This is a genomic window from Plantactinospora sp. CA-290183 (assembly GCF_050936375.1).
Classification (GTDB): domain Bacteria; phylum Actinomycetota; class Actinomycetes; order Mycobacteriales; family Micromonosporaceae; genus Plantactinospora.
Window position 1 is genome coordinate 1 of the sequence record NZ_JBNJMX010000011.1, and the last position, 105351, is coordinate 105351.

Sequence of the window (105351 nt, forward strand, 5' to 3'; positions counted from 1 at the left end):
CCGGCAAGATCCTGCTGCCGGTCGACGTGGTGGCGGCGACCGCGTTCAGCGCGGATGCCGAGCACGACGCGGTGCCGGTCGACCAGATCCCGGCCGACCGGCTCGGCCTGGACATCGGGCCGGGTACGGTCGCGGAGTTCGCCGACGCGGTCAGCACGGCCCGGACGGTCTTCTGGAACGGCCCGATGGGCGTGTTCGAGCTGGCGCCGTTCGCCGCCGGCACCCGGGGCGTGGCCGAGGCGATCACCTCGGTCAAGGGCTTCACCGTGGTCGGCGGGGGTGACTCCGCGGCGGCGGTACGGGCGCTCGGCCTGGACGAGTCGTCGTTCGGGCACATCTCCACCGGCGGGGGAGCCTCGCTGGAGTACCTGGAGGGCAAGGCCCTCCCCGGCATCGTCGCGTTGGAGAAGTAGACATCATGGCGGTTCCTGCCCGCCGGCCGCTGATGGCCGGCAACTGGAAAATGAACCTGAACCACCGGGAAGCGAACCTGCTCATCCAGAAGCTCGCGGCGAGCCTCACCGAGCAGCAGCTCACCGCCGTCGAGACGGTGGTGCTGCCGCCCTTCACCGACCTGCGCAGCGTGCAGTCGGTGGTCGACGGCGACAAGCTGCTGATCGGCTACGGGGCGCAGGACCTGTCGCCGCACAAGTCCGGGGCGTACACCGGGGACATCTCCGGGGCGATGCTGGCCGCGCTCGGCTGTCAGTACGTCGTGGTCGGGCACTCGGAGCGGCGGGCGTACCACCACGAGGACGACGGGGTGGTCAACGCCAAGGTCAAGGCGGCGCTGGCCAACGAGCTGATTCCGATCCTCTGCGTCGGCGAGGGGCTGGACATCCGTGAGCAGGAGGGCCAGGTGGCGTACGTGCGCGACCAGCTCGACGGCGCGCTGTCCGGGCTCACCGCGGAGCAGGTGCGGCGGGTGGTGATCGCCTACGAGCCCGTCTGGGCGATCGGCACGGGCAAGACCGCCACCCCGGAGAACGCCCAGGAGGTCTGCGGAGCGATCCGGACCCGCCTGGCCGAGCTGTACGACAAGGGCACCGCGGACCAGGTCCGGATCCTGTACGGCGGCTCGGTGAAGGCGGCGAACATCGCCGGCATCATGGCGCAGCCGGACGTCGACGGCGCACTGGTCGGCGGCGCGAGCCTGGACGCGGACGATTTCACGCAGATCTGCCGGTTCCCGGAACACATCGCCCGCTGACGGTCGCTATCCTTGACGGGCCCCGCGTAGCTGAGAGGACTGACCCCTACCATGCCGATCTGGTTCGCATACACGTTGATCGTGTTGCTGGTCATCACGAGCGTGCTGCTCACCATGCTGATCCTGCTGCACCGGGGCAAGGGCGGCGGGATGTCGAGCATGTTCGGCGGTGGCGTCAGCTCCAGCCTGGCCGGCTCCTCGGTTGCCGAGAAGAACCTGGACCGATACACCGTTCTGGTGGGTCTTGTCTGGTTCGCCTGCATCGTCGGGCTGGGTCTCTGGCTGCGCCTCGCCCAGACGACCTGACATCCGCCCGCTTACCGACCCCAACCAGGGCGTACAAACTGCGCGCGGTCCGCTACTGTGGGCCGCGCGCAGTCGTCTGCGCTGCACCGCCTCATCCCGCCGCCGCAGCGGCGGACCATCGTCGTCACCGCCGCTCCCCCCAGCGGCGGACCCCCCTCTGACGAACGGAGCGAGCAGCCGTGCCGAGTGGCAGCGCCATCCGTGGCACCCGAGTCGGCTCCGGCCCCATCCGGCCGAGCGAGCGTTGTGAACCCGCCCCCCGCCGTACGGTCGCCTACTGGTGCGCCAACGGGCACACGGTGGAGATCCTCTTCGCGGCCGAGGCGGAGGCCCCGGTCACCTGGGACTGCCCGCACTGCGGGCAGCCGGCCGGGCAGGACGCGCACAACCCGCCAGGACGGCAGCGGGCGGAGCCCTACAAATCGCACCTGGCGTACGTGAAGGAGCGGCGCTCCGCGGAGGACGCCGAGGCGATCCTCGCCGAGGCGCTGGCCGCGCTGCGCCAGCGTCGCGGCCGGAGCTGAGCGCGGGGTAGCGGCCCATATCCGGCCGGGTGACCGGCCGGATATGGTCGGTCCGCTCAGCGCAGGCCGCGGAAGGCCGGTCTGAGGTCGGCGGCCGCGGCCCGGTCCAGCAGCCAGCGGGTCCCGCCCACCCCGTGCACCCCGGCGGCCGGCAACCGCACCGGTCCCGCGCCGCCCAGCGCCATCCCCACCGCCGCGGCCTTGTCCGCCCCGGCGGCGATCAGCCAGACCTCGTCGGCGGTGTTGATCGCCGACGGGGTGAGCGTGGTCCGCACCGGCGGCGGCTTCGGGCTGTCCCGGACCGCCGAGACCGGGCGGGTCTCGTACGCGACGGGATGCTCCGGGAAGACCGAGGCGATGTGCCCGTCCTCCCCGACACCCAGCATCAGCACGTCGAAGTGCGGCAGGGTCGCCGGCCGGGCCGCCGAGGCCAGTTCCTGGGCGTACCGGGCGGCGGCGGCCTCCGGGTCGTCACCGTCCGGCCCGTCCGAGGGCGGCATCGGGTGCACCCGGGCCGGATCCAGCGGCAGCCCGTCGAGCAGGGCGGCCCGGGCCTGCGTCTCGTTGCGGTCCGGGTGCCCGGCCGGCAGGAAGCGCTCGTCGCCCCACCAGACGTCGACCCGGGACCAGTCGACGGCGTTCCGCGCCGGCAGGTTCCGTACCGCCCGGTAGACGGCGGCGGCGATCCGCCCGCCGGTCAGCACCACGCCGGCCTCGCCCCGTTCCGCCTGCGCGTCGATCATCCTGACGATCAGCCGGGCGGCGACCGCCTGGGCCAGCAGGTCGGGGTCGGCGTGCACGACCACGGTCGCGGTCACGCCGTACCGACCCCGGCGGCGGCCTGACGGGCGGTGGCCGGGTCCTTCCAGATGTGCACCCGCTGCGGTGAGCGGGCGTCCAGGCCGTCGATGCCCGACGCGGCACCCAGCGCCTCGGCGTAGATCTGGTCCGGGTCGAGCCGGCGCAGTTCCTCGGCCAGTTCGTCGCCGAGCGGCCGGCGGACCAGGGGCAGCTGCCGATCGGCCTGGCCGGTCCGCTGGAACCTCGCCACGCTGTCCTCGCGGGTCAGCACCAGCTCGTCGCCGTTGGCGCAGCTCAGCGCCACCGCCCGCATCCGCGGATGCGCGGTGGTCTCCTGCCACTGCGGGTCCAGGCCGAGCCGGGCCTTCAACCAGCCGATCATGAGGGCGGCGGTCGGATCGGTGCGCGGCGCCACCACGGTGGCCGAGGTGACCGTCGCGTCGGTGGTGTCGAACGCGCCGGCGACCAGGGTGCGCCACGGGGTGATCCGGGCCCAGGCGAGGTCGGTGTCGCCCGGCGCGTAGTCGCGGGCCCGCCGCCGCAGCGCCGCGACCGGATCGGCCGCCTGGGCGCAGTCGGTGATCCGCCGGTCGGCGACCACGCCGAGGAAGTCGTTGGCGATCTCCTCCGGCGGCTCGCCGTGCCACCACGTCACCACCGGCACGTCCGGCACGAGCAGCGGCATGACCACCGACTCGGCGTGCAGCGCGAGCCGGCCGTACATCCGGGTCACCACCGCCTCGCCCGGACCGAGCCGGCCGCCGACGACGATCTCCGCGTCGAGCCGGTTCCGGTCCCGTTCCACGTCCGAGCGGACCACCACCACCATCCGGCACGGGTGCGCCGCGGAGGCGATGGTGACCGCCGCCTCCGCCTCCCGTACCCGTGGTTCGTCGACGACGACGATCAGCGTCAGTGCCATGCCGCTGGCCACCCCGCCCGCGCTGCGCCGTTCGGCGGCGAGCGCCTTGACCACCTCGTTACCGGTGGTGTCCCACAAGCCGATCAACGATGCCTCCTGAATCGCCCTCGAACCGGGGTGCTCACGCCCGCCGCCACGACCGGCCCTCCCGGGCCAGCAGCTCGTCTGCCGACCGGGGACCCCATTCGCCGGCCCGGTACGGCTCCGGCTTGACGTTCTGCCAGGCGGCCTCCAGCGGGTCGACGACCTGCCAGCTCTGCTCGACCTCGGCGGCGTCGGGGAAGAGGGTGCGGTCGCCGATCAGCACATCCAGCACCAGCCGTTCGTACGCCTCGGGGCTGGACTCGGTGAACGCCTCGCCGTACTGGAAGTCCATCGCGATGTCCCGGACCTCCATGGTGGTGCCGGGCACCTTGGAGCCGAACTTCAGCACCACGCCCTCGTCCGGCTGGACCCGGATGACCAGCTGGTTGTTGCCGAGCATCTCCATGTCGGCCGCGTTGAACGGCAGGTGCGGCGCCCGCTTGAACATGATCGCGACCTCGGTCACCCGGCGCGGCAGCCGCTTGCCGGCCCGGATGTAGAACGGCACCTCGGCCCAGCGCCGGTTCTGGATGCCGAGCCGGACCGCGACGTAGGTCTCCGTGGTGGAGTCGGCCGGTACGCCGTCCTCGTCGAGGTAGCCGACCGCCCGCTTGCCGGCCACCCAGCCCGGCAGGTACTGCCCGCGGACCGTACCGGTGGAGACGTCCTTCGGCAGGGTGATCGCGCGCAGCACCTTGAGCTTCTCGGCCCGGATCTCGGCGGCGTCGAAGCTGGTCGGCTCCTCCATCGCGACCAGGGCGAGCAACTGGAGCAGGTGGTTCTGCAGCACGTCCCGGGCCGCGCCCGCGGCGTCGTAGAAGCCGGCCCGGGAGCCGATGCCGACGTCCTCGGCCATGGTGATCTGCACGGAGTCGACGTAGGTGGCGTTCCACAGCGGTTCGAAGAGGTTGTTGGCGAACCGCAGGGCGAGGATGTTCTGGACCGTCTCCTTGCCCAGATAGTGGTCGATCCGGAACACGTCGTCCCGGGTGAAGACGTCGTCGACCAGGTCGTTGAGCGCCTTCGCCGAGGGCAGGTCGTGCCCGAAGGGCTTCTCGACGACCACCCGCCGCCAGCCACCGGACTTCTCGTTGTCGGCCATCCCGGTCCGGGCGAGCTGCTTGAGCACGGTCGGAAACGCGGCCGGGGGGATCGAGAAGTAGAACGCGGCGTTGCCCGGGATGCCGTGCGTCTCCCGCAGCTCGTCCAGCGTCGCGGAGAGCTGGTCGAAGGCGTCGTCGTCCTCGAACGAGCCGCCGACGAACTTGATGTTGCCGGCCAGCCGCGCCCACACCTCGTCCCGCCACGGGGTCCGGGCGTGTGCCCGGGCCGCGTCGTGGGCCAGCGACTCGAAGTCACCGTCGCCCCAGTCCCGGCGGGCGAACCCGAGTACGACGAAGCCCGGCGGCAGCAGCCCCCGGTTGGCCAGGTCGTAGACGGCCGGCAGCAGCTTCTTGCGGGCCAGGTCGCCCGTCACACCGAAGATCACCAGAGCGCACGGCTCCGGGATGCGCGGCAGCCGCCGGTCCTGCGGGTCGCGCAGCGGGTTCACAGCGCCTCCTCGTTCACTCCGCCGGCGTCGGCAGCACCGCCGGCCTCAGCATGCCCGCTCATCCTCAGCTCCGCAGTCCGCGTACCGCGTCGAGCAGCTGGGGCACCCCGGCGGCCCGGTCGGTCAGGTGCAGCCGCAGCACCGGCCGGCCCCGCTCGGCCAGGGCCTGGCGGTCGCCCGCGGCCTGCGCCGCCTGAAGTTCCCCGAAGCTGTACGGCTTGCCGGGCACCGGCAGGTCGTCGGTGACCGCGCCGGTGATCTGCAGGAACGAACCGACCTGCGGGCCGCCCTTGTGGTACTGGCCGGTGGAGTGCAGGAAGCGCGGTCCCCAGCCGAAGGTGACCGGCCGGCCGGAGGCGGCGGCCAGCCCGGGGCGGACCTGCCCGGCCTTGGCGTCGGCGAACCGGTCCAGGTACGCCATCACGGCCAGGTAGCCGTCGTCGCCCAGGCCGGCGAGGAGCAGCCGCAGCGCGTCGGCCAGGTCGGCGGGGACCGGGGTGTCGGTCCGGCCCTCCCCGGCGGACCAGTAGCCCTCGATGCCGCCGTCGACGAAGGTCGGGCTCTCCGCCGGCAGGCCGCTGCCGAGCAGCCGGTTGGTGTTCTCCTTGGACTCGGTCACGTTGGGCTGGTTGAACGGGTCGATCCCGAGCACCACCCCGGCGACCGCCGTGGCGTACTCCCAGGTGAGGAACTGCCCGCCCAGCGGGCCGTTGACGGCCACCTGCGGGCGGACCCCGCCGCCGGGTACCGCGCCGGCCGGCAGGGCGCCGCCGTAGGTCAGGGTCAGGATGTCGGGGCCGGTCGCGCCGGGGCTGCCCGGATCCTCGATCACCACGGGCAGGATCCCGAGGGAGTTCTTGCCGGTGGACTCGGCGATCAACTGCTCGATCCAGTCGCCGAGGCCGTCGATGCCGGTGCCGTCCGGGATCAGCGCGAGCTTGTCCTGACCGTTGGTCGCGGCCGCGCCGAGGGCCGCGCCGAGGGCCAGCCCGGGGTTGTCCCGGTCGCCGGCCAGGGCGCCGAACAACTCCTCGGCCTGGTCGAGCAGTTCGGACACCTCGACGCCGGCCAGCGCCGAGGGGACCAGCCCGAACGCGGTGAGCGCGGAGTAGCGACCGCCGACGTCGGGGTCGGCGAGCAGCACGAAGGCGCCCATCTCGTCGGCGGTCGCGGCGAGCGGCGACCCCGGGTCGGTGACCACCACGAAGCGCCGCCCGGCCTCCGCCTCGGTCAGCCCGGCGTCGAGGAACGCCTGCCAGTAGGCCCGCCGGTGGCTGTCGGTCTCGACCGTCGAGCCGGACTTGCTGGCCACCACGACCACGGTGCGGTCCAGCCGGTCGCCCAGGGCCGCGCGGACCTGACCGGGATCGGTGGTGTCGAGCACGGTCAGCGGCCGGCCCAGCGTCCGGGTGATCACCTCGGGGGCCAGCGAGGAGCCGCCCATGCCGGCGAGCACCACGTGGTCGAGGTCGGCCAGCTCGGCCTTCAGCTCGGCGAGCTGGGGGAGCAGTTCGCGGCTGCGCCGGAAGGTGTCCATCCACCCGAGCCGGACCTCGGCCTCGGCCTGCGCCTCCGGACCCCACAGCGTCGGGTCCTTGCGGGTGAGCCGGGCCGGTACGTCGTCGGCGAGCAGCGCCGCGCGGGCCGACGCGGGCGCGGCGGCGTCGACCGCCTCGGCGCCGTAGACGGCGAGCCCGGCGGCGGCCTCGCAGCCGCCGTCGAGCAGGTCCCGGCCCGGGGACGGGTCCTGGCCCGGTCCGGAACCCTGGCCCGGTGCAGTCGGCTCGGTCACGCGTTTCCTCCCGCCTCCGCGGCCGCGGCCGCGTTGTCCTGGGCGGCCCGGTTGGGCTTCCCCGCCCCGTCGGCCGCCGCCTCCAGCGACTTGCGTACGCCGTCGAGCAGCTCCAGCCAGCTCGTCTCGAACTTCTCCACGCCCTCCCGCTCCAGGGTGGCGATCACGTCGTCGATGTCGACGCCGGCCGCGGCCAGCCCGGTGAAGACCTCCCGGGCCTGCTCGTAGGCGCCGGTGACGGTGTCCCCGGGCACCTCGCCGTGGTCGGCGAAGGCGTGGATCACCGGCTCGGGCATGGTGTTCACGGTGCCCGGCGCGATCAGTTCCTCGACGTACACCACGTCCCGGTAGTCCGGGTTCTTGGTGGAGGTGGAGGCCCAGAGCGGGCGCTGCGGGTGCGCGCCGGCGTCGGCCAGTGCCTGCCAGCGGTCCGAGGAGAAGACCTCCGAGTAGCGCTCGTAGGCGAGCCGGGCGTTGGCGATCGCCGCCTTGCCCTTCAGCGCGTCGACCTCCGGCCGGCCGGCGCCGCCGAGCTTGTCCAGCCGCTTGTCCACCTCGCTGTCGACCCGGGAGACGAAGAACGACGCCACCGAGCCGATCTTGGTCAGGTCGTGGCCGTTCGCCTTCGCCTGCTCCAGGCCGGCGAGGAACGCCTCCATCACCTGCGAGTAGCGCTCCAGCCCGAAGATCAGCGTCACGTTGACGCTGATCCCCTCGGCCAGGGCCGCGGTGATGGCCGGCAGGCCGGCCTCGGTCGCCGGGATCTTGATGTAGAGGTTGGGGCGGTCCACCAGCCACCAGAGGGCCTTCGCCTCGGCCACCGTCTGGTCGGTCTGGTACGCCAGCCGCGGGTCCACCTCGATGGAGACCCGGCCGTCCACCCCGCCGCTGCTGTCGTACGCCGGGCGCATCACGTCACAGGCCCACCGCACGTCGTACGTGGTGAGCGCCCGGACCGCCTCCTCGACGGCCACCTGGCGGATGGCGAGGTCGCGCAGCTGCCAGTTGTACTCCTCGGCGTCGCTCAGCGCCTTGGCGAAGATCGACGGGTTGGTGGTGACCCCGACCAGGTGCTTCTCCCGGCGGAGCTGGTCCAGCCCGCCGGAACTCAGCCGCCGCCGGGAAAGGTCGTCGAGCCAGACCGCCACACCGGCGGCGCTCAGTTCGCCCAATCGGTCCGTCATTGTCGCCCTCACTCCCTGAAGTTGCCCTCGTCCTGCGCTCACGTTGCCCTAGTTGCCGGTTGTTGAACCGGTGATGTACCCAATCCGGGCGAGTGAGGCGTGGGCGGCCGCCACCACCCGGTCGGGGGTGAAGCCGAACTGCTCGAAGAGCACGGTGTGCGGTGCGCTCGCGCCGTAGTGCTCCAGGCTGACGGCCTCGCCGGCGTCCCCGATCAGGTCCCGCCAGGACATCGCGATGCCGGCCTCGACGCTGACCCGGGCCCGGACGTCGCGGGGGATGACCGACTCCCGGTACGCCTCGTCCTGCTCCTGGAACCACTCCTGGCAGGGCATCGACACGACCCGGGTCGGGGTGCCCTCCGCCTCCAGCCGCTCCCGGGCCGTGAGGCAGAGCTGCACCTCGGAGCCGGTGCCGATCAGGATGACCTGCGGCTGCGCGTCGGACGCCTCGGCCAGGATGTAGCCGCCCTTGGCGACCTGGTCGGCGCCGGCCAGCTCGGTGCGGTCCACGATCGGCAGCGGTTGCCGGCTCAGCGCCAGCGCGGCCGGCCGGTCGGTGTGCTCCAGCGCCTGCCGCCAGGCCCAGGCGGTCTCGTTGGCGTCGGCCGGGCGGATCACGTCGAGGCCGGGGATGGCGCGCAGCGCGCTGAGCTGCTCGACCGGCTGGTGGGTGGGTCCGTCCTCGCCCAGCCCGATCGAGTCGTGCGTCCAGACGTAGATCACCGGCAGCTTCATCAGCGCGGCGAGCCGCACCGAGGGGCGCATGTAGTCGCTGAAGACCAGGAACGTGCCGCCGTACGGGCGGGTGCCGCCGTGCAGCGCGATGCCGTTGAGGATCGCCCCCATGGCGTGCTCGCGGATGCCGAAGTGCAGGGTGCGGCCGTACTCGTGCCCGGGGAACGCCTTGGTGGCGTACTCGCTGGGGATGAAGGACGGCTCGCCCTCCATGGTGGTGTTGTTGCTCTCGGCCAGGTCGGCGGAGCCGCCCCAGAGCTCGGGCAGCACCGGGGCGAGGGCCTGGAGCACCTTGCCGGACGCGGCCCGGGTGGCGATCCCCTTGGCGTCCGCCGGCCACTGCGGCAGCGCGTCGGCCCAGCCGGCCGGCAGCGTACGGCTGGCCAGCCGCTCGTGCAGCGCGGTGCGCTCCGGGTTCGTCTCGGCCCATGCCTGGTAGGCGGTGTCCCACTCGGCGTGCGCCGCGCGCCCCCGCTCCAGCACCTGGCGGGCGTGTGCGAGGACCTCGTCGTCGACGGCGAAGTGGTGGGACGGGTCGAAGCCGAGCAGCTTCTTGGTGGCGGCGACCTCGTCGGCGCCGAGCGCGGCACCGTGGATCTTGCCGGTGTTCTGCTTGGTCGGCGCGGGCCAGCCGATGATGGTGCGCAGCACGATGAACGAGGGCCGGCCGGTCTCCGCCTTGGCGGCCTGCAACGCGGTGAAGAGCGCCTCGACGTCCTCGTGGTAGTCGCCCTGGTCGGCGTCGCCGGTACGCCAGTCGACGGTCTGCACGTGCCAGCCGTACGCGGCGTAGCGCGCGGCCACGTCCTCGCTCTTGGCGATCCGGGTGTCGTCCTCGATGGAGATCTCGTTGTCGTCGTAGATCAGGACGAGGTTGCCGAGCTGCTGGTGTCCGGCGAGGGAGCTCGCCTCGTGGCTGATGCCCTCCTCGATGTCGCCGTCGGAGGCGATGCACCAGATGTGGTGGTCGAACGGCGAGGCGCCGGGGGCGGCCTCCGGGTCCAGCAGGCCGCGTTCGCGGCGGGCCGCCATGGCCATGCCGACGGCGTTGCCCAGGCCCTGGCCGAGCGGGCCGGTGGTGGTCTCGACGCCCCGGGTGTGGCCGTGCTCGGGGTGACCCGGCGTCAGCGAACCCCACTGGCGCAGCCCCTGCAGGTCGCTCAGGCCCAGCCCGTAGCCGCTGAGGTAGAGCTGGACGTAGAGGGTCAGGCTGGAGTGGCCGGCGGAGAGCACGAACCGGTCGCGACCGGTCCAGTCCGGGTCCGTCGGGTCGTGCCGCATGACGCGGTTGAAGAGCAGGTAGGCGGCGGGAGCGAGGCTCATCGCCGTACCGGGATGGCCGTTGCCGGATTTCTCGACGGCGTCCATGGCCAGCACGCGGACGGTGTCGACGGCACGCTGGTCAAGGTCGGACCAGTTCAGCGAGTCTTGCGCGGGTCGATTGTCAGCCACGATCGTCTTTGCTCCTCGGCAGATGGCGGAACCTCACTGATGACCCTAGCGACCGGTTCGGAACCCGCACGCCCGGATCACACCACGTGTCCGTAGCTTCGTCTCCGGATGTGACCGCCGGCACCGTTGCCGGGTCGCCCGGGCAGCGCGAGCGGCGCCGCGTAGGCTGTCGGTCGGCGTGCTGGCCTGGTTCTGGTCACCGCCGCGTCGAGGCGAGCGCCGCATCTCCCCTGTGCCGATGCCGGAAGGTGGCAATCCGTGAGCATGATCACCGAGCGCCCCGTGGCCGGCGGTGACGCCGGCTCGGCGGAGGCGACCGCGGAGGCCCAGGCGGGCGTCCGGCGCGAGGCCGGGGCCCGGATCCGGGCGTACGTCGCGCTGACCAAGCCGCGGATCGTCGAGCTGCTGCTGGTGACCACGGTGCCGACCATGATGGTCGCGGCGGGCGGCCTGCCGTCGCTCTGGCTGGTCGCGGTGGTGCTGGTCGGCGGTTCGCTGGCGGCGGGCGCGGCGAACGCGCTCAACTGCTACATCGACCGCGACATCGACCAGGTGATGCGGCGGACCAAGCGCCGGCCGCTGCCGGCGCACACCGTGGCCCCGCGCAGCGCGCTGATCTTCGGACTGGTCCTGGCCGTGGTCTCGGTGAGCCTGATGGCGGTCTTCACCAACTGGCTGGCGACCGGCCTGACGCTGGCCGCGATCGTCTACTACGACCTCGTCTACACGATGTGGCTCAAGCGCCGTACCTCGCAGAGCACGTTCTGGGGCGGGGCGTGCGGGTCCGCGCCGGTGCTGATCGGCTGGGCGGCGGTCGACGGCGCACTGGCCCCGGCCGCGTGGGCGCTCTTCGCGGTGGTCTTCTTCTGGCAGATGCCGCACTTCTACGCGCTGGCCATCAAGTTCAAGGACGACTATGCCCGGGTGGGCATTCCGATGCTGCCGGTGGTGGCGTCGGTCCGGCGGGTCAACCTGGAGATCGTGCTCTTCACCTGGCTGACGGTGGCCTCGTCGCTGCTGGTCTGGCCGCTGGGCATGGGGCCGCTGTACGGCGCCGCCGCGCTCGCCGCCGGCGGCGTGTTCGTGCTGGAGGCGCACCGGCTGGCCCGCCGCGCCCGCCGGGGCGAGCCGGTCCGGCCGATGCGGTTGTTCCACTGGTCGACCACCTACATCACCGTCGTCTTCGCTGCCCTGGCCGTCGACGCGCTGCTCTGACGGTCGCCCGATCCGCCCGGTTCATGCCGAGTTGCGCCGTGAGTCCAATTCTAATGTGAAGAGTGGCTTTAGATTGGCTGGCTATAGACCGAAAAATCGGTCGAACCCGCCCGGCTCGCGGTTTAAACGCACCGTAATTGCCATCACAAATTATCGGCGGCCCGCCCTCGGGCCCGCCCGAGTCTGCTTAGGCTTCGCAGCATGGCAGATGGTTCCGATACGACGCCGACGGCCGAACAGACCGTCGCGGGCCAGACTCCGAATGGTCTGGTCGCCGGCATCAAGGCGTTCGCCGCCGGGCACGGGGGTGCGAAGGCGGTCATCGAATACGTCGGCAAGCGGGGCGCACGGATAGTCCTGGTGGGGGAGGACGGCGTGTGGGCTGACCAGTTCGCGGACGGTACCGACGTCGCGCGACTGGCCTGCGCCAAGGCGGGGGTCGCCGTGGAGAACGAATGGGAGCGGGAACTGATGGACGAGATGCGTCCGAGTAACGATCTGTGGCGGTCGATGGCCCGACGCACGATGGCCCGTTGATACCTTTGTCCGACATCCAAGCGGCCCGGGGGCGACCCCGGGTCGCTCTCGTTACCTGTGCCGAGATTCCCGATCTGGAAGACGACGACCGGCTGCTGCTGGCGCCGCTGGCACAGCGGGGGGTCATCGCCGAGCCGGTGGTCTGGGACGCGCCCGACGTCGACTGGGCCGGTTATCCGCTCGCGGTGCTCCGTTCCCCCTGGGACTACCCCCGCCGGCGGGACGAGTTCGTCGCCTGGGCCGCGACGGTGCCCCGGCTGGCCAATCCGGCCGACCTGGTCCGCTGGAACACCGACAAGCGCTACCTGGGCGAGCTGTCGGCGGCCGGCGTACCGACCGTGCCGACCACCTGGCTCGACCCGGCCTCCGCCTGGCGCCCCCCGGATCGGGGCGAGTACGTGGTCAAGCCCGCCGTCGGCGCGGGGAGCCTGGACACCGGCCGGTACGACCTGGCGGACCCCGAGCAGCGGCGGCTCGCCTCGGCACACGTACGGCGGTTGCAGGCGGCCGGCCGGCACGCCATGGTGCAGCCGTACCTGACCGCCGTGGACACCGACGGCGAGACGGCACTGCTGTACGTCGGTGGACCCGACGGACCGGCGTTCAGCCACGCGATCCGCAAGGGCGCCATGCTGACCGGTCCGGACACCGGCGCCAGCGCCGAGGAACTGTTCCGGGCCGAGCGGATCGACCCGCGTACCCCGAGCCAGGCCGAGCTGGCGGTCGCCGAGCGGGTGCTGGCGGCGCTGCCCGGCGGCCCGGAGCGGGTGCTCTACGCGCGGGTGGACCTGATCCCCGGGTCGGACGGCGCGCCGGTCCTGGTCGAGGTGGAGCTGACCGAACCGTCGCTCTTCCTGGCCCATGCCGAGGGTGCGGCCGAGCGGTTCGCCGAGGCGATCGCCGGGCGGGTCAACTCCCCGGCGTCGTGCTGACCAACGGGCTGTCGGCGCTGGCCGGGGTGCGCTCCGGTCCCGGCGGCGCCGCGGCCGGCGGTCGGGGGGAGCCGGCGTCGACGGCGGGTCCGGCGGTGCGGGTGCGGGTCCCCCAGAGCACCGCCAGGGCGGCGAGCCAGACCAGGCAGGAGCCGAGCATGTGCGCGCCGACCAGGACCACGGGCAGCCCGGTGAAGTACTGGACGAAGCCGATCAGGCCCTGGCCGAGCTCGGCCAGCAGGAGCAGCCCGGCCGCCCGGCGGGCGGCGGCCGGCGCCGACACGGCCCGCAGCGCGAACCAGAGCGCGACGGAGAGGCCGAGCAGCAGGAACACCACGTCGGCGTGCACCTGGGAGACCGTTTCCGGGTCCAGGCCGTTGCGGGCCGCACCGGAGTCGCCGGAGTGGGGTCCGCTGCCGGTCACCCAGGTGCCGACCACCAGGACGAGCGCGGTCGCCCCGGCGGTGAGCCAGGCCAGGGTACGCAGCGGGCCGGGCACGGTCGGCCGGGCCGGTCCGTCGGGTTCGAGCGTCCGGCGCCAGAAGGCGTAGGCCGCGGCGATGACCGCCATGGAGGCCAGGAAGTGCAGCCCGACCACCCAGGGGTTGAGGTTGGTCAGCACGGTCAGGCCGCCGATCATCGCCTGCGCCGGGATGCCGAAGGCGGCGACGACGGAGAGCAGCCGCAGGGAGCGCCGGCGCGGCCGCTGCCGCCAGGCGGCGACCACCCCGGCGATCACGATCGCGGCGAGCGCGAAGGTGAGCAGCCGGTTGCCGAACTCGATCACACCGTGCAGCCCCATCTCGGGCGTCGTGGTGTACGACTCCTCGGTGCAGCGCGGCCAGGTGGGGCAGCCGAGGCCGGACTTGGTCAGCCGGACCGCGCCGCCGGTGCCGACGATGAGCACGTTGCCCACCACCGAGGCCAGCGCCAGGCGTGAGATGGTGGCTTTGCCAGAGAATTCGCCGAATCGGCTCACACCTCGACATGGTACGTGCAAATGTGATCATGGCGGACGGCGCGTCCGCCGCCCGGTGGCCCGGATCACCGGGAACGGGGTTTGCGGAGCAGAGACGAAATACGTAACGTTGGCGTAGTGAAAAACCTGGCGGCGTACTCCGAGCGGAAACGGGTGACCGAATCGGTCGCCGGTGCCGTCGTGGGCCCGTCCGTCGCCGGGCCGGAGGCGCGCCCCACCCGGGACCGGGTCACCCAGCTGCTGCTGGAGCACGGAGCGGCCACCGCCGCCGAGCTCGGCGCCGAGCTGGGGCTCAGCTCCGCCGCCATCCGCCGGCACCTCGACGCGATGCTCGTCGACGGCGACGTGGTGGCCCGTGAGCAGCCCGTGCGCGGCCAGCGGGGGCGGGGCCGGCCGGCCAAGGTCTTCCGGCTCACCGATTCCGGCCGGCTGCGCTGCGGCACCCACACCTACGACGGCGTGGCCACCGCCGCGCTGCGCTGGATCGCCCAGCACCACGGCGCCGACGCGGTCGGTGCCTTCGCCGCCGAGCAGGTCGCGGCGCTGGAGGCGCGCTGCCGGGCCGCCATGGAGGGCGCCGGCGACGACCCGATGGCCCGGGCGGAGGCACTTGCCGGGGCGCTCACCGCCGAGGGTTACGCTGCGAACGCGTCCACGATCGCCTCTGGCGGCCAGTTGTGCCAGCACCACTGCCCGGTGGCCCACGTGGCCGCGGAGTTTCCCCAGTTGTGCGAGGCCGAGACGGCGGTCATCTCCCGCCTGGTCGGCACCCACGTGCAGCGCCTGGCCACCATCGCCCACGGCGACGAGGTGTGCACGACACACATTCCGACCCAGCCGATCCCTTCCGCCAGCAGTGTGAGGACAGACAGATGACCGAGCAGATCGTCCAGCCCATGACGCAGGAGGAGCAGCTCGCCGCCCTGGGCCGTTACGAGTACGGCTGGGCCGACTCCGACACGGCCGGCGCGACGGCGCAGCGGGGCCTGTCCGAGGCGGTCGTGCGGGACATCTCCGCCAAGAAGAACGAGCCCGCCTGGATGCTCGACCTGCGCCTGAAGGGGCTGCGGCTCTTCGGGCGCAAGCCGAGCCGGCGTGGGGGGCCGACCTCAGCGGGATCGACTTCGACAACATCAAGTACTTCGTGCGGTCTACCGAGAAGCAGGCCGCCAACTGGGACGAACTGCCCGAGGAGATCAAGAACACCTACGACCGGCTGGGCATCCCGGAGGCCGAGAAGCAGCGGCTGATCGCCGGCGTGGCCGCCCAGTACGAGTCCGAGGTGGTCTACCACAAGATCCGTGAGGACCTGGAGGAGCAGGGTGTCCTCTTCCTGGACACCGACACCGCGCTCCGGGAGCACGAGGACGTCTTCAAGGAGTACTTCGGCACGGTGATCCCGGTCGGCGACAACAAGTTCGCCGCGCTGAACACCTCCGTGTGGTCCGGCGGCTCGTTCATCTACGTCCCCAAGGGCGTGAACGTCGAGATCCCGCTCCAGGCCTACTTCCGGATCAACACCGAGAACATGGGCCAGTTCGAGCGGACCCTGATCATCGTCGACGAGGGCGCGTACGTGCACTACGTCGAGGGCTGCACCGCGCCGATCTACTCCTCCGACTCGCTGCACAGCGCGGTCGTCGAGATCATCGTGAAGAAGAACGCGCGCTGCCGCTACACGACCATCCAGAACTGGTCGAACAACGTCTACAACCTGGTCACCAAGCGGGCGGTCTGCCACGAGGGCGCGACCATGGAGTGGATCGACGGCAACATCGGCTCCAAGGTGACGATGAAGTACCCGGCGGTCTACATGACCGGCGAGCACGCCAAGGGCGAGGTGCTGTCGGTGGCGATGGCCGGCGAGGGCCAGCACCAGGACGCCGGCGCCAAGATGGTGCACGCCGCGCCGCACACGTCGAGCACGATCGTCTCCAAGTCGATCGCCCGCGGCGGCGGCCGGACGTCCTACCGGGGCCTCGTGCAGGTGCTGGAGGGTTCGCACCACAGCCGGTCGACGGTCAAGTGCGACGCGCTGCTGGTCGACACCATCTCCCGGTCGGACACCTACCCGTACGTCGACATCCGCGAGGACGACGTCTCCATGGGGCACGAGGCGACCGTCTCCAAGGTCAGCGAGGACCAGCTCTTCTACCTGATGAGCCGGGGCATGACCGAGGACGAGGCGATGGCGATGATCGTGCGCGGCTTCATCGAGCCGATCGCCAAGGAGCTGCCGATGGAGTACGCCCTGGAGCTCAACCGACTGATCGAGCTGCAGATGGAGGGCGCGGTCGGCTGACGCCGGCCCCGCGCCCGCCACGGATCCGCCTCGGACCTCGCGAGACAAGACCAAGGAAGAGATGACTACCGAAGCATTCGCGCCCCCGGCACCGGGTGCGCCGCAGACGAAGGCGCAGACACTCCGCTCGTACGACGTCGCCGACTTCCCGACCCTGACGGGTCAGGAGGAGGAGTGGCGGTTCACCCCGCTGAAGCGGCTGCGCGGGCTGGCCGACGACGGGTTCACCGCCACCGACGGCCGGCTGCGCTACGAGGTCGACGCGCTGCCGGACGGGGTGACCTTCGGTGGCGTGCACGAGGGTGACGCCCGGATCGGCAGCGTGCTGACCCCGTTCGACCGGGTCAGCGCGCTGGCCTACGGCCGGGCCGGCGAGGCCGTGGTGGTCGAGGTCGCCCCGGAGACGCGGCCGGCCGAGCCGGTCTCGATCCGGCTGGTCGGGCTGGGCGCCGACGGTGCCTCGTTCGGGCACACCTTCGTCGAGGTGGGCCGGTTCGCCGAGGTGACGTTGGTACTGGAGCAGACCGGCTCGGTCACCCTGGCCGACAACGTCGAGGTGTCGGTCGCCGAGGGCGCGCGGCTGACCCTGGTCACGGTGGCGGACTGGGCGTCGGACGCCGTGCAGGCCCAGCACCTGCGGGTCCGGCTGGGCCGGGACGCCAGGATCACGCACGTGCAGGTCACCCTCGGCGGTGAGCTGGTCCGGCAGTACACCAGCGTCGACTACACCGGGCGGGGCGGCGAGGCCGAGCTGTACGGCCTCTACTTCGCCGATGCCGGACAGCACCTGGAGCACCGGCAGCTCGTCGACCACACCGAGCCGGACTGCCGCAGCTACGTCGGCTACCGGGGCGCGTTGCAGGGTGCGAGCGCGCACACCGTCTGGGTCGGCGACGTGCTGATCCGGGCCAGCGCCACCGGGACGGACACCTACGAGATCAACCGCAACCTGGTGCTGACCGACGGCGCGCGGGCGGACTCGGTGCCCAACCTGGAGATCGAGACCGGCGAGGTGGCCGGAGCCGGCCACGCCAGCACGACCGGGCGCTTCGACGACGAGCAGCTCTTCTACCTGATGGCCCGGGGCATCCCGGAGGACGAGGCGCGCAAGCTGGTGGTGCGCGGCTTCTTCGCCGAACTGCTCAACAAGATCCCCGCCGAGAAGCTGCGCGAGCGGCTGGGCGAGCAGATCGAGACGCGGCTGGCGAAGGGGCCAGCGGTCTGATGATCAGGATCTGTTCGACCGAGGACATCCCGAAGGGGACCGTGATCCAGGCGGAGGTCGACGGGACCGAGGTCGCCGTCGTGCACGCCGAGGACGGCACCTTCTACGCCGTACGGGACGAGTGCTCGCACGCCGCCGTGTCGCTCTCCGAGGGCGAGGTCGACGGCTGCACGCTGGAGTGCTGGCTGCACGGGTCGCGCTTCGACCTGCGTACCGGCCAGCCGACCGGGTTGCCCGCGACCGAGCCCGTACCCGTCTACCCCGTCGAGATCCGCGACGGTGACATCTACCTGAGCCTTATCCCGAGCAATGGAGTTACCGCACCATGAGCGTTCTGGAGATCCGTGACCTGCAGGTGTCGGTGCGGCTGCCCGAGGGCGAGCTGAAGCCGATCCTGGCCGGTGTCGACCTGACCGTGCGGGCGGGGGAGACCCACGCCATCATGGGCCCGAACGGGTCCGGCAAGTCGACCCTGGCCTACTCGGTCGCCGGCCACCCCAAGTACGAGATCACCAGCGGCTCCGTGCTGCTGGACGGCGTCGACGTGCTCTCGATGTCCGTCGACGAGCGGGCCCGCGCCGGTCTCTTCCTCGCCATGCAGTACCCGGTCGAGGTGCCCGGGGTGTCGGTGGCCAACTTCCTGCGTACCGCCAAGACCGCGATCGACGGCGAGGCGCCGAAGCTGCGCACCTGGGCCGGCGAGCTGCGCACCGCCATGGAGCGGTTGCAGATGGACCCGGCGTTCGCCCAGCGCAACGTCAACGAGGGCTTCTCCGGCGGTGAGAAGAAGCGGCACGAGATCATGCAGCTTGAGCTCCTCAGCCCGAAGATCGCGATCCTCGACGAGACCGACTCGGGGCTGGACATCGACGCCCTGCGGGTGGTCAGCGAGGGCGTCAACCGGGTCCGCGCGACCGGCGAGACCGGCCTGCTGCTGATCACCCACTACACCCGCATCCTGCGCTACATCAAGCCCGACCACGTGCACGTCTTCGTGGCGGGGCGGATCGTCGAGCAGGGCGGCCCGGAGCTGGCCGAGAAGCTGGAGGCCGAGGGCTACGAGCGGTACGTCGCCGGCGCCGGCTCCGCCCGGGTCTGAGCGAGAGCGGAGAGGGGTGCTGTCCAGATGACCACGATCGAGATCCCGCCGGGCATGCCGCAGTACGACGACGTGCCCCGGTTCGACGTGGCGGCGGTACGCGCCGACTTCCCGATCCTGGGCCGGGAGGTCAACGGGCACCCGCTGGTCTACCTGGACAGCGCCGCGACCTCGCAGAAGCCGCGCCAGGTGCTCGACGCGCTGCGCGGGCACTACGAGCGGCACAACGCGAACGTCTCCCGCTCGGTGCACACGTTGGGCACCGAGGCGACCGAGGCGTACGAGGGGGCCCGGGCGAAGGTCGCCGCGTTCATCAACGCGCCGAGCCCGGACGAGGTGGTCTTCACCAAGAACTCCACCGAGGCGATCAACCTGGTCGCGTACGCCTTCTCGAACGCCTCGCTCGGCGGCGCCGCCGCCGACCCGCGGTTCCGGCTCGGCCCCGGTGACGAGGTGGTGATCTCCGAGATGGAGCACCACTCCAACATCGTGCCGTGGCAGCTGCTCTGCGAGCGGACCGGTGCCACCCTGCGCTGGTTCGGCGTCACCGACGGCGGCCGGCTCGACGAGTCCCAGCTCGACGAGCTGGTCAACGAGCGGACCAGACTCGTGTCGATCGTGCACATGTCCAACATCCTGGGCACGGTCAACGCCACGGCGCGGATCACCGAGCGGGTCCGCCAGGTCGGCGCGCTGCTGCTGCTCGACTGCTCGCAGTCGGTGCCGCACCTGCCGGTCGACGTGGTGGACCTGGACGCCGACTTCATCGCCTTCACCGGGCACAAGATGTGCGGGCCGACCGGCATCGGGGTGCTCTGGGGCCGGGGCGAGCTGCTGGCGGCGATGCCACCGGTGCTCGGCGGCGGTTCGATGATCGAGACCGTGACGATGACGGGCTCCAGCTACGCTCCGCCGCCGGCCCGGTTCGAGGCGGGTACCCCGCCGATCGCCGAGGCGGTCGCGCTGGGCGCGGCGGTCGACTACCTCTCCGGGATCGGCATGCCGGCGATCCAGTGGCACGAGAAGGAGATCACCGCGTACGCGCTGGACGCCCTGGACACCGTGCCGGGCCTGCGCATCTTCGGCCCCCGGGTACCGGTGGGCCGGGGCGGGGCGATCTCGTTCGCGCTGGAGGGCATCCACCCGCACGACGTCGGCCAGGTGCTCGACGCCCAGGGCGTGCAGGTGCGGGTCGGCCATCACTGTGCGCGACCGGTCTGCGCCCGTTTCGGCGTACCGGCCACGACCCGCGCGTCGTTCTACCTGTACACCACGACCGCCGAGGTCGACGCCCTGGTACGGGGCCTGGAACAGGTACGGAAGGTGTTCGGGTGATGCAACTCGACCAGCTGTACCAGGAGATCATCCTGGACCACTACAAGCATCCGCACGGGCGCGGCCTGCGTGAGCCGTACGCGGCGGAGGCGCACCACGTCAACCCGACGTGCGGGGACGAGGTGACCGTGCGGGTCGCGCTCGACGACGACGTGCTGCGGGACATCTCGTACGACGGCATGGGCTGCTCGATCAGCCAGGCGTCGGCGAGCGTGCTGCACGAGTTGCTGCGCGGTCGGGGTACGGACGAGGCGTTCGCGGTGCACGCGGCGTTCGTGGAGTTGATGTCGGGTCGGGGCCAGGTGACTCCGGACGAGGAGCTGCTGGGTGACGCGGTGGCGTTCGCCGGTGTCGCCCGCTATCCGGCCAGGGTGAAGTGCGCGTTGCTGCCGTGGATGGCGTTCAAGGACGCGGCGGCGCGCGCCGGGGTGGGCGTGAGCCCGGAGGTGAGAGCATGACTGACCAGGACATGGCCACCGGGTCCGACGCGACGGCCGTACCGGCCGCCGGCGGTAGGGCTGCGGTCGCCGATATCGAAGAGGCGATGAAGGACGTCGTCGACCCGGAGCTGGGCATCAACGTGGTCGACCTCGGCCTGGTGTACGGGGTGCACGTCGACGACGAGAACGTCGCGACGCTGGACATGACGCTGACCTCGGCGGCGTGCCCGCTGACCGACGTGATCGAGGACCAGGCGCGGACGGCGCTGACCACCGGCCCCGGCGGCGGATTGGTCTCCGACATGCGGATCAACTGGGTGTGGCTGCCACCGTGGGGCCCGGACAAGATCACGGACGAGGGCCGCGACCAGCTCCGCGCGCTCGGCTTCAACCTCTGAGCTGTAAGGAAGGGCCCCTTCTTATCGCTTTTTGCATAGGAAGGGGCCCTTCCTAACGCCTGTCCCCCCGTCAGCGGCGGCCGGCCGGGAACGAGATCACCTGTTGGTAGGTGGGACGGTTCTGCCAGGCGATCGGGCGGTGCTTGATCCCGCCCAGCGGGGACTGGACGATCGCGTCGGCACACCACTGGTCACCCGCCGCGCAGTGCTCGTCGCCCGGATAGACCTCGGCGGCGGGCTGCGCGGCGGCGTCGCCCAGGGTGTCCAGCAGCATCTGCCGGCACGCCGTCAGCCCGCCGTCGCCGCAGTACGTCCGGCCGAGCCCGCCGCGCACCGGCTCCCCGAGCACCGCCCGCAGGTCGGCGTCCACATAGCCCCACCAGCCGTACTGGAAGGACGAGCCCTTGTGCGTCTGGGCCGCCGCCGCCGAGCCGGGCAGGTCGGAGGCGTCGCCGCGCTGGTGCCCGGAGGGTGACTCGTTGATCTGGAGGGCGTTGACCAGCGCCTGGTAGAGATCGTCACCGAGCGGCCCGGCGAACTGTCCCCGGACCAGCAGCGGCCACCAGGCGTCGAAGATCCGGATCGCCTCGGCGTGCTGGTACGTGCGGGAGCCGGGCGCGGTCTCCACCCGCAGCGCCCCGGCGGCGCGCCACGCCCGCAGCTTGCCGACCACGTCCGCGAGGCGGGCGTCGGTGACCGGCTGGCTCTCCAGCACCCGGATCAGCTCGTCCAGCACCTCGATCCCGCGCAGGTCGGTCAGCCCGGCCCGCTGCACCAGCGCGGTCAGCGAGGCCCGGTCGAACGTCCGCCCGGCGGCCAGGGCGGCCCGGATCGGCTTGTCCAGCAGGTCGCCCCGGTGTACCGCGCCGAAGCTGAAGTTGCCGTCGGCGGCACCGAAGTCGGCGGCCTGCTTGTTGTTCCAGCTGATGTAGTAGTCCTGGTCGACGGAGTTCGGGTGCGCCGCCACCGGCGCGTACGCGGCCGTGTTGGTCTCCGGGTCGAAGCCCTGCCACTCGTACGCCGGCTCGGCCCGCATCGGCAGGTTCGGGTTGGCCCCGGCGGCCCGCAGCGGGTTCAGCCCGGAGTTGAAGTACGCCGACTCGGTGGAGTTGACGTAGAACCAGTTGAAGGCGTAGCCGATCTGGGCGGCGGAGGTCATGAAGGACGCGGCATCGCCCATCGCGGCCGGGTCGTTGAACATCTGGAAGCCGATCGCCGAGTCGGCCTCGTGCCGGTACGTCGAGCGGAGCCGGGCGAACGCGTGCGGCTGACCGCCGATCGTGCCGCGCCAGGCCACCAGCCCGAGCTTCGTACGCCTGGCCACGATCCGGTACGAGCCGGCCGGCGTGCTGTCGGCGACGGTCGGCTGCCACGAGTTGACGTGGGAGATCTCCTCCATCGCCAGGCACTCGCCGCGGTAGCGGTAGTGGTTGCTGGCCAGCGTCGGCGCGCTGCCGTCCGTGGTGCAGAGCGGCAGCGCGTAGGTGTCGGTGATGTCCTGGGTGGCCGAGGTGGCGCTCCAGGCGTAGTCCTGGCCGCGGCCGAGCAGCACGTAGAGGTTGACCCCGGCGAAGGCGGCGCCCCGGGCGCTGATGCCCGGCCCCTGCAACTCCTGCACCATCAGCAGTTGCGGCGCGAAGTAGCCGGTCTGCGGGCCGAAGACGGCGACCGGATGCCCGGTGGCGGAGTGCGCGGCGGAGATCACCGCCGCGTTCGACATGCCCCGGTTGGCCGGCCCCAGGGTCAGCCCGGAGAGCGCGGCGGCGAGTTCGGATCCGCCGTGGCCGGCCGACGGGGACCGTGTCGAGGTGGTCCGGCCGGCGGTCGAGGCCGAGCCGGTCGGGTCCGCGACGACCGGCTCGGCCTCGACGGAGCCGGCGTCCGGCAGCACCACGCTCGATGCGTCCGGATCCGCCGACCCGTACGGGAAACTCTGTCCGTCGTGCAGGGTCAACACCGTCTCCGGGTTGTTCTCGGCCCGGAACGCCGTCCACACCCGGTCGCCCTCGCTGGCGCCGTACTTCGCGCGGGCGGCGATCCGGACGAGCGCCGACTGCATCTCGTTGCCCCCGCCGCCGCCGAAGAGCCCGCCGACCACCCCGGCGACGGCGACCAGGTCGGTCATCTGGAACGGCTCGGGACCCCCGGCGTTGGTGATCGCGTCCAGGTGCCCGGTCAGCACGTACTCGCCCGGACAGTTGCGCCGGCTCATGCAGTGCCGGATGTAGGCGTTGATCCCGTCGATGTACTCCCGTACGTCGGCGTAGAGCTGCTCGCCCCGGGGTCCCCGGGTGCGCAGCGCCTCGACCTGGGCCTGCAGGTCCGTCTCCCGGTACGGCGAGTTGCGCCAGACGCTCTGTTCCAGGGCCCGGTTGCCGGGCGCGCCCCCGGCGAACGAGGTGAGGGTGCCGCGCCCCACGTGCCGCAGCAGGTCCATGGTGAACAGCCGGTCCTCCGCGCCGACGTAGCCGGCGCCGAACATGGTGCCGCCCCGGGTGGTGCCGGTGACGTGCGGGATCCCGTTCGCGCGGTCGCGTACCACGGTCACGTCGGAGCGGGGGGAGTAGCTGCGTTCGACCTGTCCGGCCGGTACCCCGAAGGAGGCGTCGGTGAAGAACTGTCCGATCTGGTCCTCGCGCAGCCCGGCGTAGGAGTAGACGAGGTTGGCGTACCGGTCGAGCTGGTCGCCGGAGTGCTTCGGGAGGATGCCGAGGGTCTGGTTGGCGAGCACGTCGGCCAGGGTGGCGTTGCCGTTCTGCCCCGGCGGCAGGATGTCCGCACACCAGCCCTGGCAGTGGTCCACCACGGCGGCCGGCAGTGCGGCTGCGGGGGAGTGGACCGGCGCGGCCGGTGCGGGGGAGCCGACGAGGGCGGTTGCCCCGACGGTCAGCCCGGCGACGGCGACGGCCGTCAACCGGCGGAAGATGGCGCGTCGGGACATCCTGGTCCTCCCGGCAGCGTGCGGCGTGACGTGAACAACGCTCGGATACCGGATGGTAACTGTTGGGGAAGATCGATAGATAGGGCTGTATCGGCGTGGCCGCCGGCCCCCACGGCGGTAAATCGCTGGCCCGGTCGTGCCGCTCGGCGGCACACTGGGCGCATGATCGCAGCGAAGTGCCGGCAGGGAGCAGTCGTCGTCGCGGCCAGGGCCGCCCGGCGACAGCGCCGTTGCGCCGGTCCGGTGCCGATCAGCCCCGTCCCGACATGACGGACGCGTTCCTCGCCGGCCTGGTCGCCGGTTACGGTGTCGCGGTACCGGTGGGCGCCATCGCGATCCTGGTCATGGGCCTGGCCGCGCGTACCTCCATCCGGGTGGGCGCGGTCGCCGCGCTCGGTGTGGCCACCGCCGACGGCCTCTACGCGGCGGTGGCGGTGCTCGGCGGCGCCGCGCTCGCCGGCCTGATCGAGCCGTTCGCCGGTCCGCTGCGGTGGATCGCCGTCGCGGTGCTGTTGGCCCTGGCCGTCTCGGGGGCGGTCACCGCCGTGCGGCACCGTCGTGATCCGGCCCGGGCCGCCCGCGCCGGCCGCGGGTTGGGCACTCCGACCCGGGCGTACGCCGGGCTGCTCGCGCTGACCCTGCTGAATCCGATGACGATCCTCTACTTCGCCGCGCTGGTGCTCGGCCGGCGGGCCGACGCGGGCTGGTCGCCGGGGGCGGCCGCGCTCTTCGTCGCCGCCGCGTTCGCCGCCTCCGCGAGCTGGCAGCTGCTGATCGCGACCGGGGGCTCGCTGGTCGGCCGGGTGCTGGCCGGCCCGCGCGGCCGGCTCGCCACGGCGCTGCTGTCCAGCGCCCTGATCACCACCCTGGCCGTCGCGCTGCTGCTGGGCTGATCAGCGCCCTGGCCGTCGCGCTGCTGCTGGGCTGATCAGCGCCCTGGCCGTCGCGCTGCTGCTGGGCTGATCAGCGCCCTGGCCGTCGCGCTGCTGCTGGGCTGATCAGCGCCCTGGCCGTCGCGCTGCTGCTGGGCTGATCAGCGCCCCGGCCGTCGCGCTGCTGCTGGGCTGATCACCGCCGCGGCCGTCGGGCTGCTGCTGCGCCGATCAGGCCGCGGCCGTCGGGCTGCTGACCTGATCAGCGCGCTGGCCGGCGAACTGCTGCTGCCGGGGCTCCGGCCGGGCCGCCGCGCGCGGGCGGACGACCCGTGCCGTACCGTCGGGTGATGAGCAGCCGACCCGCCGCCGGTGGCGGCCGGTGGGTGGACGTGCCGCCGGGCCGGATGGCCCGTTGGATCGAGGGCTTCACCGGCCGGCACGGCGGTCCGCCGGAGGTCGCGGCAGGGCCGGAGGGTCTCCGGCTGAGCGCGCCGGACGGCACCACCGCGATCCTGCACCACCCGCCGGGTGCGCCGGCCGCGCCCGACCTGCCGGGCTTCCTGGCCGCCGTTGACGCGCCCCGCCGGCTGGGGCTGCTGCTGGCCCGCAAGAGCGCCGTCGCGGTCGGCGTCGCCGAGGGGGAGCGGCTGGTGGTCTCCAAGGTGGACACCCGGTACGTGCAGGCCCGTACCGCCGCCGGCGGCTGGTCCCAGCACCGCTTCGCCCGCCGTCGGGACAACCAGGCGAAGGCGGCCGCCGGCGAGGCGGCCGACCTGGCCGTACGGCTGCTGCTGCCCGAGGCCGGCGCGCTCGCCGCCCTGGTCACCGGCGGCGACCGGCGAACCCTGGACACCATCCTGGCCGACCGCCGGCTCGGCCCGCTCGCCGCACTGCGCGCCGACCGCCTGCTCGACGTGCCCGAGCCCCGGCACGCCGTCCTGGTCGAGGCGGTCACCGCCGCGCGGGCGGTACGGGTGCTGGTCCGCGACCCGCAGTGATCCCCGGCCGGACGGTCAGCCGGCCGTACCGAAGGTGTCGCAGGTTTTCGGGTCGCCGGTGTCGTAGCCCTGCCGGAACCACTGCTGCCGCTCGGCGGCCGTGCCGTGGGTGAACTGCGACTCGTCGATGCGCCCGCCGGAGCGCTGCTGGATCCTGTCGTCGCCGATCGCCGCCGCGGTGTCCAGGCCCTCCTGGATGTCCTGCGCGCCGAGGCTGTCGAAGATCTTCACGCCCTGCTCGTCGGCGGTGCCGGTCGCGTTGCGCGCCCAGGCTCCGGCGTAGCAGTCCGCCTGGAGTTCCATCCGTACCGAGAGCCGGTTGGCGTCCTCGGGGTCCCGCCCCTGCTCGCGGCGTACCTGTGCCTCGGTGCCGAGCAGATCCTGCACGTGGTGGCCGTACTCGTGCGCCAGGACGTACGGCTGGGCGAACTCGCCGGGAGCGCCGAGCTGCTCGGCCAGCACCTGGTAGAAGCTGAGGTCGATGTAGACCTTGTCGTCCGCCGGGCAGTAGAACGGGCCCACCCCGGAGTCGGCCTGGCCGCAGCCGCTGCTCACCACCTGCTCGAAGAAGACGGTGTCGGACTCCTGGTACGGCCTGCCGAAGTTCTGCGGCAGCGCCCCTTCCCAGTACGCCTGGATGGAGTTGACGTACAGGTTGTTGCGGCAGTCGAGCTGGTTGAGCGCGTCGTCGGCGGCGCACTTCTGCTCGATGGCGGTGTTGTCGCCACCGTCACCGCCGTTCATCGCGCTGAGCCCGATGCCGCCGCCGGCCAGCGCGACCAGGACGGTGGCGATCAGGCCGATGATGCCGCCCCGACCGGAGATCGGGATGGGGATCCCGGCCAACCCGCCGCCGGAACCGCGGCGGTCCTCCACCTGACTGGTGTCGATGCGCGCGTCGTCGTTGAGCTTCATCACATCTCCGATCTCCGGATGGCGTCGGCGATACCCACTGGCCCTGATCCGTAATCCGCCCCTGATCTTGACCGGCGTTCCCGCGCCCGGTCCCCGCCGGCGGTTCCCGCCCTGATCTTGGGTTGGTAATCCGCGACGGCGGGCCGGCGGCGCCCGGTACAATCGCACCCGTGCTGCTCTGCGAAGGCTGAACCGCCCCGTGCCGACGGAACATGTCGCTCCGCCGGCTGGTTTCTGTGCCCTGAGTCAGCCTTCGACCCCGAGAGCGAGTTCTCCGAGATGATCACTGCGAGCGGCCTGGAACTTCGTGCCGGCGCCCGGATCCTGCTGTCCGACACCACCCTGCGGGTCCAGCCCGGCGACCGGATCGGGCTGGTCGGCCGCAACGGCGCCGGCAAGACCACCACGCTGAAGGTGCTGGCCGGCGAGGGTCAGCCGTACGCCGGCCAGATCGACCGGCGCAGCGCCATCGGCTACCTGCCGCAGGACCCCCGCACCGGTGACCTGGACGTGACCGGCCGGGACCGGGTCCTCTCCGCGCGCGGCCTGGACGTGCTGATGACGCAGATGAAGGACGTCGAGGCCAAGCTCGCCGAGGGCGTCGACGACCGGCTGGTGCGGCGCTACGGAGCCCTGGAGGACCAGTTCGCCTCCCTCGGCGGGTACGCCGCCGAGGCCGAGGCGGCGCGGATCTGCGCCAACCTGGGCCTGCCCGACCGGGCGCTGGCCCAGACCATCGGCACCCTCTCCGGCGGGCAGCGCCGCCGCATCGAACTGGCCCGGATCCTGTTCCGCGACGCCGGTGAGAACGGCGGGGGCATCCTGCTGCTCGACGAGCCGACCAACCACCTGGACGCCGACTCGATCACCTGGCTGCGCGGCTTCCTCGCCAACCACAAGGGCGGGCTGATCGTGATCAGCCACGACTCGTCCCTGCTGGAGTCGGTGGTCAACAAGGTCTGGTTCCTCGACGCCACCCGCTCGGTCGTGGACGTCTACAACCTCGGCTGGAAGGCGTACCAGGAGCAGCGGGAGACCGACGAGCGGCGGCGGCGCCGGGAACGGGCCAACGCGGAGAAGAAGGCCGGCGCGCTGATGGCCCAGGCCGACAAGATGCGGGCCAAGGCGACCAAGACCGTCGCCGCGCAGAACATGGCCCGGCGGGCCGAGAAGCTGATCTCCGGGCTGGAGGACGTCCGGGTCGCCGACCGGGTGGCCAAGGTGCGCTTCCCGAGCCCGGTGCCGTGCGGCAAGACGCCGCTGACCGCGGCCGGCCTCTCCAAGTCGTACGGGTCGCTGGAGATCTTCACCGATGTGAACGTCGCCGTCGACCGGGGTTCCCGGGTGGCGATCCTCGGTCTCAACGGCGCCGGCAAGACGACCCTGCTGCGCATGCTCGGCGGCCTGCTGGAGCCGGACACCGGGGAGGTCCGGCCGGGGCACGGGCTGCGGCTGGGCTACTACGCCCAGGAGCACGAGACGCTGGACGTGGACCGGACCGTGCTGGAGCACATGCGCAGCGCCGGCGGTGAGCAGTCCGACACGGACCTCCGCAAGATCCTCGGCGCCTTCCTCTTCTCCGGCGACGACGTGGAGAAGCCGGCCGGGGTGCTCTCCGGCGGCGAGAAGACCCGGCTGGCGCTCGCCACGCTGGTCTGCTCGGGGGCCAACGTGCTGCTGCTCGACGAGCCGACCAACAACCTCGACCCGGTCAGCCGGGAGCAGGTGCTGGACGCGATCGCCCGCTACCCCGGCGCCATCGTGCTGGTCACCCACGATCCGGGGGCGGTGCTGGCGCTCAAGCCCGACCGGGCGATCCTGCTGCCCGACGGCGACGAGGACGCCTGGAGCGACGACCTGCTGGAGCTGGTCGAACTCGCCTGACCGGCCTCGCGCCAGCCCGGCGCGGCGCCGTCAGCCCTCGGCGCGCCTCGCGCCAGCCGTGCGCGGCGCGAGCAGCCCCCGTCGCGGCCCGGTCGGTCCGGCGGCGGTGGTCAGGCCAGGGCGGCGAGCCGGCCGAGCACCCCGGAGCCGACCAGGATGACCACGCCGATCCCGATGAAGACCACCGGCACCAGCCAGCGGCCGGCCCGGCCCACCAGGCGGATCACCCGGGGGTGCCCGCCCAGCCAGGCCGCGACGGCGCACCAGAGCGCGACCAGCGCGACGAAGACCAGCATGAACAGCCCGGCGTCAGCGGGGCCCAGGGCCCGGAACACCGGCACGTAGACCGCGATGTTGTCCGCTCCGTTGGCCACGGTGACCCCGGCCACCGGCGAGCGTGCCGCCGACGACCGGCGGCGCGCCGTCGCGGTCCTCCGGGCGCAGCAGTGCCCGTACGCCCAGCGCGACCGGCAGCAGCCCGAGCAGCCCGGTCCACGGATCCGGCACGATGAGCAGGCCCGCCGCCACCACGGCGCTCGCGGCCACCAGCACGCCGATCCCGGCGTACTGGCCGGCGACGATCTGCCAGGGGCGGGGGCGCCCCGCCGTGCGGGCCGTCACGAAGAGCACCGTCAGTACGACGATGTCGTCGATGTCGGTGGCGGCGAAGACCACGGCGGCGCTCGTCACGGTGCCGAGGGGATCTGCCACATGGGGCAGGGTACGGTGTGGATCACCATTCGATGAATCCATGTGCCTGAATCCGTACGCGGGCGCTGTGAAAGTTGCATGGCGCGTGGCCGATACGGCGCCCGCCCGGACGGATCCGCCCACCGAGCGCAATCACTCAATCGGGAAACTGACACTGCTGTGCGTGTCGGTTGGCGAAGAGTTGATATCTAGCGCATGATCGACCGAGGCGGTCTAATAGGTGGGACCGTATCGAACCGCACAGCTGGGACGTGAGGAATCAACATGGCAGCCACCGGCACAGCCACCAGCACTGAGAAGGGTCGCCGGATCGTCGGTGCCGAGCGCCAGACGCTCGCGAAGGACCTGGTCAAGCGGTATACCTCCGGCGAAAGCATCCGTGCCCTGGCGGCCTCGACGGGCCGTTCCTACGGGTTCATCCACCGGGTGCTCACCGAGTCTGGTGTACAGCTTCGTCAGCGTGGCGGCGCTCGTCGTCGTAAGAAGGCGTGACCCGCTCGGGAACCTGGTCCGGACGTGTTCGCCAGCGGAATCATTCGTGACCGTCGGCGTACGACTGAATTGCGACGGGCCGGTCGCGACACTGACGTTGTGCCGGCCCGACGTACTCAACGCACAGACGCCCGAGATGTGGCGGGCGATGTACGGCTTCTCCCGGGACCTTCCCGCCGAGGTACGGGTTGTCGTGGTGCGTGGTGAGGGCCGGGCATTTTCGGCCGGGCTCGACCGTTCGCTGCTTGGCGGCGGTGACCCGGCAGGTAATTCCCTGGCCGAACTGACCACGCTGCCGCCCGAGGAGTGCGCCGAGCGCATCGCCGGTTTCCAGGCCGGCTTCACCTGGCTGCACCGGCCCGACCTGATCTCCATCGCGGCCGTCCAGGGCTATGCCCTCGGCGCGGGATTCCAGCTCGCGCTCGCCTGCGACCTGCGGGTGCTGGCCGAGGACGCCACGCTGGCGATGGCCGAGGTGACCCTCGGCCTGGTGCCCGACCTCGCCGGCACCAAGCGGCTGGTGGAGCTGGTCGGCTACGCCCGGGCGCTGGAGATCTGCACCACCGGCCGGCGGGTCGGGGCCGTCGAGGCGGAGCGGATCGGGCTGGCGAACGTGGTGGTACCCCCGCCCGAGCTGACCGCCGCGGTGCGGGACCTGACCGCGGCGGTCCTCGCCGGCGACCGGAACGCGGTCGTGGAGATCAAGGCCCTCCTGGCCGGCGCGGGCGGGCGTTCCCCGGCCGACCAGCAGCGGGCCGAACGGGAGGCGCAGACCCGCCGCCTGCGGGACCTCGCCGGTCTGGGCGAATAGCCAGAAGGATCACTACGGGAAGATTCACGCCACCGCTCCGGTTGTCGTAATCGTCGAAGCGTGGGAGGTCGTGTGGTCAACCCGATGGGTCCCGGTGCCAACATGGGTGGTTGGAGCATGCTCCGGTCGTTGCGTAACAGCGACGAGGTGACGGGGCACCGGGTGAGCCGGCGGAGCGTACGGCGGATAGCGGAGTTCGCCCGTCCCTACCGGCGCGACATCGGGGTGTTCCTGGTCACCGTGGTGCTCGCCGCGATCATCGGGGTCGCCACGCCGGTGCTCGCCGGTGACGTGATCAACACGATCACCAGGGGCGGTTCCGAGGCCGGGACGCTGATCGTCCGGCTGGCGCTGGCGATCGCCGCCCTGGCCGTCGCCGACGCCCTGCTCTCCCTGGCCCAGCGCTGGTACTCGGCCCGGATCGGCGAGGGGATCATCCTCAACCTGCGTACCCGGGTCTACGACCACGTGCAGCGGATGCCGCTGCAGTTCTTCACCCGGACCCAGACCGGTGCCCTGGTCAGTCGGCTCAACAACGACGTGCTCGGCGCCCAGCGGGCGTTCACCTCGACGTTGTCCGGCGTGGTCAGCAACATCATCCAACTGGTGCTGACCGCCGCCGTGATGTTCACGCTCTCCTGGCAGATCACCGCGCTGTCACTGGTACTACTGCCGATCTTCATCATTCCGGCCCGCCGGGTCGGCCGGCAGCTGGCGGAGATCACCCGCGAGTCGTACGACCTGGACGCGAAGATGAACGCGACCATGACCGAGCGGTTCGGGGTGGCCGGGGCGCTGCTGGTCAAGCTCTTCGGCCGGCCGGACACCGAGGCGCGGCGCTTCTACGAGCGGGCCGAGCGGGTCCGGGACATCGGCATCCAGTCCGCGATGTACTCCCGGACCTTCTTCGTGGCGATGCTCCTGGTCGCCTCGCTGGCCCAGGCCCTGACCTACGGTCTCGGCGGCTGGCTGGCGGTGCGCGGCAACGTCAGCGCGGGCACGGTGGTCACGCTCGCGCTGCTGCTCACCCGGCTGTACGGCCCGCTGACCGCGCTCTCCAACGTCCGGGTGGACGTGATGAGCGCGCTGGTCTCCTTCGACCGGGTCTTCGAGGTGCTGGACCTGACCCCGTCGATCGCGGAGAAGCCGGACGCGGTCACCATCCCGCGCGGCGGTGCCGGGCGGCTGGAGTTCCGCGACGTCCGGTTCCGCTACCCGAGCGCGGCCGAGGTCTCGCTCGCCTCGCTGGAGGACGTCGCCGCGCTGGACCGTACCGTCTCCGAGCCGGTGCTGCGCGGCGTCTCGTTCACCGTCGAGCCGGGCCAGATGGTGGCCCTGGTCGGCCCCTCGGGCGCCGGCAAGTCCACCACCTCGATGCTGGTCTCCCGGGTCTACGACGTGACCGACGGCGAGGTACGGGTCGGCGGTGTCGACGTCCGGGACGCGACCCTGGACTCGCTGCGCGACACGATCGGGGTGGTGACCCAGGACTCGCACCTGTTCCACGAGACGATCGCGGAGAACCTCCGGTACGCCAAGCCGGACGCGACCGACGACGAACTCTGGGCGGCGCTGCGCGGCGCCCAGGTGGAGGGGCTGGTCCGGGCCCTGCCCGACGGGCTGGACACCATGGTCGGCGAGCGGGGCTACCGGTTCTCCGGCGGCGAGAAGCAGCGGATCGCGATCGCCCGGCTGCTGCTCAAGGCCCCGTCGATCGTGATCCTGGACGAGGCGACCGCACACCTTGACTCCGAGTCCGAGGCGGCGGTGCAGCGGGCCCTGTCGGTGGCGCTGGCCGGGCGTACCGCGCTGGTCATCGCGCACCGGCTCTCCACGGTGCGGGAGGCCGACCAGATCCTGGTGATGGACGGCGGCCGGGTCGTGGAGCGCGGCCGGCACGACGAGCTGGTGGGGGTCGGCGGCCTCTACGCCGAGCTGTACCGCACGCAGTTCGCGGTGGCCGACTCGCCGAAGCCGTACACCGACGCGGTCGGCCCGGATCCGCTGATCACCATGCCCCGCCCCGACTACGACCCGGTCTGACCGCCGGCCGCCCGGCCACCATCCGGCCGGGGTGGGCGGCGGATCCGACTCCACGGCCGCCCGCAGCGCGGCGAACTCGGCGGCCAGCCCGTCGGCGGTGAAGTGGGCGTTCAGCCCGGACGGATTCGGCAGTACCCAGAGCCGGGCGCCGGCCAGTGACTCCTCCTGCCGGCCCAGCCGCGCCGTCTTCCGGTCGAACGCGACCCGGTAGGCGGTCACGCCGAGCACGGCGAGCCAGCGGGGCCGGTACCGCCGTACCTTGTCGGCCAGCGCGGCGCCGCCCCGGACCAGTTCGTCCCGGTCCAGCTCGTCGGCCCGGGCACTGGCCCGGGGCACGATGTTCGTGACGCCCAGACCGTAGCCGAGCAGCGTGGCCTGTTCCGACGGGTGGAGCTGGCGCGGGGTGAACCCGCCCCGGTGCAGCGCGGGCCAGAACCGGTTGCCGGGGCGGGCGAAGTGCCAGCCGGTGGCCGCCGAGTAGAGCCCGGGGTTGATCCCGCAGAGCAGCACGTCGAGTCCGGGTGCGATGACGTCGGGCAGCAGCCGGTCGGCCGCCGCGGCGACCTCGGCCCGGGTGGGCCGGGGCAGGTTGCCGGCCGGGTCTCCGGTCAGCTCCCGGGCCGGTTGACGACCGCCCACCTCTGCACCACCACCATGACGACCTGTCGAACGGACCACGGGGGGCCACTATATCCGCGGGTCGCGGCCGGTCAGATCGCGCGCAGCGCCCCGCCGTCGACCGGCAGGCTGATCCCGGTGAGGTAGCTGGCCGCGGGGGAGAGGGCGAACGCCGCCACCCGGCCGAACTCCGCCGGCTCGGCCAGCCGGCGCAGCGGGATGTCCGCCTCGGCGGCTGCCCGGGCCCGGTCCGGATCGCCGGTGGCGGCGAAGAGCTCACGGTTGCGGTCGGTCAGCACCCGACCGGGCAGGAGGCTGACGACGCGGACACCCCGGGGGCCGTACTCGTCCGCCATGTCCTTCGCCGCACCGGCCAGGCCGGGCCGCAGGCCGTTGGAGATGCCGAGGTGCGGAATCGGCACCCGGACCGAGGTGGAGAGGACCAGTCCGATCGCGCCGCCCTCGGAGAGCGCCGCGGCCACCGTACGGGCGGCCCGGACCATGCCGAGGAAGACGGTCTCGAAGGAGTCCCGCCACTGCTCGTCGGTCACCTCGGCGACGGTGCCGCGCGGCGGTCCGCCGACCGAGAGGAGCGCGCCGTCGAGCCGGCCGAACCGTTCCCGGGCGGTCTCGACCAGCCGGGCCGCGGTCGCCGGATCGGTCAGGTCGGCGACGAGGCCGACCGCCCGGTCCTCGCCCAGTTGCCGGGCCGCCTCGGCCACCTGGCCGGCGTCGCGGGAGGAGATCACCACCCGGGCGCCGTCGTCCACCAGGCACCGGGCGGTGGCGAAGCCGAGGCCCTTCGACGCGCCGGTCAACACGTACACCCGGTCCGCGAGTCCGAGATCCATGCCGGTGATCCTATGACCCCGTCCCGGGCCGCGCCGCGCGGCGGTGGGCCGTGCCCGGAGTGCCCGCTCGGACCACGGTGCCGGCCGGCTCAGCGCGGGCGGCGGACCGTCTCCTCGACCAGGTCGAGCACCGGGCCGAGGTCGCCGGCCGGCCGGTCCATCGCCAGGTGCAGCACCAGGCCGTCGTAGGCCAGCTCCAGGAAGCGGGCCAGCGCCTCCGTCGGTACGTCGTCGCGCAGCACGCCCGCGTCGCGTTGCCGGGCCAGCCGCTCCCGGATCGCCTCGGCCAGGCTGGCCGAGCGTTCGGCCCAGCGTTTGGCGAAGGTGGGATCGGTGCGCAACCGCCGGGAGACCTCCAGCTGACTGCCGAGCCAGCCGGTGGTCTCCGGGGAGGAGGCGCGGTCGAGCAGGTCCCGCATGACCTGTACCAGCCCGTTGCGGGCCACCGTCGCCACCATCGCGGCGGCGTCGTCCTCGGCCACGGCGAGGAAGAGCGAGTCCTTGTCCCGGAAGTGGTGGAAGATGGCGCCCCGGGACAGCCCCGTCGCCTCTTCGAGCCGGCGTACGGTGGCGCCCTCGTAGCCGTGCCGGGCGAAGCAGGCCCGCGCCGCGCCCAGGATCTCCTGGCGCCGCGCGTCGAGCTGATCCTGACTTACCCTGGGCACACCTGCGATCGTGCCAGGCGGGTCCCGGCGATGCAATCCGTACGTACGTCTTGGATTATGGGTCGCACCGCACACCAGCAGTGCTTTGGCAAGATCGGCTCCTGCCGGTGCCGAGGCTATGATCGGCGCCGTGACGCACCCCACCGCCCCCGTCCCCGCACCGGCCGCACCGTTGACGGTCGCCGCCGTACAGGCCGAGTCGGTGCCGGGCGACGTGGCCGGTAACGCCGTGACGGCGGCCCGGCTGGTCGGGCGGGCGGCGGACGCGGGCGCCTCCCTGGTGGTACTGCCCGAGCTGTTCCTGCCGGCGTACCATCCGCCGACCCTGCGGGCCGACCCGGCCGGCACCGACGTGGCGGCCACGGCGGGCGGCGAGGTGGCCGATCCGCGCCTGGACCCGCTGCGCGAGGCGGCCCGCGACCGAGACGCCGTGCTGGTGGTCGGCGCGGCGGTCCGGCACCCGGACGGCCGGCGGACCTGTTCGGCCCTGGTGGTCGACCGCTCCGGGCGGGTGGCGGCCGGCTACGCCAAGCAGCACCTCTGGGGGCCGGACGAGAACGCCCTGTTCACCCCCGGCGAACGCGGGGCGACGCTGCTGGTCGGCGGCTGGCGCCTCGGCCTCGGCGTCTGCTACGACGGCTGCTTTCCCGAGCACGGCCGGGCCGCGGCGGCGCACGGAGCGCACGGCTACCTCTGCCCGAGCGGCTACCTGGTCGGCTCGGAACACCGCCGCGATCTCTACTACCGGGCACGCGCCCTGGACAACACCATGTACGTCGTCTTCGCCAACGCGGTCGGCGGGACGCCGCCCTGGCGGTTCAACGGCGGTGCGGCGATCTACGACCCGGAGGGGCGGGTGCTGCGGCGGGCCGCCGACGAGGCGGAGGCGGTCGTGGTCGGCCGGCTGGACCCCGCCGAGCTGGGTCGGGTCCGCGACGCGCACCGGATGCTCGCCGACGTGCGGGCCGGCCAGGGTGGCGAACCCGAGCTGTTCACCGCCTGAACACCCGCGCGTCGACCACGGCGGGTGGTTGTTTGCATGCGGGGACTGTTGTCCGACGGGCCATGTCCCGTACTGTGCGCAGGTGCCGCTGTTGCTCCTCGATCTGGACAACACCCTGCTGGACCGGGCCGGACCGTTCCGTCGATGGGCGCAGAGCTTTCTGGCCGAGATCGGGGCACCGGAGAGCGACATCGACTGGCTGCTCTCGGTGGACGCGGACGGCCTGACCAACCGCTGGGACGTGGCCGACGCGATCCGCGACCGCTACCAGGTCCGGATCCCCTCCATCGACCTGGTCGAGGCGCTGCACGAGGGCCCGCTGGAATACACCCGGCTCGATCCGTTGATCGCCTGCGCGCTGCGCATCGCCGACGACGCCGGCTGGGTGCCGGTGGCGATCAGCAACGGTTCCAGCCGCCAGCAGGACACCAAGATCAGGCGTACCGGGCTGGACGCCTACCTCGCCGACTGGGTCATCTCGGAGGACGTCGGGGTCAGCAAGCCCAACCCGCGGATCTTCGCGCTGGCCGCCGAACGGGTCCGGATGCGGCTGCGCGGTGCCTGGATGGTCGGCGACAGCCCGGAGGCCGACATCGGCGGGGCGGCAGCCGTCGGCCTGCCCAGCGTCTGGCTGCACCGGGGTCGCCGCTGGATGGAGCGGCGGTACGCCCCGACCCGGGTCGTGGACGGCCTGATCCCGGCCGTCGCCACCGTCCTCGCCGGTTAGTCGTCGACGCTCCTACCCGGCCGAGCTGACCGCCGGGCTGCTGCGCGAGGCCGACCCGCGCTGAGCGTCACTGCAGGTACTTCTCCACCTCCGGCACGCTGCGTACGCCCGCCGTCTCCGGGTCACCACCGGCCTGGCGGGTGGCGCGGCGGCGGCGCAGCAGGTCCCAGCACTGGTCGAGGGACTCCTCCAGCTCCCGCAGCCGGGCCCGGTCCTCGTCGGTCGAACCCTCGGCCTGCTGGGCGTGGCCGCGCAGCCGGTGCTCCTCGTCGACGAGTTCGTTGATCCGGTTCAGGATGGTCTTGTCGTCCATGCCAAGAGACTGTCACAGCGGGGACCGGGCCGCCCACCTTCCGCCCCGCCGTCGCGGCCCGCCCGGTGTGCCGGACCGCGACCGCCGGGCGGAAGGCATCGATGTTGATCGTTGACAGCGTTCCGGGGTGTTCCTACAGTGGCGGAGGAAAGCGCTTTCCAGCCCGTGCCTCCCGATGCATCGGGGCACCCGCGCCCGCGCCCGTGAGCCCCGCCACCCCCATCCGAAGGGCAGGAACCCCGTGACCGCACCGCAGACCAGAACCCGGCGTCGACGGCGTCGGGACGCCGCCTCCGCGCTGGCCACCGCGACGGCCGTGGCGCTCGTCGCCACCCTCTTCGTCACCCCGGGCCCCACCACCGCCGCGCCGACGAGCCCGGTGGTCGGCAGCGCGTCGCCGGTCCCCGCCGGCCCGGCCGACGGCTTCGCCGGTGTCGACGCCCTGGGCCAGAACGGCACCACCGGAGGCGCCGGCGGGCCGGTCGTGACCGTCAACAGCACAGCGCAGTTCCTGGACTACATCGCCCGCCCCGGCCCGTACGTCATCCAGGTCTCGGGCACGATCGCGCTGCCCACCGGCACCAGCGACGGCATGCACAACGTCACCTCGGACAAGACGATCGTCGGCCTCGGCGCCGACGCGACGCTCTCCGGCGGCGGCCTCAACATCGGGCTGCCGGTCAGCGACACGGTCACCTCGCCGCCGCCCGACGCGGTGCACAACGTCATCATCCGGAACCTGCACCTCACCGGGGCCAGCGACGACCTGGTCAACGTGCAGATGTTCTCCCACCACGTCTGGATCGACCACAACGAGTTCTCCAACGGCGACGACGGTGCCGTCGACATCAAGCGCGGCTCCGACTTCGTCACCGTCTCGTGGAACCACTTCCACGACCACGACAAGACGCTGCTGCTCTCGCACGACGAGGACGCCGGGGCCCAGGACACCGGCCGGCTCCGGGTGACGTACCACCACAACTTCTTCGACCGGTCCGACCAGCGGCATCCCCGGGTGCGCTTCTCCGCCCTGGCGCACGTCTACAACAACTACTACTACGAGAACAGCTACGGGGTGGCGTCCACCTACGATGCGGCGGTGCTGATGGAGAACAACTACTTCTTCAGCGTGAACAACCCGGGCCGGGTCGAGTTCAGCGGGGACCTGGGCCGGATCGTCGAGCGGGGGAACATCCTCGTCGACTGCAACCACCCGATCGAGACCCGGGGCAGCGTGCCCGAGCCGAGCGGCTACTACGGCTACCGACTCGACGACGCCGCCGCCGTGCCGACCATCGTCCCGGCCGGTGCCGGAGTGGGGAAGCTCGCGCCGGCCGTCCGGACGCGGGCCGAGAGCGAGCCGGACGGCTTCGCCGGCGTCAACGCCCTCGGCCAGAACGGCACCACCGGCGGGGCGGGCGGGCCGGTGGTGACGGCCACCAACGCCACGGACTTCCTGGAGTACATCGACACCGTCGGCCCGCTGGTGATCCGGGTGCAGGGCGTGATCCGGATCAGCAGCAAGCAGGGGGTGCGGCCCAACAAGACGATCATCGGGGTGGACGGCAACGCCGAGATCACCGGCGGTGGGCTGGACTTCTACCGGTCGTACAACGTGATCGTCCGGAACCTCAACTTCACCGCCGCCGAGGACGACGCGGTGAACGTCGGCCAGGAGTCCCACCACATCTGGATCGACCACAACCGGTTCACCGGCGCGGTGGACGGCTCGGTGGACATCGTCCGCGGGGCGGACTACGTGACGGTCTCCTGGAACCACTTCGACCACGCCGACAAGAGCATGTTGATCAGCCACTCCGACGGTGCCGCCTCCACCGACGTCGGCCACCTCAAGGTCAGCATCCACCACAACTTCTTCGACAACAGCCGGCAACGGCACCCCCGGGTCCGGTTCGGTGAACCGGTGCACGTCTACAACAACTACTTCCTGAACAACGAGTTGTACGGGGTGGCCTCGACCGAAAACGCCGGTGTGCTGGTCGAGGGTAACTACTTCGAGAACGTGCCGTATCCGCTCTACTCGGCCAGCGGTTACGCCGACAGCGGGCCCGGCCGGGCGGTGCAGCGCGACAACGTCTTCGTCAACTCCGGCCCGCCGGAGACCGCCGGTACGGTAACCGAACCGGGCAATTACTACGGGTACCGGCTGGATCCGGCGGCGAGCATCCCGTCCCTGGTCAGAGCCGGTGCGGGCGTCGGCATGATCACCGGCTGAGCCGCCCCGTCGTGACGGGGAGTGTCCTTGCGCGCACCGACTCGCGGGAGGGCACTCCGCCGCACGTCGTCGCACCCATGGTCCGTGCTGTACGGCTTTTTCGTCGTCTTCGGGTCTCCACCTGATATGAACTACCAGACCTGGTACAGGGAAACTCCGAATTGGGGGACCCGATACCGGGGCGAGTGGCGTCATCAGGAATCGAACCCGTAACGGAAAGAGCCATACCATGGACCAAGCAATGTTGCCGGCCCCGCTGCGGGAGGCTGTCACGGTCACCACGGCCGGGGCCACCGGGGTGGCCCGGATGGTCATCCAGGGACTGTTGGAGCTGATCGACGATCCCGCGGCGGCGGCCGAGGCGACCGAGTTCCTGACCGCCCGGCTGCCCGGCTACGCGCCGATCTGGCACATCGCCAACGCCGTGCGCTCCGACGAGCCGGCCGAGGCGCTGCGGCGGATCCGCGCCGACCTGGACCACGCCGTGGACAACACGGTCAAGGCGGCGCTGGCCTGGGTCGGCGAGCGCGGTGGCCCGGTGACCTCCGCGCCGAGCAGCTCCATCGTCGCCCAGGTCCTGGCCCAGCTGCCGGCCGGGGCGGTGACCGGCGGGCCGGTGATCGCGCTGGCCGGCGCCGACGCGATCGGCCCGCAGACCGTCCTCAACATCCGGGGCACCCGCGAGCTGGCGCAGCGGCTGCCCACCCTGGTCGTGACCACCGCGTTGAAGCTGGTACCCGGGCCGGTCTTCGACCGCCTCGGCGCACCCGTCTTCGAGCACATCCCACTGGACAGCTTCGTCGGGGTGGTACTCGACGGCGAGCTCCTGAGCCCGGAAGAGGTCGGCCGCCGCGCCGCGGAACTGCGTGAGTGACGCCGGATGGCCCACCCCGGCGCCCCGGAGATACCCACGTTCCTGTCCGCGCTGCCCCGGAAGCGTTCCCTCTACGCCGCGGACACGTACTTCCGGGAGAGCTTCGAGGATCTCAGCACGGTCGGCGGCGGGCGCGTCGAGCAGTTCTGCCACGACCACGCCCTGCTGCTGCTGAAGCCGGACGCGGTGGTCAGCCGCCGGCTCGGCGCGGTGCTGCGCTGGGTGCTGGCCAACGGGTTCTCCATCGTCTGGGCGGCGACGGTGGCGCTCGACCGGCACGGCGTCCGGGCGCTCTGGCAGTACGGGCTGAACGCGGCGAGCCGGGACCGGCGGGACGCCGCCGACCTGTACGTGACGGCGTGCGAGTGCCTGCTGCTGCTGCTCGCCCTGCCCGGCCGGCCGGAGCCGGCCTCTTCGGTGCTGAGCGCCGTCAAGGGGCCGGCCGACCCGGGCCGGTGCCGGCCGGGGCAGCTCCGCTACGACGTGGGGAGCTTCAACTACCAGCTCAACCTCGTACACGCGGCCGACGAGCCCGCGGACCTGCTGCGGGAACTGGCGGTGCTCTGCGACCACGAGACCCGGGCCCCGCTCTACCGGCGGACCCTCGACCGGCGGGACGGGTCGGTCGCCGACGGCCGGTCCGAGGCGTTCGCTCTGGTGGAGCGATTGGAGTCGGCGACCCCGGCCGTCGACCTCCACCTCGACCGGACGCTGCGGGACCTGACCGCCGCCGCCGAGCGACGGACCGAGGGGGTACGGGACGCGGGTGCGCCGGGCGCGGCCGGCGAGCTGGCGGCGCTGCTCGGTCGGGTACGCGGCGGTCGCTCGCGGGACTGGCGGGGCGTGCTGCGGCTGGCCGAGTGCGCCGAGGTACCGGTCAGCCGCTGGCAACGGATCGTGCTCGCCACCCACCTGCTGGACCCGTACGTGCCCGGGGCGACCAGCCTGCTGCCGGATTCGTCCGACGCCGGCGAGAGCCGTTGACCTCAAGGCCGGTTGAGGAAGCAGACTCGATCGCGTCGGATGACAAGGGGGTGGACGATGCGCGCGATCGCGTTCTCCGAGTTCGGTCCGCCGGAGGTGCTCCGGCTCGTGGAGCTGCCGACACCGGCGGCGGGACCGGGGCAGGTACGGGTGCGGATCCGGGCCGCCGGGGTGCAGCCGTACGACTGCGCCCTGCGGGCGGGCTGGACGCCGCCCGGGGTGACGGGCGGGTTTCCGAGGATCCCCGGCAACGAGTTCGCCGGGGTGGTGGACCAGATCGGCCCGGGTGTCGGGGCGTCCGGGATCACCGTCGGCGCGGAGGTGCTCGGTTTCGGCCAGCTCAACTGCTACGCGGAGTATCTGGTCGTCCCGGCCGACCAGGTGACCGCCAAACCGCCGGAGATGCCCTGGGCGGTCGCGGGCGGCTTCACGGCCGGGGCCCAGACCGCGCACATCGCCCTGGCCGAGCTGGGCCTCGGCAAGGGCGACACGCTGCTGGTGCACGCCGCGGCCGGGGCGGTCGGCACGGTCGCGGTGCAGTTGGCCGTGGACCGGGGTGCGACCGTCATCGGCACCGCCCGGGAGGAGAACCACGACTACCTGCGGTCGCTGGGGGCGATCCCGGTGGCGTACGGCGATGGTCTGCTGGACCGGGTGCGCGCGCTGGCACCGGACGGGGTGGACGCGGCGCTGGACGGGGCCGGCGGCGCCGCGCTGGAGGTCTCGCTGGCGCTGGTGCCGGCCAGGGACCGGATCGTCACCCTGGTGGAGCACGCCAGGGCGCCGGAACTCGGCGTCCGGACCACCCGGAACCTGCGCTCCGCGGCCCGGCTCGCCGAACTCGCCGACCTGTACGCGCAGGGCCGGCTGCGGATCCACGTCCGCCGGACCTACCCGCTGGCGCGGGCCGCGGACGCGCACCGCGAGGTGGAGTCCCGGCACGGCCGGGGCAAGGTCGTGCTCCTCGTCGACTGAGGCCACCACCGCGATACGAACCGGGCCGGGGCGGTCGCCGACCGCTGCGCGACCGACCCGGTGGCGGGCTGCCGGATACGAACCGGGCCGGGGCGGTCGCCGACCGCAGTGCGAGCGACCCCGGTGGCGGTGCTGATATGGATCGGGCCGGGGCGGTCGCCGACCGCTGCGCGACCGACCCGGTGGGGTGCCGATACGAACCGGGCCGGGGCGGTCGCCACGGGGGCGACCGACCCGGCCCGGTGCCGGTCGGGGTTGATCAGGCGGTCAGCATCTTGCGCAGCACGTACCGCAGGATGCCGCCGTGCCGGTAGTAGTCGGCCTCGCCCGGGGTGTCGATCCGGACCACCGCGTCGAACTCGACGCCCGTGTCGGTGCTGACCCGCACGGTACGCGGGACCTGGCCGTCGTTGAGCGCGGTCACCCCGCTGATCGAGAACGTCTCGGTGCCGGTCAGCCCCAGCGCCGCCGCGTCGGTGTCGGCCGGGAACTGCAGCGGCAGCACGCCCATCCCGATCAGGTTCGACCGGTGGATCCGTTCGTAGGACTCGGCGATGACCGCCCGTACGCCGAGCAGCATGGTGCCCTTGGCCGCCCAGTCCCGGGACGAGCCGGAACCGTACTCGGCACCGGCCAGGATCACCAGCGGAACACCGGCGGACTGGTAGGCCTGCGAGGCGTCGTAGATCGAGGTCTGCTCGCCGGTCAGGTGGTTGACCGTGAACCCGCCCTCGACGCCCGGCACCAGCTGGTTGCGCAGCCGGATGTTGGCGAAGGTGCCCCGGATCATCACCTCGTGGTTGCCACGCCGGGAACCGTACGAGTTGAACTCGTGCCGGGGCACGCCGTGGTCGGCCAGGTAGCGGCCGGCGGGGGAGTCCGGCTTGATCGAGCCGGCCGGCGAGATGTGGTCGGTGGTCACCGAGTCGCCGAGCTTGGCCAGCACCCGGGCGCCGGAGATGTCCTGCACCGCCTCCGGCTCCCGCTCCATCCCCTCGAAGTACGGCGGCTTGCGCACGTACGTCGACTCGCCGTCCCAGGCGAAGGTGTCGCCGGCCGGGGTGGTCAGCGCCTGCCACCGCTCGTCACCGGCGAAGACGTCGGCGTAGTCCTTGGTGAACATCTCACTGCGCAGGGCGCTGGCGATGACCTCGTCGATCTCGGTGGAGCTGGGCCAGATGTCGCGCAGGAACACCGGCTGCCCGTCCGAGCCGACGTCGATCGGCTCGTTGGCCAGGTCGATGTCCATCGTGCCGGCCAGCGCGTACGCCACCACCAGCGGCGGCGAGGCGAGGTAGTTCATCTTGACGTCGGGGTTGATCCGGCCCTCGAAGTTGCGGTTGCCGCTCAGCACCGAGACGGCCGTCAGGTCACGCTCGTTGACCGCGGCGGAGATCTCCTCGGGCAGCGGGCCGGAGTTGCCGATGCAGGTGGTGCAGCCGTAGCCGACCAGGTGGAAGCCGAGCTTCTCCAGGTACGGCGTCAGGCCGGCGCGCTCGTAGTAGTCCATCACCACCTTCGAGCCCGGGGCCAGGGTGGTCTTCACCCACGGTTTGCGGGACAGCCCCCGGTCGACGGCGTTGCGGGCCAGCAGGGCCGCGCCGATCATCACCTGTGGGTTGGAGGTGTTGGTGCAGGAGGTGATCGCCGCGATCACCACCGCACCGTGGTCGAGTTCGCACTCGGTGCCGTCGTCCAGGGTCACCCGGATCGGGTCGCTGGCCCGGCCCTTGGCGCCGGTGGCCGCCGAGACCAGGTCGTGCGGTGCGTCGGCCGGGTCGTTGACGTCGTTGGCCGGCGGGTCGCTGGCCGGGAAGGACTCCTCGCTCGCCTCGTCGGCCGGGCCGTGCCCGCCGGTACGCCCGTCGCCGACGTAGTCGATCAGCGCGGAGCGGAACATCGTCTTGGCGTTGCCCAGCGGCACCCGGTCCTGGGGGCGCTTCGGGCCGGCCAGCGACGGCTCGATGGTGCCCAGGTCGAGCTCCAGCCGCTCGCTGTAGTCGGGTTCCACGGCCGGGTCGTGCCAGAGGCCCTGCTCCTTGGCGTACGCCTCGACCAGCGCGACCTGCTGCTCGGGGCGCCCGGTGAGGCGCAGGTAGCGGATCGTCTCCTCGTCGATCGGGAAGATCGCGACGGTGGAGCCGTACTCCGGGGACATGTTGCCGATGGTGGCCCGGTTGGCCAGCGGCACCGCGCCCACACCGGGGCCGTAGAACTCGACGAACTTGCCGACCACCCCGTGCTTGCGCAACATCTCGGTGATGGTGAGCACCAGGTCGGTGGCGGTGGTGCCGGCGGGCATCTCGCCGTGCAGCTTGAAGCCGACCACCCGGGGGATCAGCATGCTGACCGGCTGGCCGAGCATGGCCGCCTCGGCCTCGATGCCGCCGACGCCCCAGCCGAGCACGCCCAGGCCGTTGACCATCGTGGTGTGCGAGTCGGTGCCGACCACCGTGTCCGGGTACGCCTGGCCGTTGCGCTCCATGATCGTCCGAGCCAGGTACTCGATGTTGACCTGGTGCACGATGCCGGTGCCGGGCGGGACGACCTTGAACTCGTTGAACGCGGTCTGGCCCCAGCGCAGGAACTGGTAACGCTCCTTGTTGCGCCCGTACTCCAGCTCGACGTTGCGGGCGAAGGCGTCCTGCCGGCCGAAGAGGTCGGCGATGACGGAGTGGTCGATGACCAGCTCGGCCGGGGCGAGCGGGTTGACCTTGGTGGGGTCACCGCCCAGTTCCCGGACCGCCTCGCGCATGGTGGCCAGGTCGACCACGCAGGGCACGCCGGTGAAGTCCTGCATCAGTACCCGCGCCGGGGTGAACTGGATCTCCACGCTCGGGTCCGCGTCCGGGTCCCAGGCGCCGAGCTGCCGGATGTGTTCGTCGGTGATGTTCGCGCCGTCCTCCGTGCGGAGCAGGTTCTCCAGGAGGATCTTGAGGCTGTACGGCAGGCGTTCGTGCCCGGCCACCGTGCTGATCTTGAAAATCTCGTAGCTCGCGTCTGCGACGCGCAGCTGGCTCTTCGCACCGAAGGTGTCGAGGCTCGCCACGTCGTACTCCTTCACACCAGCGACCGTGAGTAGTCCTGAGCAGTCTTTCGTACCCGGCACCGCGCGGCCTGCCTTAGGCAAGCCTTACCGGTTACGGCGCGCTCATTAAAACCGTACGTCCGTCTTGCTATTGCCGCAACCCCTGCGGGCCGAGCGCGGTTAGGAGGGGGCCCTTCCTATACAAAAAGCGATAAGAAGGGGCCCTTCCTTACACCTCGGCGGCTTCGGCGTGCCGGGCGCGGAGGCGGTCCCGGATCTGCTCCGGGGTGTACGCCCGGCGGCGGCGCTCCGAGCGCGCGATCGCCACCCCGCTCGCCGCGACCCCGACGAAAGCTGCCACACCAATTACCTTCCACCAGCGCATCCGCCTAGGGTATGCGGGAACGTGAGCGGGCGTGCCGCACGGATCGGGCGGGTTCGGTGCGGGGGGTCTCCTGGGACCCGCGCTCGGGTATGAGACGGGCATGAGCGAGCGGGGCGGGGCGGACGCATGAGCGAACTCACTCTCGACGAGGCCGTGGAGCTGACCCGTACCGGCGACCTGTGGGTGTTCCGCGGTCGCAGCGTGCCGGACCGGGCGATCCAGCTCACCACGAACAGCCCGGTCAACCACGTGGGCATGGCGGTGGTGATCGAGGATCTGCCGCCGCTGATGTGGCACGCCGAGCTGGGGCGGTCGCTGCCGGACGTCTGGTCGGGCAACCACCACCGGGGTGTGCAGCTGCACGACCTGCGGGACGCGGTCCGGGTCTGGGCCAACCGGTACGGCCAGCGGGCCTGGTTGCGCCAGCTCGAACCCCCGGCCGGCCGGGAGATGGAGAACGCCGTGCTGCGCACCGTCGCCCGGCTGGACGGTACGCCGTTCCCGTCCACCGCCCAGCTCGCCTGGCGGTGGTTGCGTGGCCGCGCCCCGGCCCTGCGCTCCGGCCCGTTCGGTCGGAGCCACCCCCCGGAAGCCGCCGGCGCGGAGACCCGGCCGTCCGACAGCGCCGTGCCAGGCAGCGCCGTGCCAGGCAGCGCCGTGTCCGACAGCGCGCTGGAGACCGCGTACTGCGCCGAGGTCGTCGCGGTCACCTACCAGGAGATGGGACTGCTGCCGGCCGGCCGCCGTCCGAACTGGTACGACCCCGGCCGGTTCTGGAGCGGGGACGAGCTGGGCCTGACCGGCGGGGCGAGGCTGGGCAGCGAGATCTCGGTGCGGATCCCGGCCCGGTGAGCGGCCCGGTGGGAGGTCCGGTGAGCGATCCGGTGGGTGGTCCGGTGGGAGGTCCGGTGGGTGGCCCCGAGGAGCCTCGACCGGGCGGTGCGGCGGAGCGCCGGCGCCGGCTGTTCGCGGCGGTGCCGTGGGTCGCGGTGCTCGGCGGTGCACTGGTGGTGGTGCTGCTCTTCGTGGCCGTCGCGGCGTACCTCTCGGCCGAGCGCCCCACCGCGGGCGCCCCCGACCCGGTCTGGCCGTACGCGCCCGGTGGGACGGCGTCGCGGCCCGGTTCCCCGTCCGGCTCCGGTCCCGCCTCGTCCGCGGTCTCCCGGTCGCCGTCCGCCGCCCGCTCGGCGAGCACCGCCCCGACCACCGCCCGGCCGACCCCGTCCCGGACCACCCGGTCCGCCGGCCGGCCCGCCCCACCGCCGCCCCGGGAACCCGCCGCGCTGACCGGCCGGTACCGGGTGCTGGCCGAGTACGACGACTCGTTCATCGCCGAGGTGCGGGTCCGCAACCACTCGGACGCGGCACGACAGTGGACGGTCGAGGTGCGGTTCCCGTCCGAGGTGCACGGCCTGCGGTCGTTCTGGGTGGAGGACACACCGCAGCCGACGGTCCGCCGCTCCGGCGCGACGTACGTCTTCAGCAGCACCGAGCCGGTGGACCGGGACTCCTCGGTCGCGCTGCGGTTCCACTTCGACCGCTACGGCCGGGCCGAGGTGCCGAGCAGTTGCGTGGTGGGCGGCGGTGCCCGCTGCGGCCTGGACTGAACGACTGAGCCCGCCGTCGAGCGGGCCGGCGACCGCACCGATCGACAGGTGCCCGGAGCCGGGTGCCTTGCGCAAGTCTCTGCTTGGCGCGGCCTGATGCTGCAAGGTCTTGCACATTCTTTCCGCAAAGGATTACGGTGCGGCGAGTCGACCACAGAGGAAGGCCGTCGATGAAGCCGTCGTCCGTTCCGCGTACCGTCCTGGTTGGTCTCGTCGCCGTGCTGGCGCTGTCGCTGGCCGGCGGCCCGGTCCCCGGCCCCGGTGCCGGCTCGGCAACCGGTCCGGTCGGCCGGTCGGCGGCGGCCGGTGCGGGTGGTGGGGAGCCCGCCGCGCCCGGCGGTGCGCGGTGGAGCACGGAGCCCTCGGTCGAGGCGCTGCTGACGGCGGCGTCGGACGACAAGCGCGGCCGGGCCGAGCAGTTCTACTTCGTGCTGCCGGACCGGTTCGCCAACGGCGACCCGCGCAACGACCGGGGTGGACTGCCCGGTGACCGGCTGACCAGCGGGTACGACCCGACCGACAAGGGCTTCTACCACGGCGGGGACCTGCGCGGCCTGCTGCGGAAACTGGACTACATCCAGGGGCTCGGCACCACCGCGATCTGGCTGGCGCCGGTGTTCGCCAACCGGCCGGTGCAGGGCAGCGGAGCCGACGCGTCGGCCGGCTACCACGGATACTGGATCACCGACTTCACCCGGGTCGACCCGCACTTTGGCACCAACGAGGAACTGCGGACGCTGGTCCGGGAGGCGCACCGGCGAGACATCAAGATCTATCTGGACGTCATCGTCAACCACACCGCCGACGTCATCCGGTACGCCGAGGACGAGTACGCCTACCGGGACAAGGCGAGCGCGCCGTACCGGGACGCGCGGGGGCGGCCGTTCGAGGACCGCAACTACGCCGACGGCAGCCGGAAGTTCCCGCCGGTCGACGCCACGTCCTTCCCGTACACCCCGACCTTCGGCAGCACCGCCGACCGGCGGGTCAAGGTGCCGGCCTGGCTGAACGACCCGACGATGTACCACAACCGGGGCGACACCACCTTCGTCGGCGAGAACAGCGAGTACGGCGATTTCTTCGGCCTGGACGATCTCTGGACCGAGCGGCCCGAGGTGGTCCACGGGATGACCGAGATCTTCGCCGACTGGATCACCGGGCTCGGGGTCGACGGCTTCCGGCTGGACACCGTCAAGCACGTCAACCTGGACTTCTGGCCGCAGTTCAGCCGGGGCATCGACCGGGCCGCCCAGCGGGCCGGCAAGCCGGACTTCTTCATGTTCGGCGAGGTCTACGACACCAACCCGGAGGTGCCCTCGACGTACGTCCGGCGGGGCGGGCTGCCGGCCACCCTGGACTTCACCTTCCAGGACGCCACCCGAGGGTACGTCGCGAGCGGCGGCCCGGCCAGGGCGCTCGCCGACGGCTTCGCCGCCGACGACCTCTACACCGCCCGGGACACCGACGCCGGGCGGCTGCCCACCTTCCTCGGCAACCACGACATGGGCCGGATCGGCTCGTTCATCGCCGGCGGCGGCACCGACCCGGCGACCCACCTGCGCCGGGACCTGCTCGCGCACGAGCTGATGTTCCTGACCCGGGGACAGCCGGTGGTCTACTCCGGCGACGAGCAGGGCTTCACCGGGCCGGGCGGCGACAAGGATGCCCGGCAGGACATGTTCGCCTCCCGTACGGCCGACTATCTGGACGACGACCTGATCGGCACCGACCGGACCCACGCGGTCGACCAGTTCGACCCGGCGCACCCGGTCTACCGGACGATCGCCGAGCTGGGCGGGCTGCGCCGGGCGCATCCGGCGCTGCGGGACGGCATCCAGGTCACCCGGTACGCCGCCGACGGGCCCGGCGTCTTCGCCTTCTCCCGGGTCGACCCGACCCAGCGGGTGGAGTACGTCGCCGCGGTCAACAACGCCGCCACCGCGCAGACCGTCACCGTGGACACCTGGTCGGCGGGTGCCACCTTCACCGGGATCTACGGCGGCGCCGGGGCGGCCCCGGCCGGGCCGGACGGGAAGCTCAGCCTCACCGTGCCGCCGCTGGGCGCCGTCGTGCTGCGGGCCGGCGCACCGATCGCCCGGCCGTCGGCGGCACCGACCGTCCGGATCACCGAGCCGGCGCCGGACGCCGCCGTACCGACCCGGGTCGGGGTGGTCGCCCAGGTCACCGGGGACCCGCTGGCCACCGTCACCGTGGCGGCCCGGGTCTCCGGCGGCGACTGGACGCTGCTCGGCCGGGCCACCAACCACGGCTCGCCGGTGCCCTATCGGGTGTACCACGACCTGACCGGGTTGCCGGCCGGTGCCCGGATCGAGTACAAGGCGGTGGTGCGGGACAGCGCGGGACGGACCGCCACGGCCAGGTCGACCGCCACCGTGGCCACCCCGCCCCGCGCCGACACCCGGGACTGGCTGGTCGTGCACTACCAGCGGCCGGCCGGCGGGTACGCCGACTGGCGGCTGCACGCCTGGGGCGACGTCGACCCGGCGTACCAGGTCCCGTGGCCGGGTGGGCAGCCGTTCGCCGGCGAGGACCCGTACGGCCGGTTCGCCTGGGTGAAGCTCAAGCCCGGCGCCGCCTCGGTGAGCTTCCTGGTGGTGGACGCCGACGGCAGCAAGGACGTGGCCGTGGACCGGACCGTCGACGTGACCCGGACCGGGGAGGTCTGGCTCAAGCAGGGTGACCCGACGGTTCACCCGAGCCGGGAGGCGGCGACCGGCGAGCCGGACCCGCCGGCCGAGGAGGGTACCGCGGTGCTGCACTACCGCCGCGCCGACAACAACTGTCCTTCCGGCCTATGCCTTCCGGCCGGAGATCCATATGACGGCTGGGGCCTGCACGTCTGGGACGGCGCGGCGGACCCGACCGACTGGGCACAGCCGCTGCCGCCGGCCAGCCGGGACGACTTCGGGATCACCTTCCGGGTGCCGCTGGCCGCCGGGGCGACCGGGCTGAGCTACGTCATCCACCACGGCGACACCAAGGACCTCCCCGACGACCAGCGCCTCAACTTCGCCACCGCCGGACGGGAGGTGTGGCTGCTCGCCGGCACCCCGGGGCGGCTCCTCCCGGCCACCGGCGGTACGGCCGGCCCGGACCTCGACATCGGCAGACAGCGGGCGCACTGGATCGACCGGTCGACCGTGGCCCGGCCCCCGGGGGAGCCGACCGACGGACGGCGGTACGACCTGGTCAGCGCCCCGGACGGCGGGCTCGCCGTGGTGGACGGCGAGCTGGTCGGGACGTACACCTCGATCCCGTTGCGGGCGCGGCGCGACGGGCTCACCGAGGCCCAGCGGGCGAGATTCCCCCACCTGTGGCAGTACGCCGCCCTCGGCCTGGACCCGCGCGACCTGGCCCGGGTGCCGGCGGCGCTGCGCGGGCAACTCGTGCTGACCGAACGGGACCACACCGGGGCGCTGCTCGGGGCGACCGGGGTGCAGATCCCCGGCGTGCTCGACGACGTCTACCCGGCGGCGACGCAGGCCACCCTCGGCCCCACCGTCGAGCGGGGCCGGCCCGGCCTGGCGGTCTGGGCGCCGACCGCCCGCACCGTCGAGCTGGAGCTGTCCGACTCGCCGACCGCGACGCCGCGCACGGTGCCGATGCGCCGCGACGACCGGACCGGCGTCTGGTCGGTACGCGGCGAGCGGAGCTGGCTGGGGCGCTACTACCGCTACCGGGTGGACGCCTGGCAGCCGGCGGCACGGCGGATGGTGACCGCCTCGGTCACCGACCCCTACTCGGTGGCGCTGGCGGTGAACTCCACGCACAGCCGGCTGGTCGACCTGGCCGACCCGGCGCTCGCCCCGGATGGCTGGGCGGGGCTGCGCAAGCCGGCGGCCGCGCCGCCGACGCGTACCCAGATCCAGGAGGTCTCGGTCCGGGACTTCTCCATCGCCGACGCGTCGGTGCCGGCGGAACGCCGGGGGACCTACCTGGCCTTCACCGACCCGGCGAGCACCGGCATGCGGCACCTGCGGGCGCTCGGCGCGGCCGGGGTGACCCACCTGCACCTGCTGCCGGCGTTCGACTTCGCCACCATTCCGGAGCGCCGGGCCGACCAGGCCGCGCCGCCCTGCGACCTGGCCGCGCTGCCGCCGGACTCCGAGCGGCAGCAGGAGTGCGTGGGCGCGGTCGGAGACACCGACGGCTACAACTGGGGGTACGACCCGCTGCACTACACGGTGCCGGAGGGCGGGTACGCGGTCGACCCGGAGCGGCGGACGCGGGAGTTCCGGCAGATGGTGGCCGGGGTCAACGCGGCCGGGCTGCGGGTGGTGCTGGACGTGGTCTACAACCACACGTCGGCGTCGGGGGCCGACCCGAGGTCGGTGCTGGACCAGATCGTGCCCGGCTACTACCACCGGCTGCTCGACGACGGGACGGTGGCCAACTCGACCTGCTGCGCCAACACCGCCCCGGAGCACGCCATGATGGGCAAGCTGGTGGTCGACTCGATCGTCACCTGGGCGCGCACGTACAAGGTGGACGGGTTCCGGTTCGACCTGATGGGACACCACCCGAAGGCGAACATCCTGGCGGTACGGGCGGCGCTGGACCGGCTGACGCCGGCCCGGGACGGGGTGGACGGGACGTCGATCCTGCTCTACGGCGAGGGCTGGGACTTCGGCGAGGTGGCCGGCGACGCCCGGTTCACCCAGGCCACCCAGGCCAACATGGCCGGCACCGGGATCGGCACCTTCAACGACCGGCTGCGCGACGCCGTACGCGGCGGCGGGCCGTTCGACGCCAACCCCCGGGTGCAGGGCTTCGGCTCCGGGCTCTTCACCGACCCGAACGGCGACCCGGTCAACGGCACGGCCGCACAGCAGCGGAGCCGGCTGCTGCACCAGCAGGACCAGATCAAGGTCGGGCTCACCGGCAACCTCGCCGGCTACCGGTTCGTCGCGTCGTCCGGCGAGCCGGTGACCGGGGCGGACGTGGACTACAACGGCTCACCGGCCGGCTACACCGGCGCGCCGGGCGAGGCGGTGACCTATGTGGACGCCCACGACAACGAGATCCTGTACGACGCGTTGGCGTACAAGCTGCCGGTCTCGACGTCGTCGACCGACCGGGCGCGGATGCAGGTGCTCTCGCTCGGCACCGTCGTGCTGGGCCAGGGGACCGGGTTCGTCACCGCCGGCAGCGAGCGGCTCCGTTCGAAGTCGCTGGACCGCAACTCGTACAACAGCGGGGACCACTTCAACCAGATCCGCTGGGACTGCGCGGCGGGGAACGGCTTCGGCGTCGGGCTGCCCCCGGCGGTGGACAACGCCGACAAGTGGCCGTACGCCCGGCCGTTGCTAACCGACCCGAGGTTGGTGCCGGACTGCGCCGCGATCGACCTGACCGAGGCGCGCTACCGGGAGCTGCTGCGGGTCCGGGGGTCGTCGCCGGTCTTCGGGCTGGCCGATGCCGCCCAGGTGCAGCGCCGGGTGTCGTTTCCGTTGTCGGGTGCCGCCGAGACGCCCGGGGTGATCACGATGCGGCTGGACGGGACCGGGCTGGACGAGCGCTGGCGGTCGGTGACAGTGGTCTTCAACGCCACCCCGGCGGCGGCGACCCAGACCGTGGCGGGGCTGCGTGGTGCGGACGTCGGGCTGCACCCGGTGCTGCGCGAGTCGGCCGATCCGGTGCTGCGGACCGCCTCGTTCGACCGGGCCACCGGCACCTTCACCGTGCCGCCCCGCAGCATCGCGGTGTACGTCGAGGCGTACTGACCCGACCGTCATTCCGAGCGAACGGTCGCGTCACATCGGTGGGATCTCCCGGTAGCGCATCGTCCGGCCGCCGAATCGGGTGAGCGCCCCCATGGTTCCCCATATCTTGCGCATCAGGCCCGCCGCTCCGGCACCGAGCGGCGCGGCGATGATGACTTCCGCGTCGGCGATCAGCTTCGTCAGGGTCGCCGCGTCAACCGCGTGGCCCCCGTTCGCCGCCTTCACGGCAATGAGTAGTTCCCTCCGGTGATCCTGGGAGGCAACCGCCCACCATTTGACGAAGTTGTCCCTGGTCCACTCGGCGCCGGTCTGGATGCCGGCGCGCGATCCGCCGAGGTTGCGTTCGAAGCGTGATTCCCCGCCGACCCACTTGCATTCGATCTGCCAGAGTTTGAGCTTGCCCTTGCCGTCGCTCCCGACGGCGATGATGTCGATTCCGTGTCCGCGCGTGTTGTGCTGCGCACGGAACGCGTACGTGATCCCGGACATCCCGTCGACCTCGCCGCGGAGCACGCTCGCCAGCACCGTCAGTTCGAACCGGTCTCCCCAGTGCGGCGGGAGATCGCCGGAATCGATTACGGCCATGGCCGCCGTGGCCGCGGCGAGCTGCTTGTTCGGCTGACGCTGGACGCTTTTCGGGCCCATTGCACTGGGTTGTACGGAGGCCTCGGCGGGAGGCAGGTCAATCTGCAAGCCGCCCGCGCTCACCTGGAGGTCGGGCTCCGGCATCGCGTCTTCGAGTTCGTGGGCACCGATCGCGACGGCCGCTCCGGCGGCCGTCCCGGCCGCGTCCTTCAGACCCTGCGACTGCATCCTCATGCGCGCCTGCGCGGCGGCCTCCTGCGCCTCGATCGTCGCGTGCAGGTCGGCCAGCGCCTTCGCCCGATCAACGCCGCCGGCCTGCTTCATGCCGGCGTGCACACCCAGGGCGTCCAGGAACACGCCCACCGTCGCGAACGTCGCCTCCAGGAGGGCGCCGTCGACGACGCCCTTCTGGACGAAGGACAGCTCGTCGGCGATCGCGGCGGTTTCCAGGGGGCGGAGTTGGAGGTACCGGTTCCAGCTCGCGGCGGCCGTGCCCGCGCCGATACCGAGGCCGGCGCCGACCAGGAGGGCAGCCGTCAACCCTCCGGTGAACGGCGCGGCGATAAGCGCGAATGCCGAGACCATGTTCAGACCCAGCTGCGTCCAGAACTCCTCGGCCTTCTGCTTGTCGAGATCGATGTGCCCGAGTGCCGAGTAGAGCGGTTCCTGCCAGTTGACCGACGCCGTGGCCGGCGCGGCGAGCGTGTTGGTGAAGAGCTGCTCCTGGATCGGAACGAGGTCGTAGTGGGTGATGCCGGTCCCGAGTCTGGTCCTGGATTCGGCGATCGCCTCGAGCGTCTTCCCGAGGGTGCCCTCCAGCAGCGCCCGGGCCTTGCCGGCATCGGTGGCGGCGGCCAACTCCCCGACGCCTCCCTGCATGATCGAGGCGTGGACCGCCGGGTAGGCGCGCGCGTAGCTGGCGATCATCGACTGCATCTTGCTGTGGTGCGACTCCACCTCCGTCCACTGCGCCATTTCCGGCTGGTCCATTCCGGTCGGCGGGTAGCCGGGGCGCCGGAGCGGGTCGAAGAAGTCGGGCTGCCCGTACCGGCGCAGCTGCTCGGGGGGCGGCTGGGTGAGCGCCTGGTATGCCTCCGCGTCGGTCTGGGCGTCGGCCGAGAGCTTCTGCTGGAGCTCGGGAGTGTTGCGATAGCCGACCGGCACCAGCCGCAGTTCCTCGGTCAGGGCCTGGAGCTGTGTCACGACCTTGGCCGCCCTGCGTACCTCGGTCAGATGGAGATCCGCCTGTTCCGGGGACGCCGCGTCCGGTGTCCCGCCCAGATTCAGCCCGATCTCCTTGGCCGCCTGCTCTGTCAGCTTGCGGTTCTCCTCCAGGTAGATCCCGGCGGCCTTGAGGATGTCCATGCGGAATGCGGCGGTGTAGGCGGCGAAATGGTCGCTCAACGGCTTGCACTGGCTGAACGCGAGGTCCCACAGCGCCCGGTGGTTGGTGATGACCCTGCCCAGCGTCCCCTGGTTCTCGAAGCTCAGCCAGACGGCCGTGACCTGCCGCTCCGCGTCCTCGTCGACGACGGTGTCGAGCATCTCCCTGATGAGCCGGATGCGCAGACCCTCGTCCACGTCCCGGAGCCGGCTTCCGGCAGACCTGACCAGTTCCTCCGCGACGTCGTCACGGTCGGTCGTCCGGAGATTGTCGAACACCCCGTGGGCGAGCATGACGCCCTGCTGTTCGACCACCCGCGCCGCGAGGTCCTTTCCGAGCTCCGCCTCGTCGAGCACGAGCAGTGTCGTGTACTTCGAAATGAGCTCTTTCGGTGTCGGGGGCGCGGCGGGAACGTCCTCGCGCTGCACGTGCGGCAGACCGGGAGGCTCCCGACGCTGCGCCAGCATTCGGCTGACGGCCGTGTTCCCGGCCCTGGCCTGCAACCGCAGGACCGTCCGGGCGCCGACATCCGACGCATGTCCTCCGCGCGGGCGTACCGTGCCGGTCGCCTGTACGTCCCGGCCGTGGCGGGCCTGCACCGGCTCGGGCGTGTGCTCGCGTTCCACCCCACCAGATTTATCGGTTCGCCGCCCGGTCCCGGACGCCGCGCATGCACCGCCGAGGGCACGATCGGCTGCCCGTTGGGGCAGGTCCACCCGTTCGGACCGGGCGGTCGATCCACGCTGGGGGGAGTGGCGACGGAATGATCCGGTGGACCATCGCGACGCGCGGGTGGCGGAGGTCCGGTTGAGCGGTATGCCTCTCAGGCATGAATATGCCTGAGAGGCATCACCAGTCGGCGAGCGCGGCCCAGCATCGCTGGAACCCATAATTGCCGGGTGACCGACGGGCAAGCGGTGGAGTTGACGCGTGGACGCTGGCGCAGCGCCGGACGGCTCCTGAACCGACGGGCGGGAGCGCCGGCAGCGCCCCCGCCCGAGAATCCGGTAACTACTACTGGCCCGAGTCGTAGAGCGCCTTCACCTCGGTGGCGCTCAACGCCCGGTCGTACACGTGCACCTGGTCGATCGTGCCGTCCAGGTAGTCGACGGGCTTGCTGTCGAACCGGCCCCGCCCGATCACCAGGGGACCGGTGGAGGCGGTCCCGAGGCAGGCGTCGACCTGGCCGGCGAGTTCGCCGTCGACGTAGAGCCGCAGCTCGCCGGTTGCCGCGTCCCGGACGCCGGCGAGGTGGTACCACTGCCCGGCGACGGGCTCGGTGGGGGCGAGCGCCCGGACCCCGGCGAAGCTCATCGCGAACCGCCGGTTCTGGCCCGAATACTGCAGGAAGAAGGCGCTGGCCGAGGGACCGTCCTGGCTCACCACCGTCTGGAAGGCGCCGCCCACGCTGTCCAGTTTCACCCACGCCGAGGCCGAGTAGCTGGCGGTGGTGTCCAGGATGGTGCGGCCGGTGTCGACGTACTGGTCGGTGCCGTTGAACGCCAGCGCGGCGCCGCTCCGGCCGGGCGTCCAGGTCGGGCCGTTGACCAGCGTGCCGTCGTTCTCCCCGGCCGCGTCCCCGGCCGTGGTGCCGGTGTTCTCGTCCAGCGGCCAGTAGCCGACCCCGGCGAGGCCGGGCGTGCCCGGCGGCGGTTCAGGGGTGGGCTCCCCGGTGCCGTCGGCCGACCGGATGATCTCCTGATTGATCGCCCGCACCTGGTCGAAGTCCATCTTCTCGACCTGCCGGTCGTAGGTGAAGAACCCGTTGACCTCGTGCTCCACGTCGGTGATCTGGGTGTAGACACCGGCGGAGACGCCGCAGGTGTTGGCGATCCCCAGCAGCGCGCGCTGGTTCTCCACGTACCGCTGGGTCAGCGTCGCCGAGTCGGGGACCATCTCGTACGCCCCGCCCTCGCCGAACCACATGTGACCCTCGACCTCGAGCCCGATCCCGCCGTGCTCACCGTCCACCGCCACCCGGTCACCCCGGGGGATCGGCGCTGCCGGACCGAGGTACTGGTGGTGGTCGATGATGTCGCCCCGCCCCGAGTCACCCAGGGAGTCGCAGCAGTTCACCCCGCTGTGCGCGTTGACCAGCCGGCCCGGGTCCCGGGCCCGCAGCTCGTCCGCGATCCGGCCGGTCGCCTCCCGGCTCCACTCGCCCCAACCCTCGTTGAACGGTACCCAGACCACGATCGAGGTGATGTTGTCGTGCTCCGCGATCATCTCGTGCAGCTCGGACTCCCACTGCCGCTGCCACTCCACCGGTGGCCGGCCGGTCTTTGTCGAGGGCATGTCCTGCCAGACCAGCAGACCCAGCCGGTCCGCCCAGTAGTACCAGCGGGCGGGTTCCACCTTGATGTGCTTGCGGACCGTGTTGAAGCCCAGCACCTTGTGCTGCTCCAGGTCGAAGCGGAGCGCCTCGTCGGTCGGCGCGGTGTTCAGCCCGTCCGGCCAGAACCCCTGGTCCAGGGTGGACATGTGGAACAGGATCTCGCCGTTGAGGGTCAGCCGCAGCTTCCCGTCGGCGCCCTCCGCCTTGCCAATCTCCCGCATCCCGAAGTAGGAGCCCACCTCGTCGACCGGACGGCGGCCGTCGAGCAGTCGCACCCGCAGGTCGTACAGGAACGGCGTGTCCGGTGACCACAGTTTCGGCGTGCGGATCGGCAGGCTCAGCTCGGTACCGACCGCCCCGGTCACCCGACCGAGCGCCCGGCGCCCGTCGTACGCGACCGCCTCGACGGTGAGTCCCGCGGCGCCGGCGGTGGGGTTCACCCGCAGCCGCAGCGTCTTGTCGCCGAGGTCCGGCGTCATGTCCAGCGAGTCCACGGCCCCGGCGGCGGCGACCGGCTCCATCCAGACCGTCTGCCAGATGCCGGAGCTGCCCTGGTAGAAGATGCCCCGGTCGCCGACCCGACGCTGCTTGCCGACCGGTTGGAAGGTCGCGTCGGTGAGGTCCTCCGCCCAGACGATCAGCTCCTGGGCGCCGTCCGGCCGCAGCGCGTCGGTGACGTCCGCGCTGAAGCCGTCGTAGCCGCCCCGGTGCGTCGCCACCTGCTCACCGTTGACCCACACCTTCGAGTCGTAGTCGACGGCGCCGAAGTGCAACAGCAGCCGCTGGTCGCTGCCGACCTGCCAGTCCGGCGGCACGGTGAAGGTCCGGCGGTACCACATCCGGTCCTCGTGCCGCTGGATCCCGGAGAGCGCCGACTCGATGGGGTACGGCACCAGCACCCGTTCGGGCAGTTCCTCGCCCACCGGGACGGCCTCGTCGGGAGCGGCGGCGGCGAACTCCCACACGCCGTTGAGGTTCTGCCAGCGGGTCCGGGTCAACTGGGGCCGTGGGTACTCCGGGAGGGCGTTGTCCGGCGACACGTCGTCGGTCCACGGGGTGGCCAGCGGCGGTGTCCCCTTCGTCCAACCGGTGTCGGCGGGGGATGGCGGGGCGGCTCTCGCCGCGTCCGGGATCGGGATCGCGGCCAGTATGGCCACGGTGGCGAGGGCGGTGATCCGCCGACGCCGGGTGCTGGGGTGGGTGGTCATCCGAGAGCGCCCCTTCACGAGTGTGCACGGGGGAACGGCGGCTGCCGCGGTACGCGGAAGTGGACGGTCGGCCACAGCGGACGGGGGTGGGGGGATGGGCGGGTCGGCCCCGCTCACTTCCGCGTCAGATTGAACGAATTCAAACAATCTTGGACGGTGGATGTCAATAGATCCACACAGCTCAGGATCGAATTGGGCCAATGCCGAACATGTTCGAACGTTGCGCGCGGTCGGCTTCGGCGTTGGACCGGTCCGGCCCGTCCGGGCCGTACCCGTCGGACTCGCTCACCGGTGTCGGCGCAGGTCGTCGACGAAGCTGGCGATGTCGGTGAGCTTCCACCAGAGCCGGACAGCGCCAGGCCGGCGGCGGCGACGGGACGGCCGGTGGCCCGGGTGTAGGACCTCCAGCACGTCCGCCGAGTCGCCGACAACCAGCCACAGGTCCCGTTCCGCCGGTGCGATCCGCACGGTGTCCCAGTGGACGAGCCGCAGGTCGGCACGGGCCCCGGCGCCGCGCCGACCGGTCTGCCCCTCGGTGTCGTGTTCGGGTCCGCCCTATCGGTCGGACTACGCCCCCCGCCGGCCCCCGGTCGACCAGACTGGGAGGCGACGGAAGCGGAATGGGCACGGGAGGTGCAGGTCATGACGGTGGTCGCGCAACGGATCAAGGGCTTCCTGCGGAGTCCGCAGGGGCGGAGCCTGATGGACCGGGTCCGGCGAGAGGCGAGGAAGCCGAGCGCCCGGCAGAAGCTGCGTCAGCTCATGCAGCGGGCGCGGGGCGGTTCCGACCGGCGCCGCTGACGGTACGTACCCGGGCGGGCCCCCGGCAGGGGAGCCGTTCATGAACGGTGTCGGGCGCCCATCCGGGCAAGATCGGCATGGAACGGAACGGACCGGGGATGCCGGGAACACATAGCGAAGGGACGAGGCATGTCCGCATCAGACCAACCGATCCCTGAACGGGGTACGGCCGGCTATCCGCGCCGCGGCGAAGGCGGCGCGACAGCGGGGAAAACGAGTACGGCAGCGACGTTTGCACTGGTCTTCGGCGTTTCCGCCCTGATCTGCTCGCTGACCGTACTCCTGTCGGCCGCCGGCTTCATCCTTGGCATCATCGGTATCATCCTCGGCGTTGTCGGGCTGAGGATGGCCCGCCGGCCCGGAGTCACCGGCCGGGGAGTCGCGATCGGCGGCCTGGTCTGCAGCATCCTGGCGGTACTGATCGCGATCGCCTTCGCGGCGGGGGTCAGCACGTTCCTCAACGACAGGGCCGCGGTGGACCGCCTGGAGCGCCAGGTCGAACAGTTGCGCGACGATCTACCCAGCTGACAACCCACGCCGATCGCACCGCCCCGACCTCGTCCGGCGGGTCTGCCCGGCGGACATGGTCGGGACGGTCGGCAGACCGGCCGGTCTCGCTCAGCCGTCAGCCGTCGGCCGGTGACCGGGTGGACGGGGCGCCGGCTGACGTCGGCGGTGGCGCGGGGGAGCCGGATGCGCCGGGCGGCGGCGGTGTGGCCGGGCCCGGCAGCGGCGTCGGGAAATTGAGGCCGGGCGGTGGCGGTGCCGGGTATCCGGGCGGCCCGACCGGCGGTGCCGGGTATCCGGGCGGCGGCGGTGCCGGGTATCCGGGCGGCGGTGCGGGGTATCCGGCCGGTGCGCGCGGCACGGACGGCGCGGCCGTGGCGCGCCGTCGACGGAGCACCACGAAGACGATCACCAGCGCGGCGACGAGCAGCAGCAGCAACAACACCCCGGCGATAACCAGCCCGATGCGGAGCAACGGGAAGCCGTTGTCGACCAGGTCGTCGGCGAGCGGACCCCCGTTGTCCCGGGGTGGCCCCGGATCACCGGCGGGATTCTGCTGCACCGCGGCGACGTCCGCGGTGAGCGCGGACAGCGGGTCGACGATGCCCCGGCCGTACCGGCCACCCTCCGTGCCACCGACCGCTGTGGCGGTGCCGAGGAGGCGGTTCACCACCGAGGCCGCGTTCAGATCCGGGTACCGGGCGCGGACCAGGGCGGCCAACCCGGCGACGAAACCGGTCGCCGGGCCGTCCAGGATGCTCACCCCGTAACCGTCCGGGTCGGCGGGATCCGTGCCGGTGGCGGTGGCGCTGGCGGTGGCGACCATGAGCTGGCTGCCCGGCGCGGTCACCAGCGCCCGGCCGGTGTCCCGCCGGTCACCGTCGATGGAGAGCTCCCCGACGGTGAGCACCCCGGAGGTCTCGGGAAAGTCGTCGGCCGCGCCGCCGATCACCACGACGTCCCGGCTCACCGCGTACCGGACACCGTCCACTCCCGCGTCGTCCAACTGACCGGACGGCAGGACGATGATCTTCGCGCCGTGGTCGGTGAGCCAGCGCAGACCGGTCGCTACGTGCCTGCCGGTCAGCACGGAGCCGCGCAGTGCCAGCACCTTCGCCTCCGGGGCGACACCGAGCAGGCCCGAGCCGCCCTTGGCCACCGCCACCCCGGCGACGCCGGTGTAGCCGCGCAGGTCGTTCTCCGTGAACCGCGCCTGCTCCGGTGGCATCGCCCCCGTCCGCACCCGGCCGCGACTGTCCTGCCAGGCCGGCTGCTCGACCTGCCCCCGCAGGTCGGGGTGGTCGGCGTCGATCCCGCTGGTGAGCATCCCGATGCGCACCCCGGCGCCCCGGCTGATCCGGTGGGCCTCCGGCACCCGCAGCGCGTCGAGGTACCACTGGAAGTCCCGCGCCGACCAGGCGGCGGCCGGGTCGGCGGCAGCGGCCGCCACCGGGGCGGCGGCCGGGAGCTCCACCGGGGTGGCGGTGAGCGCGGCGGCGGCGTTGACCTGCCCCCAGCCCTTCGTGAGGTCCCGCCGGACCGCGCCGGTCGACGACGTGGTGCGGAGCCGCCGGATCACCTCCGCCACGGGCAGGTCCGGAAACTTCGCCCGGACCAGCGCGGCGACTCCGGCGACCAGCGCGCTGGCGTACTGCGGGCCGGAGTAGGTGGCGTGGAAGTCCTCGTCCAGCTCGGATATCCGCATCGCGGAGACCACCTTCTCGCCGGGCGCCACCACGTCCAGGTCCAGGCTCCCGCCGTCGCCGATCGCGTCCCGCTCACCGTCCCGGTCGGTGGCGCCGACCGACACCACGCCCGGCAGCTCCGCCAGCGACGAGGTCATCGCCAGCGGCCCGTTGGTGGGGGCGACCACCAGCACGTCGGCCGCCACCGCCGCCCGTACCGCCCGGCGGAGGTCGTTGGTGACGTCCGATCCGGTGTACGACAGCGCGATGACCTTCGCACGGCGGGCCACGGCGAGGTCGATGCCCCGGGCCACCGCCGCCGGTGCACTGTCGTACCCCCTGGCGCCGATCCGTACCGGCAGGATCTTCGCCTGCGGGGCGACGCCGAGCAGCCCGGTACGGCCGTTGCCGCGCCCGGCGATCAGGGCCGCCGTCGCGGTGCCCCACTCCTCCCGCTCGCCGTGACCCGGATCGCCCTTGACGGTGGCGTCCACCTCGGCCAGCAGCGCACCACGCAGGTCCCGGTGCGGTGCGATGTCCCCGTCCAGCAGCGCCACCGTGACGCCGGCGCCGCGGCTGATCCGGTGCGCCTGGTCGAGCCCGAGCAGCGCCTGGTGCCAGGCGTCGCCGGGGCGTTCGAGGTCCGCGTACGCCACCGGGGCCGCGACCAGCGACGACCCCGCCGCCAGGGCGCACGCGGCGACGACTGCCGCCGTCCGCCGGACGCGTGGCCTCCGCGCCGCTGCGCGGCCACCCGGCACCGTCGATTTCGCAACCCTCATCCGGTCGCCTCCCCCGTGATCGACCGCCGATCCTACGCAACGGGGGCTCGTCGCCGGGGTCCCGATCGGCACGCCCCGGACCCGGGCGCTTCTCGTGCCGCCGGCCCCCGACGGCATGATCCGGTCGGCGGACCGCGTCGGGTGCGTGTCCACCTAGGATCGTCGAATGCCCGACAGCTTCGATCTTGTACGCGGCCTCGGCGAGCTGCCCGACCGGGCCGCCGCGTGGCGGTTCATCCGCGACTTCGCGGTGCACTGGTCCACCCCCGTCCTCGACACCGACGGGGTCGGCGAGGCGGAACTCGACGCCGCCGAGGCCCGACTCGGGGTGCGGCTGCCGGCCGCGGTCCGCGAGGCGTACCGGCTGTTCGGCCGGCGTGCCGACCTGACCAGTGAGAACGGCCTCCTCTACGCACCGGACGAGCTGGAGTACGACGCCGCCGACCAGATCCTGGTGTTCCGCGCCGCGCACCAGGGCGTCGCCTTCACCGGTGTGTCCCTGGCGGATCCGACGGAGCCGGACCCGCCGACGCGCACGTATACCCCGATGCTGGACCCGGAGCACGAGGGGTGGACGCCCTTCCTCGACCGCTTCTCGCTCACCTGCGTGGAGCTGGTGCTGTGGGAGAGCGTCGAGGGGGGCGGGGCGATGAGCGACGGCCGGGACCAGGAGGCCGGCGAGCCGGCGGCGCTGGTCGCCGGGCTGACCCGACTACCCTTTCCGCGCTATCCGGACGAGCACGGCCCCAGCCGCTGGTACGCGAACTCGGAGATCCTGCTGCATGACGACGGTGCCTGGGTGGGGATTCGGGCCCGGACGCGCGAGGCGCTGGACGAGTTCCGGCGCGCGCATCCGGGCCACTGGGTCGACGACCCCGCCGGTGGGCCGGTGACCGTCGGGCCGGACGCGGCGTCCTGACCGCCCGGCCGGGGCGGGCACCTGATCCCCGGTGCGGTTCGCCGGCGGCCACCGGTCACCCGGCGGCCGCCGACGGACGGCCCACCCCGGTCAGCCGGTGGTCCGGATCTTCAGCAGGTCGACCCGGCCGAACAGATCCAACTCGACGTCGCGGACCCGCTCGGAGTGCCCGAAGTTGTTCTGGCCGAACCGGAGCGGGATCACCGGCATGTCCCGGACCAGGATCTCCTCGGCCTGCTGGTACTTCTTGATCGCCTCCGCCTGGTTGGGTGCCCGCACCCCCTCCCGCACCAGCCGGTCGAAGTCGGGGTTGCGGTAGCCGTAGTAGTTGGACGAGCCGTCGGTGCCGTAGAGCGGACCCAGGTAGTTCTGCATCGACGGGTAGTCCATCGTCCAGGCCATCCGGAACATGCCGACCGGGGTCCGCCGCTCCACCTTCTCCAGCAGGTCGGCGAACTTGGACTCGGGGGTCGCGACGCACTCCACCCCGAGGTTGGTCCGGAGCTGGTTGCAGGTGGCCTCGATCCAGGCCTGGTGACCGCCGTCGCCGTTGTACGAGATCTGGAGTCGCGCAGACCCGCCCGCGGCCTGGTACGCGGCCCTGGCCCTGGCCGGATCGAACTGGCACGCCTCGCCGCAGGTGTCCGGCCGGGCGCCGGCCACCACCGGTGACACGAAGGCCCGGGCGGAGGTCTGCGAGTCCTTGAAGACACTCTTGACGATCTCGTCCCGGTCGATCGCCATCGAGATCGCCTTGCGCACCTCCGGCTTGGCGAACTCCGGCTGGTACGTCGGGAACGCCAGGAACTGGAACGAGGAGAAGGGGCTCTTCTTGAAACGGTCGCCGAGGTCGGCCGGCGCGTTGCTGAGGTTCTCGGTCGGCACCGTCGGCACCACGTCGACGTTGCCGGCGACCAGGTCCGCGTACTGGGTGGGCAACTGCTGGTAGATGCCGAACCGGACGCCCCGGACCTTCGGCTTGTCGCCCGGGTAGGCGTCGTAGCGCTCGACCTCGATCTTCGAGTCGTGCTCCCAGGTGCCCTTCATCTTGAACGGGCCGTTGCCGATCGGGGCCTGTTCGAAGTCCTCCTTCAGGACGCCGTCGGAGGACCAGGCGGCGTTCGGCAGCGGGGAGAAGACGTGGTAGCCGAGCACCGACTCGAACTCGGCGAACGGCCCGGCGAGGGTGATGGTGAAGGTCTGGTTGTCGACCTTCCGCAGGCCGGTCAGCTTCCGGGCCTTCGGGGTCGGCGCCTTCTGCGGCCCCTCGCCGTCCGGGTCCTCCGACTGCATGTCGTCGTAGCCCTGGATCTGCTCGAAGAAGTACCCACCGCCGTTGCCGTTGGGCCCGTACGCGGCGTGGTTCCAGGCGTTGAGGTAGCTGTCGGCGACGACCGGTTCGCCGTTGTGGAAGGTGAACCCGTCCTTGAGTTTCACGGTCCAGACCCGGTTGTCGGCGGACTCGATCGACTCGGCCGCCACCTCGTACGGCCTCTTGTCCGCGTCGAACTCCACCAGCGGGGTGTACAGCGCGGCGAGCACCTGGGCCCCGGCGCTCTCGGTGGCGTTCGAGGGGACGAGGTGCCGCGGCTCCGCGATGCCGATCCGGACGACGTCGCCGCCGTCCGTGGTGCCGCTGTCCCCGCTGCCGCCACCGCACGCCGTGGCGCCGAGGGCGGCGGCCAGCGCCGCCGCCGTCCAGACCACACGTCTGCGCACCCGCATGGAGCCTCCTGTCGAGAAGTCGTGCTGGCCGACGGATACCAGCCGATCCCCAACAGTTAGGAGCCGATCCGGGTCGACCGGCAATGCTTTTGACTGGGCCCAAACCGTCCGTTGGGGCGACAACTGGGCGGGCCGGCGAGGGCGTTTCGTGATCAGACAACGGCCTCGGGAGGTGGGTGGTGATCCGGATCTGGCTCGGCGCGGAGGACATCGCCCGTACCCGGATCGCGCCGGCTCCGCTGCCGCTGCACGAGGTCTTCATCAGCCTCTCCGGTGCGCGGCCCTCCGGGGTCCCCGCGCCGGCGGCCGGCCCGGAACTGGGCCGTTGGCTGCGTGAGCTGCACCGGCCGGCCGGCGGCGCCCCGTCACCGGCCGCGGTGACCGGCGCCGCCCGGCAGCCGGCCAACCTGCTCGCCCCGCTGCCGGTGGACCGTGGCCTGGACGGGGCGCTGGCGCGGCTGCTCGACGCCTCCGTGGGCCGGGCCGCGACCCTGGTGGCGGCCCTGCGGGGGTACCACGACCGGTGCGTTGCGGCCGAGTTGGCGGCGTGGGAGCCGCTGGTCCGGCTGGACGTGGGGGAGCGCGGCCGCGCGTTGGCCACCGGCGGGGTGGAGGCGCTGCTGGCCATGCTCGACCCGTGGGCCGACTGGCGCAACCCGGTGCTGACCGTGGCGTCCGGCGTCGAACTCGACCTGCGGCCGGAGGGCAGCGGGCTGCTGCTGGTGCCGTCGGTCTTCGCCCGGCAGGTCTGGGTGGGTGGGCGGCCGGAGTCCGCCGTCGTGGTCTATCCCGTCCGCCGGCCGAGGCCCGTCGGGCACCGGCCGGTTCCGGCGTACGCGCACCGGGGCGGCCCGGCCACCGGTGATCCGTTGACCGCGCTGCTCGGCCGGTCCCGGGCGGCGGTGCTGCGGGCGGCCCGGGCGGGGGCGAACACCACCGACCTGGCCCGCCGGGCCGGGATCAGCACCCCGTCGGCCTCACAGCATGCCAGCGTGCTGCGGGACGCCGGGCTGCTCCGGACCACCCGGCACGGCAAGGCGGCCCATCACACCCTGACGCCGCTGGCCCGCGCGTTGCTGACCAACGACGACGTCCGGGACCGGTCGTGAAGCCGTCGCGGCGATCCGGTCAGCGGAGGTCCCGGTAGTGGTCCGGTCGGGTCAGCCGGGCAGCCGGGGGCCGGCGGCGCGCTGGGTGTCCAGCCAGGCCTCGACCTCGTCGGCGGTGCGGGGCAGCCCCGCCGACAGGTTGACGGCCCCGTCCGCGGTGACCAGTACGTCGTCCTCGATCCGGATCCCGATGCCGCGCAGCTCCTCGGGGACCAGGTCGTCCTCGGGCTGGAAGTAGAGCCCCGGCTCGACGGTGAGCACGTAGCCCTCGCCGAGTTCGCCGTCGCGGTAGCGCTCCTTGCGGGCCAGCGAGCAGTCGTGCACGTCGATCCCGAGCATGTGCCCGAAGCCGTGCAGGGTCCAGCGGCGGTAGACCATCGACTCCTCGTCCATCGCCTCCTCCACGCTGACCGGCAGCAGGCCAAGATCGGCGAGGCCCTCGGCGAGCACCCGCATGCAGGTGCGGTGCACCTCCTTGAAGGCCACCCCGGGGCGGATGAACTCGATCCCGGCCTGCTGCGAGGCGTACACGATGTCGTAGACCTGGCGTTGCAGCGGGCTGAAGGTGCCGGAGACCGGCAGCACCCGGGTGACGTCGGCGGTGTAGAGGTTGCGCCCCTCCACGCCCATGTCCATCAGCAGCAGGTCACCCGGGCGGGTGATGCCGGTGTTGCGGACCCAGTGCAGGATCGTCGCGTGCTCCCCGGAGCCGACGATCGAGCCGTAGCCCACGTCGTTGCCGTCGTGCCGGGCACGGAGCCCGAAGACCCCCTCCAGCAGCCGCTCCGAGACCGGCCGGTCGGCCGGCAGCACCCGGGCCACGTCCTCGAAGCCGCGTACGGTCGCGTCGATCGCGTCCTGGAGCTGCGCGATCTCCCACTCGTCCTTGACGAGCTTCAGCTCGGCGATCAGTGCGCCGAGCTCGCGGTCCCGGCCCAGCGGCGGTGCCGCCTCCTGGTCGCCGCCGGTCCGGGCCGGCTCGTACGGGCGCACCGCCGCGTCCACCGACGGGTCCAGCCCGCGCAGCACCCGGGTACGCCCCGGCGGGCAGTCGGCCAGCGCGGCCGGCAGCTCGGTCAGCGGCGCCGTCTCCACACCGAGCTCGGTCGACTTCTCGGTCAACGTGTGCCGGCGACCGACCCAGAGCTCACCGTCGCGGCTGCGGAAGAACTCGTCGTTCTCCCGGGAGGAGCGGGGCCGCATGTAGAGCACGGCGTCGTGGCCGGCGCCGTTCGGGCGGAGCACCAGCACGCTGTCCGGGTCGTGGTCACCGGTCAGGTAGACGAAGTCGCTGCCGGGCCGGAAGGGGTAGCCGGTGTCGTTGGCGCGCACCTTCTCGGGGCCGGTGGGGATCACCAGCGTCTCGCCGGGGAACGCCGAGGAGACGGCGGCGCGCCGCTTGGCGTGGTTGGGCACCTCCGGCCGGGGGCCGACCGGAAGGGCGCTGTCCCGCCAACCCTGCCGCATGAAGGTCAGGAACTTCTCCGGGAAGTCGGGGTCGTGCGACTCGGTCCGCGCCGGTTCCGCCGTGACCTCGTCCCGCTCCTGCGACATCGCCGCTCCTCCCGCTCCTGGCTGTTCCGACCGTACCTCGCCGGGGGCCGCCGACACGACCTCCGGGCAGGCCTGCGACGGTACCGTGCCAGCGGCGGCGGTGCTGTCGCGGCGGTGCCGGCACGCGGGGCAGGCCCGCGTGGAAAGATGACCGCCATGTGCGGACTCCTGGCCTTTTTCAGCGCGCACGGCAACGCCGGCGCGCATCGAGACGCTCTGGCCGGCGCGTTGGAATGCCTGCACCACCGAGGGCCGGACGAGACCGGCGTCGAAGTGATCGGTACCCCGGACGGGTACGCCGACGCCGTCTTCGCCCACAAGCGGTTGTCGATCATCGACGTGGCGCTCAGCCACGAGCCGCTGCCGTACGCGGGTGGCCGCTACCTGTTGACCTTCAACGGCGAGATCTACAACTACATCGAGCTGCGCGAGGAGTTGGCCCGCACCTACGGGGCGCAGTTCGCGACCCAGGGCGACGGCGAGGTGATCGTCGCCGGCTTCCACTACTGGGGCGAGCAGGTGCTCACCCGGCTGCGCGGGATGTTCTCCTTCGTGATCTGGGACCGGCAGGAGCGGCGGGCCTTCGGCGCCCGGGACTACTTCGGGATCAAGCCGCTGCACTACCTCCAGACCCGCGACGGGGTCTACCTGGCGTCGGAGAAGAAGGCGCTGCTGCCGTTCGCGCCCTCGGCGCACGCCGGCGACGCGGGGGTGGACACCGCGAGCCTCTCCCACTACCTCACCCTGCAGTACGTCCCGGAGCCCGGCACCCTGCACCAGGGGATCAAGCGGATCGGGTCGGGGGAGTACCTGACCTGGTCGCCGGGCGGTCAGATCGAGGTGCGCCGCTGGTACCGGCCGGTGTTCCGGCCCGCCCCGGTCAGCGACGAGCAGAAGCTCTACCACAGCATCCGGGAGACGCTGCGGGAGAGCGTACGGATGCACATGCGCGCCGACGTGCCGGTCGGGGCGTTCCTGTCCAGCGGCATCGACTCGACCGCCGTGGTGGCGCTGGCCCGGGAGTTCAACCCGAACATCCTGACCTTCACGGTCGGCTACGACGTACCCGGCTACTCCGAGATCGAGGTGGCCCAGGAGTCGGCCCGGCACCTGGAGGTCACCACCATCCCGACGAAGATCGGGCCGCAGGACATGATCGAGGCGCTGCCCAAGATCGTGTGGCACCTGGACGACCCGGTGGCCGACCCGGCCCTGGTGCCGCTCTACTTCGTCGCCAAGAAGGCCGCCGAGCACGTCACGGTGGTGCTCTCCGGTGAGGGCGCGGACGAGTTCTTCGGCGGCTACACGATCTACCGGGAGCCGCTCTCGCTCGGCGCGGTCAACGGGCTGCCCGGCGGCGTGCAGAAGGGCCTGCGCGCGGTCTCCAAGGCGATCCCGCAGGGGGTCAAGGGCAAGAGCTTCCTGGAGCGCGGCACCACCCCGATCGAGGAGCGCTACTACGGCAACGCGCGGATGTTCACCGAGGAGGAGAAGCAGCAGCTGCTGCGCCGCTACGACCCCTCGGTGCGCTACACCGACGTCACCGCGCCGATCTACGCCGAGTGCACCGAGCTGGACGACGTCACCAAGATGCAGTACGTCGACCTCTACACCTGGCTGCGCGGCGACATCCTGGTGAAGGCCGACCGGATCTCCATGGCGCACTCGCTGGAGGTGCGGGTGCCGTTCCTGGACCGGGAGGTCTTCGAGATCGCCGCCGGGATCCCGGTGGACCTGAAGCTGCCGCCGCGCTCCGACGCCACCAAGTACGCGATGCGGCAGGCGTTGCAGGGCGTGGTGCCGCCGGCCATCGTCAACCGGCGCAAGCTGGGCTTCCCGACCCCGACCCGGGTCTGGCTGCGCGGCGAGATGTACGAGTGGGCCCGGCACATCTTCTCCATCTCCGGCGCCGGGGAGCTGCTGGACCTGTCGTACGCGATGCGGCTGCTGGAGGAGCACAAGCGGGAGGAGGCCGACCACTCCCGCAAGGTCTGGACGGTGCTGATCTTCTGCATCTGGCACGCGATCTTCGTCGCCCGCACGCTCGACCCGGGCATCCAGCGCAACCAGTCGGCCCTGCTCACCAAGCCCGTCGTCGGCTCGATGGTCTACTGAAGTGTAAGGAAGGGCCCCTTCTTATCGCTTTTTGTATAGGAAGGGCCCCCTCCTAACACCCGCGGACGGGCCCGGCGCCGGGCGGCGCCGGGCCCGTCGTGCGCGGTGAGGGCTACGAACTGGTGCAGGTCAGCGCCGGTACCGCGTTGGTGCCGGTGGCGCTGCCGGTGAAGCCGAACGTGGCGCTCGCCCCGGGGGCCAGGTTTCCGTTGTGGCCGGAACTGCGGACCGTCACCGAGCTTCCGCTCTGGGTGAAGGAGGCGTTCCACAGGCTGCCGATCGTCTGGCCGTTGGCCCAGGTCCACTGGGTGGTCCAGCCGCTCAGCGCGGAGGTCCCGGAGTTAGTGACCGTCACCTCGGCCTGGAAGCCACCGCTCCAGTTACCGGTGAGCCGGTACGCGGCGGCGCAGCCGGCCGAGCCGCCCGGCGGGGTCGTCGGCGGGTTGCCCGGCGGCGTGGTGGGCGGGTTTCCCGGGTTGGCACCCGAGCCGATCCCGGTCACCTCGCCGTTGCCGCCGTCGAAGACCACGTCGGAGCAGCCGAAGAAGTTCTCCTGGCTGTCCGAGCGGACCCACCGGGAGTAGATGATGTGCTTCCCGCTCTTGCCGGTGGGCAGCCGGCCGCTGAAGTAGTAGTGGCCCTCCTCGCTGCCGACCGCGCCGCTCTGCGGCGGGTTGGTGACGGTCAGGAACGGCTCTTCCAGGTCGCTCCAGGCCAGCGCCCGGGTCGGGCTCCAACTGTCCTTCGTCACGTAGAAGTAGAACGTGCCGGGGTGGTGGGCCCAGTTGCTGTACTTGAAGCTGAAGTTCCCGCCGGCGGTCAGGTGGGTCAACGGCCAGTCGTTGCGGGCCAGGTTGAAGCCGCTGAAGCTGCTGTTGCCGCCGCTGCAGAGCTGGCCGTCCGGCACGAAACCGGTGGTCCGGCCGCCCGCGTCCGAGCGGAGCACGCTGAACCAGTTGTACAGCGTGTTGGCGCCGCTCTGAGCGACGGCCGCCGCGCAGGCCGGGTTCTGCGGGATGATCTGCCCGGTCGGGCTCTTCCCGTCCTTGTAGCAGAGGAAGGTACGGCTGCCCGGCGCCATGGCGGCGCCGTGCGCGGCGGCGGGAGCGGAAGTGACCACCGTGATGGCACCGGCGGCGAGCGCGGCCGCGGCGCCGAGCACCGCGATCCTGCGAAGACGTTTCACCGAGGTTCTCCTTAGTGGGGCGGTGCCGCAGCGGAACTTCCCGACGCTGCGGAGAGGGTGCGAAGAGGCTGCGGTGGGCCCGCGAGTACGGGCGCCGCAGCCGGAGGATGGTCGCGAGATCGGAGGTCCGCCCTCAACGGGGGTGGTGGGCTGGAAGCGGTGGAGGGCAGCCGGCGACCCGGTGCACAGTCCGATCACGGATGTGTGCCCCACGCGTGACCCTGCCGGCACCCGGCACAGCGCGTCAGCCCCCGCGCTGGCTCGGTACCGTTATCGCACCACGGATCAGGGGCGCGCGCAATAGGCGAAGCTCGATGTCAGGGTACCTGTCTCCGGTGACGCCCGGACCGGGCATGCTGGCGGCATGGGATACGCGGTGGTGCTCGGCGAGGCACTGGTCGACCTGCTGGACGGCGAGTGCGCGGGGGAACGGGTCTACCGGCAGGCGGTCGGCGGTGCGCCGCTCAACGTCGCCGTGGGTGCGGCCCGGCTCGGCGCGACGGTGGAGTTCGTCGGGTCGCTCGGCGACGACGTCCTCGCCGGCCGGATCCGCGAACTGCTCACCACCAGCGGGGTGGGCCAGCGCGCGGTGCTGACGACCGGGGCGCCGACCACCCTCGGGGTGGTCACCTTCGCCGGGGCCGAGCCGGACTTCCGGTTCTACGGGACGCCGCCGTCCTACGGGCTGCTCGGTCCCGACGATCTCGACGTACCCCTGATCGAGGGTGCGGCCGTGCTCTATGCCGGCTCGATCGCGCTGCTCTGCCCGCCGGTGCTCGCCGCCACCCGCCGAGCCTGGGCGCTGGCCACCGGTCGGCGGGTCTTCGACCCCAACGTACGGCCCCGGCTGCTGGCCGATGCCGCCGCGCGGGTCGAGCTGCGGGAGGTGGTGGCCGAGTTCGCCGCCTCCGCCGACCTGGTGAAGCTGAGCACCGCCGACGCGGAGGTGCTCTACGGCGACGGGTCGCCCGAGGCGGCGGCGGGACGCCTGCGCGACCTGGGCGCCAGTACGGTCGTGGTGACCTGCGGGGCGCGCGGGGCGCTGGTCGCGGCGGGGACGGACGGGGATCCGGTGTCGGTCCCCGCGCCGGCGGTCGAGGCGGTCGACGCGACCGGGGCGGGGGACTCGGTGATGGCGGCGCTCATCGCCGACCTGCTCGCCGACGGCCCGCCGGCCGACCTGGAAGGCTGGCGCCAGCGGGTCGGCTTCGCGGTCCGGGTGGCCGGGCTGGTCTGCGAGTCGCGCGGCGGCGCGGTCGCGATGCCCACCCGCGCCGACGTGGCCCGCCGCTTCCCCACCTGAGCCCGCCGCCTCCGGCGGGCGCCGCCGGCCGCCCCCGACCGTAGCCCGCCGCCTCCGCCGGCCGCTCCCCGACCGGAGCCCGCCGCCGGGGCGCCGCCAGCCCGCCGCCGGCCGGAGCCCGCCGCTACCGTGCCGGTCCGGCGGTCACCGGTCGCTCACACGCCGTTGGTCAGCTCGGCGTACCCGCGCTGCACGGCGGTCAGCGCCGCCTCCGGGGTGAACGGGGCGCACTCGGCGACCCGCTCGACCAGCGACCTGTTCCGGTGCCCGTCCCGGATCAGCCACCCGAGCGTGACCAGCGACTCGTGCTGGGCACGGACGAAGTCGGGCCCGACCACCGAGCCGTGCCCCGGTACCACCGCGGTGTCCGGGGTGATCAGGCGCAGCATCTGGTCCAGCGTCTCCGCCCACTCCAGCGGGTAGCCGTCGTCGAAGGCCAGCGGCCCGCTCTCCTCGACCAGGTCACCGACGACCAGCACCTGGGCGTCGGGCACGTGCACCACCAGGTCGCCGTCGGTGTGCCCCCGCCCGAGGTGGCGCAGCGTCACCGGTCGCCCGCCAAGGTCCAGGATGGTTTCCCGCTGTACCACGTGGGTGGGCGCCAGCAGCGGCGTCCGGGCCAGTTCGGCGGCCAGTTCGGGGGCGCTGGGCAGCATCTCCTCGTACGCCTGCCGGCGCACCAGCTGGGGACGCTCCCGCAGCAGCGCGACGGCCGCCTCGTGCGCGTAGACCGGCCGGGGCGGGTCGCCGGCGATCGTGGCGTTGCCGAAGCAGTGGTCGAAGTGGTGGTGGGTGTTGACCACGGTCAACGGGGCCGGGGTGACCGCCCGGGCGGCGGCGACCAGCTCGGCGGCCTGACCGGCGGTGGAGAGGGTGTCCACCACCAGCGCCTCGCCGTCGCCGACCACGAGGGTCACGTTGACGTCGAGCATCGGCTGCCGGAGCAGGTACACCCGGTCGGCGATCTCGGTGAAGACGGTGCTCATGACGGCCGCAGGGCCCGTTCCACGAAGCGGTGCCGGTCGACCAGGGCCCGCTCGACCCGGCCGTCCGCGATCGTGGTCGTCCCCTCGGTCACGGTCACCTCGAAGAGCAGCCGCCGTCCGTCGACCTTGGCCAGCCGGGCCTGGGCCACGACCGTCCGGCCGACCGGGGTCGGCACCCGGTGGTCCAGCTCCACCCGTCGCCCGACGGTGGTCATCCCGGCCGGCAGCACGGTCGCGGTCGCCGCCACGGTCGCCGCCTCGGCGAGGGCGAGAACCCGGGGCGTACCCAGCACCGGTACGTCACCCGAGCCGACCGCCTGCGCCGTGTCCGCCTCGGTGACGACCAGCTCGACCTGGTTGGTCAGGCCGGGGGAGAAGCCGGCCTCGGACCGCCGCTCCTCGGGTGACTCCTGCCGCACCGGCTGCTCCTGTTCCACGCGTCGTCGCCGTCCCGTGGGCCGTTCGTGCCCCACGGGTGGGTACTGCTCCATGCCGCAGAGCCTAGGCGGTCGGGACCGCGCCGCACGTCTGACGCACCCGGCCGCTGGCCTGGTGATTCTCCCGCTGGTCGGCGGGCGGCCGCCGTGCTGGCCGCTGGCGACCCGCCCGGTCGAGCACCAGGACGGCCGGGGCGGGCTCGGCCGACCCTGCGGCCCGCCGCGCCGCCTCAGGGCTAGCCATGATGTGCCCACCGGTCGCCGTCCGTCAGGCTGGCGTGAGCACGGCACCATGGGCGGGCAACCACCTCAGCTGGCCGGTCCAGGTACCGGCACGCATCCAGGAGCACCGGACGAACACGGGATTCATCGCCTCAGACAAGGAGCGGTCATGCATCCAGATGGCGAATGGGAGCCGGAGCGGGCGGCATCACCGGTGACCCGCGGCGACGACGGCTGGTACCGCCCGGACAATCTGCTCGTCGACGTCGGGTTGGTGCCCGAACTGCCGGATCTGCTGGCCGGGCTCGGGGTCTCGGCCGAACCGCACGTCTACGGCCGGAACGACGACTGGCGGGGCCGGTCCCGCGGTCCCGTCTACGAGAACCTCAACGGGCGGCTGGCCGCGCAGGGGCTGCCCACCCGGCTCTGGGTGGTCAACGAGCGCCGCGCCGAGCTGCACCAGATCGTCCGGGAGCTGCGGGCGCGCGGTGCCGGCGTACACCTGAACCACGTCTTCTTCGGCGAGGACATCTATCACGGTGGCCCGGACGGTCCACCGGCGGCGGAGCCCGGCCCGGCGATCGCGGCGACGTCCAGCGCGCCGGCCAACGGTCGGGCGCACCTGGCCGTGCTCGACACCCCGATGCCGGAGAACTGGGCGAGCCTGCACACGTGGCTCGCGTCGGAGATCGTCTACCGGCACCCGGTGAACACCAGCATCGGCAGCCCGGTCGACGAGAACGGGGACGACAAGCTCGACGCCCAGGCCGGCCACGGGCTGTTCATCTGCGGGCTGGTCAGTCGGGTCGCCCGGGGCGTGGGCAAGGAGGTCGGCGCGGTACTGCACGCGACCGGCGAGGGCGAGGAGGCCCTCATCGCGGCCACCCTCGCCGAGACCCGGGCCCCGGTGGTCAATCTCTCCCTCGGTGGCTACACCGACGGGGACGAGACGCCGACCACCCTGGCCAGTGCGGTACGGCGGGTGCTCCGTGCCGGCCGGGTGGTGGTCGCCGCGGCGGGCAACACCGGCCGGCGGCCGGAGTACGCCGGCCGGAAGTTCTGGCCGGCCGCCCTCGACGGGGTGATCGCCGTCGGCGCGTGCGACACCACCGGCGGCGCGCCCGAGCCGGCGGACTTCAGCGCCCGGGAACCCTGGGTGAACGTCCACGCCCCGGGCCGGGACGTGGTCAGCTACTACCTCGACACCTGGCCGGACACCCAGGGGCGCCGGTTCACCGGCGCGGCCCGGTGGAGCGGTACCTCGTTCGCGGCGCCACTGGTCGCCGCCGAGATCGCCCGCCGGGTGGCCAGCGCCGGGGAGGGGGTGCGGCCGGCCGACCTCGCCGCCGCGTTCCTGGACGAACTGCCGTATCCGCACTGGGCCCCGAACGGGCCCGCCCGGCTGTTCGTTCCGAAGAACCCGGACGGCACCGGTGCGGCCCTCGACCTCACCCGGTGGCCGTCGGCGCGGCTCGCCGGGCGCTGAGTGGACGGACGGTGCGGCGGCCCGCCCGGGAACGGGCGGGCCGGTGGCCACCCCGGCAGGGGTGGCCACCGGAACTCACCGCGCGGCCGACTCCGCCGTGCCGCGCAGATAGGCCAGCGCGGCCAGCACTCGCCGGTGAGTGTCGGGCGCGGGGGCGAGGTCGAGCCGGGTGAAGATGTTGCGTACGTGTGCCTCGACGGTCTTCGGCGCCAGGTAGAGGATCTCGCAGATGGCCTGGTTGGACAGTCCCTCGGCGATCAGCGCCAGCACCTCGCGTTCCCGGACGCTCAGGCTCGCGAGCGGGTCGCGTCGACGGCCGGAGCGGTGCAGCGGCGGCAAGTGGCCGTTCGAGCGGCTGGTGAGCATCGTGCTCGGCCTCCTGGTTGTGGGATGACGAGAAGGGGATGAACCTCGGTGTCCCTTGGTGGAGGCGGGCCGGCGCCGGCCTGATACAGGGTGACGGTCACATTTCCGACACGCTCCTGCCGGTTTGTGGGCATCGGCCGGACCGGACCGGAAACTACTTACGTCGCACCGGCTCGACTACCTAAGCTGGGCGGATCCAGTGCCGCCCACTGACGGCGGCCGATGGCACGGAGGGATCGAGGTGGCGGCGGACCTCGATGTGGATCTGACGGCGTTGCTGGCCGCCGCGCGCGACGGCGACCAGGCGGCCTGGGACGCGCTGGTCACCCGGTACACCCCACTGCTCTGGTCGATCGCCCGGGGCTATCGGCTGGACACCGCCGACGCCGCGGACGCGGTGCAGCTCACCTGGCTGCGTCTGGTGGAATGGCTCGGCCGGATCGACGATCCCGAGCGGCTGCCGAGCTGGCTGTCCACCACCGTACGGCGGGAGTGCCTGCACCTGCTCCGCCGGCGCGAGCAGCCGACCGGGGTGGACGACCTGCTCGCCGACCTGCCCGCCGACACCCCGCCGATCGACTCGGGGCTGCTGCTCACCGAGCGGGACGCGGCGCTCTGGCGCGCGTTGGAGGCGCTCCCGGCGGCCTGCCAACGACTGTTGCGGGCCCTGACGGTCTCGCCACCCCCGTCGTACGCGGCGGTTGCGGCGGCGTTGGGCATGCCGGTCGGCAGCATCGGCCCGGCCCGGCAGCGCTGTCTCGGCCGGCTGCGTCAGGTGCTGCGCGGCGAGGGCCTGCTGGACGCGGAACCGGGAGGGCGACGATGAGCGACGACGAGACGTACCCGGTGCCGGCCGACGACGACCTGCTGATGGCGGAACTGCGCCGGATCGCGCGGTCGGCCGATCCGCCGCCGGAGCTGGTCCTGGCAACCGGCCGGTCGGCGCTGTCGACACTGCGGCTGGACGAGGAGCTGGCCGAGCTGGTCGCCGACTCCGAGGTGACGCCGGGGCAGCTCGTCCGGGGCGACGAGACGATCCGGCTGCTCTCCTTCGAGTACGGGTCCGTCCAGATCGAACTCCAGATCGAGACGCCGCCGGAGTCGACCGGACCGTCCCGCTCTGCCGGTCGCACCCTGCGCGGCCTGGTCACCGGCGCGTCCGGTGCGGTCGGAGTGGAAACGCCCGAGGGGGAGCGCGGCGCCGTGCTGGACGCCCAGGGCTGGTTCGGGATGCCGGAGCTGCCGCCCGGCCCGCTGCGGGTGCGGGTCACGATCGCCGACGGCACCCCGGTACGGACCGGGTGGATCTCCGGGTGAGCGGACGGGTGCGGCCCGGTGACCCGCTGTGGCGGGCCCGGCGGTGACCCGCGCGACGCTGCCACCGGACAGTTCCGCCGTGCCGGTGCCGGCGGGCGGGCCGGGTCCGGTGCCGGCCGCCCGGCCGTCGGAGGAACTCGGCGGGCCGGCGCCGGCCCGGGACCCGGAGGCGGCGCTGGCGCACGCCGGCACGGTGCTGGCCGAGGTCGGCCGGGACCCGCGTCGGGCGCTCGCGCTCGCCGACGACCTGATCCGGGAGACCGACCCCGGCGCCCCGGACGAGCGGCGGGGATCCGGCCGGTACGCCGCCGCCCGGGCCGTCGCGCACCGGGCCGCCGCGCTGGCGCTGCGCGAGATCGGCGACCTGGCCGCCGCCGAGCGCCGGGCCCGGGCCGCGGTGCGCGAGGCCGCCGACGCCGGACCGAGGTGGCGCCGGCGGAGGCCGGCCGGGCGCGCCGACCCGGAGCCGCCCACCGCCGACTCGGCCGCCCCACCGCCCGGCGACCGGGTCGCCCCACCGCCCGGCGACCCGGCCGCCCAACCGCCGCCTTGCGACCCGGCCGAGGAGGCACCGGACCAGGGCGTCCAGGCCGGCGCCGAGGCGCGGATGACCCTGGCGTTCATCCTGCTCGACCGGGGGCGATCGCGAGCCGCGCTGGCCCAGGCCGACCGGGCAGCGGCGACCCTGCGCGGGCTGCCCGCGACCCGGCTCGCCGGGCAGCGGGCGCTGATCCTGCAACGGACCGGGCGCCTGGACGAGGCGCTGGCGGCGTACGCCGAGGTGATCCCCACGCTGCGGCGGGCCGGAGACGCACTCTGGGAGGCCCGCGCCCGCAACAACCGGGGACTGCTGTACGGACACCGGGGCGACCTCCGGGCGGCCGAGGCGGACCTGGTCCGGGCCAGCCAGCTCTACGCGGAACTCGGAATGGACCGGTTCGCCGCCGACGCGCAGTGGAACCTTGCGACGGTGGCCGCGCGGCGCGGGGACGCCTCGACCGCGCTGGCCAGCTACGAACGGGCCGAGGCGGCGCATCCGCGCAACGAGGCCCCGCGACCCCACCTGCTGCTCAACCGCTGCCAGGTCCTGCTCTGGGTCGGGCTGACCGCCGAAGCGCTGCGTACCGCCGCCGGTGCCGCGGCGGCGCTGCGGGCGGCCGGGCGCGAGGCCGACCTGGCGGAGTGCCAGCTCGTGCTCGCCGAGGCGGCGGCGGCGGACGGGCAGCCGGTCCGGGCCGCCCGGGAGGCCGAGGCGGCCCGGGTGATGTTCGCCCGGCAGGCCCGTCCCGGCTGGGCGCTGCTGGCCCAGTTGGTGGCGCTGCGGGCCGCCGACGCCGGTGGCGCCGTCACCGGACGGCGGGGCGGGCCTGGGATGCCCACCGGCCGGGAACTGGTCCGGGCGGCCGAGCGCTGCGCCGACGCCCTCGCCGCGGCGGGCTGGCCGCTGGCGGCGTACGACGCCCGGCTGGTCGCCGCCCGGGCCGCGCTGGCCCTCGGCGAGCTGGCGGTGGCGGACCAGCAACTGGCCCGGGCCGGCCGGGCGCGGGACGCCGGGGCGCTGGAGCTGCGGGTGCGCTGGTGGCACACGCAGGCGGCTCGCCGACTGGCCGACGGGGACCGGCGGGGTGCGCTCGCCGCGCTCCGCGCGGGTCTCCGGCTCGTCGAGCAGGCCCAGGCGGTGCTGGGGGCCACCGAGATGCGCGTGCACGTGGCCGCGTTCGGCGCCGAACTCGCGGCGGAGGGGTTCAACCTGGTGGTCGGATCCGGCGATCCGGTCCGGGTGCTCGCCTGGGCCGAGCGGTGGCGGGCCCGCGCCCTGCGGCTGCGCCCGGTTCGCCCGCCGGACGAGCCCGAACTCGCCGCCGCGCTGGCCGAACTGCGCCGGATCACGGCGGCGCGGTCGATCGGCGCCGACACCGGGACGGCCGAGGTGCCGAGCGCGGCGCGGGCGGCGGCGGCGGAGCTGGCGGTGGTCCGGCTCAGCCGCACCGCGCGGAGCCCGCTGCACCGCCCCGGAGCGCCGCCGCCGCACCGGGCCACCCTCGTCGCGGCACTGGGCGACGCGGTGCTGGTGGAGTACGTCCGGCACCACGGCCGGCTGCTCGCGGTGACGATCGGTGCGACCGGCTGCCGGCTCCGGGACGTCGCCGCGCCGGCCGCGGTCACGGTTCAGGTGGAGGCCGCGCACTTCGCGCTGCGCCGGCTGGCCCACGGCTTCGGCACCGTGCAGGGGCTGGACCGGGTGCGGGCCGCCGCCCTCGCCGCGGGCCGGGCGCTGGATGCGATGCTGCTCGACCCGGTGCGGGCCGAGATCGGGGACCGCCCCCTGGTCATCGTCCCCACCGGCGAGCTGCACTCGGTGCCGTGGGGACTGCTGCCCGGCCTGGTCCGGCGGCCGATCACGGTGGCGCCGTCGGCGGCGGTCTGGTTGCGCGCCGTCCGGGCCGCGGCCCCGCCGGCACCGGGTGGCCGGGACGCGGTGGGGGCGGCGGGCCGGGACGGCACGGGCGGCGGCCCCGCCGTCTTCGTCGCCGGCCCCGGCCTGCCGGCGGCCCGGCGCGAGGTCGCGGAGCTGAGCCGGTCGTACCCGCGGGCCCGGCTGCTCGACGGTGCCGGGGCCACGGTGCCGGCCGTACTGTCGGCGATGGACGGGGCGGCGCTGGCCCATCTCGCCGCGCACGGGCTGCTGCGGGTCGACAACCCGCTGTTCTCCGCGCTGCGGCTCACCGACGGTCCGCTGACCGTGTACGACCTGGAACGGTTGGACGCGGCACCCCGTACCGTCGTCCTGCCCGCCTGCCAGTCCGGGGTCGCCGCCGTGCGGGCCGGGGACGAGTTGCTCGGGCTCTCCTCGGCGCTGCTCGCGCTCGGCACCCGCACCGTGGTGGCGACCGCGGTGGCGGTGCCCGACGCCGCCACCGAAACGCTGATGCGGGCCTTCCACGCCGGGTTGCGCCGGGGCGCCGAGCCGGCCGTGGCGCTCGCGGCGGCCCGGGCGGCCGCCGATCCGGAGGACCCCGCCCAGCTCACGGCCGCGGCCGGGTTCGTCTGCCTCGGCGCCTGAGCCGCGCCGGGGACCCCGGTCCGGCGGCTGGCGGGACCGCCCGACGCTCCGGCATCGTCCCTCCCACAACTCGCTATTGGTGCGCCGTTAACCTGGACGGCGATGCTCGGTACCGTCACAGAAACCTCGCCCACCCCGCCACCCGGTCCCGCGTCCCCGGACGCGCCGCGCCGCCGGCGGTTCGTCGCCATGTCCATCTGGTCGGTGGCCTTCGTCGCCGGCTGGCTGCTGATCGGGCTTCCCACCGATCCGCTCTACGCCTTCGCCTGGCTCTGGGCCGCCACCATCGCCTGGCACAGCGACCGGCCGTGGCGCTCCCACCTGCGCTTCGTCCGGGACTGGCTGCCGGTGGTGGTGCTGTTGGCCGCCTACAACCTGTCCCGCGGCTTCGCCGACAACGGGGCGACCCCGCACGCGGTGGAGCTGATCGCCGCCGACCGCTGGATGTTCGGCTGGGCCATGGACGGCCAGGTGCCGACCGTCTGGTTGCAGCAGCGCCTCTACGACCCGGCCGGCATCCACTGGTGGGACGTGATCGTCAGCTGGGTCTACTTCTCGCACTTCGTGGTGGCCCTGACCGCCGCGGTGGTGCTCTGGCTGCGCGAGCGGGCCCGCTGGGCGGCGTTCATGCGCCGCTGGGCGTTCCTCTGCGCCAGCGGGCTGGTGACCTACTTCCTCTACCCGGCGGCGCCCCCGTGGTGGGCCGCCCAGTACGGGATGCTGGAGGAGGTCGCCCGGATCTCCACCCGCGGGTGGAAGGAGTTCGGCATGCATGGGGCCGGCAACCTGCTCAACGCCGGCCAGATCGCCTCCAACCCGGTCGCCGCGATGCCGTCGCTGCACACCGCGTTCGCGCTCTTCGTCGTCGTCTTCTTCCTGCGCGAGACTCGGCGGCGCTGGTGGCCGCTGCTGTTGAGCTACCCGCTGGCGATGACCTTCACGCTGGTCTACTCCGGTGAGCACTACGTGATCGACGTGCTGGTCGGCTGGGCGTACGTCGGGCTGACCTTCCTCGCCGTCGGGCTCGGCGAGCGGTGGTGGGCGGCGCGGAAGGCCCGGCGGCGGTCGGCGGGACCCGAGGCGGCGGCGGAACCGGCGCCGGGACCGGATCCGGACGACTCCGACCCCGGCACGTCGTCGGGGCCCGGGCCGGAGAAGGCGCTCAGCGTCGGCCGCTGATCCGGGCGGCCCGGGCCCGGGCGGTGAGCTCCGCCGCCAGGGCCCACGCCTCGTGCACGTCGCGGTCCACGGCCGAGGCACCCCGGCCGCCCGCCGTGTCGGCGTGCACGGTGGCCAGCCGCAGCCGGCGCTGCAACGGCCCCTGCACCACCCGTACGCTCTGGATCCGCGCGTACGGCACGACGACGAGTTCGCGGGTCAGCAGCCCGGAACGCACCGCGAAGACCCGCGCCGACAGGCCGGCCCCGAGCGCCGGTTGGGACAGCGGATGCACCCAGCGGGCCCGGGACGGCGGCGGGGTCAGCACACCGGTGATCGACACTCCGGGCAACACCTCGGCCATGATCATCTGGGCGGTGGCCAGGTCACCGACCGGCAGCAGCCGGTCCGGGTGGGCCCGCTCGTCCAGCTCGCCGACGGAGTAGCCGGCCACCGAGAGGCGCAGCCGCAGCCACCCCTTCATCCGCCAGAGCAGCGGCCAGGTCGCCACGATCGCCTGCAACCGGTCCAGCGGCACGGTCTGGGCGCGCGTCTCCACCAGCCCGTGCCGGACCCGCAGCGCCGCGTCGTCGCGGTCCAGCCGGAACCCCCAGTCGTCCAGGACCCGCCGGATCGGCTGGAGCACCACCCCGGCCATCGCGGTGAGCGTGCTGGCCACCGCGATGAACGACCAGGAATCCTCGGAGAAGAACTGGACCAGCACGAAGGCGACGCCGAACGGCAGCAGGAACGCCTGCGGGGTGAGGAGCTGGCTGACCAGCAGGTCCCGGTTCGACACCGTGTGCAGGTGACGGCCGGCGGGGGGCAACGTCTCCGGTCCGGCCGGCGCCGGCAGGCCCGGGACCTCCGCCGCCCCCTCCCCGGGCGGTACCGCCCCTTCCTGGAGGGTCGTCCCGGCCCGGGGCGCCCGGCCGGCGAGCGCCAGCAGACGCTCACGCAACGCCACCGCGTCGGCCACCGTGACGTACGCCAGCGGCGCCTCCGTCTTGCCGCCGCCGACCACCTCCAGGCGCAGTTCGGCGAGCCCGCTGAGCTGGGCCAGCAGGGGGCGTACCACCTCCACCGACTGCAACCGCTCCAGCGGGATCGCCCGGGTACGCCGCCAGAGCAGCCCCTCGTGGATCCGCAGTTCCCGGCCGACCACGTGGTAGCCGGTGTTGTACCAACTCACCACCGACAGCGCCAGGGCGCCGAGCATCAGCACCGCGACCAGCACCGCGAACCAGCCGAGCCCGACCCGGGAGAGTGTCGACCAGGAGAGTGCCGCGACGATGACCACCAGCGACTTCGCGCCCTGCAACAGCGGGCTCAGCGGGTGCAGCCGCCGGCGCGGTTCGGTGGCCTCGTCGCCGGTCACAGCCCCTCCGCCCGGTCCTCACCGAGCGCGGTGAGCCGGTCCCGCAGCCGGGCGGCCTCGGCGGGACGCAGGCCGGGGACCCGGGCGTCGCTCGCCGCCGCGGCGGTGTGCAACTGCACGGTGGCCAGGTTGAACGCCCGCTCCAGCGGACCGGCGGTGACGTCGACGAACTGCATCCGGGCGTAGGGCACGATCGACAGCCGCCGGACCAGCAGGCCGTGCCGGACCAGCAGGTCGTTGTCGCGCTCGGCGTAGCCCCAGGCGCGTACCGCCCGCACGATCACGGTCAGCCGCCAGACGGTCAGCAGGACGGCCAGGCCGAGCCCGAGGCCGAACCCCCAGTCGCCGGTGAGGGCCAGGCCGACCACCAGGGCGACCACCACCACCAGCATCAGCATGCCCAGCCGCAGGGCCTCGACCCAGATCAGGTCCCGGGACACCGGCTGCCACCGCACGGTCTCCGGCCACGGCTCCAGCGGATCCGTCGGACCGGTCGCCGGCCCGGGTGCGGCGGACCCGCTCACGTCGTCGTCCTGTCCCATACGCCGCCGCCTCGCTTCGCGCTCACGTGTCGAGCGTAGGCGATCCGTCGGCCGGCGCGATCTCACGCAGGAACCCGCGCGCGCCGAGGAAGTCGCCGAGGGACTCCCGGTGCGGGGTGCAGGCGAGCCAGGTCTTGCGCCGCTCCGGGGGATGCAGGCGGGGATTGTTCCAGCGCAGCGCCCAGACCGCCGCCGCCCGGCAACCCCGGGCCGAGCAGACCCGGACCGGATCGATGGGGGGTGCGTCGCTCACGGCGGGAGTCTACGGCGCGTGGGTGCCCACAGGGCGCGAGGGCGCCCGGGAGATGAGGACCGCCGGGCGGCCACGGGGGGAGCCGCCCGGCGATCGCTGCATCCTACACACGGAAAACCCCTCTATGTCTACCCGGCGCGGCGGATTCCCCGGATCACGGCGGTGCCGGAACGGATCACCGGGCGCCGGAACGGGTCCACCGGGCCGCCGGGGCCGGAAATCGGGTTCTCCCTTCGCGGTCCGTGAGGTGGACGTGCGAGAGTTGGGACGGCGGCACCTCGCCGACGTTCGTTGCTACGTGACCCCGCTGTGGAGGACCGGTGGCCCAGCCGACCACGCCCGACGCCCCTACTGGAACCGACGTCGGGGGAGGCGGACCCGCCCCGGGCACGACCACCCCGGCCGAGGACGCCACCCTGGTCGAACGCGCGCTGTTCGAGGTCAAGCGGGTGATCGTCGGGCAGGACCGGATGGTGGAGCGGATGTTCGTCGCGCTGCTCGCCCGCGGCCACTGCCTGCTGGAGGGCGTACCCGGGGTGGCCAAGACGCTCGCGGTGGAGACCCTCGCCCGGGTCGTCGGCGGCACCTTCGCCCGGATCCAGTTCACCCCGGACCTGGTCCCGGCCGACATCGTCGGCACCCGGATCTACCGGCAGTCCAGCGAGAAGTTCGACGTGGAGCTCGGCCCGGTCTTCGTCAACTTCCTGCTCGCCGACGAGATCAACCGGGCACCGGCCAAGGTGCAGTCCGCGCTGCTGGAGGTGATGTCCGAACGGCAGGTGTCGATCGGTGGGCAGACCCACCCGGTGCCGAACCCGTTCCTGGTGATGGCCACCCAGAACCCGATCGAGCAGGAGGGTGTCTATCCGCTGCCCGAGGCGCAGCGGGACCGGTTCCTGATGAAGATCGTGGTCGGCTACCCGACCGACACCGAGGAACGCGAGATCGTCTACCGGATGGGGGTCAGCCCGCCGGAGCCGTCGTCGATCTTCACCCCGGTCGAACTCGTCGCCCTGCAACAGAAGGCCGACCGGGTCTTCGTGCACAACGCGCTGGTCGACTACGCCGTACGACTGGTGCTCGCCACCCGGAGCCCGGCGGAGCACGGCATGCCGGACGTCGCCCAGCTCATCCAGTACGGCGCCAGCCCGCGCGCGTCGCTCGGCATCGTCCGGGCCACCCGGGCGCTCGCCCTGCTGCGCGGCCGCGACTACGCGCTGCCCCAGGACGTGCAGGACATCGCGCCGGACATCCTGCGCCACCGGCTGGTGCTCAGCTACGACGCGCTGGCCGACGACATCCCCGCCGACCACGTCGTCGACCGGGTGATGGCGACGATCCCGCTGCCCTCGGTCGCGCCCCGGCAGGACGCCACGCCGAACGGTGCCGGGTCGCCTCCGCCGCTGGGCGGCACCTGGCCGGGGCGCCCGCCGGCATGACCGGAGGCACGGCGACCAACGCCGGTTCGGCGCGGGCGGAGGCGGTGCTGTCCCGGCTGCAACTGCTGGTGACCCGCAAGCTGGACGGGTTGCTGCAGGGCGACTACGTCGGGCTGCTGCCGGGGCCGGGCAGCGAGGCGGGGGAGTCCCGGGAGTACCGCCCCGGCGACGACGTACGCCGGATGGACTGGCCGGTCACCGCCCGGACCACCGTTCCGCACGTGCGGCGTACGGTCGCGGACCGGGAGCTGGAGACCTGGCTGGCGGTGGACCTCTCGGCCAGCCTCGACTTCGGCACCGGCCGGTGGCTCAAGCGCGACCTGGTGGTCGCCGCCGTGGCCGCGGTCGCCCACCTGACGGTACGGGGCGGCAACCGGATCGGCGCCGTGGTGGGCAGCGGCGGCACCGGCGCCCCCCGGTACACCGGTCCGGGGTTGACCACGACCGGCCCGGACCTGCTGCGGCTGCCGGCCCGGCCGGGCCGCAAGGAGGCCCAGGGGCTGCTGCGCACCGTCGCCCGGATGCCGGTGCGGCCCGGCCGCAGCGACCTGGGTGCCCTGGTCGACGCGCTGAACCGGCCGCCCCGGCGGCGCGGGATGGCCGTGGTGATCTCCGACTTCCTCGCCCCGCCGGAGCAGTGGGGCCGCCCGATGCGCAAGCTCGGGGTCCGGCACGAGGTACTCGCCATCGAGGTCGTCGACCCGCGCGAGCTGGAGCTGCCCGACGTCGGGGTGCTCGCGGTCGTCGACCCGGAGACCGGTGAGCTGCACGAGGTGCAGACCGCCAACCCGAAACTGCGGCGCCGCTACGCGGCCGCGGCCGCCGCCCAGCGCGCCGCGATCGCCCACGAGCTGCGCTCCGCCGGCGCGGCCCACCTGCGGCTGCGCACCGATTCCGACTGGCTGCTGGACATGGTGCGGTTCGTCGCGGCCCAGCGACACGCCCGGACCAGAGGGACGACACGATGATCCGTTTTCTGCAACCGTGGTGGCTGCTGGCGGTCCTGCCGGTGCTCGCGCTCGCCGGGGCGTACGTCTGGCGTCAGCTGCACCGCCGCACGTACGCGCTGCGTTTCACCAACGTCGAGCTGCTGCGTACGCTCGCGCCGAAGGGGCTGGGCTGGCGCCGGCACGCCGCCGCCACCACCCTGCTGCTCAGCCTGCTCATCCTGTCCACCGCGATGGCCCGCCCGTCGGTGGACACCAAGGAGCCGCTGGAACGGGCCACCATCATGCTCGCCATCGACGTGTCGCTGTCGATGGAGGCCGACGACGTGACGCCGAACCGGCTGGAGGCGGCGCAGGAGGCGGCCAAGCAGTTCGTCGCCGAGCTGCCGCCGAGCTACAACCTGGGGCTGGTGGCCTTCGCCAAGTCCGCCAACGTGCTGGTGCCGCCGACCAAGGACCGCCCGGCGGTCACCCAGGCCATCGAGGGGCTGGTACTGGCCGAGGCGACCGCCACCGGCGAGGCGGTCTTCACCTGCCTGGAGGCGATCCGAGCGGTGCCGGCCGACGGCGCCCAGGGCATCCCGCCGGCCCGGATCGTGCTGCTCTCCGACGGGTTCCGCACGGCCGGGCGGTCGGTGGAGGAGGCGGGCGCCGCGGCGCAGGCCGCCAACGTGCCCGTATCGACCATCGCCTTCGGTACCGACTCGGGTCAGGTCGACATCGGCGGGCAGGTGCAGCGGGTCCCGGTGGACCGGCTCGCGCTCGCCGAGCTGGCCGAGACCACCCAGGGCTTCTTCTACGAGGCCGCCTCGGTGAGCGAGCTGAAGCAGGTGTACCAGGACATGGGGAGTTCGATCGGGTTCCGTACCGAAGCCCGGGAGGTCACCCAGTGGTACGCCGGCATCGCGCTGCTCCTGGCGATCTGCGCGGCGGCGATGAGTCTGATCTGGACCTCCCGGCTGGTGTGAGCCGGGGGTTCGTGGTCAGCGGGGGTCGTGGTCAGGAGGGGGTCGCGCCGACCAGGACGAAGACCACCACGACCCACGCCGCGGCGAGGGTGAAGCCCAGCGGGGCTACGTAACGGCTCATGACTCTGCTCTCCGGTGGCGACTGAGACGCCCCGGGCCGGGCAAAACCGGCCGGTGGGCGTACGGGGATCAGCGGGCGCACACGAAGTCGTGACCGGGCGCTCCACAGGGGCCTCGACGGGTGTGACCGTCGGGAGGCGTCCCGCGACCGCTCTCCCGGGCGATGCCGGGGTGCGCGGTGCGGTGTGGAGCGGAGCTGGGTCAGTCGGCGGGAGCAGTCACTGGCTCAGGCGAACTGACCATCGGCCCGGCCACGACTGGGAGGATCGCTATCTCGCACAGCGATCACCTCCACATGTCGACCGGGCCGGAACCGTCGATGATGCTACACCCGGCCCGTGTTCTGCGGCGAATTGCCTGGTGGAGGGCCGGATGCGGCCGATCGGCCACCGGGCGGGTGCGCCGCCGGCCCGACCCGGCCGCGGTACGGACCGACGGCGCGCAGGGCTGCACTCCGGCGCGGTCAGGTGCCAGGATGCGAGGGGTAGGGATCCGGCGAGCTGGTCGAGGAGGTGTCGAGTCCCCGATGAGCATCTTCGATCACATCGACCGCGCTCTCGCCGGCCTCTGCCCGTGCGGAGCCCCGCCCGCCGAAGGCTCCGCCTACTGCTCAGACGACTGCCGGCCGGCCCGACCCGGCCTCGACGACGAGCGGCATCTCCGTGGCGCGATGCGGTGGCGGCCCGCCCCGGTCGCCGCCGACGACGACCCGGACCGCACCGACCCGGCGACCCCCGGCACCGCGCTTCCCGGGGCGGCGGCGCCCGTCCCGGCTTCCCGCCGCGACGCCCACGCGTTCCCGTGGCGCCGCGCCTGCTGGCGGTGCGGCCGGCACGGCGTACCGCTGGCGGGCGAACGGGTGGTCCCCGGGCCGGCCCGGTCCAGCACGCCGGACGCGGCGACCGGCCCGGACACCGGAGGCACCGAACCCTGCCAGCTCTGCGAACACTGCCGGACGCCGTTCCCCGGTCCGGTGCTGACGCCGGTGGTCGAGCAGCACGGCCGGCACACGGTGCTCCGGCTCAGCTACCTGCGGGGCGGCGAGCGGTACACCCGCAGCGCCTTCGTCACCGGACGGGACCTGGCGGCGGCCGAGGACCCGTCGTCGCTGTTGCAGGCCTCCTGGGACCGGCTCGAAGCCTTCCTGTTCGACCGGATCGCGGCACCCCGGAACCCGCCACCTCATCCCCGACCCGGACACCCCTGAGCTGGGGCCGCTGCCGGCCCGGATTCGACGGCCCGGGGCCGGGCGAGGACGGCGAGCACCAGCGCCAGCAGCGGGAGCCAACCGAGCCGCGCGGCCAGCCAGACCGGTCCGTCGGGGGCCGAGTGCAGCCCCGGCACCACGGGCGTACCGGCCAGCCGCCCGCCGAGCGCGGCGAGGGTGGTGACGCCGACCAGCACGCTCTGGTGCCACAGGTAGACGCCGATGGCCGCCGAGTTGAGCCGGCGCACCGGTCGCCACCAGCGGGGCCGGGCCAGCAGGCGGGCCAGTGCGGGGCGGACCAGCAACGCGGCACCGACCTGGGCCAGGGCCAGCGCCACCGCGAACAGCGACGGCGGGTCCAGGTTGGACCGGCCGTCCCCGGGGACCCCCACGGCGCTGGCCGGATAACCGGCGCAGAACACGAGCACGCCCATCGCGGCGGCCCCGCCCAGCATCAGCCACCACCCGTCCCGGCGGCTGCCGAACCGCCCGCCGGCGGTCGCGACGCCGAGCAGGTACGGCAGCAGCCAGCCGGCGAGGACGGCGAGCGGGGTCCGCCAGCCGGCGCTGCCCGGCAGGGCGTACCCGGCGAGGTCGCCCAGTGCGACCAGGGCCAGCACCGCCGCCGCCGGCCGGACCGGGCCGTACCGTCGGCACAGCCGGACGAGTGGCCCGGTCAGGGCGGTCAGGACGACCAGTGGCAGCAGGAACCAGAGTGGACTGACCACCAGCGTGGCGACGCTGCGCAGCGTCGCGCCCGGCATTCCGACCAGCGCCGCCCCGGCCAGCAGCGCCGCCCAGCAGCCGAGGAGCGCGCCGACCGGCGTGGCCAACCGGCTCAGCCGGCGCCACAGCCAGCCCGCCCCGCCGGCACCGGGCCGCCTGCCGGTACCGGCGGTACCACCGGTACCGGACGGACCGGCGGTACGGCGCCGGCGGGCGGTGTCGAGGGACCGGGCGCCGGCGTAGCCGCTGACGAAGAAGAACAGTCCCAGGGTCTGGAGGAACCAGGTGGCCGGTGCCAGTGCCGGCATGGCGCCCAGTGGGCTCGCCAGCCGCAGCCCGCCGTCGGACCCCGGCACCAGCGCGGTCACCAGCCAGTGCCCGAACACCACACCGCCGATCGCGTACGCCCGCAGGCCGTCGATGCTCCGATCCCGGCCTTCGGCGCCGTGAGCCCGGCCTCCGGGGTTCGGATGCCGGGCCGCCACCACCGGCCCCCGACCCTCGACGGTGGCGCCACCGCCGGGCGCCGTCGCCGGGGCGCTCACCGGGCGCCCGCCGACGCCGGCCCGGTCACCGGGGCGGGCCGGCCCAGGGTGAGCGCGGCCACCGCGCGCAGGGTCCCGCTGCCCGGCACCAGGTAGCCGTCGTGTCCGGTCACCCCGTCCACGGGTAGCGGGCGCGCACCGAAGCCCGGGGCGGACGGGCGGACGCCGTGCCCGTGCCCGAGCAGCCGCGCCGGGGGTAACCAGCGGACCCAGTCGTCCGGCGCCTCGGCGGCCCACACCGTCGCCCCGGTGCGCAGGCCGGCCCGGTCGGCGGCGCCCATCCCGACCCCGGCCAGCGCGACCAGGTTGGTCACCTGCCCGGGTAACGCGGGTGCGGCCAACCCGACGACCAGCGCGCCGTAACTGTGCCCGACCAGGGTCACGGTCGTCCGCGGCCGGTGCCGGACCAGCAGCCGTACCAGCTGGGTCAGGGCCCGGGCGCCGGCGCGGGCGCTCGCCTCGCGGGCCGCCGCCGGTCCGAGCCCGTTCGGCGGGTCGTAGCCCAGCCAGGCCAGCACCGCCACCCCGGCACCCGGATCCGCCGCGCGGGCCTCGGCGTGGAGCGCCCGGGCCTGTACCGCCGGGGCGCGCCGGGTAACCCCGCCCAGCCCCCGGTCGAAGTCCCGCAGCGTGCTGTCCACCCCCGGCACCAGCACCGCGATCCGGTCGGCCCGGTCGAGGTCGCCCAGCACCTCGACCGCGAAGCCGTCCCCGCCCGGGTCGAAGACCAGGAAGGAACGTCCGGAGTCGGCCCAACCGGCGTACGGCTGCCCGGCGGCGCGCATCGTGGAGGCGACGTACGGGTAGGCCGCGGTGAACCGGTCCGGCGGCGCCGGTGGTGTGCTCGCCCGGCCGGGTGGCGGCGGTACGAGCAGGCCCAGCGCCAGCAGGCCCGCCACCGCGCCGCGTACCGGTGGTCGTCGTGTCATCCGTCCTCGGCTCCTCCCGGTCGATCAGGGAGGCAAGGATGCGGCGCCGGCCGGCCCCGGGTCGTCAACCCGGGGAGTGGTCCCCGACGGGCTACCCGGGGACTACTCGCCCGCCGCCACCAGCCCCGTCTCGTACGCGACGACGACGGCCTGGGCCCGGTCGCGCAGGTCGAGCTTGGCCAGGATCCGCCCGACATGGGTCTTGACGGTCTGTTCGGCGACGACCAGGTCGGCGGCGATCTCGGTGTTGGAGCGCCCCCGCGCGATCAACCGCAGCACCTCGGTCTCCCGTGGGGTGAGCGCGGCCAGCGAGGTCGGCCGGGGCCGGTCCCGGCCCGGACGGGCGGCGAACTCGGCGATCAGTCGCCGGGTGACCGCGGGGGCGAGCAGGGCGTCACCGGCCGCGACGACCCGGACCGCGTGCACCAGGTCGGCGGCGGGGGCGTCCTTGAGCAGGAAGCCGCTCGCCCCGGCCCGCAGCGCCTCGTAGACGTAGTCGTCGAGGTCGAACGTGGTGAGGATCAGCACCCGGGGCCGGTCGCTGCCCGGCCGGTCGCCGAGGAGCCGGCGGGTGGCGGCCAACCCGTCGAGCACCGGCATCCGGACGTCCATCAGCACCACGTCCGGGTCCAGTCGCCGGGTCTCGGTGACCGCGTCGGCGCCGTTGGCCGCGTCGCCGACCACCAGCAGGTCGGGCTGGGCGGCCAGCAGCGCGCCGAATCCCTGCCGCACCATCGCCTGGTCGTCGGCGATCAGCACCCGGATCACCGGCGGTACCCGATCACGAGATCGTCTCCTCCGTCCGGTGCGGCAGGTGCGCGGTCACCGCGTACCCCTGTTCGGTGGGGCCGGCGGTGAGGGTCCCGCCGAGCAGCCGGGCCCGCTCCCGCATGCCGGTCAGCCCGTGCCCCTCGCCCCGGCCGGTGCCGGCGGGCGGCCCGGCGCTGGCCGGACCGTTGTCCACGGTGACGGTCAGGGCCCGCTCGTCGCCGCGCAGCGCGACCCGGACCGCGCCGCCCGGGGCGTGCCGGGCGGCGTTGGCCAGCGCCTCCTGGATGATCCGGTACGCGGCCAGCCCGACCGGCGCCGTCGTGCCGGCATCCGTCGCCGGCAGCCCGCCGAAGGTCACCGACATCCCGGCCCGACGGGCCGCCTCGACCAGTTCGGGTACCTCGGCCAGGCCGGGTTGCGGCGAGGTCTGCGGCGCGGCCGGCTCGCTGCGCAGCACGCCGAGCAGCCGGCGCATGTCGGCCAGCGCCTCCCGGGCGGCGCCGGCGATCGCGGAGAACTCCGAGCGGGCCGGGTCGGGCAGCGCGGCGAGCCGGTACGGGGCGGTCTCCGCCTGCACCGCGATCATGGACATGTGGTGCGCCACCACGTCGTGCATCTCCCGGGCGATCCGGGTCCGTTCCTCCAGCACCGCCCGCCGGGCCTGCTCCAGCTCGCTGCGTTCGGCCTGTTCGGCCAGGGCCCGCTGGCTCTGCCGACGACGTCGCACCTGGTCACCGAGGATCACCGTCACGGCGAAGAGCACGGTCACGCCGTGCGCGTTCTCGGGGTGCGGCATGAGGAGGTAGAGCGGCAGCAGGCTGAACAGGCCGGCCCAGGCGGCGACGCCGCTGTCGGCGCGGGCGGCCAGCAGGAAGAGCAGGAAGATGAAGCCGAAGATCTGCACCGGGTTCCACGGCCAGCCCTCGCTCGGGGTGGTGCCCAGCGCGCCGAGGAAGAGCATCGGGTAGCTGACCCGCCAGGCGAGCAGGGGACGGCGCGGGGCCAGCGCCGGCGGCAGGGTGGAGCCGGCCCCGAGCAGGAGCGCGACGAACTGACGGGTGCCCCGCTCGTCCACCAGGTACTGGGAGGCGGCGACGGTCAGGCCGATCAGCGCGAGCAGGAGCAGCGGCGTCAGATAGGGCTGCCCCCGCCGCCACCAGCGCCGCCACCGACCGGGCGGCCCGACCGGCGGGGCCGGCGGATAGTCCGGGCCGGCCAGCAGCCGACCGAGGTCGGCCAGTACGCCGTGCAGCCGGCCCGCGGTGGCGTTCTCCATCACCGGCCAGGGTACGGGCGGCGGATCTGCACCGTCGTGCCCCCAGGGGACGATTCCGCACGTCATACCCCGGTATCACGTGCCCCGGTTAGGGCTTACCTGCCGGTAGCGCCTAGTCTCCATCGCGCACCACGCGCATCATCCGTACGTCCGCGAGGAGGACAGACCGTGGCCCGAACAGTGCTGGTGACCGGGGGAAACCGCGGCATCGGGCTGGCCGTCGCGCAGGCCTTCGCCAAGCAGGGTGACCGGGTGGCGGTGACCCACCGTGGCAACGCCGCACCGCAGGACCTCTTCGGCGTCCGGTGTGACGTCACCGACAGTGAACAGGTCGACGCGGCCTTCTCGGCGGTCGAGGCCGAGTTCGGGCCGGTCGAGGTGCTGGTCGCGAACGCCGGCATGACCGCGGACACCCTGCTGATGCGGATGTCCGAGGAGCAGTTCAGCACCGTGCTCGACACCAACCTCACCGGCGCCTACCGCTGCGCCAAGCGCGCCGCCACCAAGATGGTCCGGGCCCGGTGGGGACGCATGATCTTCGTCTCCTCGGTGGTGGGCCTGTCCGGCGGCGCCGGCCAGGTCAACTACGCGGCGAGCAAGGCGGGCCTGGTCGGCGTCGCCCGCTCGATCACCCGCGAGTTGGGCGCCCGCAACGTCACCGCGAACGTGGTGGCGCCCGGGTTCATCGACACCGACATGACCCAGGTGCTCTCCGAGGAGCGGAAGGCCGAGATCCGCAAGTCCATCCCGGCCGGCCGGATGGCCAGCGCCGACGAGGTGGCCGGGGTGGTGACCTGGCTCGCCTCCGACGCCGCCGGCTACGTCTCGGGTGCGGTCATCCCGGTCGACGGCGGCCTGGGCATGGGCCACTAGCCGCCCACCGACTCAACCTTCGACCACGAGCGCATGGAGGATCTGCACGTGTCTGGACTGCTGGCCGGCAAGCGGCTGCTCGTCACCGGTGTGATCACCGACCAGTCGATCGCGTTCTCGGTGGCGAAGCTCGCCCAGGAGAACGGCGCCACCGTCGTACTCACCGGCTTCGGCCGGATGTCGCTGGTCGAGCGGATCGCCAAGCGGCTGCCCGAGCCGGCTCCGGTGATCGAGCTGGACGTGACGGACAGCGAGCAGCTCGGCGGCCTCGCGGAGCGGGTCCGTGAGCACGTGGACGGGCTGGACGGGGTCGTCCACTCGATCGGCTTCGCGCCGGCGAGCTGCCTGGGCGGGGGCTTCCTGGACGCGCCGTGGGAGGACGTGGCGACCGCGGTGCACGTCTCGACGTACTCGTACAAGTCCCTGGCGATGGCGGCGCTGCCGCTGATGAGCCCGGGCGGTGCCGTGGTCGGCCTCACCTTCGACGCCACCAAGGCCTGGCCGGTGTACGACTGGATGGGCGTGGCCAAGGCCGGGCTGGAGTCCGCGTCCCGCTATCTCGCGCTGCACCTGGGCCCGAAGGGGATCCGCAGCAACCTGGTCTCCGCGGGCCCGCTGCGGACATGGCGGCACGGTCCATTCCCGGCTTCGAGCAGTTCGAGAACGCCTGGGCCGAGCGGGCGCCGCTGGGCTGGGAGCTGACCGACCAGGAGCCGGCGGCCCGGGCCTGCCTGGCGCTGCTCTCCGACTGGTTCCCGGCCACGACCGGCGAGATCGTGCACGTCGACGGCGGCTACCACGCCCTCGGCGCCTGACGTGTAAGGAAGGGCCCCTTCTTATCGCTTTCGGTATAGGAAGGGCCCCCTCCAAACCGTTCGGCCCCGCCGGGCGGGGACAATGGAACCATGGCGTACGACGCGGTTGTGTTGATCTCGTTCGGCGGGCCCGAGCGGCCCGAGGACGTCCTGCCGTTCCTGGCCAACGTGACCCGGGGCCGCAACGTGCCGCCGGAGCGGCTGGCCGAGGTGGCCGAGCACTACCAGCACTTCGGTGGGATCTCACCGATCAACCAGCAGTGCCGGGACCTGCTCGCCGCGATCCGGGCCGACTTCGCCGCCCACGCGCTGGATCTGCCGGTCTACTGGGGCAACCGCAACTGGCACCCGATGCTCGCCGACACCGTCGCCCAGATGCGCGACGACGGCATCCGTTCCGCGCTCGGCTTCGTGACCAGCGCCTACGCCGGCTACTCGTCCTGCCGGCAGTACCGGGAGGACATCGCGGCGGCGCGGGCGGCGGTCGGCCCCGACGCTCCGGCGATCGAGAAGCTGCGGCAGTACTGGGACCACCCCGGATTCGTCGAGCCGCACGCCGACGCCGTGGCCGCCGCACTGGGCACCCTCGACCCCGGCCGGCGGGCGAGCACCCGGCTCGTCTTCACCGCCCACTCGGTCCCGGTGAGCATGGCCGCCACCGCCGGACCCGACGGCGGCCGGTACGAGGCGCAGCTGCGCGAGACCGCCGGACTGGTCGCCGCGGCGGCCGCCCCGGACCTGCCGTACGACCTGGTGTGGCAGAGCCGGTCCGGCCCGCCCCACGTGCCGTGGCTGGAACCGGACATCAACCGCCACCTGCGGACGTTGGCGGCCGACGGGGTCACCTCGGTCGTGGTGAGCCCGATCGGGTTCGTCTCCGACCACCTCGAGGTGGTGTGGGATCTGGACACCGAGGCGGCCGCCACCGCGAAGCAGCTCGGCCTGGACTTCGTCCGGGCGGGCACCCCCGGCACCGACCCGAGATTCGTCGGGATGGTCCGGGAGCTGGTGACCGAGCGGCTCGATCCGGCGGCTCCGCTTGACCCGACCGGTTCGCTCAACCCGACCGGTCCGCTTGACCCGGGCGAAACGGCGCCGCGACGACGGCTCGGTACGCTCCCCGACTGGGACACCTGCCAGACCGGTTGCTGCCGGCCGGCCCGGCGTCCCTGACCAGCGCAGACCAGGAGAGCGATGATCCAGCGAGACCTGCCAGTTTTCCGCCCGGGAGCACCGGCGTGACCGATCGCAAGCCGGTGGAGAGCTGGCTGACCGACATGGACGGCGTGCTGGTGCACGAGGGACAGCCGGTGCCGGGAGCACCGGAGTTCGTCAGCCGGTTGCGCTCCTCCGGCAAACCCTTCCTGGTGTTGACCAACAACTCGATCTACACGCCCCGGGACCTGCAGGCGCGGCTGAACCGGATGGGGTTCGAGGTGCCGGAGCGCGCGATCTGGACCGCCGCGCTGGCCACCGCGCAGTTCCTGGCCGGCCAGCGCCCGGGCGGGACCGCGTACGTCATCGGCGAGGCCGGCCTGACCACGGCGATGCACGCGGTCGGCTACGTGCTGACCGACTACGCCCCGGACTACGTCGTGCTGGGGGAGACCCGGACCTACAGCTTCGAGGCGATCACCAAGGCGGTCCGGCTGATCGACGACGGGGCCCGGTTCATCTGCACCAATCCGGATCCGACCGGCCCGTCGACCGAGGGCGCCCTGCCGGCCGCGGGCTCGGTGGCCGCGATGATCTCCAAGGCGACCGGGGTGGAGCCGTACTTCGTCGGCAAGCCGAACCCGATGATGATGCGCTCGGCGTTGAACACCATCGACGCGCACTCGGAGACGACCGCGATGATCGGTGACCGGATGGACACGGACATCCTCTGCGGGCTGGAGGCGGGCCTGGAGACGATCCTGGTGCTGACCGGGATCAGCGCCCGGGCCGAGGCGGAGCGCTATCCGTACCGGCCGTCCCGGATCGTCTCCTCGGTCGCGGACCTGATCGACGAGATCTGACCGGCGCCCGCCGGCTCCGGCCCCGCGCCGAACCGTCCCATCCGGCTCAGTCGTCCAGGCAGGACAGTTGTGGGGGCAATCCCGGCGTCCGGGACGAGTGTGCCGCTAGAGGCACAGTGGGGCGTTGCAGGCGGCGACCACCGCTCGCCGGCAGGCGGCGGTGAGCGGACGCAGCGCGGCGTCGCGCTGCTGTGCCTCGTAACCGTTGATCGAGCCGCCCGGTGCCGCGTGCTCGGCCAGCGCCAGCACCTGGTCCAGCACGCTCGCCCGGGCGAAGAGCCGGCGGGACCGCGGGTCGAAGCCGGGCGGCAGGTCGACGCCGTTGTCCGGGCGGCGTAGCGCGGCGAGCGCCCCGGCCAGTTCGGGACGCCACTGGGCGACGTCGAGCCGGGCCAGCGCGGCGGTCGCCTCGGCCAGGGTGGTGGCCAGTTCCGCCTCGGCCTCGGCGGCGCCCGGGCCGCCGAGCGAGGCGGTCGGCGCGGTCTCCGGCAGCGGGTGTACCCGCCACAGCACGGTCTCGAAGGTCACTCCGGACCCGGAGGTGTGACTGCGTACCTCCGGGATCACACCGAGACCACGGGCCACCACGGCCTCGCCGGCCAGCAGCGCGGCGGCGGCGAACGGTCCGGGGCCGGGCAACCCGCGCGGGTCGCCGGGGGCCGGCAGCACCAGTCGGATCTCGTCCGGCGAGAGCTTCGAGAACATGGCCAGCGCGTCGCGGAGCGGCACGTCGGTCCAGGTGCCCGGAGCATCGGCGACGAGGTGTTCCTCGTCGCCGGCGATCTCGTCGGCGATCTCGTCGTACGGCACCAGACCGGCGCGCCAGGCCCGTACCCAGGCCACGAACCGGCTGGACCGGCGCACGGCGATGGTCGCCGCGCCCGTTGCGGGGGACATGCGGCTAGGGTACGTGCTCGCCGCGACGCTGTCTCGTGTGCTGACAGGGCGGCGCGTCTGCGCGACCGACCGCCGCGTCGGGGTTAGCGTCGCGGCCATGGGGAGGATGTACGGCGATGACGTGCTCGCCGGGAACTGGCGACGGCGCAGGGTGGTACCCGAGGTGGACGCCGAACCGGACCTGGTCGTGGAGGACGCCGATTCGGGCTTCTGTGGCGCGGTGGTCGGTTTCGAGGCGGGTGCGGTGGTTCTGGAGGACCGGCACGGCCGGCGGCGCAACTTCCCGTTGCTGCCGGCGGCGTTCCTGCTCGACGGTCAGGTGGTGACGTTGCGCCGGCCGCAGCCCCGGGCGGCACCCGCGGCCCGGCAGCGGACCGCCTCCGGTTCCGTCGCGGTGGCCGGGGTGCGCGCCCAGGTGGCCAAGGCGAGCCGGATCTGGGTGGAGGGCATCCACGACGCCGCCCTGGTGGAGCGGATCTGGGGCGACGACCTGCGGATCGAGGGCGTGGTGGTGGAGCCGCTGGACGGCATCGACGCGCTCGCCGAGCACGTGCGGGACTTCGGTCCGGGGCCGCAGCGGCGACTGGGGGTGCTCGTCGACCATCTGGTGCCGGGCTCCAAGGAGAGCCGGATCGTCGCCGCGGTCACCTCGCCGCACGTGCTGGTCACCGGGCACCCGTACGTGGACGTGTGGCAGGCGGTGAAGCCGGGCGCGCTCGGTATCGGGGCATGGCCGGTGGTGCCGCCGGGACGCCCGTGGAAGGAGGGCGTCTGTGCGGCCCTCGGGGTGGCCGAGCCCGCCGCGATGTGGCGGCGGATCCTCTCCCGGGTGGACAGCTTCCAGGACGTGGAGACGCCGCTGATCAACGCGGTCGAGCGGCTGATCGACTTCGTGACCGTGCCGGACTGACCGGGGCGGCCTCAGCCGAGGTCGTCCGGGTGCCGGGTGAAGACGAACGTCGCGATGTCCAGCGCGGTGACCGCGCCGGCGGCGTCCCGGCGTACCGCGATGGTCTCGCCGTCGTTCATCCCGGACCGGCCCCGCCAGCGGCCCGTGCCGTCCCGGCCGAAGCGCCAGCCCGCCCCGCCGGCGGGTGCCGGCAGGGTGAAGACCAGCTCGTCGTCGGTGGGGTCCCAGGCCACCTCGTATTCCCGACCCATCCACCACCAGGTGCCGGTCAGTTCGGCAACCTCCGGGGTGGGTGCGGCCGTCGCGGGCCGCCAGGGCCGGGCCGGCGCCGGCTCCAGGTCGAGTACGGTGCTGAGCACCCGGCGGCCGAGCGGGGACAGGGCGCCGGTGCGCAGGCCGTACGCGTTGGCGAACCCGACCACCGCGGTCCGGGAGGGCCGGTGCACCGACAGGGTCGCGAGGTAACCCGGCATCGACCCGCCGTGCCCGGCGAACACCCGCTCGCCGACGCGGTGCAGTTCGAGTCCGAGGCCGTATCCGGCGGTCCACGAGTCGAGGTCGCTGAGGGAGACCGGTACGCACATCTCGGTCAGCGTTCCGGGATCGAGGATCCGCGGATCCGGGTCGGCGAGGAAGGCGGCCCACCGGGCCAGGTCGGTGAGGGTGGCCCAGAGCTGCCCCGCCGGTGCCATCGACCCGGTGTCGGTACGGGGTTCCTCCCGCAGCGTCCCGTGCCACGGGTGTACGACGTAGCCGCGCGCGAACGGCTCCTCCGCCTGGTACGACGTGCGCACCATCCCCAGTGGACCGAGCAGTTCCGCCTGGACGAGCTGCCACCACGACGTCCCGGTGACCCGTTCGAGGACCGCCCCGAGCACCCCGTACGCCAGGTTGGAGTAGTGGAAGACGCGGTGCGGCGGGTACGCCAGTTTCTCGGCGGTCAGCCCGGCGAGCAGGGTGTCCACGTCGACGCCGGTGGACCGTTCCCACCACTGGCCGTCCGGCTCCCGTTGCAGGCCGGCGGCGTGGCCGAGCAGCTGGCGCAGCCGTACCGCGCCGAGCGGGGTACCGGGCAGGTGCCGGTCCAGCGGGTCGTCCAGGCCGAGCCGTCCGGCGTCGCGCAGCCGCAGCAGCAGCACCGCCGTCATCGTCTTGGTGATCGAGCCGATCCGGTACTGGGTGTCCGGATCGGGCGTCGGCGTCCCGCCGGCGGTCGCGACGTGGTCGAGTCGGCCTTCCCGGACCACTCCGAGGATCAGCGAGGGCGCCCTTCCGGCTGCCTGGGCCTGGCCGGTGAGGGCGTCGATCCGGCGGGCGGTTTCCGGCAGCAGCCGGCCGGGTTGCGGGGACAGGGCGGCCATGGTCGCGCGCCTTCCTTTCAGTGGGGGCGGGTACGGGACCTCCACGATGAATCCGAGCAAAGGCCCGCAGACAGGGAGCTTACCGGCGTTTACGATCTTCGCTGTTCGCCGTGCGTGCCCGGGCGTGACAGGATAAATGTGTGGAGCCACTGCTGTGGATCGTATTGGGCGTCGTGCTGGTCGTCGCGGAGATCTTCACGACCACGCTCTTCCTGGTGATGTTCGGCATCGGCGCCTTCGCCGCGGCCGGCGCCGCGGCGCTGGGCGCGCCCTTCGCGATCCAGGCCCTGGTGTTCGCGGGTGTTTCCGCGGCGACCCTGCTGCTGGCCCGTCCCACCATCCGGCGGCACCAACAGTCCGCACTGGTCAGCGGTGAGCAGCCGTTCGGCGTCGAGGCGATCGCCGGCAGCACCGCGCTGGTGTTGGACCGGGTCGACGCCGACGGCGGCATGGTCAAGATCGACGGCGAGATGTGGGGCGCCCGTTCGTACGACGCCACCCAGGTCTTCGTGCCCGGCGAGCGGGTACGGGTGATCGAGGTCAAGGGCGTGACGGCCCTGGTCTGGCGGGACGACCTTTCTTCCAGTGCACCACCAGATATCGAGAGGTGAGCGGTATGGACATCGCGCTCGCTGTGTTGCTCGGCGCCGTGGCCCTGATCGTGGTGGTCACCCTGGTCCGGGCGGTGCGGATCGTGCCCCAACAGCGGCAGGACGTGGTCGAACGGCTGGGCAAGTACAAGCGCACGCTGAGCCCCGGCCTCAACCTGCTGGTGCCGTTCATCGACGCGGTACGCACCAAGGTCGACATGCGGGAGCAGGTGGTGAGCTTCCCGCCCCAGCCGGTGATCACCTCGGACAACCTCGGCGTCTCGATCGACACCGTGCTGTACTTCAAGGTCGCCGACGCGGTGAAGGCCACCTACGAGATCTCCAACTTCCTGCAGGCCATCGAGCAGTTGACCGTCACGACCCTACGTAACGTGATCGGCTCGCTCGACCTGGAGCGGGCGCTGACCAGCCGGGATCAGATCAACCGGCACCTGTCCGGTGTGCTGGACGAGACGACCGGACGCTGGGGCATCAAGGTGACCCGGGTGGAAATCAAGGCGATCGAGCCGCCGCCGAGCATCCGTGACTCGATGGAGAAGCAGATGCGCGCGGAGCGGGACCGCCGGGCCGCGATCCTGAACGCGGAGGGGCAGAAGCAGTCGCAGATCCTCACCGCCGAGGGCGACAAGCAGGCCGCGGTGCTGCGCGCCGACGGTGACCGGCAGGCCCGGATCCTCCAGGCGGAGGGGCAGGCCAAGGCGATCCGTACCGTCTTCGACGCGATCCACCAGGCCAACCCGAGCCAGAAGGTCCTCGCCTACCAGTACCTTCAGGCGCTGCCGGAGATCGCGAACGGCACGGCCAACAAGGTCTGGATCGTGCCGGCCGAGCTGAACAAGGCGCTCGAGGGGCTCGGCGGCGCGCTCGGCGGGCTGAGCCAGATGGTCGGCGACGAGCCGCGCGCCGCGGTCGACTCGGCGGCCGTGGAACGGGAGGCGGCGGAGGCCGCCGAGGCCGCCGCTGCGGCGGCCCGGCAGGTCAACGACGAGGTACGCGCCGCGGAGGCGCAGGTGAATGCCCGGTCCGGCCCGCAGGGGCTGCCGGCACCCGAGCCGGTCCCGCCGGCCAGCCTGACCGGCGAATCTACTGTGGAGAGCCGGCCGGAGCGGGCCTGAGCACCTAATTCGCCGAAGCGTCGGCGTGGCGCCCCGGCGCCTGACACCATCGTCGTAGCGGCGGGTGGTGACCAGGAGCCGGGGCGTCATATCGGATGCGCCCACGCCCCACCCGCAGACCCCTTGAGCGAGGTGACGGCGTGCTCCACCCCTCGAACCCGAAGAACCACCCCTGCGACCCCAGCCGCGAACAGCCGGCACCGAAACGGACTATCCGCACCGCGATGGCGCCGACGGTCGGGACGGGCTCCAGCGTCGGATTCAGTACGGACCGGGCCGGCGGGCGATGGCCGTACGGCGGCTTCGCACTGCTGCCGTTCGTGGTCGAATCCGGACCTGGCCGGCCGGCCACCGACGCCACCTGGTCCTGGACGCTGCGCCGGTTCGGTCGGGCGGCCGTCTGGCTGCTCCCCGCATACGCCATTGTGTACGGTTCGGTGACGCTTGTCGGATCCGGCTCCGCGCCGTTCGTCGTCGACCGCCGACCGGGGTACCTGCTGGGCTGGATCGGCGCGCTCTGGCTCGGCGTACTCGCGCTGATGGCCCTGACCAGCCTGCTGGCCACCACCCGGGCCCGGGCCATCGCCACCGCGGGACTGCTGGTCGGGGTCGCCGGGATGATGCTGCTGCTCCCGTACGGCGGTTTTCCCGGGGCGGCGTCGGACGCCGGTACGGCGGGTCGGGTCATCGCGCTGACCGGGGCCGCGCTCTACTCCCTCGGCTGGTTCCTCAGCGGCCTGGCGCTGTTCCGGTCGGGCGTCTTCAGCCAGTCCGACGGCAGCCTGTTGATGATCGCCGCCCCGCTGCTGGGTGCCGGCGGCATGCTGGCGGCGGCGCTGCACGGTCTCGGTGCGATGTTCGCGCTCGCCGCCGGCATCGGGGTGGCCTGGCGTGCCGGCCGGTTGGCGCCCCGGGTCGGCCGGGCCAGGCTGGTCAAGGCCAGTACGGCCGGCGCGGTCGCGGCGAGTGTGGCCGCCGGTGCCGCCCGGGGCGTCGCCGCGACCGGACCGGCCGCCACCACCTGACCCACTCGCCGGCCCCGGCACCCCGGCCCGCCCGGCGACCGGCGGGGCCCGCCCGCTGCCGCGCTCCGACCGGGCGGCAACCCGGTGCGGCGGGCGGGAGAGAATTGCCGACGTGCCCGAAGAGACCATTCCGCTCCCGTCGACCGTCGAGTCCGCGCCCGGTGGTGCCGGCGTACCGGTCGGGGGTGCCGTGGAGATCACCGATCCGGACGACCCGCGGATCGCCGACTACCGGGCGCTGACCGACGTCGAACTGCGGACCCGCTGGGAGCCCCCGCACGGGCTCTTCATCGCCGAGGGCGAGCTGGTGCTCCGCCGGGCCGTCCGGGCCGGTTACCGGCCCAGGTCCTTCCTGGTCGACGCCAAGCGGGTCGACCAGCTCGGCGACCTGGCCACCGCCGGCGCCCCCGTCTACGCGGCCAGCCCCGCCGTGCTCGAACAGGCCACCGGCTTCCACGTGCACCGGGGGGTGCTCGCCTCGTTCCACCGGCGGGAGCTGCCGACCCCGGCCCAGGTGCTCGCCGCCGCCCGCCGGGTGGTCGTGCTGGAGGACGTGAACAACCACACCAACCTCGGCGCGATCTTCCGGGCGGTGGCGGGGCTCGGCGTCGATGCCGTGCTCCTCTCGCCCTCGTGCGCCGATCCGCTGTACCGGCGCAGCGTGCGGGTCAGCATGGGGGAGGTGTTCGCCGTGCCGTACGCGACGCTCGACCCCTGGCCCGGCGGGCTCGCCGGGGTCCGCGCGGCCGGCTTCACGGTGCTGGCGATGACCCCGGCCCCGGACGCGGTGCCGATCCAGCGGCTCGACGCGGCGCAGCGGGCCCGCTCCGCGCTGCTGCTCGGAGCCGAGGGCGCCGGGCTGACCCGGGCGGCCATGGACGCCGCCGACGTCCGGGTGGTGATCCCGATGCGGCGCGGCGTGGACTCGCTCAACGTCGCGGCCGCCACGGCCGTCGCCTGCTGGGAGCTGGGCCGCGACGACCCGATCTGAGGGCGATGCGGCCGCGCCGGCCGGTGGGACGTGACGCCGAGCCGCCGCGGACCCCCGGGTCCCGGGTGGTCGCCGCCCCGACCCTGGCCCGGACCCGGGCGGTACCGTCGTGCCCGTGTTTCCCACCGTGCGTGAGGTGCTGGCCCTCGACCCGGTCCGGCACGGCGGTCCGCTCGGCGGCCGCCGGCCGCCGCGGGCCTGGACCGGCTCGTCCGCTGGGTGCACGCCGCCGAGGTACCGGACATCGCCGCCCTGCTCAGCGGCGGTGAGCTGGTCCTCACCACCGGCATCGGCCTGCCCGGCGACGACGCCGGGCTGCGCGCCTTCATCGACGAACTCGCCGACGTCGGGGTCTCCGGGCTCCTGGTCGAGCTGGGCCGCCGCTACCGGGCGGCGGTGCCGAGGGCGATGGTGTCGGCGGCGCAGCGGCGCAACCTGCCGCTGGTCGAGCTGCGCCGGGTGACGCCGTTCGTCCCGATCACCGAGGCGGTGCACGCGCTGATCGTGGACGCCCAGCTCACCGAGCTGCGGGCGACGGAGGAGATCCACCAGCGGTTCACCGAACTCTCCGTGGAGGGGGCCGAGCCGGCCGAGGTGGTACGGCAGGCGGCGGAGCTGACCGGCTGCCCGGTGGTGCTGGAGAACCTCTCCCGGCAGGTGCTCGCCTACGACCCCGCCGGACAGAGCGCGGACCTGCTGCTGCGGGGCTGGGAGCAGCACTCCCGGCGGATCCGGCAGGCCGAGCGGACCGCGTACGACCCGGACGCCGGCTGGCTGGTGACCACCGTCGGTGCCCGGGGGCAGGACTGGGGGCGGCTGCTGCTGCGCTGGCCGGGCGGGACGGTGCCGGTCGACTCCGGCGTGGAACCGTCCGCCGACCCCGGCGGGCAGCCGCCGGCCCACCCCGTCGCCGGGACGTCGCCGGCCACCCCGCCGCGCCGGTTCACCATCCTGGTCGAGCGGGCCGCCTCCACCCTGGCGCTGGGCCGGCTCCTGCGCCGGGACGCCGAGGGGTTGGAGCGGCAGATCCACCACAACCTGCTCACCGCGCTGCTCGACCACACCCGCCCGGTGGACGAGGTGGCGCTGCGGGCCAGGGCGCTGGGCGTGCCGCTGGACCGCCGCCACCTGGTCGGCGTGGTGGTCCGGTACCGCGCCGACGGGCCGGATGCCGGCCGCGCCGGGCCGGTCCTGGCGCCCGGTACCGCCGCCGCCCAGGCGCGGCTGCGCGACCTGGCCGAGGAGGTCGGCCAGGCACTGCAGGACCGGGCTGAGCGGGCTGGCCAGCGCGCTGGACGAGCACGCCGTCGGGGTCGTGCTGGCGCTGCGGGACGCCGCCGGTGAGGACCGGGCGTTGGCCGCCTTCGCCGCGGCCCTGGACCGGGTACGCCTCGACGCGCTCGCCCCGGCGGTCCGCCCGTACGCCGGCGCTCCCGACGGGGTGATCATCGCGGCCGGTTCCGGGGTGGGCACCGTACGGGAGGTGCGCCGTTCCCTCCTGGAGGCCCGCCAGGTCGCCGACGCGGCCCGGCGTGGCCGGCGGGACCTGCCCGTCTTCCGGCTGCCGCACGTCGGGCTCGCCGGGCTGCTGCACCTGCTGCGGGACGAACCGAGGGTGCAGACCTTCGTCGAGCGGGAACTCGGCCCCCTGCTGGCGTACGACGCGGAGCATCCCCGGGAGCCGCTGCTCGGCACGTTGCGCGGTTACCTGGAGAGCGGGCGGAACAAGTCCGCCGCGGCGACGGCGGCGCACCTGTCCCGGCCGGCGTACTACGAGCGACTGGCGCGGATCGGCCGGATCCTCCGGGCCGACCTCGACTCGGTGGACGACTGCCTCTCGCTGCACGCCGCCCTGCTCGCCCTGGACGCCATCCGCGACGACGGCCCGGGACGGGTCTGAACGCGCGGCACCGACGCCCGTCCCGGACCCGGTTGATCGCGGTGATCAGGGAGTGGAGTGCGCGGCGCGCCGACGACACGCCAGAACAGCTCCCTGATCACCGCGATCTTGTGGGTCAGGAGATGGCGGTGAGGGCCTTGGCGTAGGTGGGCGGGACGAAGTGCGGGCCGGCCGGGGTGAGCACGTCGGTCGCGTTCGCCGCGCTCCACGCCTGCGCCGGGACGGCCGCGAGGAGGGTACGGACCACCGCGGCGTCCCGCCAGTCGGGGTGCTCGGCCACCAGGCCCAGCGCGACCACGGACTCCTCCACCTCACCGACGCACTCGAACGGCTTGTGCGCGTCGATGCCGAGCAGTTCCAGGTAACCGGGGGTCTGGGCCGGGTCGTCGAGCAGGTCCGCGCCGAAGATGTGCACCAGCCGGGCCCGGGGCATGAACGGGGCCAGCGCCAGGAAGATGAACCGGCACTTCGGGCAGTGGCCGCACCACCGGGCGCTCGGGTCGCTCAGCTTGAACGCCGCGTTGCAGCTGGTCACCACGTCGTCGTACCGGGTGAACTGGGCGAACAGCCGGGCGATGTGCAGCTCGGAGAGCGGCCGCAGCAGCGAGAAGTAGGGCTCGGCCAGGCCCGCGTGGCCGGCCAGCGCGGCCCGGAGCAGCCCCTCGGCCTCGATGCCCTTGGACCACTGGTGGTTGACCTCGTGACCGTTCCAGATCAGGTTCGGATCGGAGGCGGACCGCTCGTTGGACATCACCACCGGTCCCAGCCCGTGCAGTACGGCGGTAGCCACCGAGAC

The 105351-nt window shown here is 73.1% G+C and carries 87 protein-coding genes and 6 pseudogenes; 56 read left to right on the plus strand and 37 right to left on the minus strand.

From position 1 onward, the window contains the following. The 4 genes from pgk to ACQEUR_RS17540 all read left to right on the plus strand — a co-directional run. A partial coding sequence (gene pgk / locus ACQEUR_RS17525) for a phosphoglycerate kinase (protein ID WP_433031974.1) occupies positions 1-413 on the plus strand: 413 nt, incomplete at its 5' end. A 5-nt stretch (positions 414-418) separates the two neighbouring features. Beyond that, entirely contained in the window at positions 419-1210 is a 792-nt protein-coding gene (gene tpiA, locus ACQEUR_RS17530) for a triose-phosphate isomerase (RefSeq protein WP_433031977.1), read from the plus strand. Positions 1211-1261: 51 nt separating this feature from the next. Further along, positions 1262-1516, plus strand: coding sequence for a preprotein translocase subunit SecG (gene secG, locus ACQEUR_RS17535; protein ID WP_433031980.1), 255 nt, complete (start codon positions 1262-1264; stop codon positions 1514-1516). 179 nt (positions 1517-1695) lie between these two features. Next, the gene (locus tag ACQEUR_RS17540) at positions 1696-2040 is read left to right on the plus strand and encodes an RNA polymerase-binding protein RbpA (RefSeq protein WP_433031983.1); all 345 of its coding nucleotides are present in this window, start codon (positions 1696-1698) and stop codon (positions 2038-2040) included. A gap of 56 nt (positions 2041-2096) precedes the next feature. Here ACQEUR_RS17540 and pgl read toward each other — a convergent pair whose 3' ends face one another. The 6 genes from pgl to tkt all read right to left on the minus strand — a co-directional run bounded on the left by pgl (position 2097) and on the right by tkt (position 10562). Then, positions 2097-2858 (minus strand): 6-phosphogluconolactonase, encoded by a 762-nt coding sequence (pgl, locus tag ACQEUR_RS17545; protein WP_433031985.1) that lies wholly within the window; start codon positions 2856-2858, stop codon positions 2097-2099. After that, positions 2855-3850 (minus strand): glucose-6-phosphate dehydrogenase assembly protein OpcA, encoded by a 996-nt coding sequence (locus ACQEUR_RS17550; protein WP_433031988.1) that lies wholly within the window; start codon positions 3848-3850, stop codon positions 2855-2857. The genes pgl and ACQEUR_RS17550 overlap by 4 nt, the downstream gene beginning before the upstream one ends. A 34-nt stretch (positions 3851-3884) precedes the next feature. Further along, positions 3885-5399, minus strand: coding sequence for a glucose-6-phosphate dehydrogenase (zwf, locus tag ACQEUR_RS17555; RefSeq protein WP_433031991.1), 1515 nt, complete (start codon positions 5397-5399; stop codon positions 3885-3887). Positions 5400-5463: 64 nt separating this feature from the next. Then, positions 5464-7125 carry a glucose-6-phosphate isomerase gene (locus ACQEUR_RS17560; protein ID WP_433032208.1) on the minus strand — a complete coding sequence of 554 codons (1662 nt, stop codon included), beginning with the start codon at positions 7123-7125 and terminating at the stop codon, positions 5464-5466. Between the two features lie 62 nt (positions 7126-7187). After that, positions 7188-8375: a transaldolase gene (tal, locus tag ACQEUR_RS17565; protein ID WP_433031994.1), complete on the minus strand. Its 1188-nt coding sequence runs from the start codon at positions 8373-8375 to the stop codon at positions 7188-7190. A gap of 48 nt (positions 8376-8423) precedes the next feature. After that, positions 8424-10562 (minus strand): transketolase, encoded by a 2139-nt coding sequence (gene tkt / locus ACQEUR_RS17570; protein ID WP_433031997.1) that lies wholly within the window; start codon positions 10560-10562, stop codon positions 8424-8426. 258 nt (positions 10563-10820) lie between these two features. Here tkt and ACQEUR_RS17575 point away from each other — a divergent pair, with 258 nt between their 5' ends. From ACQEUR_RS17575 to ACQEUR_RS17585, 3 genes are all read left to right on the plus strand, one after another. Beyond that, entirely contained in the window at positions 10821-11777 is a 957-nt protein-coding gene (locus ACQEUR_RS17575; protein WP_433032000.1) for a heme o synthase, read from the plus strand. Positions 11778-11978: 201 nt separating this feature from the next. Next, on the plus strand, positions 11979-12314 hold the full coding sequence (locus ACQEUR_RS17580) for a hypothetical protein (RefSeq protein WP_433032003.1): 336 nt from the start codon (positions 11979-11981) through the stop codon (positions 12312-12314). Beyond that, positions 12314-13246 (plus strand): ATP-grasp domain-containing protein, encoded by a 933-nt coding sequence (locus ACQEUR_RS17585; RefSeq protein ID WP_433032211.1) that lies wholly within the window; start codon positions 12314-12316, stop codon positions 13244-13246. Before ACQEUR_RS17580 ends, ACQEUR_RS17585 begins: the two co-directional genes overlap by 1 nt. Here ACQEUR_RS17585 and ACQEUR_RS17590 read toward each other — a convergent pair. Beyond that, positions 13224-14225 (minus strand): COX15/CtaA family protein, encoded by a 1002-nt coding sequence (locus tag ACQEUR_RS17590; RefSeq protein ID WP_433032006.1) that lies wholly within the window; start codon positions 14223-14225, stop codon positions 13224-13226. The genes ACQEUR_RS17585 and ACQEUR_RS17590 overlap by 23 nt on opposite strands. A gap of 117 nt (positions 14226-14342) precedes the next feature. Between ACQEUR_RS17590 and ACQEUR_RS17595 the strand changes: the two genes are divergently transcribed. The 8 genes from ACQEUR_RS17595 to ACQEUR_RS17630 all read left to right on the plus strand — a co-directional run bounded on the left by ACQEUR_RS17595 (position 14343) and on the right by ACQEUR_RS17630 (position 21024). Further along, positions 14343-15101, plus strand: coding sequence for a helix-turn-helix transcriptional regulator (locus tag ACQEUR_RS17595; RefSeq protein WP_433032009.1), 759 nt, complete (start codon positions 14343-14345; stop codon positions 15099-15101). 256 nt (positions 15102-15357) lie between these two features. Next, positions 15358-16527, plus strand: a complete 1170-nt coding sequence (gene sufB, locus ACQEUR_RS17600) for a Fe-S cluster assembly protein SufB (RefSeq protein WP_433032214.1) — start codon at positions 15358-15360, stop codon at positions 16525-16527. 61 nt (positions 16528-16588) lie between these two features. Further along, positions 16589-17752: a Fe-S cluster assembly protein SufD gene (gene sufD, locus ACQEUR_RS17605; protein WP_433032012.1), complete on the plus strand. Its 1164-nt coding sequence runs from the start codon at positions 16589-16591 to the stop codon at positions 17750-17752. Next, positions 17752-18081, plus strand: coding sequence for a non-heme iron oxygenase ferredoxin subunit (locus ACQEUR_RS17610; protein ID WP_433032014.1), 330 nt, complete (start codon positions 17752-17754; stop codon positions 18079-18081). The genes sufD and ACQEUR_RS17610 overlap by 1 nt, the downstream gene beginning before the upstream one ends. Beyond that, the gene (gene sufC / locus ACQEUR_RS17615) at positions 18078-18851 is read left to right on the plus strand and encodes a Fe-S cluster assembly ATPase SufC (protein ID WP_433032017.1); all 774 of its coding nucleotides are present in this window, start codon (positions 18078-18080) and stop codon (positions 18849-18851) included. Before ACQEUR_RS17610 ends, sufC begins: the two co-directional genes overlap by 4 nt. Before the next feature lie 27 nt (positions 18852-18878). After that, positions 18879-20186: a cysteine desulfurase gene (locus ACQEUR_RS17620; protein WP_433032020.1), complete on the plus strand. Its 1308-nt coding sequence runs from the start codon at positions 18879-18881 to the stop codon at positions 20184-20186. Beyond that, entirely contained in the window at positions 20186-20644 is a 459-nt protein-coding gene (sufU, locus tag ACQEUR_RS17625) for a Fe-S cluster assembly sulfur transfer protein SufU (RefSeq protein WP_433032023.1), read from the plus strand. Before ACQEUR_RS17620 ends, sufU begins: the two co-directional genes overlap by 1 nt. Continuing rightward, a complete protein-coding gene (locus ACQEUR_RS17630) occupies positions 20641-21024 on the plus strand; it encodes a metal-sulfur cluster assembly factor (protein ID WP_433032026.1) in 384 nt (127 codons plus the stop codon). Before sufU ends, ACQEUR_RS17630 begins: the two co-directional genes overlap by 4 nt. 70 nt (positions 21025-21094) lie before the next feature. Here the strand turns inward: ACQEUR_RS17630 and ACQEUR_RS17635 are convergent, their stop codons facing one another. After that, the gene (locus ACQEUR_RS17635; RefSeq protein WP_433032029.1) at positions 21095-23965 is read right to left on the minus strand and encodes a penicillin acylase family protein; all 2871 of its coding nucleotides are present in this window, start codon (positions 23963-23965) and stop codon (positions 21095-21097) included. Between the two features lie 266 nt (positions 23966-24231). Between ACQEUR_RS17635 and ACQEUR_RS17640 the strand changes: the two genes are divergently transcribed. Continuing rightward, entirely contained in the window at positions 24232-24858 is a 627-nt protein-coding gene (locus ACQEUR_RS17640; RefSeq protein ID WP_433032032.1) for a LysE family transporter, read from the plus strand. A gap of 329 nt (positions 24859-25187) precedes the next feature. Then, positions 25188-25838: an acVLRF1 family peptidyl-tRNA hydrolase gene (locus ACQEUR_RS17645; RefSeq protein WP_433032035.1), complete on the plus strand. Its 651-nt coding sequence runs from the start codon at positions 25188-25190 to the stop codon at positions 25836-25838. A 15-nt stretch (positions 25839-25853) separates the two neighbouring features. On the opposite strand, the gene ypfJ is transcribed toward ACQEUR_RS17645, so the two are convergent. Beyond that, positions 25854-26753: a KPN_02809 family neutral zinc metallopeptidase gene (gene ypfJ / locus ACQEUR_RS17650; protein WP_433032038.1), complete on the minus strand. Its 900-nt coding sequence runs from the start codon at positions 26751-26753 to the stop codon at positions 25854-25856. Positions 26754-27032: 279 nt separating this feature from the next. Between ypfJ and ACQEUR_RS17655 the strand changes: the two genes are divergently transcribed. Beyond that, the gene (locus ACQEUR_RS17655) at positions 27033-28637 is read left to right on the plus strand and encodes an ABC-F family ATP-binding cassette domain-containing protein (protein ID WP_433032041.1); all 1605 of its coding nucleotides are present in this window, start codon (positions 27033-27035) and stop codon (positions 28635-28637) included. 110 nt (positions 28638-28747) lie between these two features. Here ACQEUR_RS17655 and ACQEUR_RS17660 read toward each other — a convergent pair whose 3' ends face one another. Both ACQEUR_RS17660 and ACQEUR_RS17665 read right to left on the minus strand, forming a co-directional pair. Then, on the minus strand, positions 28748-28978 hold the full coding sequence (locus ACQEUR_RS17660) for a cadmium resistance transporter (RefSeq protein WP_433032044.1): 231 nt from the start codon (positions 28976-28978) through the stop codon (positions 28748-28750). After that, positions 28947-29348, minus strand: coding sequence for a cadmium resistance transporter (locus tag ACQEUR_RS17665; RefSeq protein ID WP_433032047.1), 402 nt, complete (start codon positions 29346-29348; stop codon positions 28947-28949). The genes ACQEUR_RS17660 and ACQEUR_RS17665 overlap by 32 nt, the downstream gene beginning before the upstream one ends. A gap of 264 nt (positions 29349-29612) precedes the next feature. Between ACQEUR_RS17665 and ACQEUR_RS17670 the strand changes: the two genes are divergently transcribed. The 3 genes from ACQEUR_RS17670 (at position 29613) to ACQEUR_RS17680 (ending at position 32694) form a co-directional block, all read left to right on the plus strand. Next, a complete protein-coding gene (locus ACQEUR_RS17670) occupies positions 29613-29840 on the plus strand; it encodes a helix-turn-helix domain-containing protein (protein ID WP_007462679.1) in 228 nt (75 codons plus the stop codon). 46 nt (positions 29841-29886) lie between these two features. Next, positions 29887-30651: an enoyl-CoA hydratase/isomerase family protein gene (locus ACQEUR_RS17675; RefSeq protein WP_433032050.1), complete on the plus strand. Its 765-nt coding sequence runs from the start codon at positions 29887-29889 to the stop codon at positions 30649-30651. An 84-nt stretch (positions 30652-30735) separates the two neighbouring features. Continuing rightward, positions 30736-32694, plus strand: a complete 1959-nt coding sequence (locus ACQEUR_RS17680; protein ID WP_433032217.1) for an ABC transporter ATP-binding protein — start codon at positions 30736-30738, stop codon at positions 32692-32694. A 51-nt stretch (positions 32695-32745) separates the two neighbouring features. Here the strand turns inward: ACQEUR_RS17680 and mug are convergent. The 3 genes and pseudogenes from mug to ACQEUR_RS17695 form a co-directional block, all read right to left on the minus strand. Further along, a pseudogene (mug, locus tag ACQEUR_RS17685) lies at positions 32746-33333 on the minus strand (G/U mismatch-specific DNA glycosylase); the annotation flags it as partial. Between the two features lie 71 nt (positions 33334-33404). Next, positions 33405-34163, minus strand: a complete 759-nt coding sequence (locus tag ACQEUR_RS17690; protein WP_433032053.1) for an SDR family oxidoreductase — start codon at positions 34161-34163, stop codon at positions 33405-33407. An 89-nt stretch (positions 34164-34252) separates the two neighbouring features. Beyond that, positions 34253-34828, minus strand: coding sequence for a TetR/AcrR family transcriptional regulator (locus ACQEUR_RS17695; RefSeq protein WP_433032056.1), 576 nt, complete (start codon positions 34826-34828; stop codon positions 34253-34255). Positions 34829-34958: 130 nt separating this feature from the next. Between ACQEUR_RS17695 and ACQEUR_RS17700 the strand changes: the two genes are divergently transcribed. Together ACQEUR_RS17700 and ACQEUR_RS17705 are read left to right on the plus strand one after the other, a co-directional pair. After that, positions 34959-35831 carry a carbon-nitrogen hydrolase family protein gene (locus tag ACQEUR_RS17700; RefSeq protein ID WP_433032059.1) on the plus strand — a complete coding sequence of 291 codons (873 nt, stop codon included), beginning with the start codon at positions 34959-34961 and terminating at the stop codon, positions 35829-35831. 82 nt (positions 35832-35913) lie between these two features. After that, complete coding sequence (locus tag ACQEUR_RS17705; protein ID WP_433032062.1) at positions 35914-36558, plus strand: HAD family hydrolase; 645 nt, start codon at positions 35914-35916, stop codon at positions 36556-36558. 67 nt (positions 36559-36625) lie between these two features. Here the strand turns inward: ACQEUR_RS17705 and ACQEUR_RS17710 are convergent, their stop codons facing one another. Continuing rightward, the gene (locus ACQEUR_RS17710) at positions 36626-36871 is read right to left on the minus strand and encodes a DUF2630 family protein (RefSeq protein WP_433032065.1); all 246 of its coding nucleotides are present in this window, start codon (positions 36869-36871) and stop codon (positions 36626-36628) included. Between the two features lie 241 nt (positions 36872-37112). Between ACQEUR_RS17710 and ACQEUR_RS17715 the strand changes: the two genes are divergently transcribed. The 4 genes from ACQEUR_RS17715 to ACQEUR_RS17730 all read left to right on the plus strand — a co-directional run bounded on the left by ACQEUR_RS17715 (position 37113) and on the right by ACQEUR_RS17730 (position 41940). Next, positions 37113-39107, plus strand: a complete 1995-nt coding sequence (locus tag ACQEUR_RS17715; protein WP_433032068.1) for a pectate lyase family protein — start codon at positions 37113-37115, stop codon at positions 39105-39107. A gap of 229 nt (positions 39108-39336) precedes the next feature. Then, the gene (locus ACQEUR_RS17720; protein WP_433032071.1) at positions 39337-39981 is read left to right on the plus strand and encodes a hypothetical protein; all 645 of its coding nucleotides are present in this window, start codon (positions 39337-39339) and stop codon (positions 39979-39981) included. Between the two features lie 6 nt (positions 39982-39987). Further along, a complete protein-coding gene (locus ACQEUR_RS17725) occupies positions 39988-40965 on the plus strand; it encodes a nucleoside-diphosphate kinase (RefSeq protein ID WP_433032074.1) in 978 nt (325 codons plus the stop codon). Between the two features lie 57 nt (positions 40966-41022). Next, on the plus strand, positions 41023-41940 hold the full coding sequence (locus ACQEUR_RS17730; RefSeq protein ID WP_433032077.1) for an NADP-dependent oxidoreductase: 918 nt from the start codon (positions 41023-41025) through the stop codon (positions 41938-41940). Between the two features lie 259 nt (positions 41941-42199). Here ACQEUR_RS17730 and ACQEUR_RS17735 read toward each other — a convergent pair whose 3' ends face one another. Both ACQEUR_RS17735 and ACQEUR_RS17740 read right to left on the minus strand, forming a co-directional pair. Further along, on the minus strand, positions 42200-45004 hold the full coding sequence (locus ACQEUR_RS17735) for an aconitate hydratase (protein WP_433032080.1): 2805 nt from the start codon (positions 45002-45004) through the stop codon (positions 42200-42202). Positions 45005-45197: 193 nt separating this feature from the next. After that, positions 45198-45353 carry a hypothetical protein gene (locus ACQEUR_RS17740; RefSeq protein WP_433032083.1) on the minus strand — a complete coding sequence of 52 codons (156 nt, stop codon included), beginning with the start codon at positions 45351-45353 and terminating at the stop codon, positions 45198-45200. Between the two features lie 126 nt (positions 45354-45479). Between ACQEUR_RS17740 and ACQEUR_RS17745 the strand changes: the two genes are divergently transcribed. The 3 genes from ACQEUR_RS17745 (at position 45480) to pulA (ending at position 52704) form a co-directional block, all read left to right on the plus strand. Then, a complete protein-coding gene (locus tag ACQEUR_RS17745; protein WP_433032086.1) occupies positions 45480-46205 on the plus strand; it encodes a hypothetical protein in 726 nt (241 codons plus the stop codon). Between the two features lie 20 nt (positions 46206-46225). After that, positions 46226-46960 (plus strand): hypothetical protein, encoded by a 735-nt coding sequence (locus ACQEUR_RS17750; protein WP_433032089.1) that lies wholly within the window; start codon positions 46226-46228, stop codon positions 46958-46960. Between the two features lie 170 nt (positions 46961-47130). Further along, positions 47131-52704, plus strand: coding sequence for a pullulanase-type alpha-1,6-glucosidase (gene pulA / locus ACQEUR_RS17755; protein ID WP_433032092.1), 5574 nt, complete (start codon positions 47131-47133; stop codon positions 52702-52704). A gap of 30 nt (positions 52705-52734) precedes the next feature. Here the strand turns inward: pulA and ACQEUR_RS17760 are convergent, their stop codons facing one another. The 3 genes from ACQEUR_RS17760 to ACQEUR_RS17770 all read right to left on the minus strand — a co-directional run bounded on the left by ACQEUR_RS17760 (position 52735) and on the right by ACQEUR_RS17770 (position 58684). Then, positions 52735-55140: a hypothetical protein gene (locus ACQEUR_RS17760; RefSeq protein WP_433032094.1), complete on the minus strand. Its 2406-nt coding sequence runs from the start codon at positions 55138-55140 to the stop codon at positions 52735-52737. Between the two features lie 547 nt (positions 55141-55687). Next, positions 55688-58216 carry a LamG-like jellyroll fold domain-containing protein gene (locus tag ACQEUR_RS17765; RefSeq protein ID WP_433032097.1) on the minus strand — a complete coding sequence of 843 codons (2529 nt, stop codon included), beginning with the start codon at positions 58214-58216 and terminating at the stop codon, positions 55688-55690. 285 nt (positions 58217-58501) lie between these two features. Then, positions 58502-58684, minus strand: a complete 183-nt coding sequence (locus ACQEUR_RS17770) for a hypothetical protein (RefSeq protein WP_433032100.1) — start codon at positions 58682-58684, stop codon at positions 58502-58504. A gap of 174 nt (positions 58685-58858) precedes the next feature. Between ACQEUR_RS17770 and ACQEUR_RS17775 the strand changes: the two genes are divergently transcribed. Then, complete coding sequence (locus ACQEUR_RS17775) at positions 58859-59017, plus strand: hypothetical protein (RefSeq protein ID WP_433032103.1); 159 nt, start codon at positions 58859-58861, stop codon at positions 59015-59017. A 129-nt stretch (positions 59018-59146) separates the two neighbouring features. Then, positions 59147-59545 carry a DUF4190 domain-containing protein gene (locus ACQEUR_RS17780; protein ID WP_433032106.1) on the plus strand — a complete coding sequence of 133 codons (399 nt, stop codon included), beginning with the start codon at positions 59147-59149 and terminating at the stop codon, positions 59543-59545. 97 nt (positions 59546-59642) lie between these two features. Here the strand turns inward: ACQEUR_RS17780 and ACQEUR_RS17785 are convergent, their stop codons facing one another. Continuing rightward, positions 59643-61991, minus strand: a complete 2349-nt coding sequence (locus ACQEUR_RS17785; protein ID WP_433032108.1) for a S8 family serine peptidase — start codon at positions 61989-61991, stop codon at positions 59643-59645. Between the two features lie 166 nt (positions 61992-62157). Here ACQEUR_RS17785 and ACQEUR_RS17790 point away from each other — a divergent pair, with 166 nt between their 5' ends. Further along, positions 62158-62910, plus strand: a complete 753-nt coding sequence (locus ACQEUR_RS17790) for a hypothetical protein (RefSeq protein WP_433032111.1) — start codon at positions 62158-62160, stop codon at positions 62908-62910. Positions 62911-63000: 90 nt separating this feature from the next. Here ACQEUR_RS17790 and ACQEUR_RS17795 read toward each other — a convergent pair whose 3' ends face one another. Next, the gene (locus ACQEUR_RS17795; protein WP_433032113.1) at positions 63001-64635 is read right to left on the minus strand and encodes a peptide ABC transporter substrate-binding protein; all 1635 of its coding nucleotides are present in this window, start codon (positions 64633-64635) and stop codon (positions 63001-63003) included. A gap of 179 nt (positions 64636-64814) precedes the next feature. On the opposite strand from ACQEUR_RS17795, the gene ACQEUR_RS17800 reads away from it, so the two are divergent. Next, positions 64815-65744 carry an ArsR/SmtB family transcription factor gene (locus tag ACQEUR_RS17800; protein ID WP_433032116.1) on the plus strand — a complete coding sequence of 310 codons (930 nt, stop codon included), beginning with the start codon at positions 64815-64817 and terminating at the stop codon, positions 65742-65744. Between the two features lie 51 nt (positions 65745-65795). Here the strand turns inward: ACQEUR_RS17800 and ACQEUR_RS17805 are convergent, their stop codons facing one another. Then, positions 65796-67298 carry an aminopeptidase P family protein gene (locus tag ACQEUR_RS17805; RefSeq protein WP_433032119.1) on the minus strand — a complete coding sequence of 501 codons (1503 nt, stop codon included), beginning with the start codon at positions 67296-67298 and terminating at the stop codon, positions 65796-65798. A gap of 156 nt (positions 67299-67454) precedes the next feature. Between ACQEUR_RS17805 and asnB the strand changes: the two genes are divergently transcribed. Continuing rightward, positions 67455-69413, plus strand: a complete 1959-nt coding sequence (asnB, locus tag ACQEUR_RS17810) for an asparagine synthase (glutamine-hydrolyzing) (protein ID WP_433032121.1) — start codon at positions 67455-67457, stop codon at positions 69411-69413. Positions 69414-69525: 112 nt separating this feature from the next. On the opposite strand, the gene ACQEUR_RS17815 is transcribed toward asnB, so the two are convergent. Further along, complete coding sequence (locus ACQEUR_RS17815) at positions 69526-70599, minus strand: lytic polysaccharide monooxygenase auxiliary activity family 9 protein (RefSeq protein ID WP_433032124.1); 1074 nt, start codon at positions 70597-70599, stop codon at positions 69526-69528. 364 nt (positions 70600-70963) lie between these two features. Here ACQEUR_RS17815 and ACQEUR_RS17820 point away from each other — a divergent pair, with 364 nt between their 5' ends. Beyond that, complete coding sequence (locus tag ACQEUR_RS17820; RefSeq protein ID WP_433032127.1) at positions 70964-71902, plus strand: carbohydrate kinase family protein; 939 nt, start codon at positions 70964-70966, stop codon at positions 71900-71902. 155 nt (positions 71903-72057) lie between these two features. Here the strand turns inward: ACQEUR_RS17820 and ACQEUR_RS17825 are convergent, their stop codons facing one another. Both ACQEUR_RS17825 and ACQEUR_RS17830 read right to left on the minus strand, forming a co-directional pair. Beyond that, positions 72058-72888 (minus strand): MBL fold metallo-hydrolase, encoded by an 831-nt coding sequence (locus tag ACQEUR_RS17825; RefSeq protein ID WP_433032130.1) that lies wholly within the window; start codon positions 72886-72888, stop codon positions 72058-72060. Continuing rightward, positions 72885-73307, minus strand: coding sequence for a thioesterase family protein (locus tag ACQEUR_RS17830; RefSeq protein WP_433032220.1), 423 nt, complete (start codon positions 73305-73307; stop codon positions 72885-72887). The genes ACQEUR_RS17825 and ACQEUR_RS17830 overlap by 4 nt, the downstream gene beginning before the upstream one ends. Positions 73308-73716: 409 nt before the next feature. Between ACQEUR_RS17830 and ACQEUR_RS17835 the strand changes: the two genes are divergently transcribed. Then, positions 73717-75033, plus strand: a complete 1317-nt coding sequence (locus tag ACQEUR_RS17835; protein WP_433032133.1) for a S8 family peptidase — start codon at positions 73717-73719, stop codon at positions 75031-75033. A 75-nt stretch (positions 75034-75108) separates the two neighbouring features. Here the strand turns inward: ACQEUR_RS17835 and ACQEUR_RS17840 are convergent. Continuing rightward, positions 75109-75348: pseudogene (locus ACQEUR_RS17840) on the minus strand (helix-turn-helix domain-containing protein); the annotation flags it as partial. A gap of 292 nt (positions 75349-75640) precedes the next feature. Between ACQEUR_RS17840 and ACQEUR_RS17845 the strand changes: the two are divergent. From ACQEUR_RS17845 to ACQEUR_RS17860, 4 genes are all read left to right on the plus strand, one after another. Continuing rightward, positions 75641-76225, plus strand: a complete 585-nt coding sequence (locus ACQEUR_RS17845) for an RNA polymerase sigma factor (protein ID WP_433032135.1) — start codon at positions 75641-75643, stop codon at positions 76223-76225. Continuing rightward, positions 76222-76716, plus strand: a complete 495-nt coding sequence (locus ACQEUR_RS17850) for a hypothetical protein (RefSeq protein ID WP_433032138.1) — start codon at positions 76222-76224, stop codon at positions 76714-76716. The genes ACQEUR_RS17845 and ACQEUR_RS17850 overlap by 4 nt, the downstream gene beginning before the upstream one ends. A 79-nt stretch (positions 76717-76795) precedes the next feature. Beyond that, a complete protein-coding gene (locus ACQEUR_RS17855) occupies positions 76796-79780 on the plus strand; it encodes a CHAT domain-containing protein (protein WP_433032141.1) in 2985 nt (994 codons plus the stop codon). A 102-nt stretch (positions 79781-79882) separates the two neighbouring features. Continuing rightward, entirely contained in the window at positions 79883-80959 is a 1077-nt protein-coding gene (locus tag ACQEUR_RS17860) for a phosphatase PAP2 family protein (protein ID WP_433032144.1), read from the plus strand. Here the strand turns inward: ACQEUR_RS17860 and ACQEUR_RS17865 are convergent. Genes ACQEUR_RS17865 through ACQEUR_RS17875 form a run of 3 tightly spaced genes read right to left on the minus strand, consistent with a single transcriptional unit; the run spans position 80943 to position 83111 of the window. After that, a complete protein-coding gene (locus tag ACQEUR_RS17865) occupies positions 80943-82316 on the minus strand; it encodes a PH domain-containing protein (protein ID WP_433032147.1) in 1374 nt (457 codons plus the stop codon). The two genes, ACQEUR_RS17860 and ACQEUR_RS17865, sit on opposite strands and share 17 nt — an antisense overlap. Next, entirely contained in the window at positions 82313-82858 is a 546-nt protein-coding gene (locus ACQEUR_RS17870) for a PH domain-containing protein (protein WP_433032150.1), read from the minus strand. The genes ACQEUR_RS17865 and ACQEUR_RS17870 overlap by 4 nt, the downstream gene beginning before the upstream one ends. A 22-nt stretch (positions 82859-82880) precedes the next feature. Continuing rightward, complete coding sequence (locus ACQEUR_RS17875; protein WP_433032153.1) at positions 82881-83111, minus strand: hypothetical protein; 231 nt, start codon at positions 83109-83111, stop codon at positions 82881-82883. A gap of 320 nt (positions 83112-83431) precedes the next feature. Between ACQEUR_RS17875 and ACQEUR_RS17880 the strand changes: the two genes are divergently transcribed. The 4 genes from ACQEUR_RS17880 to ACQEUR_RS17895 all read left to right on the plus strand — a co-directional run bounded on the left by ACQEUR_RS17880 (position 83432) and on the right by ACQEUR_RS17895 (position 87792). Then, entirely contained in the window at positions 83432-84550 is a 1119-nt protein-coding gene (locus ACQEUR_RS17880; RefSeq protein WP_433032155.1) for an AAA family ATPase, read from the plus strand. Continuing rightward, positions 84547-85518: a DUF58 domain-containing protein gene (locus ACQEUR_RS17885; protein WP_433032158.1), complete on the plus strand. Its 972-nt coding sequence runs from the start codon at positions 84547-84549 to the stop codon at positions 85516-85518. The genes ACQEUR_RS17880 and ACQEUR_RS17885 overlap by 4 nt, the downstream gene beginning before the upstream one ends. Further along, positions 85515-86465 (plus strand): VWA domain-containing protein, encoded by a 951-nt coding sequence (locus ACQEUR_RS17890; RefSeq protein ID WP_433032161.1) that lies wholly within the window; start codon positions 85515-85517, stop codon positions 86463-86465. The genes ACQEUR_RS17885 and ACQEUR_RS17890 overlap by 4 nt, the downstream gene beginning before the upstream one ends. 646 nt (positions 86466-87111) lie before the next feature. Next, positions 87112-87792 (plus strand): hypothetical protein, encoded by a 681-nt coding sequence (locus ACQEUR_RS17895; protein ID WP_433032164.1) that lies wholly within the window; start codon positions 87112-87114, stop codon positions 87790-87792. Here ACQEUR_RS17895 and ACQEUR_RS17900 read toward each other — a convergent pair. The 4 genes from ACQEUR_RS17900 to ACQEUR_RS17915 all read right to left on the minus strand — a co-directional run bounded on the left by ACQEUR_RS17900 (position 87768) and on the right by ACQEUR_RS17915 (position 92039). Next, on the minus strand, positions 87768-89063 hold the full coding sequence (locus ACQEUR_RS17900; RefSeq protein WP_433032167.1) for an acyltransferase family protein: 1296 nt from the start codon (positions 89061-89063) through the stop codon (positions 87768-87770). The genes ACQEUR_RS17895 and ACQEUR_RS17900 overlap by 25 nt on opposite strands. Then, the gene (locus ACQEUR_RS17905) at positions 89060-89992 is read right to left on the minus strand and encodes an alpha/beta hydrolase (protein ID WP_433032170.1); all 933 of its coding nucleotides are present in this window, start codon (positions 89990-89992) and stop codon (positions 89060-89062) included. The genes ACQEUR_RS17900 and ACQEUR_RS17905 overlap by 4 nt, the downstream gene beginning before the upstream one ends. A 102-nt stretch (positions 89993-90094) precedes the next feature. Beyond that, positions 90095-90760 carry a response regulator gene (locus tag ACQEUR_RS17910; RefSeq protein WP_433032173.1) on the minus strand — a complete coding sequence of 222 codons (666 nt, stop codon included), beginning with the start codon at positions 90758-90760 and terminating at the stop codon, positions 90095-90097. A 13-nt stretch (positions 90761-90773) separates the two neighbouring features. Further along, positions 90774-92039, minus strand: coding sequence for a sensor histidine kinase (locus ACQEUR_RS17915; RefSeq protein WP_433032176.1), 1266 nt, complete (start codon positions 92037-92039; stop codon positions 90774-90776). A 168-nt stretch (positions 92040-92207) separates the two neighbouring features. On the opposite strand from ACQEUR_RS17915, the gene fabG reads away from it, so the two are divergent. The 4 genes and pseudogenes from fabG to ACQEUR_RS17935 all read left to right on the plus strand — a co-directional run bounded on the left by fabG (position 92208) and on the right by ACQEUR_RS17935 (position 95745). Further along, positions 92208-92912, plus strand: a complete 705-nt coding sequence (gene fabG, locus ACQEUR_RS17920; RefSeq protein ID WP_433032178.1) for a 3-oxoacyl-ACP reductase FabG — start codon at positions 92208-92210, stop codon at positions 92910-92912. Positions 92913-92960: 48 nt separating this feature from the next. Then, positions 92961-93727 (plus strand): annotated as a pseudogene (fabI, locus tag ACQEUR_RS17925) (enoyl-ACP reductase FabI). A 90-nt stretch (positions 93728-93817) separates the two neighbouring features. Beyond that, positions 93818-94900 carry a ferrochelatase gene (locus ACQEUR_RS17930; protein WP_433032181.1) on the plus strand — a complete coding sequence of 361 codons (1083 nt, stop codon included), beginning with the start codon at positions 93818-93820 and terminating at the stop codon, positions 94898-94900. Positions 94901-94965: 65 nt separating this feature from the next. Further along, positions 94966-95745, plus strand: a complete 780-nt coding sequence (locus ACQEUR_RS17935) for an HAD-IIA family hydrolase (protein ID WP_433032184.1) — start codon at positions 94966-94968, stop codon at positions 95743-95745. Between the two features lie 105 nt (positions 95746-95850). Here the strand turns inward: ACQEUR_RS17935 and ACQEUR_RS17940 are convergent, their stop codons facing one another. Beyond that, positions 95851-96642 (minus strand): hypothetical protein, encoded by a 792-nt coding sequence (locus ACQEUR_RS17940; protein WP_433032187.1) that lies wholly within the window; start codon positions 96640-96642, stop codon positions 95851-95853. 97 nt (positions 96643-96739) lie between these two features. Between ACQEUR_RS17940 and ACQEUR_RS17945 the strand changes: the two genes are divergently transcribed. Beyond that, a complete protein-coding gene (locus ACQEUR_RS17945) occupies positions 96740-97552 on the plus strand; it encodes a DUF3097 domain-containing protein (protein WP_433032190.1) in 813 nt (270 codons plus the stop codon). Positions 97553-97563: 11 nt separating this feature from the next. Here ACQEUR_RS17945 and ACQEUR_RS17950 read toward each other — a convergent pair whose 3' ends face one another. Next, positions 97564-98913, minus strand: a complete 1350-nt coding sequence (locus ACQEUR_RS17950; RefSeq protein WP_433032193.1) for a serine hydrolase domain-containing protein — start codon at positions 98911-98913, stop codon at positions 97564-97566. Positions 98914-99053: 140 nt separating this feature from the next. Here ACQEUR_RS17950 and ACQEUR_RS17955 point away from each other — a divergent pair, with 140 nt between their 5' ends. The 6 genes and pseudogenes from ACQEUR_RS17955 to ACQEUR_RS17980 form a co-directional block, all read left to right on the plus strand. Beyond that, positions 99054-99524, plus strand: a complete 471-nt coding sequence (locus ACQEUR_RS17955) for an NfeD family protein (RefSeq protein WP_433032196.1) — start codon at positions 99054-99056, stop codon at positions 99522-99524. A 5-nt stretch (positions 99525-99529) separates the two neighbouring features. Continuing rightward, complete coding sequence (locus ACQEUR_RS17960) at positions 99530-100639, plus strand: SPFH domain-containing protein (RefSeq protein WP_433032199.1); 1110 nt, start codon at positions 99530-99532, stop codon at positions 100637-100639. A 224-nt stretch (positions 100640-100863) separates the two neighbouring features. Beyond that, on the plus strand, positions 100864-101664 hold the full coding sequence (locus ACQEUR_RS17965) for a hypothetical protein (RefSeq protein ID WP_433032202.1): 801 nt from the start codon (positions 100864-100866) through the stop codon (positions 101662-101664). Between the two features lie 112 nt (positions 101665-101776). Next, a complete protein-coding gene (locus ACQEUR_RS17970; protein ID WP_433032205.1) occupies positions 101777-102655 on the plus strand; it encodes a TrmH family RNA methyltransferase in 879 nt (292 codons plus the stop codon). A gap of 115 nt (positions 102656-102770) precedes the next feature. Beyond that, a pseudogene (locus tag ACQEUR_RS17975) lies at positions 102771-103495 on the plus strand (PucR family transcriptional regulator ligand-binding domain-containing protein); the annotation flags it as partial. A gap of 84 nt (positions 103496-103579) precedes the next feature. Then, positions 103580-104555: pseudogene (locus tag ACQEUR_RS17980) on the plus strand (PucR family transcriptional regulator); the annotation flags it as partial. 115 nt (positions 104556-104670) lie between these two features. On the opposite strand, the pseudogene ACQEUR_RS17985 reads toward ACQEUR_RS17980, so the two are convergent. After that, positions 104671-105351: pseudogene (locus ACQEUR_RS17985) on the minus strand (hypothetical protein); the annotation flags it as partial.

Bases quoted from the DNA above. Each gene is read 5' to 3' on its own strand.
- tpiA (WP_433031977.1), top strand. From the start codon at position 419: ATGGCGGTTCCTGCCCGCCGGCCGCTGATGGCCGGCAACTGGAAAATG.
- secG (WP_433031980.1), top strand. From the start codon at position 1,262: ATGCCGATCTGGTTCGCATACACGTTGATCGTGTTGCTGGTCATCACG.
- tal (WP_433031994.1), bottom strand. From the start codon at position 8,375: ATGACGGACCGATTGGGCGAACTGAGCGCCGCCGGTGTGGCGGTCTGG.
- ACQEUR_RS17580 (WP_433032003.1), top strand. From the start codon at position 11,979: ATGGCAGATGGTTCCGATACGACGCCGACGGCCGAACAGACCGTCGCG.
- sufD (WP_433032012.1), top strand. From the start codon at position 16,589: ATGACTACCGAAGCATTCGCGCCCCCGGCACCGGGTGCGCCGCAGACG.
- ACQEUR_RS17610 (WP_433032014.1), top strand. From the start codon at position 17,752: ATGATCAGGATCTGTTCGACCGAGGACATCCCGAAGGGGACCGTGATC.
- sufC (WP_433032017.1), top strand. From the start codon at position 18,078: ATGAGCGTTCTGGAGATCCGTGACCTGCAGGTGTCGGTGCGGCTGCCC.
- ACQEUR_RS17620 (WP_433032020.1), top strand. From the start codon at position 18,879: ATGACCACGATCGAGATCCCGCCGGGCATGCCGCAGTACGACGACGTG.
- sufU (WP_433032023.1), top strand. From the start codon at position 20,186: ATGCAACTCGACCAGCTGTACCAGGAGATCATCCTGGACCACTACAAG.
- ACQEUR_RS17630 (WP_433032026.1), top strand. From the start codon at position 20,641: ATGACTGACCAGGACATGGCCACCGGGTCCGACGCGACGGCCGTACCG.
- ACQEUR_RS17635 (WP_433032029.1), bottom strand. From the start codon at position 23,965: ATGTCCCGACGCGCCATCTTCCGCCGGTTGACGGCCGTCGCCGTCGCC.
- ACQEUR_RS17640 (WP_433032032.1), top strand. From the start codon at position 24,232: ATGACGGACGCGTTCCTCGCCGGCCTGGTCGCCGGTTACGGTGTCGCG.
- ACQEUR_RS17645 (WP_433032035.1), top strand. From the start codon at position 25,188: ATGAGCAGCCGACCCGCCGCCGGTGGCGGCCGGTGGGTGGACGTGCCG.
- ypfJ (WP_433032038.1), bottom strand. From the start codon at position 26,753: ATGAAGCTCAACGACGACGCGCGCATCGACACCAGTCAGGTGGAGGAC.
- ACQEUR_RS17655 (WP_433032041.1), top strand. From the start codon at position 27,033: ATGATCACTGCGAGCGGCCTGGAACTTCGTGCCGGCGCCCGGATCCTG.
- ACQEUR_RS17670 (WP_007462679.1), top strand. From the start codon at position 29,613: ATGGCAGCCACCGGCACAGCCACCAGCACTGAGAAGGGTCGCCGGATC.
- ACQEUR_RS17680 (WP_433032217.1), top strand. From the start codon at position 30,736: ATGGGTCCCGGTGCCAACATGGGTGGTTGGAGCATGCTCCGGTCGTTG.
- ACQEUR_RS17690 (WP_433032053.1), bottom strand. From the start codon at position 34,163: ATGGATCTCGGACTCGCGGACCGGGTGTACGTGTTGACCGGCGCGTCG.
- ACQEUR_RS17710 (WP_433032065.1), bottom strand. From the start codon at position 36,871: ATGGACGACAAGACCATCCTGAACCGGATCAACGAACTCGTCGACGAG.
- ACQEUR_RS17720 (WP_433032071.1), top strand. From the start codon at position 39,337: ATGGACCAAGCAATGTTGCCGGCCCCGCTGCGGGAGGCTGTCACGGTC.
- ACQEUR_RS17725 (WP_433032074.1), top strand. From the start codon at position 39,988: ATGGCCCACCCCGGCGCCCCGGAGATACCCACGTTCCTGTCCGCGCTG.
- ACQEUR_RS17730 (WP_433032077.1), top strand. From the start codon at position 41,023: ATGCGCGCGATCGCGTTCTCCGAGTTCGGTCCGCCGGAGGTGCTCCGG.
- ACQEUR_RS17740 (WP_433032083.1), bottom strand. From the start codon at position 45,353: ATGCGCTGGTGGAAGGTAATTGGTGTGGCAGCTTTCGTCGGGGTCGCG.
- ACQEUR_RS17745 (WP_433032086.1), top strand. From the start codon at position 45,480: ATGAGCGAACTCACTCTCGACGAGGCCGTGGAGCTGACCCGTACCGGC.
- pulA (WP_433032092.1), top strand. From the start codon at position 47,131: ATGAAGCCGTCGTCCGTTCCGCGTACCGTCCTGGTTGGTCTCGTCGCC.
- ACQEUR_RS17760 (WP_433032094.1), bottom strand. From the start codon at position 55,140: ATGCTGGCGCAGCGTCGGGAGCCTCCCGGTCTGCCGCACGTGCAGCGC.
- ACQEUR_RS17765 (WP_433032097.1), bottom strand. From the start codon at position 58,216: ATGACCACCCACCCCAGCACCCGGCGTCGGCGGATCACCGCCCTCGCC.
- ACQEUR_RS17775 (WP_433032103.1), top strand. From the start codon at position 58,859: ATGACGGTGGTCGCGCAACGGATCAAGGGCTTCCTGCGGAGTCCGCAG.
- ACQEUR_RS17780 (WP_433032106.1), top strand. From the start codon at position 59,147: ATGTCCGCATCAGACCAACCGATCCCTGAACGGGGTACGGCCGGCTAT.
- ACQEUR_RS17785 (WP_433032108.1), bottom strand. From the start codon at position 61,991: ATGAGGGTTGCGAAATCGACGGTGCCGGGTGGCCGCGCAGCGGCGCGG.
- ACQEUR_RS17790 (WP_433032111.1), top strand. From the start codon at position 62,158: ATGCCCGACAGCTTCGATCTTGTACGCGGCCTCGGCGAGCTGCCCGAC.
- ACQEUR_RS17795 (WP_433032113.1), bottom strand. From the start codon at position 64,635: ATGCGGGTGCGCAGACGTGTGGTCTGGACGGCGGCGGCGCTGGCCGCC.
- ACQEUR_RS17805 (WP_433032119.1), bottom strand. From the start codon at position 67,298: ATGTCGCAGGAGCGGGACGAGGTCACGGCGGAACCGGCGCGGACCGAG.
- asnB (WP_433032121.1), top strand. From the start codon at position 67,455: ATGTGCGGACTCCTGGCCTTTTTCAGCGCGCACGGCAACGCCGGCGCG.
- ACQEUR_RS17820 (WP_433032127.1), top strand. From the start codon at position 70,964: ATGGGATACGCGGTGGTGCTCGGCGAGGCACTGGTCGACCTGCTGGAC.
- ACQEUR_RS17825 (WP_433032130.1), bottom strand. From the start codon at position 72,888: ATGAGCACCGTCTTCACCGAGATCGCCGACCGGGTGTACCTGCTCCGG.
- ACQEUR_RS17835 (WP_433032133.1), top strand. From the start codon at position 73,717: ATGCATCCAGATGGCGAATGGGAGCCGGAGCGGGCGGCATCACCGGTG.
- ACQEUR_RS17850 (WP_433032138.1), top strand. From the start codon at position 76,222: ATGAGCGACGACGAGACGTACCCGGTGCCGGCCGACGACGACCTGCTG.
- ACQEUR_RS17860 (WP_433032144.1), top strand. From the start codon at position 79,883: ATGCTCGGTACCGTCACAGAAACCTCGCCCACCCCGCCACCCGGTCCC.
- ACQEUR_RS17870 (WP_433032150.1), bottom strand. From the start codon at position 82,858: ATGGGACAGGACGACGACGTGAGCGGGTCCGCCGCACCCGGGCCGGCG.
- ACQEUR_RS17885 (WP_433032158.1), top strand. From the start codon at position 84,547: ATGACCGGAGGCACGGCGACCAACGCCGGTTCGGCGCGGGCGGAGGCG.
- ACQEUR_RS17890 (WP_433032161.1), top strand. From the start codon at position 85,515: ATGATCCGTTTTCTGCAACCGTGGTGGCTGCTGGCGGTCCTGCCGGTG.
- ACQEUR_RS17895 (WP_433032164.1), top strand. From the start codon at position 87,112: ATGAGCATCTTCGATCACATCGACCGCGCTCTCGCCGGCCTCTGCCCG.
- ACQEUR_RS17905 (WP_433032170.1), bottom strand. From the start codon at position 89,992: ATGACACGACGACCACCGGTACGCGGCGCGGTGGCGGGCCTGCTGGCG.
- ACQEUR_RS17915 (WP_433032176.1), bottom strand. From the start codon at position 92,039: ATGGAGAACGCCACCGCGGGCCGGCTGCACGGCGTACTGGCCGACCTC.
- ACQEUR_RS17930 (WP_433032181.1), top strand. From the start codon at position 93,818: ATGGCGTACGACGCGGTTGTGTTGATCTCGTTCGGCGGGCCCGAGCGG.
- ACQEUR_RS17940 (WP_433032187.1), bottom strand. From the start codon at position 96,642: ATGTCCCCCGCAACGGGCGCGGCGACCATCGCCGTGCGCCGGTCCAGC.
- ACQEUR_RS17945 (WP_433032190.1), top strand. From the start codon at position 96,740: ATGGGGAGGATGTACGGCGATGACGTGCTCGCCGGGAACTGGCGACGG.
- ACQEUR_RS17950 (WP_433032193.1), bottom strand. From the start codon at position 98,913: ATGGCCGCCCTGTCCCCGCAACCCGGCCGGCTGCTGCCGGAAACCGCC.
- ACQEUR_RS17960 (WP_433032199.1), top strand. From the start codon at position 99,530: ATGGACATCGCGCTCGCTGTGTTGCTCGGCGCCGTGGCCCTGATCGTG.
- ACQEUR_RS17965 (WP_433032202.1), top strand. From the start codon at position 100,864: ATGGCGCCGACGGTCGGGACGGGCTCCAGCGTCGGATTCAGTACGGAC.